Source organism: Yersinia thracica, assembly GCF_902170565.1.
In the GTDB taxonomy this organism is placed as follows: Bacteria; Pseudomonadota; Gammaproteobacteria; order Enterobacterales; family Enterobacteriaceae; genus Yersinia; species Yersinia thracica.
The window spans coordinates 1-115,343 of the sequence record NZ_CABHXX010000074.1 but is presented as its reverse complement, the minus strand read 5'-3'; the positions used below and the strand labels follow the sequence as shown (position 1 = coordinate 115,343).

Genomic DNA, 115,343 nt, shown 5'->3' with positions numbered 1-115,343 from the left:
CTGATTTCTTCGGTAAAGAACCACGTAAAGACGTTAACCCAGATGAAGCTGTAGCTATTGGTGCGGCAGTGCAGGGGGGGGTTCTGTCTGGTGAAGTGAAAGACGTTCTGTTGTTGGACGTGACTCCACTGTCACTGGGTATTGAAACCATGGGTGGTGTGATGACTCCGCTTATCACCAAAAACACCACTATCCCAACTAAGCACAGCCAGGTGTTCTCTACTGCGGAAGATAATCAGTCTGCGGTAACCATCCATGTGCTTCAGGGTGAGCGTAAACGTGCTCAGGATAACAAATCTCTGGGTCAGTTCAATCTGGATGGTATCCAGGCGGCACCTCGCGGCATGGCACAAATCGAAGTGACCTTCGATATCGACGCCGACGGTATTTTGCATGTGTCTGCTAAAGACAAAAATACCGGTCGTGAGCAGAAGATTACCATCAAGGCATCTTCTGGTTTGAACGAGGAAGAAATCCAGAAAATGGTTCGCGATGCTGAGGCTAACGCTGAAGCAGACCGTAAGTTTGAAGAGCTGGTACAGACGCGTAACCAAGCCGACCACCTGATTCACGGTACTCGTAAACAGTTGGAAGAAGCCGGTGACAAACTGCCAGCAGAAGACAAAACCGCCATCGAAGATGCAGTGAAAGCGCTGGAAGCAGCGTTGAAAAGCGAAGATAAAGCTGAGATCGAAGCCAAAACTCAGGCTCTGGTGCAAGTTTCTGGTAAATTACTGGAAATGGCTCAGCAGCAGCAAGCAGCCGCAGGCGGTGATGCTGGTGATACCAGTGCTAAGAAAGAAGACGACGTCGTAGACGCCGAATTCGAAGAAGTAAAAGACAAAAAATAATAGCCCTTAAGCGGGCACTGCAACAGTAGGCCTTACTGTTGCTGGGAACCAGCACGGGCGTCGAGGAAACTCTACGCCCGTGCACGCATGTTAAGGGTAGGAAAAAAAAGAATGGCGAAGAGAGATTATTACGAGGTTTTAGGCGTCACAAAGGGCGCTGATGAACGTGAAATCAAAAAGGCCTATAAACGCCTGGCAGTAAAGTATCATCCGGACCGTAATCAGGATGAAAACGATACCGGCGAGAATTTCAAAGAAGTTAAAGAAGCCTATGAAATTTTGACCGACCCACAAAAGCGCGCAGCATATGATCAGTATGGTCATGCAGCCTTTGAACAAGGTGGCATGGGCGGCGGTGGTTTTGGTGGTGGTGGCGGTGCTGATTTTAGTGATATTTTTGGTGATGTTTTCGGTGATATCTTCGGCGGCGGCCGTCGTCAGCGGGCTTCCCGTGGTTCAGATTTGCGCTACAACATGGATCTGACACTGGAAGAAGCGGTGCGCGGTGTAACCAAAGAAATCCGCATCCCAACACTAAATGAATGTGATGTCTGCCATGGTAGCGGTGCTAAACCGGGCAGCTCACCGGTGACTTGCTCGACTTGCCGTGGTGCCGGTCAGGTGCATATGCGCCAAGGTTTCTTCACCGTGCAGCAGGCGTGTCCGACTTGTCATGGCAGCGGCCAAATCATTAAAGATCCGTGCAACAAATGTCATGGACATGGTCGCGTTGAGAAATCAAAAACACTGTCGGTTAAAATTCCGGCGGGCGTTGATACCGGTGACCGCATTCGCTTAAGTGGTGAAGGCGAAGCCGGCGAACACGGCGCACCAGCGGGCGATTTATACGTTCAGGTGCAGGTTAAAGCGCATCCAATCTTCGAACGTGAAGGCAATAATCTATATTGTGAAGTGCCGATTAACTTCGCAATGGCGGCCTTAGGCGGCGAGATTGAAGTCCCGACGTTGGATGGCCGCGTTAAGCTGAAAGTACCTGCGGAAACGCAAACCGGCAAACTGTTCCGTATGCGCGGGAAAGGGGTAAAATCTGTTCGTGGTGGTAGCCAAGGCGACTTGCTCTGCCGCGTTGTGGTTGAGACTCCAGTCCACCTCAGTGAAAAACAGAAACAATTACTGCGCGAACTGGAAGAAAGTTTTGTTGGCGCTGCGGGTGAGAAAAACAGCCCTCGCTCTAAAAGCTTCTTAGACGGTGTTAAGAAATTCTTTGATGACTTAACCCGCTAATCATGTCTTAGCAGTTAACCTGCTAATAAAAATGAAAATTAAAAATCCTCGATAAATATCGGGGATTTTTTTTCATCATTTGGTGTAGAAATATGTGATGCATATGTTTAATTGATCGGTTTTTACGAGTATTACCTGCCATAAAAACGACTTTTTTCGAGTTAAGGGTTATCCTAAAATTCATGAATTGATTTGTCGAGCAGCAGCTCATTGTCTGATGTAAGGAGCTATTCATTGTGACAAACATTATTCGTCAATTTTTACGCCAAGAGGCCGCAGGCGGTCTGATTTTAATTTTTGCCGCTATCGTCGCTTTATTTATGGCTAACGGCCCACTCCAAGGGGCTTATCAATCATTTTTAGATGTCCCGGTATCGGTAAAAATTGCGTCACTGGATATCAGCAAACCGCTGCTGTTGTGGATTAATGATGGCTTAATGGCCATATTCTTCTTGGTTGTCGGCTTGGAAGTTAAACGGGAGCTGATGGAAGGCTCACTGGCGGGGCGCGATAAAGCTGTTTTTCCGGCGATTGCTGCTTTGGGCGGTATGCTCGCCCCGGCCTTGATTTACCTACTGTTTAATGGGGCTGATGAAGTCACTCGCCAAGGTTGGGCCATTCCAGCAGCAACCGATATTGCTTTTGCATTAGGTGTGATGGCATTACTGGGGAATCGGGTTCCAACCAGCCTAAAAGTCTTTTTACTGGCATTGGCCATTATTGATGACCTGGGCGTCATCATTATTATTGCATTGTTCTATACCCATGAGGTTTCGCTGCAAGCTTTAGGGATTGCCGCCGCCGCTATTGCTTTGCTGGGCTATATGAACTGGCGTGGGGTGGGGAAAACATCCGCCTATCTGTTGGTCGGATTGGTTCTGTGGGTCTGCATTCTTAAATCTGGAGTACACGCGACCTTAGCCGGTGTGATTGTCGGCTTTATGATCCCGCTGCACACCAAAGATAAGCGCTCGCCTTCGGAATCACTGGAACATGGTTTGCACCCGTGGGTTGCCTATTTGATTCTGCCGTTATTTGCTTTTGCCAATGCAGGAGTTTCGTTGCAAGGCGTTTCACTCGCTGGATTGACGTCACTATTGCCTTTGGGGATTGCGAGCGGTCTGTTTATTGGTAAACCGCTGGGGATTTTTCTCTTTAGTTGGCTCGCGGTTAAGTTAGGGATTGCTAAACTGCCGGATGCCATTAACTTTAAGCAAATTTTTGCGGTGTCAGTGTTATGCGGTATCGGTTTTACTATGTCGATATTTATTGCATCGCTGGCATTCGATGGTGCCGATGTCGCTTTGCTTACCTATTCTAAGTTGGGCATATTACTAGGCTCCACCACCGCAGCCATTGTGGGTTATAGCTTGTTGCGCCTGGCATTGCCAGCAAAGAAAAAATAACTCATTGATTAATATTTGAATGGCCAGTACTGCTCGTCAAGGTACTGGCGTTCTACCTGATGGATTTCCAGGTTTACCCTTTGTGAAGTCTCAGTACAGGGAATGTTTAGTCGTGCATGGGGCTGTCTACATAGATTTATAGCTCGCCGATATGTTAAGGAGATAACAACATGCGAATGTCGCACATCAATTTCAATCATCTTTATTATTTTTGGCAGGTCTGCAAGGAAGGCTCCGTCGTGGGCGCGGCTGAGGCTTTGTTTTTGACGCCACAAACGATTACCGGGCAAATTAAAGCATTGGAAGAACGTCTGGGTGGTAAATTGTTTAAGCGCCAGGGACGGGGGTTGGTGCCATCAGAATTGGGGCAACTAGTCTTTCGCTATGCCGATAAGATGTTCATGCTCAGCCATGAAATGCTTGATATCGTTAACTATCGTAAAGAATCTAACTTGTTATTTGATGTTGGCGTTGCTGATGCCTTATCTAAGCGCTTAGTTAGCCAAGTGCTGGAAACTGCCGTGGTGGACCATGAAAAAATTCATTTACGCTGTTTTGAATCGACCCATGAAATGCTGCTGGAGCAGTTAAGTCAGCATAAGTTGGACATGATTCTGTCTGATTGCCCGGTGGATTCCAGTCAGCAAGAAGGGCTATTTTCGGTAAAGCTTGGCGAATGTAGCGTGAGTTTTTATTGTCGCCAGCCCATTCCAGATTTACCTTTCCCGGCTTGTTTGCAGCAAAAACGTTTGTTGGTACCCGGTCGCCGTTCAATGTTGGGGCGTAAATTATTAAACTGGATTAACAGCAAAGGCCTACAGGTGGAAATCCTGGGGGAATTTGATGACGCGGCGTTGATGAAAGCTTTTGCTATCTATAACAATGCTATTTTTGTTGCGCCAACTCTGTACGCTGCGGATACCTATGCCAAAGATGACGAAATTGTAGAAATTGGCCGTTTAGATAATGTACAGGAAGAGTATTACGTTATTTTTGCCGAGCGGATGATCCAACATCCAGCGGTACAGCGGGTATGTAACAAAGATTTTTCCGCACTTTTTAGCGGTTAAACAGATTGATTCGAATAGTAAATGGCATAGCTATCAGCTATTCATGACCGGCATTAGCTTTGCGATTTGATGAGTTAGCCAAATTTTAGATATAAAAAAACCGGCCTAGGCCGGTCTTTTTACGAAGCAGCCAACATAATGCAATTACTGCATTGCGTTGATTTGCGCTACTAAGTTTGACTTATGGCGCGCTGCTTTGTTTTTGTGGATCAGACCTTTACAGGACTGACGATCCACGATTGGTTGCATCTCATTAAATGCTTTTTGCGCTGCGTCTTTATCGCCAGCTGCGATTGCCGCATACACCTTCTTAATGAAGGTACGCACCATTGAGCGACGGCTAGCGTTATGCTTGCGGCGTTTCTCAGACTGTACGGCGCGTTTCTTAGCTGATTTGATATTAGCCAAGGTCCAACTCCCAAATATATTCTATTGAGGACAATTCAAAGGCCGAGGAATATGCCCTTTTAGCCTTCGTTTGTCAATGGATTTGTGCAAATAAGCGCCGTTTGTACGGGCGGCACTTGCTACGTTGTGATGGAGCGGGATTTTACCAGCTTCGCGCTGTGGAATACAGTCTTTCGAAAGAAAATTCCACAGTTCACTGCCTCGAAGGGATTCGACGGTGGTTCTTGTAAAAATCTCAGCCTGCTTCTGTATTCAACGGCGTGCGTATTCTACAGGATAAAGTGAGTAAAAGGGATTTTACCTGCGTATTTTTAGCAAAATGGTATGACTTTCGGTTAAAGGTACCAATCGCGGGTTAACCTTAACCGCGGTACAAGGTATAATCCGGCGATTTCCACTGTTTTGAGCCAGCTATGGAGCTAATTCGCGGTATACATAATATCCGGGCACGCCACCATGGTTGCGTGCTAACTATCGGTAACTTTGATGGTGTCCATCGCGGACATCAGGCCTTATTGGAGCAGTTAAAGCGCGAAGGTCAGCGCTTGGGGCTGCCCGTTATGGTGATGATATTTGAACCGCAACCACTGGAATTGTTTGCAGCGGATAAAGCACCGGCTCGACTGACGCGTTTACGCGATAAAGCCAGATATCTGGCCGAAACCGGTGTTGACTATTTATTGTGCGTTAAATTTGATCCGCGTTTTGCAGCTATTACTGCGCAAGCTTTCGTTGCTAAGTTGCTGGTAGCGAAGTTGGGTGTTAAGTTTTTAACTGTTGGCGATGATTTCCGCTTTGGCGCAGAGCGTCAGGGGGATTTTCAGCTATTACAACAAGCGGGGGCTGAGTTTGGGTTTGATGTCATCAGCACAGACAGCTTTTGTGATGGTGGTCTGCGCATTAGCAGCACCGCGATTCGTCAGGCACTTCATGACGACGATTTGGTGTTGGCTGAGACACTGCTGGGTCACCCATACAGTATTTCCGGCCGAGTAGTTCACGGGGACGAACTGGGACGGACGATAGGTTTCCCCACGGCGAATTTGCCGTTAAAACGTTTAGTTGCTCCCGTAAAAGGAGTGTATGCGGTTGATGTATATGGCTTAGGTCCAAAGCCATTGCCCGGTGTTGCCAATATTGGCACTCGGCCTACCGTTGCTGGTGTCCGCCAGCAGCTAGAGGTTCATCTGCTTGATATAACTATGGATCTTTATGGGCGTCATATTGATGTGGTGCTCCGCGCGAAACTGCGCAACGAACAGCGTTTTGCTTCGCTCGATGTTCTGAAGCAGCAAATCGCCCATGATGTGGTGACGGCCCGAACATTTTTCGGGCTAAAGACACCGGTTTAATATTTCTAGCCGAAACGGAACCGAGAATCTAATGAGTGACTACAAGAATACCCTGAATTTGCCTGAAACAGGGTTCCCGATGCGCGGCGATCTGGCTAAGCGTGAACCTGACATGCTGAAACGTTGGTATGAGCAGGATTTGTACGGGATTATTCGTACGGCCAAGAAGGGTAAAAAGACCTTTATTTTGCACGACGGCCCTCCTTATGCGAACGGCAACATTCACATTGGTCACTCTGTTAACAAAATTCTCAAAGATATTATTGTTAAATCGAAAGGAATGTCCGGCTACGACTCACCTTATATTCCGGGTTGGGACTGCCACGGTCTGCCGATCGAGTTAAAAGTTGAGCAATTAATTGGTAAGCCGGGTGAAAAAGTCAGCGCCGCGGAGTTCCGTGCTGCGTGCCGTAAATACGCCGCTGAACAGGTCGAAGGCCAGAAGAAAGACTTCATCCGCTTGGGTGTGTTGGGCGATTGGGACCATCCTTACCTGACGATGGATTTCAAAACTGAAGCTAATATCATTCGCGCATTAAGCAAAATCATTGATAACGGCCACCTGCACAAAGGCGCGAAGCCAGTGCATTGGTGTACAGACTGCGGCTCGTCACTGGCTGAAGCTGAAGTCGAATATTATGACAAAACCTCACCTTCTATTGATGTGCGCTTTAACGCAGTTGATACGGCGGCTGTTGCAGCCAAATTTAATGTGTCGGCGATTAATGGCCCGATTTCACTGGTTATCTGGACCACCACTCCGTGGACTTTGCCCGCTAACCGCGCTATTTCACTGAATGCTGAATATAACTATCAGTTGGTGCAGGTTGCAGGCGAATGCCTGATTCTGGCAGAAGATCTGGTTGAGAGCGTCATGAAGCGCGCTGGCATTGTGGAATGGACGGTATTGGGCAGTTGCAAAGGTTCCGATTTAGAACTGCTGCGCTTCAATCATCCGTTTATGGGCTTTGATGTTCCAGCAATCTTGGGCGATCACGTCACACTGGATGCCGGTACCGGCGCAGTTCATACCGCACCTGGCCACGGCCCGGATGACTTTGTTATTGGTCAGAAATACGGTTTGGAAGTGGCTAATCCGGTCGGCCCGAACGGCTGCTATTTGGCAGGGACTTACCCAACGCTGGACGGCATGTTCGTGTTTAAAGCCAACGATGTGATTGTTGAGCTGCTGCGCGAAAAAGGCGCATTGCTGAAAGTTGAAAAACTGGTCCACAGCTACCCATGCTGCTGGCGTCACAAAACGCCAATTATCTTCCGTGCTACACCGCAATGGTTTATCAGCATGGATCAAAAAGGTCTGCGCAAGCAGTCGCTGGAAGAGATAAAAGGCGTGCAGTGGATCCCCGAGTGGGGCCAGGCGCGTATTGAAACCATGGTAGCAAACCGCCCCGATTGGTGTATTTCACGCCAGCGTACCTGGGGTGTGCCGATGTCTCTGTTTGTCCATAAAGAGACCGAAGCGCTTCACCCGCGCAGCACTGAGCTGATGGAAGAAGTTGCCAAACGTGTTGAGCAAGATGGCATTCAAGCATGGTGGGATCTAGACCCGGCTGAGATCTTAGGTGCCGATGCTGCGGATTATGTCAAAGTGCCAGACACATTGGATGTATGGTTTGACTCCGGCTCAACCCACTCTTCTGTGGTTGACGTCCGCCCAGAGTTTGGTGGTCATAGCCCGGATATGTATCTGGAAGGTTCTGACCAACACCGCGGCTGGTTTATGTCTTCATTGATGATTGCGACCGCGATGAAAGGCAAAGCGCCTTATCGTCAGGTATTGACTCATGGATTCACCGTTGATGGTCAGGGGCGTAAAATGTCCAAGTCCATCGGCAATACCATCAGCCCGCAAGATGTCATGAACAAATTGGGTGGCGACATCCTGCGTTTGTGGGTGGCCTCCACCGATTACACTGGCGAAATCGCGGTTTCTGATGAGATCCTGAAGCGCTCTGCGGACTCTTATCGCCGCATCCGTAACACCGCACGCTTCTTGCTGGCTAACCTTAATGGCTTCGATCCAGCCTTGCATCAGGTGGCCCCAGAAGAGATGGTGGTGGTAGACCGCTGGGCCGTGGGCCGCGCGCAGGCTGCACAAGCCGAGATCATGGAAGCGTACGAAAATTACGATTTCCACTTAGTGGTGCAGCGCTTGATGCAGTTCTGTTCGGTCGAGATGGGTTCTTTCTACCTCGATATCATTAAAGACCGCCAATACACCGCCAAAGGCGACAGTGTTGCCCGTCGTAGCTGTCAGACCGCGCTGTTCCATATTGCAGAAGCATTGGTTCGCTGGATGGCACCAATTATGTCATTCACCGCAGATGAAATCTGGAACCAACTACCCGGTGAGCGCCCGCAGTATGTCTTCACTGAAGAGTGGTATGAGGGCCTGTTCGGGTTGGCGGGTGATGAGAGTATGAACGATACTTTCTGGGCCGAGCTGTTAAAAGTCCGTGGCGAAGTGAATAAGGTGCTGGAGCAAGCCCGTAGCGATAAACGTATTGGTGGTTCGCTGGAAGCAGCCGTGACTTTGTTTGCCACACCTGAATTGGCAGCGCGCCTGAACAGCTTGCAAGATGAGCTGCGTTTTGTGTTGCTGACGTCTGCTGCGAAAGTCGCAGATTATACCGATGCTGATGATGATGCGCAGCAAAGTGAGCTGATTCCTGGGCTGAAAATTACCTTTAATAAAGCTGACGGTGAGAAGTGCCCGCGTTGCTGGCATTACACTCAAGATGTCGGTTTGGTGGCGGAACATGCTGAACTGTGCGGCCGCTGTGTCACTAACGTTGCCGGAGACGGTGAAGAGCGTAAGTACGCCTGATGAGTAAACCTATTTTTTCGACCGGATTGCGCTGGTTATGGCTGGCTGTACTGGTGGTGATTGTCGATCTCGGCAGCAAACAATGGGTTATGACCCACTTTGCACTGTATGAGTCCGTGCCACTGATTCCTTTTTTCAACCTGACCTACGCGCAGAATTTTGGCGCGGCATTTAGCTTCCTTGCGGATAAAAGCGGCTGGCAGCGTTGGTTCTTTGCAGGGATAGCTATCGGTATTTCAGTCCTATTGATGGTGATGATGTACCGGTCTACTGCCAAGCAACGCCTGCTCAATTGTGCTTATGCCCTAATTATTGGTGGGGCATTAGGTAACTTATTTGATCGCATGGTACATGGCGCGGTGATCGATTTTATCGATTTCCACGTCAATAATTGGCATTTCCCGACATTTAACTTTGCTGATACCGCCATCTGTATCGGTGCTGCGCTGGTTATCTTTGAAGGCTTCTTAAGCCCGGCTGAAAAAACCGCGATAAATAAAGGGGAGTGATATGTCTGAACAGGTAGAAAGTCATCAAGTACAAGACAAGAGCGCGGTATTAGTGCATTTCACTCTGAAATTGGAAGATGGCTCAACGGCAGAATCTACCCATATTCACGGGAAGCCCGCGCTATTCCGTTTAGGCGATAACAGCCTAAGCGACGCGCTGGAGCAACAGTTGATTGGTTTGAAAGTAGGAGATAAACACACTTTTACTTTACAACCTGAAGATGCATTTGGTTTGGAAAGTCCTGATTTGATTCAGTACTTTACACAGCGTGACTTTGCGCAAACTGGCGTACCGGATGCGGGTACTATTATGCTGTTTACCTCCCGTGATGGCAGTGAAATGCCGGGCGTAGTGCGGGAAGTAGCAGAAGAGTCCATTACTGTTGATTTTAATCACCCGTTGGCCGGGCATGTCGTCAGCTTTGATATTGAAGTACTGGAGATTGACCCCCAACAGGAGGCTATGCATGCAGATATTGTTGGCTAATCCACGCGGCTTTTGTGCCGGAGTTGATCGGGCTATCAGTATTGTTGAACGCGCGATCGAAATGTATGGCGCGCCAATCTATGTGCGCCATGAAGTGGTGCACAACCGCTATGTGGTTGATAGCCTGCGCGAGCGCGGGGCTATTTTTATCGAGGATATCTCTGAGGTACCTGATGGTTCCATTTTGATTTTCTCGGCCCATGGGGTGTCACAGGCTGTTCGTGCCGAGGCGCGCGCGCGCGAATTGACGATGCTGTTTGATGCAACCTGTCCATTGGTCACTAAAGTTCATATGGAAGTTGCTCGCGCCAGTCGCAAAGGGAAAGAAGCTATCCTGATAGGCCATGCTGGCCATCCGGAAGTGGAAGGGACTATGGGCCAATATAACAACCCGAAAGGGGGAATGTATTTGGTCGAGTCACCTGATGATGTTTGGAAACTGAACATTAAAGACGAGAATAACCTCTGCTTTATGACCCAGACCACCTTGTCAGTTGATGATACTTCCGCAGTGATTGATGCCTTGCGCCAGCGTTTCCCGAAGATTATCGGCCCACGTAAAGATGATATCTGCTATGCCACAACCAACCGACAAGAAGCGGTACGGAATTTGGCGAATGATGCCGATGTCGTTTTGGTGGTAGGGTCGAAAAATTCGTCCAACTCGAACCGCTTGGCTGAGCTGGCGCAGCGCATGGGAAAATCGGCCTATCTGATTGATTCTGCGGCAGATATCCAAGAGTCCTGGCTACAGAATGCGGCGTGTATTGGTGTGACGGCTGGTGCTTCGGCACCGGATATTCTGGTACAGCAAGTCATTGCTCGCTTGAAAGAGCTCGGTGCGGATGGGTCTGTTGAACTGCGTGGCCGTGAAGAAAGTATCATTTTTGAAGTACCAAAAGAATTGCGTGTTGAGGTTAAACAGGTCGACTAATCTCCAGCACGTATTCATCACTCTATCAAGCAGCCCTAAGTGGCTGCTTTTTTACGGGTATACCTCGCCATCACTGCATGAATATGCGAAATAATCGCACTATGCCAGATGAAGTGTTACCGAATCTTTAGGGTAGGTAAGGAATTAAGTGGTTTCACTGATAAAAATGGGCGTATATCATTTTTTTCTAATACAGATTAAATAGGCTGGCAGGGTGCGTGGCGGGCGGCTAATCTGAACCCTTGTCAGGGTAGATGACACAATATTGGGAGAACTCATGACTGATTCAACAATTCGTATCGCCATTGTTGGCGCGGGTGGCCGTATGGGCCGGCAGCTTATCCAGGCTATTACACAGACGAAAGGTGTGGTATTGGGGGCTGCTGTAGAGCGCGCGGGGTCCACTCTGGTGGGAAGTGATGTCGGTGAACTGGCCGGAGTAGGATTGCTAAATATCACAGTAAGTGATGATTTATCCAAGGTGATTGATAATTTTGATGTATTGATCGACTTTACGCGGCCAGAGGGCACTCTGGAACATTTAGCTATTTGCCATACACATCGTAAGGCCATGGTGATTGGAACAACCGGTTTTGATGATGCCGGTAAGGCCGCCATCAGTGCTGCGGCATCTGATATTGGCATTGTGTTCGCCGCTAACTTCAGTGTTGGAGTCAATGTGGTGCTTAAGCTGCTTGAGAAAGCGGCCAAAGTCATGGGCGATTACACTGATATCGAAATTATTGAAGCGCATCATCGCCATAAAGTTGATGCGCCGTCAGGTACCGCGTTGGCAATGGGGGAGGCGATAGCTGAATCCTTAGGGCGCTCACTGAAAGATTGCGCGGTTTATACCCGCGAAGGCCACACCGGGGAGCGCAAACCCGGTACTATCGGCTTCGCCACCGTGCGCGCAGGTGACATTGTCGGCGAGCATACGGCGATGTTTGCTGATATCGGCGAGCGAGTGGAAATTACTCACAAAGCCACTAGCCGTATGACTTTTGCCAATGGGGCGGTTAAATCTGCCATTTGGCTCTCTGAGTGTGATAATGGTTTGTTTGATATGCGCGATGTGCTGAATTTGAACGAACTTTAAAGGTATAAAACACAACCAGTGATGTGGTTGTTTTTATCATAATTATATGATAACAGGGCAATATTTTATTGTCCTTTTTTTGTATTTGTTATAAATAAGGCATTTGTTTTAATTTATCATCATTAACCTATTTTTTATTGTGTTTTTGCACTGTTTTTTGTCTTTTCCTCTCTCTATTAAGTGATAATGTTTGCTTTCACTACACCAGAACGATTTTTTCCAGTCACTTACCCTCGCAACCGTTTACTATGTTAAGTTAGCCTGTGTTTTTGCCGCTATAATCCACTAATTTTAATGAAAACGGTAAAAAACAGAGAAAAAAAGGCACTTTGGCTAGACAAAAGCGTCACTCATCATTAAAATGCGCCCAATTTGCCAAAAATTGGCTCTGAGGGCGGTTTTTGCATTGATTTAGATCGCTAGATGTGAATTAATATGCAAATAATGTGACTGTTTATTCCCTGGAGGATGTTTTGATTAAGTCAGCGCTATTGGTTCTCGAAGACGGAACCCAATTTCACGGTCGGGCCATCGGGGCAGAAGGTACGGCAGTGGGGGAAGTGGTCTTCAATACGTCGATGACCGGTTATCAAGAAATCCTTACTGATCCTTCCTACTCCCGCCAGATCGTCACTCTTACTTATCCTCATATCGGCAATGTCGGCACTAATGCCTCCGATGAAGAATCCTCCGCAGTACACGCCCAAGGTCTGGTTATTCGCGACCTGCCATTGATTGCCAGCAACTACCGTAATGAAGAAGGCTTAGCTGAGTATCTCAAGCGTCACAACATTGTTGCGATTGCAGATATCGATACGCGTAAGCTGACACGGTTGCTGCGCGAGAAGGGCGCTCAAAACGGCTGCATTATTGTGGGTGACTTATCTGATGCGGTACTGGCGCTGGAAAAAGCCAAAGCATTCCCCGGTCTGAAAGGGATGGATCTGGCTAAGGAAGTTACCACCAAGGAAGCTTATCACTGGCTGCAAGGTAGCTGGACTCTGGAAGGTGACTTACCTGCGGCGAAGTCAGCGGAAGATCTACCATTCCATGTGGTGGCTTATGACTACGGTGTAAAACGCAATATTCTGCGCATGTTGGTTGACCGCGGTTGCCGCCTGACGGTGGTTCCGGCCCAGACCCCAGCGGAAGAAGTTCTAAAGCTCAATCCAGATGGCATTTTCTTGTCCAATGGCCCAGGGGATCCAGAGCCATGCGATTATGCCATCGCGGCGATTAAACGCTTCCTGGAAACCGATATTCCGGTGTTTGGCATCTGTTTAGGTCATCAACTGCTGGCACTGGCGAGCGGCGCAAAAACCATCAAAATGAAATTTGGTCACCACGGTGGCAACCATCCGGTGAAAGATTTGGATGCTGATTGTGTGATGATCACCGCGCAGAACCACGGTTTTGCCGTCGATGAAACCACATTGCCATCCAACTTGCGCACTACGCACGTTTCTTTGTTCGATGGTTCCCTACAAGGGATTCACCGCACTGATAAAGCAGCGTTCAGTTTCCAGGGACACCCGGAAGCCAGCCCGGGGCCGCACGATGCCGCCCCGCTGTTTGATCACTTTATCGAGCTGATTGAAGCTTACCGTGCGACCGCTAGCCACACTCACAAATAATCAGGAGCGTCAAACCATGCCAAAACGTACAGATATAAAAAGCATCCTGATTCTGGGCGCAGGCCCGATTGTTATCGGTCAGGCCTGTGAGTTTGACTATTCCGGTGCTCAGGCTTGTAAAGCACTGCGTGAAGAGGGTTACCGCGTTATTCTGGTGAACTCTAACCCCGCCACTATCATGACAGACCCAGAGATGGCCGATGCCACTTATATCGAGCCGATTCACTGGGAAGTTGTGCGCAAAATCATTGAAAAAGAGCGCCCGGACGCAGTATTGCCGACTATGGGCGGCCAAACCGCACTGAACTGCGCATTAGAATTGGAGCGTCAGGGAGTTCTGGCTGAATTCGGTGTCACCATGATTGGTGCTACCGCTGATGCTATCGATAAAGCTGAAGACCGCCGTCGCTTTGATATCGCGATGAAGAAAATTGGTCTGGATACCGCCCGTTCAGGTATCGCGCACAATATGGAAGAAGCATTGGCTGTTGCGGCTGACGTCGGCTTCCCTTGCATTATTCGCCCATCCTTTACCATGGGGGGCACCGGTGGCGGCATCGCGTATAACCGCGAAGAGTTTGAAGAAATTTGCGAGCGTGGTCTGGATTTATCGCCAACCAAAGAGTTGCTGATTGATGAGTCACTGATTGGTTGGAAAGAGTATGAGATGGAAGTTGTTCGCGATAAAAACGACAACTGCATCATCGTCTGCTCCATCGAAAACTTCGATGCCATGGGCATTCATACCGGTGACTCCATCACTGTTGCACCGGCGCAAACCCTGACTGACAAAGAATATCAAATCATGCGTAACGCCTCGATGGCGGTATTGCGTGAAATTGGCGTAGAGACCGGCGGCTCTAATGTGCAATTCTCGGTGAACCCGAAGAATGGCCGTTTGATCGTGATTGAAATGAACCCGCGCGTATCCCGCTCCTCCGCTCTGGCCTCTAAAGCCACTGGTTTCCCTATCGCCAAAATTGCCGCCAAGCTGGCGGTGGGCTATACGCTGGATGAGTTGATGAATGACATCACTGGTGGCCGTACGCCGGCTTCCTTCGAGCCATCCATCGACTATGTTGTCACTAAAATCCCGCGCTTTAACTTCGAAAAATTTGCTGGCGCTAATGACCGCCTGACCACGCAGATGAAATCTGTGGGTGAAGTGATGGCCATTGGCCGCACGCTACAGGAATCACTGCAAAAAGCATTACGCGGTCTGGAAGTCGGCGTGACCGGTTTTGATCCTAAAGTCAGTCTTGATGATCCAGAGGCCCTGACGAAGATCCGCCGTGAATTGAAAGAAGCGGGTTGTGACCGAATCTGGTATATCGCCGATGCATTCCGCGCCGGTATGTCTGTTGATGGTGTCTTTAACCTGACTAACGTCGACCGCTGGTTCCTGGTGCAAATTGAAGAACTGGTGCGTTTGGAAGAAAACGTGGCGGAGTGCGGTATCAATGGCCTGAATGCTGAGTATATGCGTCACTTGAAACGCAAAGGTTTTGCCGACGCCCGTTTGGCGAAATTGGTCGGTGCGGCTGAAAGCGAAGTACGCAAATTACGTTATAAACAAGGTTTGCACCCGGTTTATAAGCGTGTAGATACCTGTGCGGCAGAATTCTCTACTGACACAGCTTACATGTACTCGACCTACGAGGAAGAGTGCGAATCTAACCCTACCAGCGATCGCCCGAAAGTGATGGTGCTGGGTGGTGGCCCGAACCGTATCGGCCAAGGGATTGAATTCGACTATTGCTGTGTACACGCATCACTGGCACTGCGTGAAGACGGTTATGAAACCATCATGGTGAACTGCAACCCAGAAACAGTTTCCACCGATTACGACACTTCTGACCGCCTCTATTTTGAGTCAGTGACACTGGAAGATGTGTTGGAAATCGTCCGCATCGAGAAGCCGCAGGGCGTTATCGTGCAATATGGTGGTCAAACACCACTGAAATTAGCGCGTGAGTTGGAAGCGGCCGGTGTACCGATTATCGGCACCAGCCCAGATGCTATCGACCGTGCCGAAGACCGCGAACGTTTCCAACAGGCGGTTAATCGTCTGGGTTTGAAACAGCCGGCTAACGCCACAGTGGCGACGATTGAACAGGCCGTTGAAAAAGCCGCAGGGCTGGGTTATCCGCTGGTGGTTCGCCCATCTTATGTACTGGGTGGCCGCGCCATGGAAATCGTGTATGACGAAGTTGACCTGCGCCGTTACTTCCAAAATGCGGTTAGTGTGTCAAATGATGCGCCAGTGTTGCTCGACCGCTTCCTTGATGACGCGGTAGAAGTGGATGTGGATGCCATTTGTGACGGTGAGCGCGTGTTAATCGGCGGCATTATGGAACACATCGAGCAAGCAGGGGTTCACTCCGGTGACTCAGCATGTTCATTGCCAGCTTACACCCTGAGCAAGGAAATTCAGGATGTTATGCGCCAGCAAGTGGAAAAACTGGCTTTTGAGCTGTGTGTTCGCGGCTTGATGAATGTGCAGTTTGCGGTGAAGAATAACGAAGTTTATCTGATTGAAGTTAACCCACGGGCTGCCCGTACTGTGCCATTTGTCTCTAAAGCAACTGGCATGCCACTGGCAAAAATTGCTGCCCGTGTGATGGTGGGGCAGACCTTGGCACAGCAAGGGGTTCTGGAAGAAATTATCCCGCCTTACTATTCGGTCAAAGAAGTGGTGCTGCCATTCAACAAATTCCCTGGTGTTGACCCGATTTTAGGGCCAGAAATGCGCTCTACCGGTGAAGTCATGGGGGTTGGCCGTACTTTCGCCGAAGCTTTCTCTAAAGCCATGCTGGGGAGTCAGTCTGGTATGAAAAAGAGTGGCCGCGCACTGTTATCCGTACGCGAGGGGGATAAGCATCGGGTGGTTGATTTAGCCGCGAAGCTGCTGAAACAGGGCTTTGAATTGGATGCGACTCACGGTACCGCGGTGGTGCTGGGCGAGGCAGGGATAAATCCACGCTTGGTCAACAAGGTGCATGAAGGTCGTCCGCACATTCAGGATCGCATCAAGAATGGCGAATACACTTATATCGTGAATACCACGGCCGGACGTCAGGCGATTGAAGACTCTAAGCTGATCCGCCGCAGTGCGTTGCAATACAAAGTGCATTATGACACGACCTTGAATGGTGGTTTTGCCACGGCAATGGCGCTGAATGCCGACCCAACCGAGCAAGTAATTTCAGTACAAGAAATGCACGCCAAGATTAAGAATATGAAAGGTTAATTTAGGTTGTCAGAAAGTGGGCGATGGAAACATCGCCCTGAGTTTATTGACAAAGTGCTCGCAGCGGTGAAAACAGGCAGATCGTAAAGACGCCGTCAATACATCCATGTAGGCTCGAGCCGCGCCATCCCTAGCGCGGACGCTTTACTCTTCTGCCCGTCCTCACCACCCGAGATCGAGTCGTCGAGGTTTGTCAGCAGTCTGCGGGCGATGGAAACATCGCCCTTTTTTATGCTTATTATTTATAAAATCGCGCTTTTTACTCGCCGATACAGTGTTTCTTATACGCAGAAGTATTATTCATAAACGATAGTATTGTTTATAAACAACATTGGTGAAGATCAATGTTCATGCGGGTTGTGGGGAGTAGCTTATAGTCCGGCGGCTCACAACCGTTTTAGCTAGCTTAAAGCGACTTTGATACCCAAACCGATTAACAGCCCACCGAGTAACTTATCGACAACTTTTTGCGCTTTCGCCAAACCACGGCGCACCGGTGCACTTTGAATCAGAATAACCAGCAAAGGCCACCAAATGACGGCCAGTACCCAGATGATTGAGGCGTACCACAGTTTTTCACCCACGCCGGAGTTAATCTGTAATATTTGGGTGAAAACGGCGAGGAAAAAGAGAGTCGCTTTGGGATTCAATAAATTGCAAAGGTATCCCTGCAAGAATGCGGCTTTCAGTGTGATGGGGGAGAGTGTGGTGCTATCGATGCTGAGTTTACTTTCTCCGCGCGATAACAATGCCTGGATACCAATCCAGATCAAATAGCAGGCTCCGGCATATTTCAGGAAGTTGAACAGCCAGGGTGTGGTGGTGATAACCACGGCCAGACCAGCTACGCAATAAGACATATGTGTAGCGACGCCCAAAATGACGCCGAGTGCTGTCATCATTGCTGCGGGGCGGCGATAGCGGGCGGCGTTTTTAATCACCAGAAAAAAATCAGGGCCGGGGGAGATCATCCCCAATGTAGCAATAGTTGCGACGAATAAAGAAGTTTCAAGCATAAGGGTACCGAGTGAGAGTGGTGCGTTCTGATGATAATAGCGCTACCGGGATTTCCCTGCATTTATCTTTTACTCTTTTGATGGATAGTGATGCACGAATATGAGTCTGGACAATGTGATAAGCAGTGACGTACCAAATCAGAAACAGCGGGAAATCACACGCTTGTGTATTAAGTGTGCATTGCTGCTGCTACAACACGGTGCAGAAAGTATGCTGGTTGAGCAACTAGCCGCTCGCCTTGGTATCGCTTTGGGGATGGACAGTGTCGAAAGCTCCATTTCAGCCAATGCCGTGGTGTTAACCACCATCAGCCGGGGCAATTGCCTGACATCCACCCGCAAAAATATTGACCGCGGTATCAACATGCACGTCGTGACGGAGGTGCAGCATATTGTGATTATGGCGGAGCATCATTTGTTAGATGTAAAAGATGTGGAAAAACGCCTTGAGCATATTAAGCCGCTGCGGTATCCGCGCTGGCTAGTGGTGGTGATGGTCGCCTTATCATGTGGCTGTTTTAGCAAGTTAAATGGCGGCGGTTGGGATGCATTTTTCATCACTTTCTTAGCCAGTGGGCTGGCGATGTTTGTGCGCCAAAGCTTAACGGCCCGCCATATGAACCCGCTGATTAACTTCTGTATCACCGCGTTTGTTGCGACATCCGTTTCTGGGCTATTAATGCGCTTACCGTTTTTCCACGAGGCCTCCAGTGTAGCAATGGCTGCGAGTGTGCTGTTGTTAGTTCCCGGATTCCCACTGATCAATGCGGTCGCCGATATGTTTAAAGGGCACGTGAATACGGGTCTTGCTCGTTGGGCAATGGCCAGTTTATTGACGTTATCAACCTGTATTGGGGTGATATTCGCGATGGCGACGTGGGGATTACGAGGATGGTGATGAATTTACTCTGGGCATTATTGCAAGATATGGTGTTGGCGGCTATTCCGGCGCTGGGTTTTGCGATGGTATTTAATGTGCCGGTGCGGGCATTACGCTACTGCGCATTGCTGGGTGCCGTTGGGCACGGCTCGCGCATGTTGATGATTCATTTTGGCATGAATATCGAACCAGCTTCATTATTGGCTTCAATTATGATTGGCGTCATCGGAATTAATTGGTCGCGCTGGTTGCTGGCGCACCCGAAAGTGTTCACTGTTGCCGCCGTCATTCCTATGTTCCCTGGGATTTCTGCTTACACCGCGATGATATCGGTCGTAGAGATTTCTCATCTGGGTTACACCGAGGCATTAATGTCCACGATGGTGACTAATTTCTTGAAGGCATCATTTATTGTCGGTGCGTTGTCGATTGGTTTATCCTTGCCTGGATTATGGTTATATCGCAAACGTCCTGGTGTATAAGGCTTTTTTTTCCCCTATTCTTTGTCTTGGGGTAGGAGCAGTCTTATATGTGTGATTAGTCTGCTTATCGCTATCGACGCTGGATTAGGCTTTCCGTATAGTGTGAGCAATTTTTCGGGACTGGCTCTCGCAGCCTACAGGGTTTAATAATGATTATCAGCCTGATCGCTGCATTGGCAGCGGATCGCGTTATTGGTATGGAAAACGCCATGCCATGGCACTTACCGGCTGACTTAGCGTGGTTCAAACGTAACACGCTAAATAAACCGGTAATTATGGGTCGCAAGACATTCGAATCTATCGGTCGCCCTCTACCTGGGCGGTTGAATATTGTTATCAGTAGCCAACCGGGCATTGATGACCGCGTGACATGGGCTACTTCTATTGATGATGCGCTTGCCTTGGCGGGTGATGTGGAAGAAGTGATGGTGATGGGCGGTGGACGTGTCTATAAGCAATTCTTAGACCGCGCTAACCGCATGTATCTCACTCACATTGATGCTGAAGTTGGTGGTGATACTCACTTCCCAGACTATGAGCCTGATGAATGGGAAAGCACCTTTAGTGAGTTCCATGATGCAGACGAGGCTAATTCACATAGTTATTGCTTCGAGATCCTCGAGCGTCGCTAATTGCAACTGCCATCCCAAATAAAAAAGCCTGCTTATTAACAGGCTTTTTTATGCTTATTTTCTAATTAATTATATTTTACAGGTAATTAGAAGAATCTTTTGCTGCTGCGGCTATTTCGTCAGTTTGGGTTATTTCAGCTTCAACTTTGAAAGCAGGTTGGGTGAAATAACGCTTATCTTCCCAACGGAGCAGGGTTAAATTACCTCCCCAGCAACAACCGGTATCCAGCCCATAAATCCCTTCAGGGACACCTTTTCCTTCCAGCGATGCCCAGTGACCAAAGATAATTGAATACTCAGGGCTGACCAGTCGCGGTAACTCAAACCAAGGTTTAAGTGGGGCAGGGGCATTTTCTGGCGTGTCTTTACAGATCATATCCAGTTGCCCATTTGGGAAGCAAAAACGCATACGAGTCAATGCATTAGTGCTAAAGCGCAAACGTGCTAACCCCGTCAATTCTGGTGACCAGTTGTTGGGCATATCACCGTACATTGCATCAAGGAATAGCGGGTAGCTGTCGCTGCTTAAGACTGCCTCTACTTCACGGGCACACATCTGGGCTGTTTCTATATCCCACTGAGGGGTAATACCGGCGTGGGCCATAATCAATTTTAATTCGTCATCAACCTGCAAAACCGGTTGGCGGCGTAACCAATTAATCAGCTCGTCAGCATCTGGGGCTTCAAGCAGTGGAGTGATGCGGTCTTTGGGTTTATTGCGGCTGATGCCAGCATAAACCGCCAGCAAATGCAGATCATGATTACCCAGAACCATCCGTACGGCTGGCCCTAGTGAGCGGACATAACGTAATACATCCAGTGAAGCCGGGCCTCGGGAAACTAAATCACCGGTCAGCCACAAAGTATCTTGCTGCGAGTCAAAGTTCACTTGCGCTAATAGCGCGAGTAACTCATCAAGGCAGCCATGAACATCGCCAATAAGATAAGTAGACATAGTTGAGGTCAGGGTTAATGGATAAGCGCGGGGATCGCTAAACGGAACACCGGAATCACAGTACGGAAAGCCTGACCGAGGTGGTCAACCATCTCATAATGCCCTTCCATGGTACCCAGCGGCGTTTCTAGCACAGCTCCGCTGGTGTATTGGAACTCGTTACCTGGCAGGATCAACGGCTGTTCGCCGATGACTCCTTCGCCCTGAACTTCTGTCTGTCGGCCATTGCTATTGGTAATTAACCAATAGCGGCCAATAAGTTGCACATTTGAACGGCCTAAATTACGAATCGTCACGGTATAGGCGAAGACAAAACGCTCTTCGTCAGGTATCGACTGAGTTTCCACATAGATACTTTGTACCTGTACACAAACGCGGGGCTGTTCAATCATAATGTGCTCCTGCTTATTCTTGTGGTGCCGATTGAGCTGAAAGCCAGTTCGCCAGCTTACAGTATTGTGCTACCGAAATATTCTCTGCCCGCATTATCGGGTCAATACCTAATTCGATTAATTGCTCTGAAGTGAATAGGTCACCCAAGCTATTACGCACGGTTTTTCTGCGCTGGTTGAATGCTTGCGTAGTAATGCGGGTCAGCATCCGCACATCGCCCACTGGGTTTGGCATATTCACATGAGGAATAAGACGCACCACGGCCGAATCCACTTTCGGGGCCGGGGTAAATGCAGTTGGCGGCACTTCCAGCACGGGAATGACGTTGCAATAGTATTGCGCCATTACTGTCAGACGGCCATAAGCTTTACTGTTAGGCCCTGCAACCAGGCGGTTAACCACCTCTTTTTGCAACATGAAATGCATGTCGCGGATTGCATTAGTATAGCTGAAAAGATGAAACATCAGCGGGGTAGAGATGTTGTAGGGCAAGTTACCAAAGACCCGTAATGACTGCCCTGCTTGCTCGGCTAGCTCAGAAAAATTGATTTTCATCGCATCTTCTTGATGAATAGTGAGCTTGTCTTTCAGTTGAGGATGGCTGGCCAGACGAGCAGCCAAATCGCGGTCTAGCTCGATGACTGTCATATGATCCATACGAGCGGCTACGGGTTCAGTCAATGCGCCTAAACCGGGGCCAATCTCCACCACTGCTTCACCGGGAACCGGGTGGATAGCGGAGACAATGCTGTCGATGACAAACTGATCGTTTAAAAAGTTTTGTCCAAAGCGTTTGCGGGCAAAGTGCCCTTGGTGGACTCTATTATTCATTGCTGTTATTTATCATTTTAATGGCTAAGTTTAATGCCGTAATGAAACTGCCGACATCGGCAGAACCGGTTGCGGCGAGTTCTAAAGCGGTACCGTGATCCACAGATGTGCGGATAAAAGGTAGCCCGAGTGTGATATTGACAGCTCGGCCAAACCCTTGATATTTCAATACTGGCAGCCCTTGATCATGGTACATGGCAAGAACGGCATCTGCATGTTGCAGATATTTGGGTTGAAATAGTGTGTCTGCGGGGAGCGGGCCGATAAGGTTTATTCCTTGCTGACGCAATGTATCTAACGCGGGAATAATGGTATCGATCTCTTCATGGCCCATATGACCACCTTCGCCCGCATGCGGATTAAGCCCACACACATAAATCTGTGGTTGGCTAATACCAAATTTGGTTTTCAAGTCATTATCAAGAATGGTGATAACTTCATGCAGACTCGCCTGAGTGATAGCCCCCGGCACTGCCAGTAAAGGCAAGTGAGTGGTTGCTAGCGCGACCCGCAACTCTTCTGTTGCCAACATCATCACCACCCGAGAGCAGAGGCTACGGTCAGCAAAGAACTCAGTGTGCCCGATAAAGGGGATACCCGCATCATTGATAATACTTTTTTGTACCGGGCCGGTGACCAATGCAGCGAATTCGCCACTGATTGCGCCATCACAGGCTTTAGCCAGTGTCTCCACCACATAGTGGCTGTTTCTGACATCAAGCTGACCGGGGGTCACCTCAGCGACAGTTTTCACTGGCAAGATAGTCAGAGTACCCGCGCGTTGTGCCAATGCGGGTTGATCTTGCTGATATTCACGTAGCTGCAATGGCAGGTTAAGTTGACTGGCACGAGCAAGTAGCAAGGCCGGATCAGCGCACACCACCAACTCAACAGGCCAATCCTGCTGCGCTAAGGCGATGACTAAATCCGGCCCAACCCCGGCAGGCTCGCCGGGGGTGATAACAATCCGATTATTGTGTTTTCGCATCACTACCATCAAGAATTTTCACATAAGCTGCGGCGCGTTGCTCTTGCATCCAGGTTTGAGCTTCTTCTGCAAACTTACGGCTAAAGAGCATACGGTACGCCCGATCTTTCTGTGCTGCATCAGTTTTGTCTACCTGACGGGTATCAACAACCTGAATTAAATGCCAGCCGAAAGAAGAATGAACCGGCGCACTGATTTCGCCTTTTTTCAGTTTCATCAGCGCATCACGAAATGCGGGATCATAAATATCTGGCGAAGCCCAACCCAAGTCACCGCCTTGCATAGCAGAACCCGGATCCTGAGAAATTTCTTTGGCGATAGTGGCGAAGTTGGCTTTCCCGCTCTTAATATCTGCAGCCGCAGCCGCTAACTTGGCACGGGCCTGATCGTCAGTCATGACGGGTGACGGTTTCAGCAAGATGTGGCGGGCGTGAACCTCGGTGACGGAAACCGAGTTATCAGCTCCACGGATATCATTCACTTTCAGAATATGGAAGCCGACACCGGAACGGATTGGACCAACAACATCACCTTTGCTAGCCGATTGCAGTCTTTCCGCAAACAAAGAAGGCAATTCCTGCAATTTACCCCAACCCATCTGGCCGCCTTTCAGCGCCTGAGAGTCAGCTGAGTTGGCGATAGCCAATTTACCAAAATCAGCGCCGCCTTTAATGTCAGATACTAATTTGTTAGCGACATCTTCAGCCTGATCAACCTGTTGTTGCGACGGATTTTCAGGTAATGGAATCAGGATGTGGCTGAGGTTCAATTCCGCATCACCGCTAGTTTGGTTGCCCACTTGCTTGGCCAGCGATTCAACTTCTTGCGGCAGAATAGTAATGCGACGACGCACTTCATTGTTACGCACTTCTGACGTCAGCATTTCTTTGCGGATCTGCTCACGGTAAGTGTCGTAATTCAGACCGTCAGCCGCTAAACGGCTACGCATCTGGTCAGGAGTCATCCGGTTTTGCGCGGCAATATCAGCAATAGCTTTATCCAGCGCTTCGTCACTGATGGTAATGCCCATCTTTTTCGCCATCTGCAATTGGATATTATCCATGATCAGGCGCTCAAGAATTTGATGACGCAATGTCGCATCATCTGGAACTTGTTGCCCAGCTTGCTGTGCATTCAGTTTCACGGATTGTAACAGACCGTCGACATCGCTTTGCAGGACGACGCCGTTATCAACCACTGCGGCAACTTTATCAACTTCTTGTGGTGCTGCGAACGCGGTATTGGCACAGACAACCAATCCGAGAATAAGCGTTCTCCAGTTCTTCATACCTTTTCCATTTATGTAATCCGCTTTTGCGGGTTAAAATTCACTGTATTCAGTGTGTTACACAGTATCAGAATGCACTTTGATAAGGCAGAATACCTGAGCCTAGCATCTGCGTAGTCCCCAGGCTATGGTCGCTGCTCAGACCACGTAATTCGATGTTAAAGCTAACTCTGTTGTCATATTTGCTGGTTTCATTTTGTGAATTCCAACCCGTGATTTTCCGTTCATAACCCAAGTTAATTGCCCAGCAGCAAGTATTGTATTGTACGCCAACCAATTGACTTGCGGGCTGATTGGCTTTGGTATCGTAATAATAAGCTCCAACCAATGCCCAGCGATCAGCAATTGGCCAACTGGCGGTAGTACCAATTTGAGAAATACCCTGTTGATAACCCGGGCTTTTCACGTTCGATACTGCTGCTTGAATATATTCCGGGCTGGCATAGCGATAATTCAATTGAATCATACGCTCAGAGTCTTTCCTATACTCCATTACCGCATTACCCAGGGTCAAACTCCCCAAGCGGGTATCATATTGCGCGCCGCCTTTCAGGCCCAGTTGATCACTAATGCGCCAGAAGCTATCACCCGCCCAAACCAAGCTACCGGTATCATCACTGTTATCGATGGTTTCACTATTACCCGTCCGCGAACGGCTAAAGTAATAGATTTGACCTACTGAAACGTTAAAACGTTCAACCAGTTCATCATCATAAATGCGAGAAGTTAAACCGGTAGACACCTGATTGGCTGAAGCTATGCGATCCAGACCACTATAAGTACGGTCACGGAACAGGCCGGAGTAGTCCGACTGCATCAGCGTGGTGTCGTAAATATAGATATCATCCTGATTCCGGTAAGGAACGTAGAGATATTGTGCGCGTGGTTCTAATGTTTGGGTGAAACCTGTCGCCCAGTCCATTGGCCGATCAAAGACCACTTTACCGTCGACTTTAAACTGTGGCATCACGCGGTCAACCGAGTCTTTCAAGTTGGGCGGGGTTGCACCACCATTCTGTCTTCTATAGTAGTTGGCAAAGCCGTCTGGCACATCTTGCTGATAATGGGTTGCCAGTAATTTAGCTTCGGTATTTAAGCTACCCCAACCGTTAGACAACGGCAGATTAACTGAGGGTTCGATGTGGAAACGGCTGGCTTCCGGATTATACGGATTGACACTGGTGAATTTGACCGCCTGGCTATAGACGTGTAAATCAAACGGACCAAGATCATTTTTGTAGTAGTTCATGTCCAGCTGAGGCTGGGCGCGGTAAGCATTACTGTTACCACCGGTAGTAAATACCTGGAACTGTTTGGACGCCAGGGTGGCATCCCAGTTCTGGTTAGCATAACCCACACTGAAAATTTGTGTGGCATAGCCGTCAGTGGTCGAACCGTATTGTGAGGTTAAATCGGTAAAGTAATCTGGGTCACTGACACGGGTATAGTTGACGTTGAAGCGCCAAACTTTATCCATCACACCCGAATGGCTCCAGTAGTATAACCAGCGGGTAGGATCTTGCTCTTTGCCATCAACGCCATGGTATAAGCGGTCACTCGGTAACCAATCCAACGCCATGGTGCCAGAACCAGGAGCCAGCAAATAGCGGAACTCATTTTGCCACTGCAAACCACGCCGCTCCATATAATGAGGGGTGATGGTGGCATCAAAGTTTGGCGCAATGTTCCAATAATACGGCAGCATAAATTCAAAGCCGTTATTACTGGTGTACTTAGCATTTGGGATCAGGAAACCAGATCGGCGTTTGTCGCCCACCGGTAATTGCATGTACGGGCTATAGAACACCGGCACTTTGCCAATTTTAAAACGCGCATTCCAGATTTCTGCGACTTGCTCTTCGCGGTCATGGATCACTTCGGAGCCGACTACGCTCCAGCTATTATCGCCGGGTAAGCAAGAAGTGAATGTCCCATTCTCTAAAATGGTATAGCGGTTTTGACCGCGTAATTTCATCTGGTCAGCATCACCACGCCCCTGACGACCGACCATCTGATATTTGCCTTTATCCATATCAGTGTCTTTGGTATTCAGGTTTGACCAGCCTTTCGGCCCTTTCAGCTTAATTTGCGGATCGTCGTAATTAACGTCACCGGTCGCTGTGACGGTACGCACCGGGATAGCTTCGCTCGGTTTCTGTACTTGAGTGAGTTCGACCTGATTAGCCGTCAGGGTGCTATTGCCTTGTTGGACAATAACATTGCCGGTAAAAAGGGCATTATCCGGGTAATTGGCTTCGGTTTTATCCGCATTAATACGGACCGGCAGCTGGTTCGGATCGCCAGTGACCAAAGGTTGGTCATAGGTCGGTACTCCAAGCATACATTGCTCGGAAAGGTCAGCCAGAGTGTGCTGGCTATATAGTGCCGTCCATATCAATGTGGCCAGCAGTGTTGGGAATCTTTTTTTCATACGCGGTTTTGGTGTTCCGTCATCGGGGGGCATCATGCCGGCAAACGGTCTGAGACTATATTACTCATCACAGTTGCGCTAGTGTTAAATCCGGCCGTTTACACGTCTCGTTGTTAGGCGCTGAGCTGAATGCCGAGTATGATAATGCAAATTTTGACTGACGGCATGATGAATTGAGGAGTATATGCGGTATTGGGGAAAACTGCTCGGTCTGATATTGGGCTTTATGTCCGGTGGCGTCTGGGGTGCAATCTTGGGGTTGCTTGTTGGCCATATGGTCGACAAGGCGCGTAGCACTAAGCGCCGCGGCTATTTTGCCGATCAACAAACACGACAATTAATTTTTTTCCGCACCACTTTTCAGGTTATGGGGCATTTAACCAAGGCCAAGGGGCGGGTGACGGAGGTCGATATTCAACTTGCCAGTCAATTGATGGACAGAATGCAATTGCATGGCGAGGCGCGAACAGCAGCACAGCAAGCGTTTCGCGAGGGGAAAGAGAGTGGGTTCCCGTTGCGTGAAAGATTGCAGGAACTCCGTGGTGTTTGCTTTGGTCGTTTTGATTTAATTCGGATGTTTCTGGAAATTCAGCTACAAGCCGCATTTGCTGACGGCTCTTTGCATCCTAATGAACGGCAGGTTTTGTATGTCATTGCTGAAGAATTGGGGATCTCCCGTGGTCAGTTTGATCAGTTCCTGAGCATGATTGAGGGCGGGCGTCAGTTTGGCGGTGGCGGTTGGCAAGGCCAACAGAGTGGTTATTCTCAAGGCGGCTACCAGCAAGCGCCACAAGGCCCGACATTAGAGGACGCCTGCAAAGTGCTGGGAGTGAGCAGCACGGATGATAGTGTGACCATCAAACGGGCTTACCGTAAGCTTATGGGAGAGCATCATCCAGATAAGCTGGTGGCGAAAGGTTTGCCGCCGGAAATGATGGAGATGGCTAAGCAAAAAGCCCAAGAAATTCAAGCCGCGTATGATTTGATTAAGCGCGAGAAAGGATTTAAGTAAGGGTTGTGGTGTCAGCAAAACCAAAACTAGATCGGATCTTCTGTTCCGATCTAGTTTGATTCTGGCGCGATCTTCTAGTGAAAAGTTAAAATAGTAAAAGTTAAAACTCGGGATCGCATTTAAAATGCATTGCTGTGCCAAATTCCGGGTGAGTGATACATAACTCTTGAGCATGTAACTGCAACCGGGGGGCCATCGCTTTTGCTGCGGGATGGGCATAGAAGCCATCACCGAGGATCGGGTGACCCATCGCCAGCATATGAACCCGTAATTGGTGTGAGCGGCCTGTAATGGGGGATAACTTCACTCGCGTACTGCCATCAGCATCCCGAGACAGCACTTGATACTGAGTTTGCGAGGATTTACCGGTTTCGTAACACACTTTTTGTTTGGGCCGGTTCGGCCAGTCGCAAATTAAAGGCAGGTCAATCAGCCCTTCATCTTGCGCCAAATGGCCCCACACCCGCGCAATATAAGACTTTTTCGGCTCGCGCTCGCGAAATTGCCGCTTCAGCTCGCGCTCAGCCGCTTTGGTTAATGCCACCACAATCACGCCACTGGTCGCCATATCCAGCCGGTGAACAGATTCAGCCGTCGGAAAATCGGCCTGAATACGTGTCATGATGCTGTCTTTGTTCTCCGGCGCACGACCCGGTACAGAAAGTAATCCGCTCGGTTTATTCACCACCATGATGTGCTCATCCTGAAACAGGATGAGCAGCCAAGGGTCGAGTGGGGGGGTATAGGGTTCCATTACTGGTGCGTCACCACGACTAAACGAATAGCATCCAAACGCCAGCCCGCCTGATTCAGGTTTTCCAGCACCATTTTACGGTTATGTTCCAGAGTCTCTATTTCGTCATCACGAATATTGGGGTTAACCGCTTTTAGGGCTTCCAGACGTGAAAGTTCAGTGCTCAGTTTGTCATCCGCTTCATGTTTAGCCGCTTCAATCAGTAAACGTGCCTGTTCTTCAATCAGGGCTTCTGCTTGCTGCAACATTGCATGAACTTCTTGCTGAACCGCATTGACCAATTTGCTGGAGGTATGGCGATTGACGGCATTTAGTTGGCGATTAAAGCTTTCAAATTCAACCTGCGCGGCCAAATTGGTGCCATTTTTGTCCATCAGCATCCGCACCGGCGTCGGCGGTAAGAAGCGAGTCAGTTGTAAGTGTTTTGGTGCTTGCGCTTCGACCACATAGACCAACTCCGCGAGCAGAGTACCGACCGGCAATGCTTTGTTTTTCAACAAAGAAACTGCACAACTGCCGGTGTCGCCGGATAAGATCAGATCCAAGCCGTTACGGATGATCGGGTGCTCCCAACTGACAAACTGAGCATCTTCGCGCGATAACGCCTGTTCGCGATCGAATGTCACTGTGCAGCCATCTTGCGGCAGCCCAGGGAAGTCCGGCACCAGCATGTGGTCAGAGGGGGTCAGCACAATTAAATTGTCGCTGCGATCTTCTTGATTGATACCCACAATATCGAACAGATTCAGGGCGAAACTGACCAAATTGACGTCATTGTCTTGGTCGGCAATGATTTGCGCCAGTTCTTGCCCATGTTCGCCGCCGTTGGAGTGCATTTCTAGCAGGCGGTCACGGCCCTGTTCCAATTGGAGTTTCAGCCCTTCGTGCTGCTGGCGGCAGGCGTGGATAAATTCATCCAAACCTTCCTGTTCATTCGGCGTCGCCAGATAGGTAATCAATTCCTGATAGCCACTGTCATAAATGGTACGGCCAGTCGGGCAGGTGTGCTCGAAAGCATCCAAACCTTCGTGATACCAGCGCACCAGCACGGCTTGCGCAGTATTCTCCAGATAAGGCACCATGATTTGAATTTCACGGTTTTGACCAATCCTGTCCAGGCGGCCAATACGTTGTTCGAGCAAGTCTGGGTTAAAAGGCAAATCGAACATCACCAATTGGCAAGCAAACTGGAAGTTGCGCCCTTCGGAGCCGATTTCTGAACACAGTAATACCTGCGCGCCATCTTCTTCAGAAGCAAAATAGGCCGCCGCACGGTCGCGTTCAATCAGTGATAAACCTTCATGGAATACGGCCGCGCGGATAGCTTCGCGCTCGCGCAATACTTGCTCAAGCTGTAAGGCGGTGGCGGCTTGGGCGCAGATAACCAGCACTTTCTCACTGCGATTTGCAGTCAGATAGTTAAGCAGCCATTCAACCCGCGGGTCAAAGTTCCACCAAGTGGCATTTTCGCCCTCAAATTCTTGGTAGATTTGTTCTGGGTAAAGCATGTCTTTGGCGCGTGCTTCCAGGGTTTTTTTCGCACCCATAATGCCAGAGACTTTAATGGCTGTTTGGTATTGAGTCGGCAGTGGCAGCTTAATCTGATGCAAAACACGATGTGGGAAGCCTTTCACCCCATTGCGGGTGTTGCGGAACAAGATACGGCTGGTGCCGTGTCTGTCCATCAGCATGGTCACCAGCTCTTGGCGGGCGGCTTCGCTGTCTTCAGTTTGACTGTTTGCCGCTTTCAGCAGCGGTTCAATATCTTGCTCATTAATCAGCTCGCCGAGCAGATTCAGCTTGTCATCAGTTAAGCGCTCACCGCCCAGCAGCAATGTCACAGCATCGGCGATGGGGCGGTATTTTTGCTGCTCATTAACGAATTCTTCGTAATCGTGGAAGCGGTCGGGATCAAGCAAGCGCAAACGGGCAAAGTGACTTTGCTGGCCTAATTGCTCTGGGGTGGCGGTCAACAGCAACACGCCGGGGATATGCTCGGCCAGCTGTTCAATAACTTGATATTCGCGGCTCGGGGCTTCTTCACTCCAGGCCAGATGGTGCGCTTCATCCACCACCAGCAGATCCCAGGAAGCATCCGCCAACTGTTCCAGGCGCTGTTTATTACGGCGTACAAAATCCAGTGAGCAAATGACCATTTGTTCAGTTTCAAACGGATTGGTGCTGTCGAGTAGGGACTCGGAATAGCGGCTGTCATCAAACAGCGAGAAGCGCAGATTAAAGCGGCGCAGCATTTCGACCAACCACTGATGCTGCAAGCTTTCCGGCACCACAATCAGGATGCGCTCAGCACGGCCTGACAGTAGTTGCTGGTGGATAATCATCCCGGCTTCGATGGTTTTACCCAAGCCGACTTCATCGGCCAGCAATACACGCGGTGCATGGCGCTGGCCCACTTCATAAGCAATATGTAATTGGTGCGGGATCAGGCTGGCGCGGATGCCGCGCAGGCCACTCCACGGCAAGCGGAACTGCTCACTTTGATATTTACGGGCGCGGAAACGCAGCGCGAATCGATCCATACGATCGATTTGGCCTGCAAATAATCTATCCTGCGGTTTGCTAAAAGTCAGTTTGCTATCGAGCAACACTTCACGCATAGAAACGCCGGTTTCTTCGGTATCCAGGCGGGTGCCGATATAGGTAATCAGCCCATTCTCCTCAGACACCTCTTCCACTTTCAGCTGCCAGCCTTCGTGGTGAGTGATGGTATCACCCGGATTGAACATGACACGGGTAATTGGCGAGTCATTTCTGGCGTAAAGGCGGTTTTCACCGGTGGCGGGAAACAGTAAGGTGATCATGCGTACGTCAATGGCAACGACGGTACCCAATCCAAGTTCGCTTTCTGTATCGCTGATCCAGCGTTGACCAAGTGTAAAAGGCATAAATTATCGGCTCGATTTTTTTGTTGGACAGTTATTAGTAAAAAGGTTTTTGTAAATTTAAGTACGTATAGAGAACAAAAATAAAATGACTGGCAATAGTCTACCGCCCACGCAGCTTACGTGGCTGACGAGTCTGTCTGAAAATGACAGGATTCGATTACACGGTTAATTATAACCAGTCGGTTATGTCAATGTGATTGATGCGAATTTTGGCAAGGGCGCTATGGTAATGGAAGCAGGGCCTTTCGTCACCTGTAAAATACCCGTCATATTTCAAGCTGCATGTGTGTTGGCTGCTTTCGCTCATCGGGATTAATGAGCCTCATCCTTGAGGCTCACCCTGCGGGCTAGCATAAATGCTGTTCAAATCGGTTCCCGACCGATTTGTCATTCGCTTGCCGCCTTCCTGCAACTCGAATTATTTAGGATATTAAGGTATCAGAATAGCCCCATCTGACCGGTTATCAGTGTCGTGAAGTCATCGTGTATAAAAGGCAGTATAGCATCGGCCACGGGTTGGAGCTGTCGAGTCAGGTAGTGATCGTAATCAATCGGGGACTGCCGGGTTTCGAGGGGTTCGGGGCCAGCGGTGGTCATGACATAACTTATCCAGCCACCATTTTGATATTGCAATGGCCGCCCAAGCTTACGGTTGAATTCATCCGCCAGGCGCGCGGCTCTGGCATGTGGCGGGACATTGCGCTGGTAGTCGTCGAGTCGACGGCGCAAGCGCTTGCGGTAAATCAGTTGCTCATCCAGCTCGCCATTGAGGGTTCGGGCGACATAATCGCGCACATAGTCCTGATAGGGTTGCTGCTGGAAAATCCGCAGGTACAGCTCGCGCTGGAATTGCTGGGCCAATGGTGTCCAGTCAGTGCGCACCGTTTCCAGCCCCTTATAGATCATTTGATCGCCCGTCGGGGTGGAAATTAGCCCGGCATAGCGCTTTTTACTGCCTTGCTCCGCGCCTCGGATGGTGGGCATCAAGAAGCGCCGATAGTGAGTTTCAAATTCTAATTCCAGCGCGCAGGGCAAATCATAGGTTTCGCGGATATGGGTTTGCCACCATTGATTGACATACCGCACCAGCTCTTGGCCAATGCGCGAAGCTTGTTCTTCACTGTGGGCATTTTTCAGCCAAACAAAGGTTGAATCGGTATCGCCATAAATAACCTGATAGCCCCGTGCTTCAATCAATTCACGGGTTTGGCGCATGATGTCGTGGCCGCGCAGGGTAATTGAAGATGCCAGCCGGGGATCAAAAAATCGGCATCCGCTGGAACCCAATACACCATAAAAGGCATTCATGATTATCTTCAGTGCTTGGGATAATGGCTTGTTTTGCTGGCATTTTGCGGCTTCGCGCCCCTGCCAGATCTGGTTAACAATCGCCGGCAGACAGTGTTTTTCGCGTGAGAACCAGGCACCACGAAAACCCGGCACCGAATGTTGTTCATCGGGTTGAGACATTCCTTCAACCAATCCAACTGGATCAATCAAAAAAGTGCGGATAATCGAGGGATACAGGCTTTTGTAGTCGAGCACCAGCACCGAGTCATACAAGCCCGGCTGAGAATCCATCACAAAACCGCCGGGGCTATGTTCTTCCGGCAACTCGCCTAAATTGGGCGCGACATAGCCGATACGGTGCATTCGGGGCATATAAAGGTGGGTAAATGCTGCCACTGAGCCGCCACTGCGGTCCGCCGCCAGCCCGGTGACGGTCGAGCGCTCAAGTAAGAAACTCAGCAGCTCGGTTTTGGCAAAAATCCGCGTCACTAACTCGCAGTCTTTCAGGTTGTAGTGGGCCAGTGCCGGTTTATCATGGGCAAAACGGTGGTTGATTTCATCCATTCGCTGATAGGGGCTATCACTGGCTTTCCCCTCACCCAGCAAGGTCTGGGAGACAGATTCCAGACTAAATGACGGGAAATTCCAGGTGGCAGATTTCAATGCTTCAATCCCATCGATAATCAACCGCCCGGCAGCGGAAGCAAAGAAATGCCCCTGCTTAAAACCGTGTTCTCGCCATTCCAGCAGGTTGCCACCCCGGCCAAAGCGCAATGGGATTTGATAGCGGTCGGCGTGTTTTTGTAGCACGCGCAAATCAAATTGCACCAGATTCCAGCCGATGATGGCATCGGGATCATGCCGTTCCAGCCATTGATTTAGTTTTTCCAGTAACAGCGGGCGGCTGGCGACATATTCCAGCTTGAAATCCAGTGCGGCTTCATCGGCTTGATCGCCATTGGGTGGCCCCAGCATGTAAACCTGCCGCTGGCCGCAGCCCTCTAAACCAATGCAATAAAGCTCGCCGTGTTCGCTGGTTTCGATATCCAGTGACAGCAGTTTTAGGGTTGGGCGGTAGTCCTCAGCCGGTTTCATTTGGGTATTGAGCAGCGGGCCGTGGCCATTATCTTCGCCGCTAAACCAGACCGGCGCGGTAATAAAACGCTCCATTAAAAAGCGTTCTGGCGGGCGAATGTCACCTTCATAGACATTCACGCCACTTTCTCTGAGCAGTTTTTCCAGGCGGATTAGCTGGCGATGTTGGCTGCAATACAGCCCCAAAACCGGGCGTTGATGGAAATCGGTCAGTTCCAGCGGGCGCAGTTGCCAGCGGCGTTCATTGCGCAGCACGGTTTCAGCCCGTTGCCGTTGTTCGGCCGGGATAAATGCCACCGAGGGTTGAGGCGGCAGTCTAACTTGCTGTGGGCCGTCATCGGTGGCTAACCAGAATTCAACTTCGGTGCCAGCCTGCGTGTCGCGCCAGTGGCGGGTGAGCAGGAAGCCCTGACGGGTTTTCCCCACGGTGCTAACCTTTAATAAAGAAATGAATGGATAACGCTTGGAAAATCATGTCACCTTAGTATGGTTATTTATACAGTATTTGTCTATTTTAATGATGACTTACCATTAATTCATACAATTCCTTGATTGACTCATTTCTCGCTGCGCTGGACAATCCCCCGCGCCTGAACCTTGGGTATTAACCAACGGACAAATCTATGGAAGCCTATTTATTACATTTATTGACACAATCTCTGGCTTTCACGCTATTTGTCGTCATGTTAGTCACTTTTATCGAATCTTTAGCTCTGGTGGGGATGTTGTTGCCCGGCACGGTGATGATGACCACGGTGGGCGCGTTGATTGGCAGCGGGGAAGTGGGTTTTTATTCTGCCTGGGCCGCCGCGACTGTGGGCTGTCTGGTGGGGGATTGGGCTTCGTATTTTATTGGCCGCCGCTTCAAAGAGCCGCTGCATCGCTGGTCTTTCCTGAAAAAGCATAAATCGCTGTTGGCGAAAACTGAGCATGCTTTGCATAACCACAGCATGGCAACGGTACTGCTGGGGCGCTTTATCGGCCCAACGCGGCCTATCGTCCCGATGGTGGCGGGGATGCTAAACCTGCCGCCAGTAAAATTCGCGTTGCCGAATGTGATTGGTTGCCTCACTTGGCCGCCGCTCTATTTCTTCCCCGGCATACTGGCTGGCGTGGCCATTGATATCCCGCCGAATGCCAACAGTTATATGTTTAAGTGGCTATTATTTGTCGTGGTGGTACTGATTTGGCTGGCGTGTTGGTTGTCATGGCGCTGGTGGCGCTTTGGAAAACGCAGCCCGGACCGCCTAAGCAAATGGCTGCCTTTGGCCCGCTTGCGCTGGGTGACGGTGCTGTCCATTATGGTGGCGATTGCCAGTTTTGTCTGGCTCCATATGCAGCCCATCATGCCGCTTTATCGTCATCTGTTATGGAAGGTTCTCACGGGGCAGTAATCCCCAGCACCCTGGCCTCGGGGGCTGTGCCCTTGACCAGTGCCTGAGTGGGGCCGTCGTAGTAAATGCGGCCATCCACTACCAATAAAGTGCGCTCGGCAATGCGGGCGGCGTCATCCAGATTGTGCGACACCATCAGCAAAGTTAATTGGCGATTTTCGCAGACGTTTTCGACCAATTGCAGCATTTCATTGCGCAGTGCCGGGTCTAATGCGGAAAACGGCTCATCCAGCAGCAGGATGGGTTGACTGCGCACCAGACAGCGCGCCAGTGCTGCCCGTTGGCGTTGGCCGCCGGAAAGCTGCGCTGGTAGCCGGTCAAGACACTGTTCCAATCCAACTTGTTGCGCTATCTGGCCGAGCAGTAATTTTTGCTCATGATTGAGTTTTAGCCCTGGATGCAAACCCAGCCCAATGTTCTGTTCGATATTCAAATGCGCGAACAGATTATTTTCCTGAAATAACATGGATACCGGCCTTTTGGCGGGCGGTGTCAGGATATGGTCTTGATTATTCAGCAGCATTTGGCCACTGGCCGGAGCCAAAAAGCCCGCAATTAAGCTCAATAGCGTGCTTTTACCCGCCCCACTGGGGCCAAGGATAGCCACCCGCTCACCGGCTTGGATGCGCAAATCAAAACGCATCGGTAAGTGGTCGTATAAATAGGTGATTTTCTCAAGCTTTAGCATGGCGGCTCGGCAGTTTTTCAATAAGAGTAAACAGCAGGAAACACAGTAACAGCAGCAGCAGGGCGGTCACCGCGCCATCATTGCTGCGATAAGAACCTATCTGTTGATAGAGATAAAATGGCAGGGTGCGGAAATGTTCGTTACCAAACAGCGCGACCACGCCAAAATCCCCGATAGAAAGCACACTGGCGAAGGCCAGAGCTTGAGCCAGCGGGCGTTTCAGCGCCCGTAACTCAATGTGGCGCACACGGTGCCAGCCGCGAATATCCAGTGATAAACACAGCGGCGTATAGCGCTCAGCCAAGTCTCGCATCGGGTTATCCAACACTTTTAATGCATAGGGCACCGCCATCAGCGCATTGGTCAGCATCACCAGTGCATAAGGCGATTGCGGCAAGCCCAGTGTGTCATTGAGCAATAAGAAAAAGCCGGTTGCCAGCACGATCCCTGGCATCGCCAGAATCACCATGCCGCTGATGTCCAATACTTGCCCGTAAGCCGCGTGGTGGCGCAGTTTCAGCTCACGGCTGCTCCATAACAGCATCATGGTCAGAGTGACACACAATAATCCGGCCCCAATAGCGATAGTCAGTGAGGTAAAGAAAGCTTGCCACAGCGCCGGTTGCTGTAGCACGGTCAAGATTGTTTTATTGCTGCCATCAATTACAACAGCCAGCAATGGCGGCACCATCAATAATAACGCCGCCCCGATTAACAGTGTATCGCTGATGCGCGACCAGCGACTGTCTTGCTGACTGCGCCACTCCTGAGCATGGGTATTCCCCACCGCCAGAACAGAGCTTAGCCGTTGGCTCAGCACCACCAATCCCAGACAACAACCCAGTTGAATCAGTGCCAATAATGCGGCGCGCCCTAAATCATAGTCATAGCTAAGCGCCTGATAAATCGCTAGTTCGATGGTGGTGGCTTGCGGCCCGCCGCCCAGAGAAAGCACGGTGGCAAAGCTGGCAAAACACAGCATGAAAATCAGCGCGGCAGTCGGCAGAATTTGGCGGCGCAGATAGGGCCACTCGACCCAGCGAAAATGCTGCCAGCCGTTCATGCCCAATTGGGCGGCTAACTGGCGCTGTTCAACAGCAATGCTTTCCAATGACTGCAATAACAAGCGGGTTGCCAGCGGCATATTAAAGAAAATATGCGCCAGCAAAATCCCTTGTAAACCATAGGGCGAGAAGCGGTAATCCACCTCCAGCCAGCCCAATAATGCCGCCAGCCAACCTTGGCGGCCATAAACCGTCAGGATGCCGAAAATGGCGACCAGCACCGGCAGCACCAGTGTCATGGCGCATAAGCGCAGCATCAATTGGCGGCCGGGGAAGCGGCGGCGATATAAGGCGCGCGCCAAAAAAATCGCCGGAATAACAGACAGCAGCGCAGAGAGAAACGCCTGCCAGAAAGTGAAGCGAATGACATGCCACAGATAACTGTCATGCCAGATGCTTTGCCAGTCTGCCGCAGGCGCATGACGCCAGATAGCGGTGAACGCCAGTAAGGCGACACCGGTTATCAGCAAGGCGACCAGTAGCCCCGGCCATAGCCACGTGGGGATCAGTGGCTGACGGCGGATTGCCATGCTTGAATCCATTTACCGCGATTATCAGCCACGTCTTTTGCATCAAACTGCAAAGCTTTTTGCGGCACGGTGAGTGTTTCAAATCCAGCCGGTAAATCCATTTTGATGACTGGATACATCCAGTTACCGGTCGGGATATGATTCTGGAATGCAGGAGTGACCATAAATTGCATAAAGCGCTGCGCCAGTTCCGGTTGTTTGCTGGATGCGACCACACCGGCCACTTCCACTTGCAGATAGTGGCCTTCACTGAAATCAGCCGCCGCATAGTTGTCTTTCTTCTCTGCAATCAGATGATAAGCCGGAGAAGTGGTGTAGCTCAGCACTAAATCACCTTCACCTTTCAGGAACAAGCCGTAAGCTTCACTCCAGCCTTTGGTCACGGTGACGGTTTTTTTCGCCAATTTCTGCCAGGCTTGCGGGGCTTGGTCGCCATAGACTTTTTGCATCCACAACATTAAACCGAGGCCCGGTGTGCTGGTGCGCGGGTCTTGATAAATCACTTTCCACGGCGCTTTGCTGTCGACTAATTCTTGCAGGCTTTTCGGCGGGTTTTTCAATTTGTTTTTATCATACACAAAAGCAAAATAGCCGTAATCGTAGGGGACGAAAGTTTTATTTTGCCATTTTTCCGGCAAAGTCAGATGGCTGGTATCTACCTGACTTGGCACGAATAATCCGGTTTGCTCTGCCGCTTGCAGCAGATTGTTATCCAAGCCCAACACCACATCGGCCTGGCTATTTTTACCCTCCATCCGCAAGCGGTTTAGCAGGGAAACGCCATCTTCCAGCGCCACAAATTTAAGCTGGCAATCACACTCAGCTTCAAAGGCTTTTTTAATCGACGGCCCCGGGCCCCAATCAGCCGCGAAAGAATCATAGGTATAAACTGTCAAGGTGGGTTTATCAGCAGAGACGGCAGCGGCAGACAGAAAAAACAAGCAGGAAATCATGCGTTTAAACACTTTGCACTCCTTAAGGATAAAGGTGGCAAAGGTATCTGAGGCGGTAAATAACAGAATGATACGGTGTTATTTTTCTCAAATCCCTCCGCCGGTGTTAACCGGATCAGGTTCGACGGGTTTGCTCTCAGCTAACTTGCGGTTTTTCTGCAAGTTAGCACCCCGTTGAGACGGCGCTATTGTAGAGTTTAATTGGCGTGGGTGAAAGTGAGTTTATGAGGAGATACGATATTTATCGGCAAGATAGAGTCGCGAGTTGGGGTGCTCCGTTCTATGGATAGAACAAACGATTTGCAATAATGTCGCATATAAGTGACAATTCTATAAAAATATAAGGATGGGAACAGGGATGTACCAAACTGAATATTATCAAGACAAAAATGAGAAAAAACCGTTCAAAATTTGGCTTGATAAACTGAGAAAGAAGGAGCCGCGTGCCGCCGCCAAAATTGATGTTGCATTAGACCGTGCCGAAGCTGGAAACTTTGGGTTTCAGCAGTTTGCACGCGATGGCGTGTGGGAAATAAAGATAGAGTACGCGACTGGATATCGGATTTATTACTCAATAGAAAACGGGAAAATAATCTTACTTCTTATTGGGGGAACAAAAAAATCCCAGGATAGTGATATAAACAAAGCCGTTAAGTATTTGGCTGATTATAAAAAGAGGTCAAAACCATGATTGAAAATGATACTGCGGCGAAAGCTGTTTTACCGTCGACCAGCCGCGATGTAGAGATGATCGAGGCGCTTAGAGCGGATCCTGCGTATGCCGAGATCTATCTTCAAACTGCATTGGAAGAAATCTACGAGATTGGCGGCATTGCTGCTTTCCTCACCGCTTTACGTCGCGTGATTGAAGCTCGTGGTGGTGTTAGTGAGATTTCGAAGAAATCCGGCATTGCTCGCCAGCATATTTACAAAGCATTATCAGCGAATGGGAACCCGACAATCAGCACGCTTACGGAGCTAACCCGCGCGGCAGGTGTCAGACTGACGCCATCTCAACACGTGTAATCGGAGTACTTTTTGAACATCAGAAACCGCCCATATTTTGCGTCACTCATAAATTCTGCTGAATATTATTTACAGCAGGGCGGGCGAAAGTGAGTTTAGCCCTCTGGCGGTGTAAACCAGGCCGATTTGAAGTCAAACCAGCCGAGTGTGTTCATCCGCACCCCGCGCATACTGTGCTGCCCATATAATTCTAGCCAGTGATGGAACAGTGGGTGAAATTGATTCTGGCTGACCAAACGCTGGCTCCATTCCGCCATCGGCAAAGCATTATTTCGCCATAATTCAACATCTTGGTGCAGCTTCTCATCCAGACAATATTGCAGCAATGGCAGCTCATACAAGGTGGCAAACAGGGAAAATTCCAGCGGCAGATAAAAATTGGCGCTGCCGAGCCAGATGTCGCTCTGTGCATCCCCTTGATACCAGCTGACATAATCCACCACATTTATGGTCAATTTGACCCCATGTGCAGCTAATAATGTGGTCAATGTTTGGCTGATAGCATCAAACTCTGAATGGTGACTGTAAAAAGTCAGTGTCAGTTCGGTCAAACCTTCTGGTTTCGCTTCCAGTACCCTGAGCCGGTTATGATGCCAGCGCGGCAACATGCCGTAAGCCGGTGACCAGTAGCGCTGATAAAAGGGATCGGCATGGCTGAGTAGGGCGACGGGGGTGATGAGTTCACAGAGCCAACGGCGGATATCAGGATTGCAGGTTTGGGGAGATCGCTGGTCGAATAGCAGAAAATAACAGCCTTCTTCCAGCCGACTTTCCAGCTCATTTTTACTGGTATCATCAGCTTGCAATTGTACTCCGGAATAAACCAATTCTTCAGACAGCTCCGGCAACACCCAAATATTGACCTCATCAATCAGTGCACGGAAACCAAAATAATTATCAAATGCCTGAATTTTCAATTGGCTATGATGATTTCGAATCACGGAATAAGGGCCAGTCCCAATAGGATGTCGGCGGAAGTCCGGCTGATTTTCCCACTCTTGCGGCAAGATCATGGCGTGTACACTGCCCAACAACCACGGCAGCCAGCAGTCCGGGGTACTGAGATGCACATCAATCACATACGGCGTCGGTGAGCGCACCTCCGTGATATGTGAAAACAGCGGTTGGGGGATTAACCGGGTCAGGCTGGTAATCACATCATTCATTTCCAGTTCACGGCCATGGTGAAAATGAATAGCCGGGCGCAAATAAAAGCGCCAATGCAATGGGCTGATAGCTTGCCAGTGATGAGACAAATCCGGCTCCAGTTCCCCATTTTCCTCATTTATCCGCGTCAGGCTGTTAAAAATCTGCCGCACCATATGGGTTTCTGAGCGGCGCAGCGCGGTGCCGGGTAATAGATTTTGTAAGGGGCGGTAATAGAGTACCCGCAGAATATGTTTACCTTGCCGGAAGCTGCGCCCTAACTGAGATAGCAGCATTTGGCGCACCGCTTTTTTATCCCCGACCAACTGCACCAACTGATCAATACTTTCTTGTTCCAGTAACTCTTCGGCCCGCTGCTGTTGTAAGGCCAAACCGGAGCAGAGGAAGGTCAGTTGTGAGCGCTTACCTCGGCCAGCTTCCGCCTGCCAACTTAGCCAACCCTCTTGCTGCATACTGCCCAATAAGGAGCGCACATGGCGGCGCGAGCAACAGAGCACATCAGCCAGCTCCTGCAAGGTGGTTTCTGTGGGCAAACCGCTAAAACGTTGCCAAAGGCGAATGAACTGCTGTTGCAAGCGTGAGGTAGACATAAAAGAGGAACTCCGCGGCAAATTTCATCAATTTTTCTTTCCCTATATTACGCGGATACTACCTGCCAATGAAAGCGGGTTAGTCAGCGAATGGGAGGAATAGATGATTTTTAATTTACAACGTTATTCCACTCATGACGGCCCTGGCATTCGTAGTGTGGTGTTCCTCAAAGGTTGTTCGCTGAGTTGCCGCTGGTGCCAAAACCCCGAAAGCCGCTCACGTGAGCCGGAGCTGTTATTTGACCCGCGCTTGTGTTTACCCGGTTGCGATTTATGTCATCAGACTTGCCCGCAAGCAATCCAACATATTGATAATAAAATTGTTATTCAGCGTCAGCTATTGGCTGGGGACGACCTTCAAGCACTGAAAACGCGCTGCCCCAGTGGTGCGTTGACGGTGTGCGGTGACCCCATTGATATTGACGGCACCATGGCGATATTGCTGCGCGATTTGCCATTTTATCGGCGCAGTGGCGGCGGGGTGACATTATCTGGCGGCGAACCTTTTATGCAGCCGCAAGTGGCCGCTGAATTATTGCAGCGCTGCCATCAGTTGGGCATTCATACCGCGGTTGAATCTTGTCTGCATACCCCGTGGCGCTATATCGCCCCCTCTTTGCCGTGGCTGGATTTGATGTTGGCGGACTTGAAACACACCAATGAGCGCCGTTTTCAACAGTGGACCGGCGGCTCGGCCAAACGGGTGATGGATAACTTCCGCAAATTAGCGGCAGCGGGCACCGATATCAGGGTGCGGGTGCCTTTAATCCCGGATTTCAATGCTGACCGCCGCTCGGTGCAAGGAATTGTCGATTTTGCTGCGGATGAGATTGGCGTGAAAGAAATTCATTTTTTGCCTTATCACACTCTGGGCATCAATAAATATTCGCTGTTGGGTGAAAAGTATCTGGCGGCAAGTACACCTTTGGACTCTCCTTCCCTGCTGGCTTTCGCGGAAAGTTATGCCCGTGACAAGGGCCTGACGGCAATCTTAAGAGGATGACGCAATGACCACGCTCGATTTGGTAACCTTAAGCGAACGGACAAAACAGCATAAAAACGCGCTGATCCATATTGTAAAACCGCCGGTTTGTACTGAGCGGGCGTTGCATTATACCGAAGCTTATCAACAACATCAGGATAAACCGCTGCCAGTTCGGCGGGCGCTGGCGCTGGCTCATCACTTACAGCAACGCACTGTTTGGATTAAAAATGATGAGCTAATTATTGGTAATCAGGCCAGCCAATTACGCGCCGCGCCGATTTTTCCTGAATACACCGTGAGCTGGATTGAGAGTGAAATTGACGAGTTAGCCGATCGCCCCGGTGCCGGTTTCTCAGTCAGTGAAGCCGACAAAACTGTATTACACCAGCTGTGCCCGTGGTGGCGCGGCCAAACTGTGCAAGACCGCTGCTACGGCATGTTTACTGATGAGCAAAAAGCGCTGCTGGCGACCGGCATCATAAAAGCCGAGGGCAATATGACCTCCGGCGATGCGCATTTGGCGGTTAACTTCCCGTTATTGCTAGAAAAAGGGCTGGATGGCCTGCGCAGTAAAGTGGCCAGCCGGCGTTCTCGGCTGCAACTGACAGACTGGAGTGACCTGCACAAAGAACAATTCCTGAAAGCGATTGATATCTCGCTGGCTGCTCTGAGCGCACATATTGAGCGCTATGCCGCAGTAGCACGGCAAATGGCGGAAGAAGAAACCCGTGAGTGGCGGCGCATTGAGCTACAAAAAATCGCCGAAAACTGTGAGCTAATTGCTCATCAGCCGCCGCAAACTTTCTGGCAAGCCCTGCAATTGTGCTATTTCATCCAACTGATTTTGCAAATTGAATCCAACGGTCATTCCGTCTCGTTTGGCCGTTTGGACCAGTATTTGTACCCATGGTATCGCCGCGATGTCGAGCTGGAAAACACCCTCAGCCGCGAACAAGCCATTGAGATGCTGCATAGCTGCTGGCTGAAATTGCTGGAAGTGAACAAAATCCGCTCCGGTTCGCACTCCAAGGCCTCGGCGGGTAGCCCGCTTTATCAAAACGTCACTATCGGCGGGCAAAAATTGGTGCAGGGCAAAGCCATTGATGCGGTGAATCCACTTTCTTATGCGGTGCTGGAATCCTGTGGGCGTTTGCGTTCAACCCAGCCAAATCTCAGTGTCCGCTATCATGCCGGCATCAGTGATGATTTCCTGGATGCTTGTGTGCAAGTCATTCGCTGCGGTTTTGGTATGCCCGCCTTCAATAATGACGAAATTGTTATTCCCGAATTTATCAAACTGGGTGTCGAGCCGCAGGATGCCTATGATTACGCGGCGATTGGCTGCATTGAAACCGCCGTCGGCGGCAAGTGGGGCTACCGCTGCACCGGCATGAGTTTCATTAACTTCGCCCGAGTGATGTTGGCGGCGCTGGAGCAAGGCCGCGATGCCACTTCCGGCCAGGTGTTCTTGCCGCAAGAGCAAGGATTGTCAAAAGGCAACTTTAGCGATTTCTCTCAAGTCATGGCGCAATGGGATGCGCAGATTCGCTATTACACCCGCAAATCCATTGAAATAGAGTGTGTGGTGGACACGATATTGGAAGAGAACGCCCACGATATTGTCTGTTCAGCGCTGGTGGATGATTGTATTGAGCGCGGCAAAAGTATCAAACAGGGCGGGGCGCGCTACGACTGGGTTTCCGGCCTGCAAGTCGGGATTGCCAATTTGGGTAACAGTCTGGCGGCCGTGCGCAAATTGGTGTTTGAACAACAACTTATCGGTCAACAGCCCTTTATTAGCCAAAAACCCTTTATTAGCCAAAAACAGTTGGCCACGGCATTAGCCAATGATTTTGCTGGCCTGAATGGCGAGCAGCTACGCCAGCATTTGATTAATTCAGCGCCGAAATACGGCAATGATGTTGATGATGTCGACCAACTGTTAGTGCGGGCTTATCAGACTTATATTGATGAGCTGAAGCAATATCACAATACGCGTTTTGGTCGCGGCCCGATTGGCGGCACTTATTATGCGGGAACCTCGTCTATCTCTGCCAACGTGCCATTTGGCGCGGCGACCATGGCAACACCCGATGGCCGTAAAGCGCACAGCCCATTGGCGGAGGGGGCAAGCCCCGCTTCTGGCACTGACCATCTGGGGCCTACGGCGGTGTTTAACTCATTGTCAAAATTGCCGACGGCCTCGATTCTGGGCGGCGTGTTGCTCAATCAAAAGTTGAACCCGTCCACATTGGATAACCCGCGTGACCGCGAAAAGTTGATGATGATGCTGCGCACTTTCTTTGAGGAGTATCTGGGCTGGCATGTGCAATACAACATTGTATCGCGTGAGACATTGCTGGAAGCCAAGCAGCACCCGGATCGCTACCGTGATTTAGTGGTGAGAGTCGCCGGTTACTCGGCATTCTTCACCGCGCTGTCGCCGGATGCACAGGACGATATTATCGCCCGTACTGAACATACTTTGTAATCGAGTCTTGCTTTCCCGAGTAATAAAAGTTTCTGAGTAATGGTGTCTTTCACCAGCCAGTGGGCTAAATAACCTACTGGCTTTTTTTATTCTTGGTATGAATTTACATGACAATATTTTGGGATGGGAGTCTAAAAAATGAGCTTGACGCGTAGCTACGCTGTGGCTACGATAAGGATAAATTAATGGAGGTTACTATGACTGATACTGTGGTTCGCGCTAGAGTCTCACCTGCATCTAAAGCTGCTGCGATGGCGAATGCAAAAGCGCTTGGCCTTGATTTATCTACCGTGATCCGCATGGTAGTTAATCGCCTTGCTGTTAATGCAGAGCTCCCCATAGATTTACTCCAACCTAATCAGGAAACGCTACAAGCTATCCGTGATCTAGAGAATGGGGTAGAAGTTCATCGTGTTGATACGGTTGATGCACTCAAACGCGATCTTGGTTGGTAAACATGCTTGAGATTGTTTATCAGAGCCGCTTTAAAAAAGATGCAAAACGGTATACAAACAATAAAAAAGCACAGAAAGTTATTTTAGAAACTATTTCGCTATTACAAACGGGCGAAAAACTCCCGCAAAAATACAAAGAACACCCCTTGATTGGTAACTATATTGGTTATCTGGAATGCCATCGCATGCCAGATTTGCTGTTAATTTATCAACGTAGTGACGGCTATCTTAAGTTATACCGCGTGGGAAGCCATTCTGATTTATTTTAGCGTGGGCAAGCACCATACAGGTTGAATAACAGTAATATGCTCTGTCAAAGATCTCGTAGTATTTCCTGTCATTATAATACCCACAATAGCTGTTTCTGGCGCTGGAGCCTGGAATGAAATCTGCATTAACCTTTTCCCGCCGTATCAATCCGGTTTTTCTCGCTTTCTTTGTGGTGGCTTTTCTTTCCGGTATCGCGGGTGCCTTGCAAGCCCCGACCTTAAGTCTGTTTTTAAGCACCGAAGTTAAAGTGCGGCCACTATGGGTTGGGCTGTTTTACACCGTGAATGCTATTGCCGGGATTACCGTCAGCTTTGTGCTGGCCAAGCGCTCGGATTCACGTGGTGATCGCCGTAAGCTGATTATGGTTTGCTATTTAATGGCGGTGGGGAACTGCCTGTTATTTGCCTTTAATCGTGATTATCTGACCTTGATCACCGCCGGTGTGGTGTTGGCCGCCGTGGCTAACACCGCCATGCCGCAAATTTTCGCTCTAGCGCGTGAATATGCTGATAGCTCGGCCCGCGAAGTGGTGATGTTCAGCTCCATTATGCGTGCGCAGCTCTCATTGGCTTGGGTTATCGGGCCGCCGCTGTCATTTATGCTGGCGCTGAATTACGGTTTTACCCTGATGTTCAGCATTGCCGCCGGTATTTTTGTGCTGAGTGCGCTGGTGGTGTGGTTTATTCTGCCGTCGGTGCAGCGGGCAGAGCCGGTAGCGGACGCCTCGGTAGTGGCGCAAGTGAGCTTGTTTGCTGATAAAAACGTGTTGTTATTGTTTATTGCTTCAATGCTGATGTGGACGTGTAATACCATGTATATCATTGATATGCCTTTATATATTACCGCCAGCTTGGGGTTACCTGAGCGGTTAGCGGGTTTATTGATGGGGACGGCGGCCGGGCTGGAAATTCCTATCATGTTATTGGCGGGTTATTCAGTCAGACGTTTTGGTAAGCGCAAAATCATGCTGTTTGCGGTGCTGGCTGGCGTGCTGTTTTATACCGGATTGGTGCTGTTTAAATTCAAAACCGCCCTGATGTTATTGCAGATTTTTAATGCCATTTTCATCGGCATTGTCGCCGGGATCGGTATGCTTTATTTTCAGGATTTAATGCCCGGCAGGGCGGGTGCCGCTACCACGTTGTTTACCAACAGCATTTCAACCGGGGTGATTCTGGCGGGGGTGCTGCAAGGGGTGTTAACGGAAACTTGGGGACATGATTCGGTGTATGTCATGGCGATGATTCTCGCCATTCTCTCACTTATCATTTGTGCGCGAGTCAGAGAAGCCTAGCGCCCGAAGACGCTAGGTATCCAGATAAATTAGCGCAGGAATTCTGGCTGTTGTTTTTCGTAGGCTGAAATATTACTTTCATGCTGTAGTGTCAGGCCAATGCTGTCTAAACCGTTAATCATGCAGTGACGGCGGAAACTATCAATTTCGAAAGAATAACTTTTCCCACCGGCATTTACTGTCTGGTGCTCTAAATCGACAATAAATTCGATGCCTTCATTCTCTTTAACCAACTGGAATAAAGTATCAATATCCGCTTCATTTAATGTGACCGGCAATAACTGGTTATTAAATGAATTGCCATAAAAAATATCAGCAAAGCTTGGGGCGATAACCACTTTGAAACCGAAATCTGTCAGTGCCCAAGGCGCATGTTCACGTGATGAACCGCAGCCAAAGTTTTCGCGGGCTAACAAAATGGTCGCACCCAGATAGCGAGGTTGGTTCAGCACAAATTCAGAGTTGGGCACTTTGCCGGCATCATCGAGAAAACGCCAGTCGTTAAACAGGTGTTGACCAAAACCGGTGCGCGTCACTTTTTGCAAAAACTGTTTCGGGATAATCGCGTCAGTGTCGACGTTCGCCGCATCCAATGGAACGACCAGACCCTTATGTTGAGCAAAACCCGCGTGTTGAGTAACTTTTGTCATGGTGGTGTCTCCGATTAGTGGGTGGCGGCGGATAAGTCGCGGACATCAGCAAAGTGACCACTGACCGCCGCTGCGGCAGCCATTGCCGGGCTAACCAAATGAGTGCGGCCCCCACGGCCCTGACGCCCTTCAAAGTTCCGGTTGCTGGTGGAAGCACAGCGCTCGCCGGGCTCCAGGCGGTCATTATTCATCGCCAAACACATAGAACAACCGGGTAAACGCCACTCAAAACCGGCTTCGATAAAGATTTTATCCAAACCTTCTGCTTCGGCCTGCGCTTTCACTGGGCCGGAGCCGGGTACCACAATCGCCTGTACGCCGGTCGCCACTTTGCGCCCTTGCGCCACGGCGGCGGCGGCACGTAAATCTTCAATGCGCGAGTTGGTGCAAGAGCCGATAAAGACTTTATCAATCGCCACTTCGGTCAACTTGATACCAGGGCGCAAGTCCATATAAGCCAAAGCTTTTTCTGCCGAAGCGCGCTCAACTGGATCACTGAAAGATTCCGGTGCCGGGATGATTTCATTCACCGCGATGACTTGGCCCGGATTGGTGCCCCAAGTCACTTGCGGCGCTATCTCGGCGGCATCTAAGGTGACGACAGTATCGAATTTGGCGTCAGCATCAGATTTCAAGCTGCGCCAGTAGGCCACACCTTGCTCCCATTGCTCGCCAGTCGGCGCAAATTGCCGTCCTTTCAGATAGTTAAAAGTGGTGTCGTCCGGTGCGACTAAACCGGCTTTAGCGCCCATTTCGATCGCCATATTGCACAAAGTCATCCGGCCTTCCATGCTCAGCGCTTCAATCGCGCTGCCGCAGAATTCCACCACATGGCCAGTACCACCGGCGCTGCCGGTTTTGCCGATAATGGCCAGCACGATATCTTTAGCGGTAATACCGGGGCCAACATCGCCATTAACTTCAATTTTCATGGTCTTGGCGCGGCCCTGTTTCAGGGTTTGGGTGGCCAACACATGCTCAACTTCTGAGGTGCCGATACCAAATGCCAATGAGCCAAATGCGCCGTGGGTGGCGGTGTGGGAGTCTCCGCACACAATCGTCATCCCCGGCAGAGTCATCCCTTGCTCTGGGCCGATGACGTGCACGATGCCCTGGAATGGGTGATTCAAATCATATAAAGAAACGCCAAATTCAGCACAGTTTTTGATCAACTCTTGCATCTGAATGCGCGCCATTTCGCCGCTGGCATTGATATCTTTGGTTTGCGTAGAAACGTTGTGATCCATGGTGGCAAAGGTTTTACCTGGCTGGCGTACCGGGCGGCCCATGGCCCGCAAGCCGTCAAAGGCCTGCGGCGAGGTCACTTCATGCACTAAGTGGCGGTCGATATACAACAGCGGGGTTTCATTTGGCGCTTCGTGAACAATATGCGCATCATACAACTTTTGGTATAAAGTCTTGTTTTGATATAAAGTCTTGCCCATATTAAACCCCCTCCGCCACAAATTTAGCGATGATATCGCCCATTTCATTTGTGCCGATTGCTTTGCCATCACCGGCCAAATCAGCAGTGCGATAGCCTTGTTCCAATGCTTGATTGATGGCGTTTTCAATCGCGCCAGCCGCGTCGTCTTTACCCAAACTAAAGCGCAACAACAGGGCCAAAGACAGAATTTGCGCGATAGGGTTGGCGATGTTTTTGCCCGCGATATCCGGTGCGGAGCCGCCCGCAGGTTCATACAAACCAAAACCTTGCTCATTCAAACTGGCGGAGGGCAGCATACCCATCGAGCCGGTTATCATCGCGCACTCATCAGACAAAATATCGCCAAACAAGTTGGAGCACAACAACACGTCAAACTGGGATGGATCTTTAATTAACTGCATGGTGGCGTTATCAATATACATATGGGATAACGCAACATCTGGGTAATCGGCTGCAATGGTGGTGACCACTTCACGCCACAGAATAGAACTTTGCAACACATTGGCTTTATCAATAGAGGTAACTTTGCCACGGCGTTTGCGGGCTGATTCAAAGGCAATGCGGGCAATGCGTTCAATTTCAAAACGGTGATAAACTTCAGTATCAAACGCACGTTCGTGCATACCCTGGCCTTCACGACCTTTTGGCTGACCGAAATAGATACCGCCGGTTAATTCACGCACGCACAGAATATCGAAACCTCGGGCGGCAATATCACTGCGCAATGGGCAAAAATCTTCTAAACCTTGATACAGACGCGCAGGGCGTAAGTTGCTGAATAATTTAAAATATTTTCGCAAAGGTAACAATGCACCGCGCTCAGGTTGTTCCGCCGGTGGCAAATGTTCCCATTTGGGGCCGCCTACGGAGCCAAATAAAATGGCGTCAGCTTGCTCGCACCCGCTCACTGTAGCAGGTGGCAATGGGCTACCATGGCGGTCAATGGCCGCGCCACCGACATCATACGCGCTGGTTGAAATCTTGATACCAAAGCGCTGGCGCACCGCATCCAATACTTTATTCGCCTGAGCCATTACTTCAGGGCCAATACCGTCTCCGGGCAAAACGGCAATATGATAAGTTTGAGTCATGTTCACACCATTTCCTGATTATTTTGTTGCAAGCGCTGCTTCTCGATTTCGACCTGATGAGCGCGCCAGATGTTATTTAATACGTGAACCAATGCTTTTGCGGATGACTCGACAATATCTGTTGCCAGGCCCACACCATGGAAACGGCGGCCTTTGTGGTCAACCACGATATCAACCTGACCCAATGCGTCTTTACCTTGACCATTGGCAGACAGTTGATATTTCACCAGTTCAATCGGGTAGTCAGTAATGCGGTTGATGGCCTGATACACCGCATCGACCGGGCCATTACCGGTGGCCGCTTCTGATTTAACGTCTTCACCACAGACCAATTTCACTGATGCTGTCGCCATCACGCTGGAGCCAGACTGCACACTGAAATAGTCTAAACGGTAATGTTCTGGCTCTTCCTGCTGCTTATTAATGAAAGCCAATGCTTCCAAATCGTAATCAAAAACCTGGCCTTTCTTATCCGCTAATTTCAAAAATGCGTCATATAAGGAATCCAAATTATAGTCTTTATCCTGATAACCCATTTCTTCCATACGGTGTTTGACGGCGGCGCGACCCGAGCGGGAAGTCAGATTCAACTGCACTTCTTTCAAGCCGATGGACTGAGGGGTCATGATTTCGTAGTTTTCGCGATTCTTCAGCACGCCATCCTGATGAATACCGGAGGAGTGGGCAAAAGCATTGCTGCCGACAATGGCTTTGTTAGCCGGTATTGGCATGTTGCATAACTTACTGACCAATTGGCTGGTGCGATAAATTTCTTGATGATTAATATTGGTATGCACGCCTAACATGTTTTCGCGCACTTTAATCGCCATGATCACTTCTTCCAGCGAACAGTTACCGGCGCGCTCGCCCAAACCATTAATGGTCCCTTCGACCTGACGCGCCCCGGCTTGCACCGCGGTAATGGAGTTGGCTACTGACATGCCCAAGTCGTCATGGCAATGGACAGAGATAATGGCTTTATCAATATTCGGCACCCGATTATACAAATCAGTGATGATTCCACCGAACTGATAAGGCGTGGTGTAGCCGACGGTATCAGGGATATTGATGGTTGTGGCACCGGCATTGATCGCGGCCTCTACGATGCGGCACAAGTTATCAATTGGGGTACGCCCCGCATCTTCGCAAGAGAATTCCACGTCATTAGTATAGTTGCGGGCGCGTTTTACCGAGTGAACGGCCATCGCCAACACATCATCAAACGAGCGCTTTAATTTGGATTCAATATGTAAGGTGGAGGTCGCCAAAAACACATGAATTCGGAATGCTTCAGCAATACGCAAAGCTTCAGCGGCAACATCTATATCTTTGTCGACACAGCGCGCCAAGGCGCAAACCCGGCTATTTTTTACTTGCTGGGCAATGGTGCGAACTGACTCAAAATCGCCAGGGGAGGAAACCGGGAAACCGACTTCCATGATATCGACACCCATTCTTTCCAATGCTAACGCAATTTGCAGCTTTTCTTTCACACTTAAGCTGGCTTGCAATGCTTGTTCACCATCGCGCAAGGTTGTATCGAAAATAATGACTTGTTGGCTCATGGGTTGTTCCTTGTCGTGTTTACATTTGCGCTTAGCGGGTAAAAAAAAACCCGCGCATTTGCGCGGGCTTGTTAATCTTGATGACTGAATCAGTTCTGATTTCCGTCCACCAACATACCGCGCAAGTGAGATGCGTTGAGTAGTAGGCCTAGTAGACGGGTTGAGTAGAACATAATTTTTCAGTTTCTCATTGGTTAAAATATTGCGTTGCCTAAATTGATACGTGAATTCTATGGTTGTGTCAACATTTGTTTAAAATGGCGTGTTCAACTGGTTACGAGGATACTGAATTCAGTATAGCGACATAAAAAACTTAAAAATTAATTTATAAAGATTTTTAATCTGACTATCTAAACCGTGGATTTTGCATTGTTTGGCATAATACTCAAAATGTGGGGGATTATGCTTTTTGTCTATGTGATGAACTGATGGCCTGTTTACTTTCTCTCCGTGGCTCTGGTTAGTGGGTTTTTATACTCTGTTGAGGGATAATTAAATTAACAGGTTAATAATTAACCGCAGGCAGTCTTATTTTTTATACAGATAGTGAATTTACACAGCAGTTATTTTATCTTAATGAATATATTTGTTCTAGGATTATATAATTCATGACTATTTATATTAATTATAATTAGATTTAGTGAGGTATTTTATGTTTTTTGTGTTTTTTTTAATATAATTAAGGGTTAATAAGTTATAAGTGAAGAATTTATTATTCATTAATGCCATAGTTGTTAATCCTCTCATTTTGTGATGTGAACATGTCAAAAGTTCTATTATTAACATTGATGAGGCATGGCCTTAATATTGACAATGTAGATTGATTTTATTTACCATGCAAAATATTTTGCATATTCTTCTTGTTTATATATTTGCCTATGGGTTTTACTGATCACCAAATGCATTAGGTGTGATTTATATTTTCACACTTATACAAGGATGAGACTCGATTTTACCTCTTAAGGTATTAAAGAGAACATTGGTATTATTAATGATAAGTGTTCAAAGATATTTTGAAACAATAATAAATATCTATGAGGTTATTTATTAATCATGCCATCTGCATAAAGCTTAGTGGAGTTAAGCATGTTTGAACATAACTTAGGAATCGACAGTCAAGTCACTAAAAAGGAAGGGAGCGACGTTCATTTACGCAGTGTCGACCTCAATCTATTAACTGTTTTCGATGCTGTGATGCAAATGCATAATGTGACACGTGCGGCACAGTCACTGGGGATGTCCCAGCCTGCAGTGAGTAACGCCGTAGCTCGTCTCAAAGTGATGTTTAATGACGAGCTGTTTGTTCGTTATGGCCGAGGTATTCAGCCAACAGCCAGAGCGCGCCAGCTTTTTGGGCCGGTACGACAGGCATTACAATTAGTGCAAAATGAGTTGCCAGGTGCGGGGTTTGAAGCCAAAAATAGTGGGCGAGTATTTAATTTATCTATTTGTAGCCCTCTGGATATTAGGCTAACCGCACAAATCATACAGCAGGTTAATCAATTAGCACCCAGTGTTCAGCTCATTATTAGATCTTATCTTAATGAGAATATTGAACATCAGTTACGTTATCAAGAAACCGAGTTTGTTATCGGTTATACCAAGTTCGAGCGTTCCGATTTCCATGATATATCACTGTCCCAAGATGAGTCCGTTTTGGCAGTGTCTAAAGATCATCCGCGTATTGATAATTCAATTACTCAAGAACAACTTCTTTCTGAATTACATGCGGTGGTGTCCTTAGATAAAGTGGGTTCTTTCAGTGAACTTTATTATGAGTCGGCCATCAGTAGTCAAACTATTGCTTATGAAAGTACTGATATGAACAGTGTGCTGAATATTGTCTCTCAAACTAGCCTTGTTGCAATTGCTCCTCGTTGGTTAGTTCAAACATACAGTGAGGCCCTTAATCTGAAACTTATCCCGTTACCGTGGGAGGACACGTGCCGCTCATGTTACCTCACTTGGCATGAATCAACGGATAGAGATAAGGGACATCAGTGGATGAAAGAATTACTCGGCCAGCTTAGTATTCCTTCTTAATTATTATCATTAAGTCCTGCTGCTGAAATGGTTTTATTCTCAGTGGCAGGCAAGGGCAGTAGCCTAATTTAAAATGAATCTTTTTGTCTCCCATCCAGCATAATATTCTTACCCGTCTGAGTTCCCTTTTTGTCGTCCTGAATGCTGTATTTTTCGTCAAAATCTATTTCAGCTCACACTTCTGCGCTGAATTTTGTTTGCCATAAGCGATAGAGTGGGTAGACTGCGCGAAAAAAAGTGAACGACTGTAAGCTGAAAGGCCATAAGCAAAAGCAGTGGTACACTTTAACAAATGATTTCTCAGCGAGCTGCGATGTTATGACTCAACTATTAGATAAATATCACCTTGTGCGCCGTTTGCGCCAACAAATAAGCCAGAGAGCTGACAAGGTCGCGTTCCGTGAATGGTCGCCAGAAGGCGAAAATCGACTGACCTGGCGGCAGATTGATACTCATGTGACGCGGATTTCAGCGGCTTTGTTGTCCTTGGGGGTTGCAATCCAGGAGCGTGTTGGGATTTTTGCTAATAACAGCATGGCTTGGTCATTAGCCGATTTAGCTATTTTACAAATACGCGGTGTGAGTGTGCCCTTGTATGCCACCAATACAACAGCTCAAGCTGTTTATGTCATGAATGATGCTGATGTGCGCATTTTATTTGTCGGTGGACAAGCACAGTTTGATGTCGCAATCACCCTCAAGCCGCTATGCCCACAACTGAGCCAAATTGTGGTATTAGACCCCCATGTAGATTTGCGTGGCTGCGAATATGCCCAGTATTTAGCGGATTTTGAACAGCAGCCTGATGCGGTCCAGCAGCATTTATTAACCGCACGTATAGAGGGTTGTGATTTAAGTGATTTATTCACATTGATTTATACCTCGGGCACGACCGGCGAGCCGAAAGGCGTGATGCTGGAGTACCGGAATATGGCCGCTCAGCTCTATTTGCATGACCAGCGCTTGACTCTGACATCTGAAGATACCTCCCTTAGTTTCCTACCGCTGTCCCATGTGTTTGAGCGGGCCTGGAGTTTCTATGTCATGCATACCGGCGCGCAAAATGTGTATATCAGTGACACCAATTGGGTGCGTGCCGCGATGCAGGCAGTAAAACCGACGGTGATGTGTGCGGTTCCACGTTTCTACGAGAAAGTGTTCAGCGCTATAAATGACAAAGTTGCCTCGGCAAAATGGCATCGCCGGATGTTATTTAATTGGGCGGTTCGGTGTGGCGAGCGCAAATTCCAAGCCTTGCAACGTGGGCAAACTTCCTCGTGGCTCTCAGAGCAAATGTTTAAGTTGGCGGATCGTCTGGTATTGAGTAAGTTGCGCGCCCTGCTGGGGGGAAAAGTACGTTTCTTACCGGCCGCGGGTGCACGGCTGGATGACAATATTCTTCTGTTTTTCCAGGCCATTGGCGTCAATATCAAGTACGGCTATGGCATGACAGAGACCTGCGCCACCGTTTCTTGTTGGGAGGATAAAGACTTCCGGTTTGGTTCTATCGGTAAGCCATTACCGGGGATTGAGGTGCGTTTGGGCGCTGAAAATGAAATTCAAGTGCGCGGCCCAGTCGTCATGCGCGGCTATTTCAATAAACCCCAAGAGACCGCAGAATCTTTCACTGAGGATGGTTGGCTCAAAACCGGTGATGCTGGTGCGCTAGATGCTCAGGGGAATTTATTCATCACCGAGCGGCTGAAAGATTTGATGAAAACATCGGGCGGAAAATACATTGCGCCGCAGATGATTGAAGGCACTCTAAACCAGGATCGCTTTATCGAGCAAGTTGCGATTATTGCCGATACCCGCAAATTTGTTTCGGCGCTGATTGTCCCGTGTTTCGAATCGCTGGAAGAATATGCGCATTCGATAAACCTGAAATATCATGACCGGCTCGAACTGTTACGTCATAGTCATATTGTCAGTTTGTTCGAGCAACGGCTGAAAGATATGCAAAAAGAGCTGGCAAAGTTCGAGCAAGTTAAGCGCTTTACTCTGTTGCCACAGGCCTTCACGATGGAAATGGGTGAATTGACACCTACCATGAAATTACGGCGTAAAATCATTCTCCAGAACTACCAGAATGAAATTGACTCCATGTACCGCGATTAACCCATCAATGTTTTCACTGCATTGGCCGGTATCTGTCTGATGATATCGGCCATTGCTGACTTTCTGCCCAGCAGTTTCTCTTCCCCCCTCTCTTTGCAGCGCAGCGGTTATTTTACTGTCTCCAATGAGTAAAAATTCTCAGCCTGATTTAGTTCTATAATTGGGTGTTAATGCGACGTTAAAAACAAGAATTCCCATCCTCAGGCAGTGTTTTATTTTCAGAATAAAGCCAAATGCAGGGTGTGGCCGACAGAATTGCCTTTAGTTGAGAGAATTGTTGTTTGCTTGCCAGAAATTCTGACGTTATGTTAATAAGTTAGTTACGTTAATAAATATCCAAATAATAACAAGCAAAGAATAGGAATACAGGGCGTTGTGCCTTTCCTACCGGGTTTCGTGGAAATGATTTCCCGTTATCCAATGAGCAAACTAAGCCTGGAGGCAAAACCCATGGAGATGTTGTCAGGAGCCGAGATGGTTGTCCGATCGTTAATCGATCAGGGCGTTAAGCATGTATTCGGTTATCCCGGCGGGGCCGTACTTGATATCTACGATGCCCTGCACCGGGTCGGAGGCATCGATCACGTGCTGGTGCGCCACGAACAAGGTGCGGTTCACATGGCCGATGGTTATGCACGAGCTACGGGCGAGGTTGGTGTGGTGCTGGTGACGTCCGGCCCCGGTGCAACCAATGCGATTACCGGTATTGCGACGGCGTATATGGATTCAGTGCCGATGGTGGTGCTTTCTGGCCAGGTACCGAGCTCACTGATTGGCTACGATGCTTTTCAGGAATGTGACATGGTGGGGATCTCCCGCCCAGTGGTTAAACACAGCTTCCTGGTTAAGCGCACCGAAGATATTCCAACTGTATTGAAAAAAGCATTTTATCTGGCGTCGACAGGCCGTCCTGGGCCGGTGGTTATTGATCTGCCAAAGGATATTGTTGGCCCAGCGGTCAAAATGCCTTATGCCTATCCAGAGCAGGTCAGCTTGCGCTCTTATAATCCGACGGTGCAAGGTCATCGCGGGCAGATTAAACGCGCGCTGCAAACTATTTTGGCGGCTAAAAAGCCGATTATGTATGTCGGGGGCGGGGCGATTAACTCAGCTTGCCACCCAGAGTTACTAATATTTGCCGAGAAGCTGAATTTACCGGTCACCAGCTCTCTGATGGGGTTGGGCAGCTTCCCGGGGACTCATCGTCAAAGTGTCGGCATGTTGGGAATGCACGGGACGTTTGAGGCCAATATGGCCATGCATAATACTGATTTGATTTTTGCCGTGGGCGTGCGCTTTGATGACCGCACCACCAATAATCTGGCGAAATATTGCCCGAATGCAACTGTGGTGCATATTGATATCGACCCAACATCTATATCAAAAACTGTGGAAGCGGATATCCCGATTGTCGGCGATGCCAAACAAGTCTTGACGCAAATGCTGGACTTATTGCCGCAAATTGATTGCGCACAAGATTTCGATAGTTTGCGTGATTGGTGGCAATCCATTGAACAGTGGCGTGCCCGTGATTGCCTGAGTTACAACAAAGACAGTGGCAAAATCAAACCGCAGGCGGTGATTGAAGCACTGCATCGCCTGACCAAAGGTGAGGCTTATGTCACCTCTGATGTAGGTCAACATCAAATGTTCGCTGCACTTTACTATCCCTTTGATAAACCACGTCATTGGATCAACTCCGGCGGTTTGGGCACCATGGGCTTTGGTCTGCCTGCGGCCCTTGGAGTGAAACTGGCTTTACCTAAAGAAACCGTGGTGTGTGTCACCGGTGATGGCAGTATCCAAATGAATATTCAGGAATTATCTACCGCGCTGCAATACAACTTGCCCGTGTTGGTTTTGAACCTGAATAACCGCTATCTCGGTATGGTGAAGCAATGGCAGGATATGATCTATTCTGGCCGACATTCACAGTCTTACATGGATTCTCTGCCTGATTTCGTCAAATTGGCAGAAGCTTATGGCCATATTGGTGTTTCCATTCGGACACCGGATGAGTTGGAAAGCAAACTGGCCGATGCTTTGACACAATTATCCAAGACTGAACGTCTGGTATTTGTGGATGTGACTGTCGATGAAACAGAGCATGTTTACCCGATGCAGATTCGCGGTGGTGGCATGGACGAAATGTGGCTTAGTAAAACGGAGAGGACATAATTATGCGCCGCCGGATTTTATCAGTTCTGCTGGAAAACGAATCAGGTGCCCTATCAAGAGTGGTCGGCCTGTTTTCTCAGCGCGGTTATAACATTGAAAGTTTGACGGTTGCGCCGACCGATGACCCAACACTGTCCAGAATGACCATCCAAACTGTGGGTGATGCTAAAGTTCTGGAACAGATTGAAAAACAGCTACATAAGCTGGTGGATGTCTTGCGGGTTAGCGAGTTGGTTTCGGGGTCACATGTTGAGCGCGAAATCATGCTGGTGAAATTGCAGGCCAGCGGTTATGGGCGTGAAGAAGTAAAACGTTGCGCTGAAATTTTCCGTGGGCAGATTGTGGATGTTACCGCCACGCTTTATACCGTGCAGCTTGCTGGCACCAGCGACAAACTGGATGCATTTTTGAATGCGGTGCGGGAAGTGGCCGAAATTGTTGAAGTTGCTCGCTCCGGTATTGTCGGTGTCTCCCGTGGCGACAAGATAATGCGTTAATCATGGTGATTAATACTGACTAATCTCCAATTATCAGGCTCAGCAGGTATGTTGAGCTTTTTTTTTCTTATTTTTTAACCTGGATAGCGTTATATAGCAGTGAAAGCGGTTGCTCAATAGTGAGTTCTGCGGTTAGATCATATCCATGGTTAAACTATGTCTATATACCCGTCATACTTCAAGCTGCATATGTGTTGGCTGCACTCAATCACCCGAATCACTTACTTGTGTAAGCTCATCGGGATTTTCTCGCTTGCCGCTTTCCTGCAACTCGAATTATTTAGGGTATAGGCGTCTTGGTCTAACCTACAACATCACTTTACAGGGTTTATAAGGGGTCAATGTGAAACTGGATGAAATCGCGCGCCTTGCGGGTGTTTCGCGCACTACGGCCAGTTATGTCATTAATGGCAAAGCGAAACAGTATCGGGTCAGCGATAAAACAGTAGACAAAGTTATGGCGGTTGTCAGGGAACATAACTATCACCCAAATGCTGTCGCGGCAGGGTTGCGCGCGGGCAGAACCCGTTCGATAGGCTTGGTTATCCCGGATCTGGAGAATACCAGCTACACCCGTATCGCAAATTATTTGGAGCGACAGGCTCGCCAGCGGGGTTATCAACTGCTGATCGCCTGTTCTGAAGATCAACCAGATAATGAAATGCGCTGTATTGAGCACTTGTTGCAGCGCCAGGTTGACGCCATCATTGTTTCCACCGCCTTGCCGCCGGAGCACCCGTTTTATCAGCGCTGGGCAAATGATCCATTGCCGATAATTGCACTTGATCGCGCACTTGATCGGGAGCATTTCATCAGTGTCGTCGGTGCGGATCAAGAAGATGCACAGATGTTGGCGCAAGAGCTGCGTTCTTTCCCGGCAGAGTCCGTCTTGTATCTGGGCGCACTGCCAGAACTATCAGTCAGCTTCCTGCGGGAGATGGGGTTCCGTGAGGCGTGGAAAGATGATCCGCGCAAGGTCGATTTCCTGTATGCCAATAGCTACGAGCGCGACGCAGCGGGTGTGCTGTTCGCTGAATGGTTGAAGACCCATCCAATGCCACAGGCATTGTTTACCACCTCATTCCAGCTGTTACAGGGCGTTATGGATGTCACTTTAAAACAAAGTGGCCGTCTGCCTGCTAATCTGGCGATTGCTACTTTTGGTGATAATGAACTGTTGGATTTCCTCGAATGCCCAGTATTGGCGGTGGCACAGCGCCACCGTGATGTTGCCGAGCGCGTGCTGGAGTTGGTATTAGCTAGCTTAGATGAACCTCATAAACCGAAACCGGGGTTAACCCGCATTCGCCGCAATCTGTTCCGCCGCGGCAGTTTAAGCCGCAAATAATCTACGTTTTAGCCAATCAGGGCCATCCGAGGCCCTGATTGTTGTTTGCTTGTGTAATTCATCCCACTTATACCCAATAGATTTCAAGATGCAGGAAAGCGGCAAGCAAGATCATCTTGATGAGTCTATTTATTTTAAGTTCAACAACCAGTAAGTGATTCAGGGGCGCGAGCGCGGCCAATACACCTGTAACTTGAAAGATGACGGGGTTATTAGACATAGCCCGCGACACGGAATAACCTGCGGCAATACTCCAAAAAGTAGCCATAAGCCACGCCCATTGCCATTGAAACCAAGGCATTACTCGCAACCGCTGTGGTGATTTGCTCTAAATCAGCCCCGACTGACCATAAAATTATGGCATAAACCGGTGACTGGAAGCTGACATAGGCCAGTAAGTCGGCCAGACTTTTCGCCCAAAAATGCTCTCCAGCATGACAACGCGCAAAACGGATGAAAGCATCCCGATATACGCCGTAGGGCCAGGCAATAAGAATGTTGACGGGAATTGAGACCAGCCGGGAAGAGAGTGACTGCTGGAAAGTCATTCCCGAGATCACTATTTCAATTATCATGCCGATGACAAAACAATACACCACGAGTGCAAAAGTATCGGCTGCTGCACTACGCAGACGGGACCCAGTTGAAAACATTGTCATTAACTCCCTAATTGGGGGAAAAATCTGCCAGAATGGCAAATATTGAAATTAATAGCAGATTTTATGTATTGCTCATCATGTAAATTGTAGGTGATTATATTGTGATATTGCTTTTTGTGTAGTTTACAGTGCTATTGTTGGTAATATAACCAGCTTAAAATTTTTATTTTTAACATTTGACTGGTTTTTATACTTTGTACTGTGAGAAATTGGGCTTTTCGTGGTCTTTTAAATGGCGGGATGCGCGTTTTTTATTGAAAAACAGAGGGTTAACTATTTCATTGGCTGGATGGGAAACGGCATGTGGCAAGAGGCAAATTTAAAATAATCGGAAGAAAGAAAATTTATTTACAGTCTTTTCTTAATTTAAGATTTATCTGTCTGAAGGTATTCATATTTCATCAATATCTAAAAATAGGCGCTAATAATTTATTTCAAAATAGATTAATCCCCATCGGTTAATTGAAGTAAAATGTCTGCCAGTTAACACTTGTTGTTATCAAGGATATTATTGTATTGCCGTCGGTTTTGCTGCTAACTTCCCTGCTTTTTCTCAGGAAACACCAGTAGCCGTGGGTTTTGTGCTCAAACTGTATAATTTCAAACCGCACAATTTTTATACTAAAAATGAGACATTCCTTGCAGAAGGAAATAATGCGTCAATTAATTGACAATTTATTATTTATTTAAGTTGCTGGAATTACTGGTGGAAAAATAGCCCGTTTATCATGACGTTAATTTCTATTTCAACCCCGAAAATAGCCCCTTATACGAGATATATCTCAAAAATGACCCATAAATATTGTCAAAGCGCATCCGCTCTGGCTTGACAAGGTTTTCATACCATCCGTAAACTCTTTAATGTGGGGATTTGTGGGGTAAAGTGGCGAATTGGGTCGTGAGGGGGTAACTCAGTCATGTTTCGTGGGGCAACGATGGTTAACCTCGACAGCAAAGGGCGGCTTGCCGTACCTACCCGTTACCGGGATTTGCTGAATGAGGAATCGCAAGGCCAGATGGTCTGTACCATAGACCTTCACCAACCATGCCTGTTGCTTTATACACTCCCCGCATGGGAAGTCATTGAACAAAAATTATCTCGTCTGTCGAGCATGAACCCAGCTGAACGTCGAGTTCAGCGTTTGCTGTTAGGGCATGCCAGTGAATGTCAGATGGATGGCGCTGGGCGCTTACTGATTGCAGGAACATTGCGTCAGCACGCCGGGCTGAATAAAGAAGTGATGCTGGTTGGGCAGTTCAATAAGTTTGAACTGTGGGATGAACAGACCTGGTATCAACAAGTCAAGGATGACATCGACGCAGAACAGTCGACTCAGGAACCCCTTTCTGAGCGGCTACAGGACTTATCGCTATAAGCATGGTAGATAACAACAAAACTGTAGATAACAACTACAAGCATACAAGCGTATTACTGGATGAGGCGGTGAATGGCCTGAACATCCGTGATAACGGCATCTATATTGACGGAACTTTTGGCCGTGGTGGCCACTCGCGCCTGATTTTGTCTCAACTTGGGCCAGAAGGGCGCTTGATAGCAATTGATCGTGACCCACAAGCTATTGAAGCGGCGAAATCGATTACCGACCCCCGTTTTTCTATTGTGCACGGCCCGTTTTCTGATTTGGCCCATTATGTGCGGGAATTGGATTTAGTCGGCCGTATCGATGGCGTATTGCTGGACTTGGGTGTTTCCTCTCCCCAATTGGATGATCCAGAGCGCGGTTTCTCTTTCATGCGTGATGGGCCGTTAGACATGCGGATGGACCCAACTCGTGGGTTATCAGCAGCTGACTGGCTGATGAAAGCCGGTGCTGACGATATTGCCTGGGTATTGAAAACCTTTGGTGAAGAGCGTTTTGCCAAGCGCTTAGCCAAGGCTATTGTTGAGCGCAACCTCACGCAGCCAATGACTCGCACCAAAGAACTGGCCGATTTGATCGCTAACGCCAGCCCATTCCGCGAAAAGCATAAGCATCCGGCAACCCGCAGCTTCCAGGCTATCCGTATCTATATCAACAGTGAATTGGAAGAGATAGAGCGCGCATTGGATGGGGCGCTTGAAGTGCTGGCACCTGAAGGCCGCTTGTCCGTCATTAGCTTCCATTCTCTGGAAGACCGTATTGTGAAAAACTTTATCCGCCATCACAGCCGTGGGCCGCAAGTGCCGGCGGGGCTGCCATTGACGGAAGCACAGCTGCGCAGCATGGGTGGGCGCACCTTGAAATCCGCTGGCAAAATGATGCCTCCGGATGCCGAGGTGGCTGAAAACCCACGGGCGCGTAGCTCGGTATTACGTTTTGCCGAGAGGATTAAAGAGTGATAGGCAACGAACGCCACGGTTTAGTTGGAGTCATCGGCGGTGATTTAATCCGCAATGCGAAGATTCCATTAATTTTACTGATCGCGGTGTTAGTGTCTGCTGTTTTGGTGGTGACCACCGCCCACCGTACGCGCTTGCTCACTGCTGAGCGCGAGCAACTGGTACTGGAGCGGGATGCGCTGGATATTGAGTGGCGCAACCTAATTCTGGAAGAGAACGCATTAGGTGATCACAGCCGGGTTGAAAGTATCGCGATTGACAAATTGAAAATGCAACACGTTGATCCATCACAAGAAAATATTGTGGTTCAGTAATGGTTTTTTCCAATAAATAAAGGAATTTGTCGCCACCATGACTCAGAGTAGCCAAGGTAACGCATGAAAGCAGCGCGCCCCGGGAAGTTAAAGCGCCAGGAAGAACAAGCCAGCTTTATAAGCTGGCGTTTTGCGTTGTTGTGCGGCTGTATTTTGCTGGCATTAGTCGGCTTGATGTTGCGTACCGCCTATCTGCAAGTCATTAATCCCGATAAGTTGGTGCGCGAGGGCGACATGCGCTCATTGCGGGTACAGGAAGTTCCTACCGCCCGAGGCATGATAAGTGACCGCTCTGGCCGCCCATTGGCCGTCAGTGTTCCGGTTAATGCGGTTTGGGCGGATCCGAAAGAGTTAACCGAGCGCGGCGGCATTACGCTAGATACGCGCTGGAAAGCGTTGTCTGATGCGCTGGAAATCCCATTAGACCAACTGGCGACCCGCATTAATGCCAACCCGAAAGGTCGCTTTGTTTATCTGGCTCGTCAGGTTAATCCGGCGATTGGCGACTACATCCATAAGCTGAAATTACCCGGCATCTATTTGCGTCAGGAATCGCGCCGTTACTATCCAGCAGGCCAGGTGATGGCGCATATCATCGGTGTGACTAACATTGATAGCCAAGGTATTGAAGGCGTAGAGAAAAGTTTTGACCGTTGGCTCACCGGGCAGCCTGGCGAGCGTACCGTCCGTAAAGACCGCTATGGCCGGGTCATTGAGGATATTTCCTCGGTGGATAGCCAGGCGGCGCACAATCTGGTGTTGAGTGTTGATGAGCGCTTGCAGGCGCTGGTCTATCGCGAACTGAACAATGCGGTGGCATTCAACAAAGCAGAGTCTGGTACAGCAGTGCTGGTGGATGTAAACACCGGCGAAGTGTTGGCGATGGCGAACAGCCCATCCTACAACCCGAATAACCTGACCGGTACGCCGAAAGATGCCATGCGTAACCGGGCAATAACCGATATTTTTGAACCCGGCTCGACAGTTAAGCCAATGGTAGTTATGACGGCATTGCAGCACGGCGTAGTGAAAGAAAATAGCGTGCTGAACACCTTGCCGTACTTTGTTAACGGTCACCAGATTAAAGACGTGGCCCGTTACGCAGAGCTATCCGTGACCGGGATCTTGCAGAAGTCGAGTAACGTCGGTGTTTCTAAACTGGCGTTAGCGATGCCATCCTCAGCTTTGGTAGAAACTTACTCAAAGTTTGGGTTTGGGAAAGCGACCAATTTGGGGTTGGTCGGAGAAAGCAGTGGCTTATATCCTAAAAAACAACGGTGGTCTGACATAGAGAGGGCCACCTTCTCTTTCGGCTACGGGCTAATGGTAACGCCGTTACAACTAGCGCGAGTCTATGCAACCATCGGCAGCATGGGGATTTATCGCCCACTGTCGATTACCAAAGTTGACCCGCCAGTGGCTGGTGAGCGCGTTTTCCCTGAGCCACTGGTGCGTACCGTGGTTCATATGATGGAAAGCGTGGCACTGCCGGGCGGCGGCGGCACTAAAGCCGCAATTAAAGGCTACCGTATCGCGATTAAAACCGGTACCGCCAAGAAAGTCGGCCCAGATGGTAAGTATATGGACCGATATCTCGCTTACACCGCAGGCGTTGCGCCCGCGAGTAACCCTAGATTTGCTCTGGTTGTGGTCATCAATGACCCGCAGGCAGGGAAATATTACGGTGGTGCGGTTTCTGCACCGGTGTTCGGTGCCATCATGGGCGGTGTCTTGCGCACCATGAACATTGAGCCAGATGCATTACCCACTGGTGATAAAAGCGAATTAGTGACTAATACAAAAGAGGGTTCAGGTGGCAGATCGTAACTTGCGCGACTTACTCGCTCCTTGGGGGCTAGACCTCCCGGAGCGTGCGCTACGGGAAATGACATTAGACAGCCGAGTTGCCGCTGCCGGGGATTTGTTTGTCGCCGTTGTCGGCCATCAGACGGACGGGCGTCGCTATATTCCGCAAGCTATTGCCCAAGGTGTGGCGGCGGTGGTCGCGGAAGCCGATGGTGTGGCACCAGATGCCAGTATGGTCGAGATGCATGGCGTTCCTGTTATTTATCTGCGTGATTTGAATCAGCACTTATCTAAGCTGGCGGGGCAATTTTACCATCAGCCGGGTGCTGCATTACGGTTGGTCGGTGTGACCGGAACCAACGGCAAAACCACTACCACCCAATTGTTGGCGCAATGGGCTCAGATGTTGGGCGAAACCAGTGCGGTGATGGGGACAGTTGGTAATGGCCTGTTAGGGCAAGTTATCCCAACGGAAAACACCACTGGCTCAGCAGTTGATATCCAGCATTTGCTGCGCAATCTGGTTGACCAAGGGGCGACGTTCGCCGCGATGGAAGTTTCTTCCCACGGTTTGATTCAAAACCGCGTAGCCGCATTGCCGTTTGCTGCCGCAGTGTTCACTAACTTAAGCCGCGACCATCTGGATTATCACGGCAATATGGCGAGTTACGAAGCGGCAAAATGGCTGCTGTTTTCCACCCATCAATCCGAACACAAAATTATTAATGCTGATGACGAAGTCGGTCGCCGCTGGTTAGAGCAGTTGCCGCAAGCTGTCGCCGTCAGCATGGAAAGCAATGTTCCTGCGGGCTGGAATGGCCCATGGCTGTCTGCCACTCAGGTTCAGTATCACGATAACGGCGCCAGCATCGCTTTTGATTCAAGCTGGGGCGTAGGTCAGTTAGAAAGCCGCCTGATGGGGGCATTTAACGTCAGTAACCTGCTGGTGGCGCTGTCAACGCTGCTCTCACTGGGTTATCCGTTAGCAGAATTATTAGCCGCAGCACCTAATTTGCAACCGGTGTGCGGGCGGATGGAAGTATTTAACGCGCCGGGCAAACCGACGGTGGTGGTGGATTATGCCCACACGCCGGATGCATTGGAAAAAGCACTGGCGGCGGCCCGTTTGCATTGTAAAGGCCAACTGTGGTGTGTGTTTGGCTGTGGTGGCGATCGTGACAAAGGTAAGCGCCCACTTATGGGCGGTATTGCGGAGCAGCTTGCGGATAGGGTGGTCGTCACTGATGATAACCCGCGCAGTGAAGAGCCGCAGGCGATTGTCGCTGATATCCTCAGCGGTTTGCTGGATGCCGGACATGCGCAAGCCATCCATGGCCGTGCTGAAGCGGTCACCAGCGCTATTATGCAAGCTAAAGCCGATGATGTAGTGCTGATCGCCGGCAAAGGACATGAAGATTATCAATTAGTTGGCAATCGCCGGCTGGACTACTCCGACCGTGTTACTGTCGCGCGTTTGTTGGGGGTGGTGGCATGATTAAGGTCTCGCTGCATTTCTTGTCCGAGCTGCTTAACGCCGAGCTTATTACCAGTGATAAAGGCGGCAATAACCTCGAGATAACCGAAGTGACCATTGATACCCGTAAGGTCACACCGGGGTGTCTGTTTGTGGCGCTGAAAGGCGAACGTTTTGATGGACATGATTTTGCAGAAGATGCTGTTGCCGCTGGTGCCGGAGCTTTGCTGGTAAGTAAACACTTACTGGTGGGCGCGCCGCAATTAGTGGTTAAAGATACTCACCTGGCATTGGGGCAGCTTGCTGCCTGGGTTCGTGAACAGGTTCCTGCCCGGGTGGTGGCGTTAACGGGTTCATCGGGTAAAACCTCGGTAAAAGAGATGGTTGCAGCCATTTTGCGCCAATGCGGCAAGGTGCTGTATACCGCCGGTAACTTCAATAATGATATCGGCGTGCCGTTGACCTTGCTGCGTCTGACCCCCGAATATGATTTTGCTGTCATTGAACTTGGCGCTAATCACATCGGTGAAATTGCTTACACCACCGATTTAAGCCGCCCAGAAAGTGCTTTGGTGAATAATTTAGCCGCCGCCCATTTGGAAGGTTTCGGATCTCTGGCCGGTGTGGCGCAAGCTAAAGGCGAGATTTTTGCTGGGTTGCCTGCGAATGGTACTGCAATTATCAATGCTGATAGCAATGATTGGCCGCACTGGCAGGAAACTCTGCATAACAAGCGGGTCTGGCGTTTTTCGCCTCATGGCGCAGAAGATATCGATTTTTTTGCCAGTGACGTGCGTATTACACCAAAAACGACGAATTTCACTTTGCATTCTCCCTTCGGCACTGTGGCTATCGAGTTGCCGCTACCGGGGCGACATAATATTGCCAATGCGTTAGCCGCTGCGGCATTAGCCATGTCGGTTGGCGCGAGCTTAGCCGCCGTTCACGAAGGGCTGACACAGCTACAGGCCGTGCCGGGCCGCTTATTCCCCATAGAGCTTGCCGCAGGTAAGTTGCTACTGGATGACAGCTATAACGCCAATGTTGGCTCCATGACCGCCGCCGCGCAAGTGCTGGCTGAAATGCCGGGCTACCGGGTGATGGTGGTCGGTGATATGGGCGAGTTGGGTGAAACCGCCGTCGATTGCCACCGTCAGGTTGGCGAAGCCGCGAAACAGGCGGGTGTCGACAAAGTGCTGAGTGTCGGCGTATTAAGCCAGACGCTGAGTGACGCGAGTGAGTGTGGCGAACATTTTCAGGATAAGAACACATTGACAGCCCGAGTCAGTGAATTGCTGCTCGAACATCCAGTTATCACTGTTTTAATTAAAGGTTCACGTAGCGCCGCCATGGAAAATGTCGTGCGTGCGTTACAGGAGAAAGCATCATGTTAGTTTGGCTGGCTGAATACTTAGTAAAATTTTACTCGGGCTTTAACGTCTTTTCCTATTTGACGTTCCGCGCCATTGTCAGTCTGTTGACGGCATTATTTATCTCATTGTGGATGGGCCCGCACCTGATTGCCTATCTACAGAAATTGCAAATTGGTCAGGTCGTGCGTAATGACGGGCCGGAGTCACATTTCAGCAAGCGCGGCACTCCCACCATGGGCGGGCTGATGATCCTGTTCTCCATCACTATTTCGGTGCTGATGTGGGCCTACCCATCTAACCCGTATGTCTGGTGTGTGCTGTTCATTCTTATTGGTTATGGGATTGTCGGTTTTATTGATGATTACCGCAAAGTGGTACGCAAAGACACCAAGGGCTTGATTGCCCGCTGGAAATACTTCTGGCAGTCAATCATTGCGCTGGCGGCGGCTTTCGCCATGTACAGCATCGGCAAAGATACTTCGGCCACCGAGTTGGTGGTGCCATTCTTTAAAGACGTCATGCCGCAGCTTGGTTTGCTGTACATCCTACTAGCTTATTTCGTGATTGTCGGCACCAGCAACGCGGTCAACTTGACCGATGGGTTGGATGGCTTGGCGATTATGCCAACCGTGTTTGTTGCCGCGGGTTTTGCATTGGTTGCCTGGGCGACCGGTAACGTAAACTTCGCTGCATACCTGCATATTCCTTACCTGCGCCATGCCGGTGAGCTGGTGATTGTCTGCACCGCGATTGTCGGAGCCGGGCTGGGCTTCTTGTGGTTTAACACTTATCCGGCGCAAGTGTTTATGGGCGATGTCGGCTCCCTGGCATTGGGCGGCGCGCTGGGCACCATCGCGGTATTGCTGCGCCAAGAGTTCTTATTAGTGATTATGGGCGGGGTGTTCGTGGTTGAAACGCTGTCGGTCATCTTGCAAGTCGGTTCCTTTAAGTTACGTGGGCAGCGGATTTTCCGCATGGCCCCGATTCATCATCATTACGAACTTAAAGGCTGGCCGGAACCACGGGTGATCGTACGCTTCTGGATTATTTCGCTGATGCTGGTGCTGATTGGCCTGGCGACGCTGAAGGTGCGGTAATTATGGCTGATTATCAGGGTAAAAAAGTGGTCATTATCGGGCTGGGGCTAACCGGCCTTTCCTGCGTTGATTTCTTTATGGCGCGTGGCGTTACGCCGCGCGTTATGGATACCCGTATCAATCCGCCGGGTTTGGATAAATTACCAGAAAGTGTCGAACACCATGTGGGTGACTTGAACCCGCAGTGGCTATTGGATGCTGATTTGATTGTCGCCAGCCCCGGTATTGCGCTGGCACATCCTGCATTGAGTGAAGCGGCGGATGCGGGAGTCGAGATTGTCGGTGATATCGAACTGTTCTGTCGTGAAAATCAAGCGCCAGTGGTGGCGATTACCGGCTCTAACGGTAAAAGCACCGTGACCACCTTGGTCGGCGAGATGGCGAAAACCGCCGGTTGGCAGGTGGGTGTCGGCGGTAATATTGGTGTCCCAGCGCTGACATTATTGCAACAGCTGGCTTCGCAAAAACAAGAAAACCAGTTGGTGGTGTTGGAGTTATCCAGCTTTCAGTTAGAAACCACCTCCAGCCTGCGAGCGAGCGCTGCCACCCTATTGAATGTCACGGAAGATCATACTGACCGTTATCCATTCGGTTTGCAGCAATATCGCGCAGCTAAACTGCGAGTGTATGAAAACGCTAAAGTTTGTGTTGTGAATGCCGATGACGCGCTCACCATGCCAGTGCGTGGTGCGGATAGCCGCTGTATCAGTTTTGGGGTGGATGTCGGTGACTACCATCTGAATAAGCAGCAGGGTGAAATCTGGCTGCGGGTTCGCGGTGAGAAAGTGCTCAATACCCGAGAAATGAAATTGAGTGGGCGACATAACTACACCAATGCGCTGGCTGCACTGGCGTTGGCGGATGCCGTCGGTATTCCGCGCTCATCAAGTTTGACCGCGTTGACGACTTTTACCGGTCTGCCACACCGTTTCCAATTGGTGCTTGAGCGCAATGGCGTACGTTGGATTAATGATTCCAAAGCCACCAATGTGGGCAGCACCGAAGCGGCACTGGATGGCCTACAGGTTGATGGCACTTTGCATCTGTTATTGGGCGGCGACGGGAAATCAGCTGATTTCTCTGGTTTAACCCGCTTCCTGCAAGGCGACCATATCAAGATTTATTGCTTTGGCCGCGATGGTAAACAACTGGCTGAGCTGCGCCCGGAAGTTTCTCAACTGACGGAGACCATGGAGCAGGCTATGGCACTGCTGGCGAAATCATTAGCACCGCGGGACATGGTGTTGTTGTCGCCCGCTTGCGCCAGTTTGGACCAATTCCGCAGTTTCGAGCAACGTGGTGATGAATTTGCTCGTCTGGCAGAGGAGTTGGGCTGATGCGTATGCCGGGGCTGGGGCTGTTCAATACCGTAAAACATTTTGTGATGGGGTCGCGCGAAAGCGATACCACCAGCATGGTGCTTTACGACAGAACCTTGCTGTGGCTGACATTTGGCTTGGCGATTATCGGTTTTGTGATGGTGACGTCGGCTTCAATGCCGATTGGTCAGCGTTTGGCCAGTGACCCTTTCCTGTTTGCCAAGCGCGATGCACTGTATCTGGCGCTGGCTTTTGGTATGTCGCTGGTGACCCTGCGTATCCCGATGGCCGTCTGGCAGCGCTACAGTAATATTATGTTGCTGATTTCTATCGTGATGCTGCTGGTGGTGTTGGTGGTGGGTAGCTCAGTCAACGGGGCATCACGCTGGATCTCATTGGGGCCGCTACGCATTCAGCCCGCTGAGTTATCCAAGCTGTCGCTGTTTTGTTATCTGGCCAGTTATCTGGTGCGCAAAGTGGAAGAAGTTCGCAGTAACTTCTGGGGCTTCTGCAAACCGATGGGCGTGATGGTTATTCTGGCGGTATTACTGCTGGCGCAACCCGATTTAGGCACTGTGGTGGTGCTGTTTGTCACGACGTTGGCCATGTTGTTTCTGGCTGGCGCAAAAATGTGGCAGTTCCTGGCGATTATCGGCTCGGGTATTTTTGCTGTTTGCCTGTTGATTGTGGCGGAACCTTACCGTATGCGCCGGGTAACTTCGTTCTGGAATCCATGGGAAGACCCCTTCGGCAGCGGTTACCAGCTGACCCAATCACTGATGGCTTTTGGTCGCGGTGAGTTTTGGGGGCAGGGGCTAGGGAATTCAGTGCAAAAACTGGAGTATTTACCGGAAGCACATACTGACTTTATTTTCGCGATTTTAGGCGAGGAGCTCGGGTATTTCGGTGTGGTTCTTGCATTGTTAATGGTATTCTTCGTCGCTTTTCGTGCTATGTCCATTGGGCGTCGTGCTTTAGAGATAGATCAGCGATTTTCCGGCTTTTTAGCCTGCTCGATTGGCGTTTGGTTTAGCTTCCAGGCGCTGGTTAATGTTGGGGCTGCCGCGGGGATGTTGCCTACCAAAGGTTTGACCTTACCGCTGATAAGTTATGGTGGTTCGAGTCTGATTATTATGTCAACGGCCATCGTGTTGTTGTTACGCATTGATTTTGAAACACGTTTGGCTAAAGCCCAGGCGTTTGTAAGGAGTGCCCGATGAGTGGGAAAACCAAGCGTTTAATGGTGATGGCCGGTGGCACCGGGGGGCATGTCTTCCCCGGTTTGGCCGTGGCACATCATCTAATGGCGCAAGGCTGGCAGGTGCGTTGGCTCGGCACCGCAGACCGAATGGAAGCGTCATTGGTACCCAAAAACGGCATTGAAATTGATTTTATTCAGATTTCTGGTTTGCGTGGCAAGGGCTTGATGGCCCAACTGACCGCCCCGGTGCATATTTACCGCGCGGTGCGTCAGGCGAAGAAAATCATGCGTGATTACCAGCCGGATGTGGTGCTGGGAATGGGCGGTTATGTTTCCGGCCCCGGTGGTTTAGCGGCATGGTTGTGCGGTATTCCGGTGGTATTGCATGAGCAAAACGGCATTGCGGGTTTGACTAACCGTTGGTTGGCCAGAATCGCGAAAAAAGTTTTACAGGCATTTCCGGGGGCGTTCCCTCATGCCGATGTCGTGGGTAATCCGGTTCGCACCGATGTATTGGCGCTGCCATTACCGGCTGAGCGTTTGAACGGCCGTGAAGGGCCGATTCGGGTGCTAGTCATCGGGGGCAGCCAAGGTGCGCGGGTACTGAATCAAACCCTGCCGCAGGTTGCCGCGATACTGGGTGAGCAAATAACGGTTTGGCACCAAGTGGGTAAAGGCGCTTTGCCCGATGTCCTGCAAGCTTACCAGCAAGCAGGGCAGGGTGATAAACACCAAATTGTTGAGTTTATTGATGATATGGCCGCCGCCTATGCTTGGGCTGATGTGGTGGTTTGCCGTTCGGGCGCGTTGACGGTCAGCGAAGTGGCTGCCGCAGGGTTACCGGCGATTTTCGTGCCTTTCCAGCATAAAGATCGGCAGCAATATTGGAATGCATTGCCGCTGGAGAAAGCGGGGGCGGCGAAAATTATCGAGCAACCGCAATTTACAGCGCAAGCGGTCAGCAGCCTGTTGGCTGAGTGGGACCGCGCAAGCTTATTGACGATGGCTGAGCGGGCAAGAGCCGTGGCTATCCCAGATGCAACTGAGCGAGTGGCCGCCGAAGTGGTCGCTGCCAGTAAGTGATACTGAAAAGATAGTTATCGCTCGCATTTATGCGGGCTGCGAATATGTAACAGACAAAAAAGTGAAGAAAACGTGAATACACAACAATTAGCGAAACTACGAACTATCGTGCCCGAAATGCGTCGCGTCCGGCACATTCACTTTGTTGGCATCGGTGGTGCCGGCATGGGTGGTATCGCTGAAGTGTTGGCAAACGAAGGTTATCAGATTAGCGGTTCAGATTTGGCTCCCAACCCGGTCACTCAGCATTTGGCTTCATTGGGCGCACAGATTTATTTCCATCACCGTCCAGAAAATGTGCTGGATGCCAGTGTGGTGGTGGTTTCAACGGCGATTTCTGCGGATAACCCCGAGATTGTCGCGGCTCGCGAGGCGCGTATTCCGGTGATCCGCCGCGCAGAAATGTTGGCTGAATTGATGCGTTATCGCCATGGGATTGCTGTCGCTGGCACCCACGGTAAAACCACCACGACGGCGATGGTTTCCAGTATTTATGCCGAAGCGGGTCTGGATCCAACATTTGTCAACGGCGGTTTGGTTAAAGCGGCGGGCACTCATGCGCGTTTGGGCTCCAGCCGTTACCTGATTGCAGAAGCCGATGAGAGTGATGCGTCATTCCTGCATTTGCAGCCGATGGTCGCCATTGTTACCAATATCGAACCTGACCATATGGATACCTATCAGGGTGATTTTGAGAACTTAAAACAGACATTTATTAACTTTTTGCACAACTTGCCATTCTATGGCCGTGCCGTGATGTGTATCGACGACCCTGTGGTGCGTGAGTTATTGCCGCGTGTTGGTCGCCATATCACCACTTATGGTTTCAGTGATGACGCCGATGTGCAGATTGCCAGCTATCGGCAAGAAGGCCCACAAGGGCACTTCACACTGAAACGCCTGGATAAGCCGTTGATGACGGTGACCCTGAATGCACCGGGCCGTCATAACGCGCTGAACGCCGCGGCAGCGGTTGCAGTAGCGACCGAAGAAGGCATTGAAGACACGGACATCCTGCGTGCGTTGGTCGGGTTCCAGGGGACAGGTCGCCGTTTTGATTTCCTCGGTAACTTCCCGCTGGCACCCGTCAACGGCAAAGAAGGTAGCGTCATGCTGGTGGATGACTATGGCCATCACCCAACAGAAGTGGATGCCACAGTTAAAGCGGCGCGTGCCGGTTGGCCGGATAAACGTATTGTGATGGTTTTCCAGCCGCACCGTTATACCCGAACGCGTGATTTGTATGACGACTTTGCCAATGTGCTGTCGCAAGTGGATGTTTTACTGATGTTGGATGTGTATGCCGCCGGTGAAGCGCCAATTCCAGGGGCTGACAGTCGCTCGTTATGCCGTACCATCCGCAATCGTGGCAAATTGGACCCGATTTTGGTGTCAGACAGTGAAACTGTCCCTGAAGTATTAGCGCAAGTGCTGAATGGCGATGACCTGATTCTGGTTCAGGGCGCTGGGAACATTGGTAAAATTGCTCGTAAGTTGGCTGAGCTTAAATTGCAGCCACAGACAAAAGATGAGGAACATCATGGCTGATAAAATTGCGGTACTGCTGGGTGGAACCTCCGCTGAACGTGAAGTTTCATTGCTATCGGGCCAGGCGGTTTTAGCCGGTTTGAGAGAAGCCGGTATCGACGCCCATGGGGTGGATACCAGAGACTTCCCTGTCACTCAATTGAAAGAACAGGGTTTTGATAAGGTCTTTATTGCCCTGCATGGCCGTGGTGGCGAAGACGGCACGCTACAAGGCGTATTGGAGTTCCTACAACTGCCCTATACCGGCAGCGGCGTGATGGCTTCGGCCCTGACCATGGACAAATTGCGCACCAAATTGGTGTGGCAAGCCTCAGGTTTGCCAATATCGCCTTATGTGGCGCTGAACCGTCAACAGTTTGAAACACTTTCCTCAGAGGAATTAGCGGCATGTGTCGCTAAGCTTGGCCTGCCATTAATCGTTAAGCCAAGCCATGAAGGCTCTAGCGTGGGGATGAGTAAGGTTGACCGGGCTGGCGAATTGCATGCTGCTCTGGTTGAAGCTTTCCGTCATGACACTGATGTGCTGATTGAAAAATGGTTGAGCGGGCCGGAATTCACGGTCGCTATTCTTGGTGAGGATGTTTTACCGTCCATCCGGATCCAGGCACCCGGCGTGTTTTATGATTATGAAGCCAAGTATCTGTCTGATGAAACACAGTATTTTTGCCCAAGTGGTTTGAGTGCTGAGTTAGAGCAACAATTAGCAGAGTTAGCATTGCAGGCATATCAGGCACTAGGTTGCAGCGGTTGGGGCCGGGTTGATGTCATGCAGGACGGCGACGGCGGTTTCTATCTGCTGGAAGTAAATACTTCACCGGGGATGACCAGCCACAGTTTAGTGCCGATGGCTGCCCGCCAATATGGGTTGAGTTTTTCCCAGTTGGTGGCCCGAATTCTGACGTTGGCTGACTGATATGTCGCAAGCTGCTCTGAATGCGCGTGAACGCGCGGCTGAAAACAGCGCAGCCCGGCGCAGTAACGGAGGCCAATTAGCGGGGCTGATTTTCTTGCTGATGGTCTTGGGAACAATACTGTGGGGGAGTTGGGTCGTGGTGGGGTGGATGAAAGATGCCAGCCGATTACCCCTGTCGAAGCTGGTAGTAACGGGCGAGCGCCATTACACCACCAATGATGATATTCGCCAGGCGATTTTGTCATTGGGCGCACCGGGTACCTTTATGACGCAGGATGTGAACATCATCCAGCAGCAGATTGAACGGTTACCCTGGATTCAGCAGGCCAGCGTGCGCAAACAATGGCCGGATGAGCTGAAAATCCATCTGGTGGAGTATGTGCCTTTTGCCCGTTGGAATGATTTGCATATGGTTGATGAGCAGGGGCGGTCATTCAGTGTGCCGTCCGAGCGAATCGGCAAACAGACATTGCCATTACTGTATGGCCCGGAAGGCAGTGAACAGGATGTTCTGGAAGGCTACCGGGCAATAAATAAAGTATTAGCGGCCAATAAGTATCAGCTAAAAATGGTGGCGATGAGCGCCAGACATTCTTGGCAGTTGGCCTTAGATAATGATGTTCGGCTGGAGCTGGGACGGGATAACCGGATGGGGCGTTTACAGCGTTTTATTGAGTTATATCCGATGTTGCAACAGCAGCCAGATAAACGGGTCAGTTATGTTGATTTGCGATATGAAACAGGGGCTGCAATAGGTTGGGCTCCGGTATTTATCGGCAGTCAGGGTGGTGAGCCACCCGTAAATGGCCAGCAGAACAGTAATCCGCAACAGAATCAGGCACAGGCAAAACAACAATGATCAAGTCGACGGACAGAAAACTGGTAGTAGGTCTTGAGATCGGCACGGCAAAGGTCTCCGCATTGGTAGGGGAAGTTCTGCCCGATGGCATGGTCAATATTATTGGGGTAGGCAGTTGCCCATCCCGTGGCATGGATAAGGGTGGGGTTAACGACCTTGAGTCGGTAGTGAAATGCGTACAGCGCGCTATCGATCAAGCTGAGTTAATGGCGGATTGCCAGATTTCATCTGTTTATTTGGCATTATCGGGTAAACATATCAGTTGTCAGAATGAAATAGGGATGGTTCCTATTTCAGAAGAGGAAGTCACACAGGAAGATGTAGAGAACGTAGTGCATACCGCGAAGTCGGTACGTGTACGTGATGAGCATCGTATTCTGCACGTTATTCCGCAGGAATATGCCATCGATTATCAGGAGGGCATCAAAAATCCTGTGGGTCTTTCTGGCGTGCGGATGCAAGCCAAAGTACACCTGATTACCTGCCATAACGATATGGCAAAAAATATTGTCAAAGCGGTGGAACGTTGTGGTCTGAAAGTGGACCAACTGATTTTCGCCGGTTTAGCCGCAAGTTATGCAGTATTGACCGAAGATGAACGCGAGCTGGGTGTCTGTGTGGTCGACATCGGCGGTGGCACCATGGATATGGCGGTTTATACCGGTGGGGCGCTGCGCCACACCAAAGTTATCCCTTACGCCGGGAATGTGGTCACCAGTGATATCGCGTACGCCTTTGGGACACCGCCAACAGATGCGGAAGCGATTAAAGTTCGGCACGGCTGTGCGCTCGGGTCGATAGTCAGCAAGGACGAAAGTGTAGAAGTGCCAAGTGTTGGCGGACGCCCTCCTCGTAGCCTGCAAAGACAGACGCTCGCAGAGGTTATAGAACCACGCTACACCGAGTTGCTGAATTTAGTGAATGACGAGATTTTACAATTGCAGGAGCAACTGCGTCAGCAAGGCGTGAAGCATCATCTGGCAGCCGGTATCGTGCTGACAGGCGGAGCGGCACAAATTGATGGGCTGGCTGAATGCGCTCAGCGGGTATTTCATGCCCAGGTTCGCATCGGTCAACCGCTCAATATTACCGGGCTGACGGATTATGCACAGGAACCCTATTACTCCACTGCTGTTGGGTTATTGCATTACGGTAAAGAATCTCATCTCAGTGGTGAGTCAGAAGTAGAAAAACGTGCCTCAGTGGGCAATTGGTTTAAACGTATCAATAGCTGGCTGAGAAAAGAGTTTTAATGTTTCAACAAAGAGATCATGCTGAACATATTTTTGTGATCTCGAAGCGACAGGCACAAAACGGAGAGAAACTATGTTTGAACCTATGGAACTAACCAATGACGCGGTGATTAAAGTCATCGGCGTCGGTGGTGGCGGTGGTAATGCCGTCGAACACATGGTGCGCGAGCGCATCGAAGGTGTTGAATTCTTCGCCGTTAATACAGACGCTCAGGCGCTACGTAAGACGGCTGTTGGCCAAACCATCCAGATTGGTAGCGGTATTACCAAAGGTTTGGGTGCTGGCGCGAACCCAGAAGTGGGCCGCAATTCAGCTGAAGAAGACCGTGAAGCTCTGCGCGCAGCCCTTGAAGGCGCGGACATGGTCTTTATCGCAGCAGGCATGGGCGGTGGTACCGGTACTGGTGCTGCTCCTGTTGTTGCTGAAGTAGCAAAAGAACTGGGTATTCTGACAGTTGCCGTGGTTACCAAGCCTTTTAATTTCGAAGGCAAGAAGCGCATGGCATTCGCTGAGCAGGGTATTGCTGAACTGTCCAAGCATGTGGACTCACTGATCACTATTCCGAACGACAAGTTGTTAAAAGTTCTGGGTCGAGGCATCTCTTTACTGGATGCATTCGGCGCTGCTAACGACGTATTAAAAGGCGCTGTTCAGGGGATCGCCGAGCTGATTACCCGTCCGGGCCTGATGAACGTCGACTTTGCTGACGTGCGCACTGTGATGTCTGAAATGGGTTATGCCATGATGGGCTCCGGTGTGGCTTGCGGTGAAGATCGTGCAGAAGAAGCCGCAGAAATGGCGATTTCCAGCCCGTTGCTGGAAGATATCGACCTGTCTGGTGCTCGTGGTGTGTTGGTCAACATCACGGCTGGTTTCGATTTGCGTTTAGATGAATTCGAAACTGTGGGGAATACCATCCGTGCATTTGCGTCCGACAATGCGACCGTGGTTATCGGTACTTCGTTAGACCCAGAAATGAACGACGAACTGCGCGTAACTGTGGTTGCAACCGGTATCGGCATGGATAAACGCCCTGAAATTACGTTGGTTACCAACAAGCAGACTCAGCCTGTTATGGACCACCGTTACCAGCAGCATGGCATGTCACCTTTACCTCAGGAAGTTAAGCCTGCGGCTAAAGTGGTCAATGACCCAACTGCTCAAACCAATAAAGAGCCCGATTATTTGGATATTCCGGCATTTTTGCGTAAACAAGCCGACTAATTTCCGAAAAAATTGGAATCTCCGCTCTTTGTGCTAAACTGTCCCGCCGATCTTGTTATAAGCTTGGTCGGTAGGATGGATAACATTGCGAGATAAAACGATGATCAAACAAAGGACTTTAAAACGTATTGTTCAGGCGACAGGCGTCGGTTTGCACACCGGTAAGAAAGTCACACTGACAATGCGACCCGCGCCGGCTAATACCGGGGTCATCTATCGTCGCACTGACTTGAATCCACCGGTTGATTTTCCGGCAGATGCAAAATCCGTGCGTGATACCATGCTCTGTACTTGCCTGGTCAATGAGCATGACGTGCGTATTTCTACTGTTGAGCATCTCAACGCTGCTCTGGCAGGGTTAGGGATTGATAACATTATTATTGAAGTTAACGCTCCCGAAGTACCGATTATGGACGGTAGTGCCAGTCCATTCGTGTACTTGCTGCTGGATGCGGGCATCGAAGAGTTAAACTCTGCGAAGAAATTCCTGCGTCTGAAAGAGACTGTGCGGGTTGAAGACGGTGATAAATGGGCTGAATTGTCTCCATTCAATGGATTCCGTTTAGATTTTACCATTGATTTTAATCACCCGGCGATTGACTCCAGTACGCAGCGTTACCGCTTAGATTTCTCGGCCGATTCATTCGTCCGTCAAATCAGCCGTGCGCGTACTTTTGGTTTCATGCGCGATATCGAATATTTACAGTCCCGTGGTTTGTGCCTGGGCGGTAGTTTCGATTGTGCCATCGTGGTAGATGATTACCGCGTGCTAAATGAAGATGGCTTGCGCTTCGAAGATGAATTTGTTCGTCACAAAATGCTGGACGCTATCGGCGACCTGTTTATGTGCGGCCATAATATTATTGGCGCATTTACTGCGTACAAATCTGGTCATGCATTAAATAACAAGCTGTTGCAGGCTGTGTTAGCTAAGCAAGAAGCATGGGAATTTGTGACGTTCCAAGACGAAGCCGAAATGCCATTGGCGTTCAAAGCTCCGTCTACGGTATTAGCTTACTAAAGCTACTTATCATTATCACTTTTGGTTGCGTTGGCACTCTCTCCGGCCAACGCAGCCAATCGTTCCAATATTGTCCTCAATTTCTCAGGGCTACGGCTCGCTAATCCTCTTAATTCCTTAGCGCTTTCCAAACTTAAATGACGCAATGGCGGCGATTTCTCAGGATTTTGCGATGATTTTGCGGCATCTTGCATAATGTTATGGCCCTTAGCCATTAACGACGGATTAATCCTGATGTCGATTGAAGACAATGATGGTAGAATTTGCGCTCGTAGTGCAGAGAGTAAAGCGGGTTGTTCATAACGCAAGCGCATTAACCAGCTGGCGTTGGCGGTCTCTAGCACTAAAACACTCTGTCGATAGTTGGCAACACGGCACCACGGCTGCAATTGTGAAGGGAGCAATCCTTTTACCGCACGGTTAAGTTTTACCAGTGCAGTAGCGCGTTGTTGTACGTTATGCAGCGGTCCGTTTTCAGCTGCAATGGCATCATCGAACAGGATATCTAATAATTGTGGGCGGCTTTCACGCATTGACAAGGCTCCGGCGGATTTTAAACTCGTGATCGGTATTCTAAATCGTTGGCGACAATTTGGCAGACGTTATTTCTGGCCGCATCTCCTGTTGGGGATGGTCGCGGCGAGTCTTGGCGTGCCATCAAACCTGTCTGGCGTTCCAGATCAAGCAGCAATACCGAACACATTATCAAGCCAAAGCCGTCAGAATTACGGTGCGACAAACTTTAACAGTTTGGCATTGCTGCATGATATGCATCGTCGCCCTTCATTCAGCGTAGACTATTGGCAACAGCATGCACTGCGCACGGTTATTCGTCACCTTTCATTTGCATTGGCTCCTCAAGCAGCTTATGCACGGGTGCAAGAAGTAGCTGAAGCTGAACAAATAGAACCCTCACAGATTCAGCAACTTGCATTGTTGAATACGCTGAATGCACTACTGACCCACGAATTCAAACCTCCCACTATTATTCGCTATACTGAGCAGGTTAAACGGCCTGTTCTTTCGTTACATAAACCTGGGCTTTGGCTTGCGCAAGTGCAAGGTATTCGTGCCGGGCCTGCCAATCTAATTTAGTTATTTTATTGATTTATATAAATTTTATACAACCTTTGGCCGCCGGCTTGGTGGTCTTGTAAGAGATATTAAGAATCATGCTAATCAAATTATTAACCAAAGTTTTTGGCAGCCGTAACGATCGCACACTGCGCCGTATGCGCAAAGTGGTTGAGCTTATCAACCGTATGGAGCCTGAAGTTGAAAAACTGACAGACGCTGAATTACGCGCTAAAACTGATGAGTTCCGCGAGCGCCTGGCAAAAGGTGCCGTGCTGGAAACCTTAATTCCCGAAGCTTTTGCGGTGGTGCGTGAGGCCAGTAAACGTGTGTTTGGCATGCGTCACTTCGACGTCCAGTTGCTCGGCGGTATGGTTCTGAACGAACGATGCATCGCGGAAATGCGTACTGGTGAAGGTAAAACGCTGACTGCAACTCTGCCAGCTTACCTGAATGCATTGAGTGGCCGAGGCGTTCACGTGGTTACCGTCAACGACTATTTGGCTCAGCGTGATGCCGAAAATAACCGTCCATTGTTCGAATTCCTGGGGCTGAGTGTAGGTATCAACTTGCCGAATATGGCAGCGCCAGCTAAGCGTGCTGCTTATGCTGCGGATATCACCTATGGCACAAACAACGAATTTGGTTTTGACTACCTGCGCGATAACATGGCGTTCAGTCCTGAAGAACGCGTGCAGCGCAAACTGCACTATGCGCTGGTGGATGAGGTTGACTCCATCTTGATCGATGAAGCCCGTACCCCACTGATTATCTCTGGCCCAGCTGAAGATAGCTCGGAGATGTATATTCGGGTTAACAAACTGATTCCAAAACTGATTCGTCAGGAGAAAGAGGACTCAGATAGCTTCCAGGGTGAAGGCCATTTCTCTGTGGATGAAAAATCACGTCAGGTACATTTGACTGAACGCGGTTTGATCAAAATTGAAGAAATGCTAGTAGAGGCGGGCATTATGGATGAGGGAGAGTCTCTGTATTCTCCTGCCAACATTATGTTGATGCACCACGTCACTGCGGCTTTGCGCGCTCACGTGCTGTTTACTCGTGATGTTGATTACATCGTGAAAGACGGTGAAGTTATCATTGTTGATGAACACACTGGCCGTACTATGCAAGGCCGTCGCTGGTCAGATGGTTTGCATCAGGCTGTTGAAGCAAAAGAAGGCGTGGAAATTCAGAACGAAAACCAGACGCTGGCTTCCATTACTTTCCAAAACTACTTCCGTCTCTATGAGAAACTGGCCGGTATGACCGGTACAGCGGATACCGAAGCATTCGAATTCAGTTCCATTTATAAACTAGACACCATTGTTGTACCGACTAACCGCCCAATGATCCGTAAGGATCTGGCTGATTTGGTCTATATGACCGAACAGGAAAAGATCGGCGCAATTATCGAAGATATCCGTGAGCGTACTGCTAACGGCCAGCCAGTGTTGGTGGGGACTATCTCGATTGAAAAATCTGAAGTGGTCTCTGCTGAGTTAACTAAAGCGGGCATTGAGCATAAAGTTCTGAATGCCAAGTTCCACGCCATGGAAGCGGAAATTGTTTCTCAGGCTGGTCAAGCGAGTGCGGTAACCATCGCAACCAACATGGCGGGTCGTGGTACCGATATCGTGTTGGGTGGTAGCTGGCAGAGTGAAATCGCCTTGCTGGAAAACCCAACTGAAGATCAAATTGCAGCGATTAAAGCGGCATGGCAAGTTCGCCATGATGCAGTGTTGGCCTCCGGTGGCCTGCATATCATTGGTACCGAGCGCCATGAGTCACGCCGTATCGATAATCAGCTACGTGGTCGTGCGGGTCGTCAAGGTGATGCCGGTTCTTCACGCTTCTACCTGTCAATGGAAGATGCTCTGATGCGTATTTTTGCCTCTGACCGTGTATCTGGCATGATGCGTAAATTAGGGATGAAGCCGGGCGAAGCTATTGAGCACCCATGGGTGACTAAAGCTATCGCCAATGCACAACGTAAAGTTGAAAGCCGCAACTTCGATATTCGTAAGCAATTACTTGAATATGATGATGTCGCCAGCGACCAACGTCGGGCTATCTACAGCCAGCGTAATGAGCTGTTGGACGTGGCTGATGTGAGTGAAACCATCAACAGCATCCGTGAAGATGTATTCAAAACGGTTATCGATAGCTACATTCCAACCCAGTCACTGGAAGAAATGTGGGATGTCGAAGGCTTGGAACAGCGTCTGAAAAATGATTTCGACTTGGACATGCCAATTGCTCAATGGTTAGAAGATGAGCCACAACTGCACGAAGAAACATTACGTGAGCGTATTCTTCAAAGAGCCATTGAGGATTATCACCGTAAAGAAGAAGTTGTTGGTTTTGATATGATGCGCAGCTTCGAAAAGGGCGTAATGTTGCAAACGCTTGATTCCTTGTGGAAAGAACACTTAGCGGCGATGGATTACCTGCGCCAGGGTATCCATTTGCGTGGCTACGCGCAGAAAGATCCTAAACAGGAATATAAGCGTGAATCTTTCGCAATGTTCGCGGCAATGTTGGAATCACTGAAATATGAAGTGATCAGCGTGCTGAGCAAAGTACAAGTGCGGATGCCGGAAGAAGTTGAAGCACTGGAAGTACAACGTCGTGAAGAGGCTGAGCGTTTGGCTAAACAGCAACAACTCAGCCATGAATCTGATAACAGCGCATTAATGTCGCAAGAAGAAGCCAGTGTTGCAGCTAGCCTTGAGCGCAAAGTTGGGCGTAATGATCCGTGCCCATGTGGTTCAGGTAAGAAATACAAACAGTGCCACGGCCGCCTGCAATAATATTTTAAGCAACGGTTAACACTGATGACGAGGGCGGCTTAAAAACCGCCCTTTATTTTGACCTTTTTTGTCCATCTATTTTAGAACAGATAATTTTAGAACAGATAAAAGAGGCGGCTCCAGCCAGCATTTACACACTGTTCAGGAGATAAGAAATTGAAACACTTACACATTGCGGTAGGGATTATTCGCAACGCCCAGCAGGAGATTTTTGTTACTCAGCGTGCTGCTGATTCCCATATGGCAGGTTTTTGGGAATTCCCTGGCGGCAAGATTGAGCAGAGTGAAACACCGGAACTCGCCTTAAAACGTGAACTGTTGGAAGAAACTGGAATTGTGGTGAAAGAGGCTGTTTTGCTTAAAGTGTTGGAACACACTTTTACTGACCGTATCGTAACATTACATTTCTATATGGTCGAAATGTGGGATGGTGAACCCTTTGGTCGTGAGGGGCAGCCAATGCGCTGGGTGAAGCAATCTGAATTGTTGGTTGAAGATTTTCCGCCCGCGAATGTGGCTATTATTGAATTACTTACAGCATAGATCTATGGGCTGTTAATATGAGTGAAGTGGAGCAAAACGCCGTTTGCTCCATTTGGTCAGGCCGTGACTGTCAGTGCTGAAGAGGGTCTTCCTCACTCCATTCATCACTGTCAGATAATTCACCACTGCTGGAAATTCGTTTTTCTTCGTCTGCCCACTCACCTAAGTCAATAAGTTGACAGCGTTTGCAGCAGAATGGGCGATAAGGGCTTTGTTCACCCCAGATAACCAACTTCCCACAGGTGGGGCAGTTAACTTCAATGACTTCAGTTTCCATATTTTCTCCTTATACCCTTCATCTTTCAAGTCGCAGGTGTGTTGGCTACACTCACTCACCCGAATCACTTACCGCTGTAAGCTCATCGGGATTTTCTCGTTTGCCGCCTTCCTGCATCTTGAAATCTATTGGGTATAACAATTTTTATATCAGCAACAGGCTAATTCAAACGATAAACGTGCCGGCACGGTACCATTTTCACTGTCGAGTGGTAAGAAGCGAATGGCATATCTGGTCTTATGACCGGAAATCTGGGGATATAGCTGTGGGTCTAGCGGCAGACGTACTCTAAGTAAGTCCGCGCCTTCCGCATTGTCTTGGAAGAATCCATTCAAACTGATTTGTGCGCGCAGTGGGCCAGATTGGCGAATTAACTCCAAAATGATGGTCAGCGACTGATTAAGAGGCGTTAAGCTTTCCAGCAATTTACTCATATGCTGGTTACGTTGTTGCTCTGGTTGGTGTAGCCAGGTATGTAAAGTCGGTAAATCAAAGCTACAACAGCCGCCGGGAATACTCAGGCGTTGGCGAACAACGCTGATTAAACGGTCTTCTTTTAATGATTGCCCAATACGTGGCGCAGACATTAATACTGAAGCTCGGTTTTTTAACTGGCTGCGTAGGGAGTCCACCAGTGACATATCAACACCGGGCATATTAGTCCATTGCTGTAACTTTTGTTGCTGGCGTTCAAGCTCTTTAAGTAAATCAGTGCGTACTTCACCGCGCTCAAGGACATCAATTAAATCAGATGCAGTACGGAAAAATGTCAATGCACTGGCAATATTATCTAACGAACGTTGGCTTTCTAATTGTTGTAGTAAAAACTCCATTCTCAGCCAGGTACGCATTTTTTCATTAAGCGGATGTTCGAACAGTATTGTTGAGGTGAGGTCGCTCATTGGTGTAGATCCTGTTGGGCCGCAGCTGCCAATTTTAAATACTGCTGGTGTAATGAAGCAACTTGCGGGGCGATAATTGAGGGATCGCCGCTATTGTCAATAATATCATCAGCACAAGCCAGCCGTTGCTGCCGCGAAGCCTGTGAAGCTAAAATATGTTCTGCCTGTTGGCGGGTAATACCATCTCTCGCCATCGTCCGCGCGAGTTGTATTTCAGGTGCTACATCTACTACTAACACACGATTGGCTCTGTGATGTAAACCATTTTCAACTAATAAGGGAACAACCCAAAGAGCGTACGACTCATCAATACTGGCGAGTTGGCGTTGAGTTTCCCGTTGAATCAGTGGATGCAACAATGAATTTAACCATGCTTTTTCCTGTGGTTCACTGAAAATCTTCTCGCGCAATACAGCCCGGTTTAATGCGCCATCGGCCTGTAAAATTATTTCACCATAACGGGAAACAATGGCGGCTAATGCAGGCATGCCTGGTTCAACCACCTGACGGGCAATAATATCAGCATCAACAAGAGGCACACCGAGATTAGCAAATGCATTTGCCACAGTGCTTTTGCCGCTGCCAATCCCGCCGGTGAGAGCCACAATATAGGTCATTGCCTAGCCTTGCATACTGTTAGTGAGTGGCAGAATTGTATCTGAAAGCAGGAGGGAAGGCATAGTAAGCTATGCATTCTGTTTGAGCTATATAGAAAAATAAGTGAAGTGAATACAGTGATAAAAAGAGTCATCGCTATTCTTCAGGTAATTTGTGGGATTGTAGCGTAAATAAAGGTGGATTCGCAGTCTTGCCGTAGAATTATTCATGCGTATGATAGCTTCACTGGGATGGCGTGATTTACGCCCGATCACATTTTGCGATCTATCGCCAATAACCAGGAAATAATAAGCCATGCGTATTGAAGAAGGTTTGAAGTTAGGCTTTAAAGATGTGTTAATCCGCCCTAAACGTTCAACACTGAAAAGCCGCTCGGAAGTGGAGCTGGAGCGCCAGTTTACTTTCAAACATTCAGGTTGGAATTGGTCCGGTGTACCTATTATTGCCGCTAATATGGATACTGTTGGCACCTTCCGCATGGCAGAAGTTCTGGCATCATTCGATGTTCTAACCGCAGTTCATAAACATTACACTGTTGAACAGTGGGGCGAGTTTGTGAAGCGTGTTCCTGAATCCGTGTTACGGCATGTCATGGTCTCTACCGGGACTTCCTCCGCCGACTTCGACAAAATGAAACAAATTTTAGCGTTATCACCCGCGTTGAAATTTATCTGCATTGATGTTGCTAACGGCTATTCAGAGCATTTTGTCTCTTTCTTGCAAAAAGCTCGAGAAGCTTGCCCTGATAAAGTGATTTGCGCCGGTAATGTTGTGACCGGTGAGATGGTAGAAGAGCTTATCCTCTCGGGCGCTGACATTGTTAAAGTTGGGATTGGGCCAGGTTCGGTTTGCACCACTCGCGTAAAAACAGGCGTCGGCTATCCACAGTTGTCAGCGGTTATCGAGTGCGCTGATGCAGCACATGGCTTGGGTGGACAGATTGTCAGTGATGGCGGTTGCTCGGTACCCGGTGATGTCGCGAAAGCGTTTGGCGGCGGTGCTGATTTTGTTATGTTGGGCGGTATGCTAGCTGGGCATGACGAGTGTGAAGGCCGAGTTGTTGAAGAGAATGGCAAGAAATTTATGCTGTTCTACGGTATGAGCTCTGAATCTGCTATGAAGCGTCATGTCGGCGGTGTTGCTGAGTACCGAGCTGCAGAAGGAAAAACGGTTAAATTGCCATTACGTGGCTCCGTTGATAACACCGTTCGTGACATTATGGGGGGGTTGCGTTCTGCTTGTACTTATGTAGGGGCTTCGCATTTAAAAGAACTGACCAAGCGCACCACTTTTATTCGTGTAGCTGAACAAGAAAACCGTGTGTTTGGTAGTAACTAATTCTGGGTCATTGATATGAAAAGGGGCGTAAACTAACGCCTCTTTTTAATAAAATGGCACCAGATAATCTTCCCTAATAGCATCATTTACCCGATGACATCCCCTAACTGGAATATTGGTAAATACATCGCTATCACTAAAATCCCCACAATACTGCCAATAATTAGCATCAAAAGTGGTTCCAACATTTGAGTAAGATTGTCAGCTAAGTCCTGTGTTTGCTGTTGGTGCCAATTGGCAAGTTTATCTAACAGCACATCAAGTGCGCCAGATTCTTCCCCCACACGAACCATTTGTTGGCATAAGGGGGGGAATAGAGAGTGCTGATAGAGGGTCAGATACAATGGAACTCCTTGGTTGATTTGTTTTTGAATCCCCCTCAATGCTTGCTTATAAGTGTCGTTATTGATGGCACGAAGTGCGGCATCTAATCCGGCCGTCAGTGGTAACCCTGCGTGTTGAGTAATAGCCAGTGTTTGAAAAATTTGACTAAGACAACTGCCGCGTATCAATGCGGATATTAGCGGAAGGCGTAATAAAAGCTTTTGCTCCCATAGTTGGCAGTAAGTTCGATTTTTCCGTACATATAAATAGCTAATAAAAAGTGATGTTAATAATGTGGCGAGATATGGCCCATAAGCAGTAAGAAATGCTGATATTAACAGTAAGGCGGCAGTCAGCGCCGGTAATGGTGTATCGAATGATTGATAGATTTGTGCAAACTCAGGGAGCACTAAAACTAGCATGATGATACTGACAGCTAACGCAATAACACAGACAAATGCCGGATATTTAAGCGCTTTAATCACTTTTTTTTGTAATTTTTGTTGCTGTTCCTGATGCTGAACCAACTGAGTACAGCATTGCTCAAGATTACCCGTCAACTCCCCCATCGCAATGATGGGGGGATATAATTGAGGGAATGTGTGAGGATAATGCGCCATTGCTTCAGATAATGATTGCCCCTGTGAAACTTGCTGACTTATCTCCTGTAATAAACACTGCCAAGGTAAGGCATCCATTTCTTTCGCCAACAATTGCAAACAACTCACTAATGGTAAGCCCGCTTGCAACAACGTCGCTAATTGGCGAGTTACAGTGATCAGGCGCTCTCCTCGCCAATAGTTCATCGATAACCGTTTCCCGCTTTTAATACCCAGTGGCTGTAACCCATGGCGAAACATATGTTCATAAACAATATTTCTTTCTGTTGCCAGTAATACACCTGTTTGTAACTGCCCCGAATTGTTAATTGCTTTCCAGCTAAATAAACGTTGATAGTTCACGACGTTGCCTCTGCTTCTGTCAAAAAACCGACAACACGATTAATTTCACTGAGTGTGGTCATACCGCTTTCGACTAATGCCAAACCAGCCGAAAGTAATGTTATTTGTTTTTGTTCCCGTGCAATTTGGGCTAGCTCTGACGGGCTTGCGTTATTGAGTAAAGCTTGTTGGATTGGCGGCGTTACATTTAACATTTCATAAATACCCGTTCGGCCATAATAACCGGCACAACAATGTTCGCAACCCACGGCAATATAGTGTTGCAGTGGGCTCTCCCACACATTTTTGGGAGCTTGGAAAGGGGTGGGTGATGTTTGGCGGCAATGTAAGCATAATTTGCGTACCAATCGCTGGGCGATGACTAATGTTAGGCTGGAGGCAATTAAATGACGCGCTACTCCCATTTGTGTCAGGCGTATCAGTGTTTCAGTCGTGGAATTGGTATGCAGTGTTGAAAGTACCAGATGCCCTGTTAGAGCCGCTTTAACTGCTATTTCTGCAGTTTCGTTATCTCGAATCTCACCGAGCATAATCACGTCGGGGTCCTGTCGTAGCATTGCACGCAAGACACTGGAAAAATCTAGTCCAATCTTACTGTTAGTTTGCGTTTGATTGATGCCATTAACTTGGATCTCAATAGGATCTTCAACACTACAGATATTTATCTGCGGCTGATTGAGTTGTTCCAGGCTGCAATAGAGGGTGACGGTTTTCCCACTGCCAGTTGGCCCAGTGACCAAAATCAAACCCTGTGGAGCCGACAGCACTTGGGTTAACTGTTGGTGGGCAAGGGGGGTTAGCCCCAACTTTTCCAGTGTAGGTTGTTGTTGCATATTGAGGATACGCAGCACGACTTTTTCACCGTATTGCACGGGGAGAGTCGCTATTCTCATCGAGTAGCGGATACCGTCTAGCATTAGAGCCAACTGACCATCTTGTGCTAACCGTTTTTCAGCAATGTTCAGCTTGGACATAACCTTTAGACAACTGCTGATACGGCTGGATAATTCAGTCTCTGGCGGCGGAGATTCATGTAATACGCCATCAATTCTTAGGCGAATACGATAGTGATATTGGTAAGGTTCGAAATGGATATCTGATGCACGTTTCTGAATCGCCAACCTAAGTGTTTGAGTTATAAATTGAATAACAGGTATATCACTTTCATTATCAAGCAATGTGTCATCCGAACTTTGTGGCTCAGGATTTGACGATATTGATTTTTGCCGTTCTCTGCTTTGTCGGGATATGTCGTGATGAGCTTCTGTGGATTTTATTCTTTTACTTAAGTGGCCTTTTACTGATGGAGCCAAGTTTAATGATTGTTCAATCTTGGCTTCTGGCCAGTTTTCCACCTTGATTTTACGGCCACAAGCAAAACGCAACGCAGCTAATAACTCCTCGTTTACGGGGCTAGATGATGCAATGGTTAGACTTTTACCATCGAGCTTTAAAGCTATTGACCTATGACGGCGGCAGAGTTTGTGTAACTCATTGCTAATTGTCTCGTGTGGATATTCCATAAATCGGCTCATTTGATTAGGCCTTATCTTTAAAAGGGAACACGGTCTTACAGTTATCAGTCATGCTGCTGTTTTTTGCTTTGCATGTTTTTGTCCAGATGATATTTCCACTGTTATTTATTGTTGGCGACATAGCCAGAGTCAGATTGGCGAGTGTTTGCTGACCTGTAAGTGTAATGACGCCTTTATTAATGGTCGTAGCGCTGACGTAGCGGGACTCTTCCCCAGTAGGGATACCATGGCTCCCACCATTACAGTTATCAAGACTGGCATGTTCCAGAGCACAAAGTTCTACTGCCATCTTGTAAGGAACCATGGCTTGTAACATATCGGTGAGCGCTGCTTTTTGGATATAACGCTGATAGGAAGGAATACCCACTCCACTGAGAACCGCAATGATGGCAATCGCAACCATCAATTCAATTAATGTAAAACCTCGTTGATTAGTCATTTGACACTCTCCATGTGTTTGAGAAAACGTGAGCAGAGTGCACTTTTTAAATGAGTGGTAATAGTGAGTTCAGCGCGGTTTGCGAAGCGTACTGTCGGATATTTAGGTTCTTGCAGTGGAATCACAGATAATTTCGGCGGTGCTCGCAGAACAGAATGATAGCCTGCAATTGATAGCCATCCGCCGAGAATAGTTTGATAGGATTATTTAAAACGCATGGACAGGTCCAGGGCAGTAATATGCTTGGTGAGCGCACCTACTGAAATAAAGTCAATACCTGTTTCAGCATAGCTACGCAAAGTTTCCAATGTAACGTTACCTGAAACCTCCAATTGCGCACTGCTCTGGGTTTGGGCCAGTTCATCGCGCATTTTTACAGCATCACGCATCATTGGAATAGTGAAGTTATCGAGCATTATGATGTCGGCACCGGCTTCCAGTGCTTGCTGTAACTCATCAAGGGATTCAACTTCTACTTCTACAGGGACATCGGCATGGATCCAAAATGCTTTGGCAACAGCTTCTTTAATCGAACCGGCAGCAATAATATGATTTTCCTTAATAAGGAAAGCATCAGATAAACCCAGCCGATGATTATTGCCACCACCACAGAGGACGGCATATTTTAAGGCGGTGCGTAGCCCAGGGACTGTTTTTCGGGTATCAAGTAATTGAGTATGCAATCCAGAGAGTTCGGCCACATAGTGGCTCACTTCGGTAGCGACACCCGATAAAGTTTGCAGGAAATTAAGTGCAGTACGTTCACCCGTCAACAGAATACGTGCGGGGCCAGTCAAATGACAAAGAACCTGATCCGCTACCAGTTTGTCTCCATCTTTAACTTCCGATGTGATAGATACCTGGGCACCAAGTTGAATAAACACTTCATTCAACCAGCGCTGACCACAAAAAATACCGTCTTCTCGGGTAATGATGGTGGCCTCTGCCTGCTTGTCCGCTGGTAGTAATTGTGCTGTAAGGTCGCGGTCTGCATTGACCTCACCACCAAGATCTTCACTCAAAGCCTGAGCAACAGTAGATGGGATATCGCGTTGAATTCGTTCCAATAGCTCGGCACGGCGGCTGTCGGCATTATAGCTGCGGGTCGGCATAGAAAACTCCGAAATGGCGGGTGGATAGTTGTCCAAACATGCTACTCTGTTGCTGGCAGAAGTGCCATAAAAGAGCGGGTTGAAGTGTCACCATCAGGGGGCTTAGGTAAACTATGCAGTTAGAAGATACCGGGCAGTTGGAAAATAACTGGCAGTTAGAGAATGGCTGGATTTCAGGCGTAAAACGGGTTGTTTCCCCACATTTTGATCAGCGGCCAGAAGGCGAAATTCCTTCTTTGTTGGTGATTCATAACATCAGTTTGCCTCCCGGAGAGTTTGGCGGCCCGTATATCGATCAGTTATTCACTGGCACACTCAAAGCTGATGAACACCCTTATTTTGCCGATATTGTTCATCTGAGAGTATCAGCCCATTGTCTGATTCGTAGAGAGGGTGAAATTATTCAATATGTTCCATTTGATAAACGTGCCTGGCATGCGGGAGTTTCAACTTTTGCCGGGCGTGAGCGGTGTAACGATTTTTCTATTGGGATCGAGTTAGAAGGGACGGATGTGTTACCGTTTACGCCCGCACAATATCGCAGTTTGGCTGAAATTAGCGCGTTGCTATTTGCCGCTTATCCGATAACTGCAGAACTGGTTACGGGTCACAGTGATATTGCGCCAGGGCGTAAAACCGACCCAGGGCCCGCTTTTAACTGGGAGTTATATCAACAGAGTTTGGTGAGGTTATCTTTGCCATTGTAATACGAAAGTGATGCAGTATTAACCTGAGGTTTATGGTTGAGCGCGTATTAGCTTGTCACTTTGTCTGATATTGTCGTTTATGCATGCCGGGAGGCATATGCCCTGTTTCTGGGTGGGTTAAGTGCAAAGGGAGAGTAAGAGCTAATGACACTGTTTACGCTGTTGCTGGTGCTGGCATGGGAGCGCTTGTTTAAACTGGGCGAACATTGGCAGTTAGATCATCGCCTTGAAGTGGTATTTACGCGTTTACGTCACTTTTCGTTGGTACAAACAATTTTACTCACTGCGGTGTGGATGCTGTTGGTATGGCTGATTTTGCAGTCAGTACAAAATATCTTGTTTGGCCTCCCTCTTTTGCTGGTCTGGATACTTATTTGCCTGCTGTGCATTGGCGCGGGGGGAATACGCAAACATTATCGGGCTTACCTGAAAGCAGCACGTCAGGGGGATGCCCATGCCACCGATAAAATGGCCGAGGAATTAGCGCTTATCCATGGTTTACCGATGGATAGTGGTGAAAAAATCAGGCTGGAGTCGCTGCAAAATGCATTGTTATGGATAAACTTCCGTTACTATTTAGCGCCTATCTTCTGGTTTGTTGTATGTGTTAATTACGGCCCGGTGGCATTGGCGGGGTACGCGATGTTACGCGGATACCAGACGTGGCTAGCGCGACATCACACTCCGTTACAACGATCTCAATCTGGTATTGACCGTATCTTGCATTGGTTGGACTGGATACCGGTGCGGTTAGTCGGTGTTGCTTACGCATTATTAGGGCACGGTGAAAGAGCTTTACCAGCTTGGTTTGCTTCATTGGGTGACTTCCGTTCTTCGCAATACCAAGTGTTGACTCAACTCGCACAATATTCACTGGCGCGAGAACCTCATTTAGATCCAGTACAGACACCAAGAACCGCCGTATCTTTAGCGCGAAAAGTGACGCTGACGGTGATTGTAGTGGTTGCTTTACTGACTATTTATGGTGCACTGGTATAGCGACTTGATTTATAGCTCAGGTAGAGAAGCCCATCTCCGGCCAGAGCTACCTCAATAACTCAGTCTCAATTCAATAAAATAAACGGGCCAGCACTGATGGCTGGCCCGTTAGCGACAATATCGTCAGATTATCTAAAGATAACAAGATACTTTCTGCTATCAGGATTTTGCTCTTTGGTTGCGGTTTTTCAGGATATAACCGACAGCCAGGAGCACTAACCAGGCAGGAATCAACAGCACTGAAATCTGGATGCCCGGTGTCAGATACATAATGACCAGAATGCCGGTCAAGAATAGCAAACACAGGTAGTTGCTGAACGGATACCAGAAAGCTTTGAATTGTGGAGTGACGCCCTGACGGTTTTTAGCGGCACGGAATTTAAGGTGTGCCAAGCTGATCATCGCCCAGTTGATCACCAGCGCTGATACCACTAATGCCATTAACAATTCAAAAGCACGGCCGGGTATCAGATAGTTAATCAACACACAGAAAGCGGTCGCGAATGCGGAAACGGCGATTGCAAGAACCGGCACCCCGCGGCCATCGACTTTCAGCAGTATTTTCGGACCATTACCTTGCTTGGCTAAGCCGAACAACATACGGCTGTTACAGTAAACGCAGCTGTTGTAGACCGATAATGCCGCGGTTAGCACCACAATGTTTAATACGGTGGCGACGACATTACTATTCAAGGCATGGAAGATCAGGACGAAGGGGCTACCGCCTTCAACCACTTTGCCCCACGGGTAAAGTGACAGCAAAATTGCCAAAGAACCGATATAGAACAGCAAGATACGATAGATAACCTGATTGGTTGCTTTCGGGATGCTTTGGGCTGGGTTTTCTGCTTCCGCCGCGGTGATACCGACTAATTCAAGCCCACCGAAGGAGAACATAATTACCGCCATTGCCATCACTAACCCCATGATACCATTGGGGAAGAATCCGCCCTGCGCCCATAAGTTAGTGACTGTGGCCTCTGGGCCACCTTGTCCGCTTAGTAATAACCATCCACCGAATAGAATCATGGCGATGATAGCGACTACTTTAATGATGGCAAACCAGAACTCCATCTCGCCATACACTTTCACGTTTGCCAGATTGATGGCGTTGATGGCGAGGAAGAAGACGGCGGCTGATACCCATGTTGGGATCTCCGGCCACCAATACTGCACATAGATACCCACGGCGGTAAGTTCCGCCATAGCGACTAACACGTATAGAACCCAGTAATTCCAGCCGGAAGCAAAACCGGCAAAATTACCCCAGTATTTATAGGCAAAGTGACTGAAAGAACCGGCTACTGGCTCCTCGACCACCATTTCCCCTAACTGGCGCATAATCAGAAATGCGATAAAACCGCCGATGGCATACCCCAGTAACACTGAAGGCCCCGCCATTTGAATAGTCTGCGCGATACCCAGAAACAGTCCGGTACCAATAGCGCCACCTAAGGCAATAAGCTGGATATGGCGGTTTTTAAGCCCCCGCTTTAGCTCTGCACCTTCCTGTTGAACACTCATTATTGCATCCTCTGTCGTTGTCACTTCTAGCGGGCAAACCTGTTGTCTTTCAATAAATCTATTGGGTATAAACGGGTGCCACATGCTATGCGTAAGATTTTGATTACATTATTTGTATTATTTTGTTTACGGTTGCTTTCTATGGAATTTGCCCCATTGGCTACCGTTTAAAAGAGAATAGTGCTAGGCGATAATTATTGCATCTGCTTTTTATTTTATCCGCTGAATTTTTAGGCAATATGCCAATAAAAATGTTGATGCGTGATCAAGCTGTTGTTTTCAGAAAAAGCAGTAATAGATGTTTGTTGCACAAAAAAGTCACCAGCTGGCTGTTTTTATTGTGGTCAAACCAGTCGTTGGGTGAGGGAAGAGAGATAAACAGACTTTTCTTACTTTTTATTGAATTTAAATTCACAAAAATAGGATTTAAATTCACGAATAAAATAACTATAACGCTTCAGCTTGCCTAAATACGCGTTTCATAAAAGTTAAAACTCACTGGCGTCAAGTAATGGTATTACCACCACTACGTTATCACTTTGCATTGCTATATCAGTGAAGTTGTTAAAATGTGCTGGGTTTCATGATTTTGGTCAAGGTCCGTATGGACAGGTAGTGAATACTTTGTTACTTTATCGTCACGTTTTTAAAATTGGTATTACCAATTGACTCCGCGCTACTCGCAGAGACGATTCACTCAATACGGCACAGCGCAACTTACAACAAATTATGGCCTACAACAAAATACGTCAGCCCAAATTGTCAGATGTTATCGAGCAGCAGCTCGAGTACCTGATATTGGAAGGGACGCTGCGTCCGGGGGAGAAGTTATTGCCTGAGCGCGAGTTGGCGAAGCAATTTGATGTTTCCCGACCTTCTCTGCGAGAAGCAATCCAGCGGTTAGAGGCTAAGGGGCTGCTGTTGCGCCGTCAGGGCGGTGGTACTTTCGTGCAAACCAATCTGTGGCAAAGCTTTAGCGATCCGCTGGCTGAACTGCTGGCCGACCATCCAGAATCACAATTCGATCTGTTAGAGACCCGTCATGCCCTCGAAGGTGTCGCAGCCTATTATGCTGCACTGCGCGGTACTGATGAAGACCTACAACGCATTCGTGAATGCCATACTGTTATTCAGCAAGCACAAGACAGCGGCGATTTGGATGCCGAGGCCGATGCTGTCATGCAGTATCAAGTTGCTGTCACAGAGGCTGCGCATAATGTGGTTTTACTGCATTTACTGCGCTGCATGGGGCCAATGCTGGAACAAAACGTTAAACAAAACTTTGAATTGCTTTACTCGCGCCGCGAAATGCTGGCAACGGTGAGCAGTCACCGCGCCGGGATTTTTGAGGCGATTGTGGCTCGTGAGCCAGAGAAAGCTCGCGAAGCCTCACACCGTCACTTGGCGTTTATCGAGGAAATTCTGTTGGACCTCAGTCGGGAGCACAGTCGCCGTGAGCGATCTTTGCGTCGGCTCCAGCAGCGCAAGGACTAAGAGCTTATCCTGCATTTGGGTCGGTTCTATATGCTTATTTTGAGCACGAAACGCGGCAACTAAACCCAAAGATGGGCCTATCTTCCGGTGTTTTCACCAGGGCACGTGCTTTAGCCTGGGGTTAAAGCACAGGAAGATAGGCTCCAAATAAACCATTAGAAATAAATAAGGAATACCACCATGTCAGAACGTTTAAATAATGACGTGGATCCGATCGAAACCCGCGACTGGCTACAGGCGATCGAATCGGTCATCCGTGAAGAGGGTGTTGAGCGTGCTCAGTATCTGATTGATCAGGTCTTGGGCGAAGCCCGTAAAGGTGGTGTGAGTGTTGCAGCTGGTTCAGCCAGCCGTGATTACATCAACACTATCTCGGTAGAAGACGAACCCGCTTACCCTGGCAACCTGGAGCTGGAGCGTCGTATTCGTTCTGCCATCCGTTGGAATGCCGTGATGACCGTGTTGCGTGCGTCGAAGAAAGATCTGGATTTGGGCGGCCATATGGCATCCTTCCAATCTTCCGCTACTTTCTACGAGGTTTGCTTCAACCACTTCTTCCGTGCTCGTAACCAAAAAGACGGCGGCGATCTGGTTTACTTCCAGGGCCACATCTCTCCGGGCGTTTATGCGCGTGCTTTCCTTGAAGGCCGCCTGACGCAAGAACAGATGGATAACTTCCGTCAGGAAGTTGACGGTAAAGGTTTGTCTTCTTACCCGCACCCGAAACTGATGCCTGAGTTCTGGCAGTTCCCGACAGTCTCTATGGGCCTTGGCCCAATCAGTGCAATCTATCAGGCTAAATTCCTGAAATACCTGTCTCACCGTGGTCTGAAAGACACTTCAGCACAGACCGTGTACGCCTTCTTGGGCGACGGCGAGATGGATGAGCCAGAATCTAAAGGTGCGATCACCATCGCGACCCGTGAAAAACTGGATAACTTGGTCTTCGTTATCAACTGTAACTTGCAGCGCCTTGATGGCCCGGTTACAGGTAACGGCAAAATCATTAATGAACTGGAAGGCATCTTCAGTGGTGCTGGCTGGCAGGTTCTGAAAGTTATTTGGGGGAGTCGTTGGGATGAGCTGCTGCGTAAAGATACCAGCGGTAAACTGATCCAACTGATGAACGAGACTCTGGATGGCGACTACCAGACTTTCAAATCCAAAGACGGCGCTTATGTACGCGAACACTTCTTTGGCCGTTTCCCAGAAACTGCTGCATTAGTGAAAGACATGAGCGACGACGAGATCTGGTCTCTGAATCGTGGCGGTCATGATCCGAAGAAAGTCTTTGCTGCACTGAAAAAAGCACAAGAAACTACCGGTAAACCAACTGTTATCCTGGCCCACACCATTAAAGGTTACGGCATGGGCGAAACAGCTGAAGGTAAAAACATCGCCCACCAGGTGAAGAAAATGAACATGGAAGGGGTTCACCACTTCCGCGATCGTTTCAATGTGCCGGTGGCTGATGCAGATATCGAAAAACTGCCATACATCACTTTCGAGAAAGATTCTGAAGAGTCTAAGTATCTGCACGAACGCCGTCAGGCGCTGGAAGGCTATCTGCCAACCCGCTTGCCTAAGTTCACTGAAAAGCTGGAAATCCCAGCGTTGTCAGATTTCAGCTCCTTGCTGGAAGAGCAGAACAAAGAAATCTCTACCACTATCGCTTTCGTGCGTGTGCTGAACGTGATGCTGAAGAACAAGTCTATCAAAGACAGAATTGTTCCAATCATCGCCGACGAAGCCCGTACTTTCGGTATGGAAGGTTTGTTCCGTCAGATTGGTATTTACAGCCCGAATGGTCAGCAGTACACCCCGCAAGACCGTGAACAGGTTGCTTACTACAAAGAAGACGAAAAAGGCCAGATCCTGCAAGAAGGGATCAATGAGCTGGGTGCCGCTTCTTCTTGGCTGGCTGCTGCGACTTCCTACAGCACCAACGATCTGCCAATGATCCCGTTCTACATCTACTACTCCATGTTCGGTTTCCAACGTATCGGCGATCTGTGCTGGGCTGCGGGTGACCAACAGGCACGAGGCTTCTTGATCGGCGGTACTTCAGGGCGCACCACACTGAACGGCGAAGGTCTGCAACATGAAGATGGTCATAGCCATATTCAATCACTGACTATCCCGAACTGTATCTCTTACGATCCCGCTTATGCATACGAAGTGGCTGTCATCATGCATGATGGTCTGCAACGTATGTATGGCGATGCGCAGGAAAACGTTTATTACTACCTGACCACGCTGAACGAAAACTATCACATGCCAGCAATGCCGCAGGGCGCAGAAGAAGGTATCCGTAAAGGTATCTACAAACTGGAAACTGTTGCAGGTAGCAAAGGCAAAGTGCAGTTGATGAGCTCAGGGGCAATTCTGCGTCACGTTCGCGAAGCCGCTCAGATTTTGGCTAACGACTACGGCGTAGGCTCTGATGTGTACAGTGTAACTTCATTCACTGAACTGGCGCGCGATGGCCAGGATTGTGAGCGTTGGAACATGCTGCACCCAACAGAAACTCCACGTGTACCTTATGTTGCTCAGGTTATGAATGACGCGCCTGCGGTGGCTTCTACTGACTACATGAAGTTGTTTGCTGAACAGATTCGTAACTTCATTCCTGCCAGCGAGTTCCGCGTTCTGGGTACAGATGGTTTCGGCCGCTCTGACAGCCGTGAGAACCTGCGTCACCACTTCGAAGTTGATGCTTCTTACGTGGTGGTTGCAGCTCTGGGTGAATTGGCTAAACGCGGTGATATCGACACCAGCGTAGTTGCAGAAGCAATTACTAAGTTTGGTATCGACGCCGATAAAGTTAACCCGCGTCTGGCATAAGAGGTAAAGAACAAATGTCTATCGAAATCAATGTACCTGACATCGGTGCGGATGAAGTTGAAGTCACCGAAATTATGGTGAAAGTGGGCGATACTGTTGAAGTTGAACAGTCGCTGATCACCGTTGAAGGTGATAAAGCTTCTATGGAAGTCCCTTCACCGCAGGCGGGTGTCGTTAAAGAAATTAAAATTGCGGTCGGCGATACTGTCGCGACTGGCAAGCTGATGATGATCTTCGAAGCTACGGGTGCCGCTGCGGCCCCTGCTCAAACTGAAGAGAAACCAGCGGCCCCAGCTCCGGCAGCGGCTCCTGCGGCATCAGCGGCGAAAAATGTTGAAGTGCCAGACATCGGTGATGATGAAGTTGAAGTCACCGAAGTGATGGTTAAAGTGGGCGACACTGTTGCCGCGGAACAATCTCTTATCACTGTAGAGGGCGATAAAGCCTCTATGGAAGTGCCTGCACCCTTCGCCGGTATCGTGAAAGAGATCAAAATCAGCACTGGCGACAAAGTGAAAACCGGCTCTCTAATCATGGTATTTGAAGTTGCAGGTGCAGCACCGGCGGCAGCTTCGGCTCCAGCACCACAAACTGAAGCTCCAGCCCAGCAAGCGGCTCCTGCTGCTGCGCCAGCTAAAGTGGCTACGGCTCCAGCTGCAAGCAAAAGTGAGTTTGCTGAGAATGATGCCTATGTGCATGCCACGCCGGTGATCCGCCGTCTGGCCCGTGAATTTGGCGTTAATCTGGCGAAAGTGAAAGGAACTGGCCGTAAGGGCCGTATCCTGCGCGAAGACGTTCAGGTTTACGTGAAAGATGCGGTCAAACGTGCTGAAACTGCCCCTGCTGCTGGCGGTGGTCTGCCAGGCATGCTGCCGTGGCCGAAAGTTGATTTCAGCAAGTTCGGTGAAATCGAAGAAGTGGAATTGGGCCGTATCCAGAAAATCTCTGGTGCTAACCTGAGCCGCAACTGGGTCATGATCCCGCATGTGACACACTTCGACAAAACCGATATCACCGATCTGGAAGCGTTCCGTAAGCTGCAGAATGACGAAGCTGCCAAGCGTAAGCTGGACGTGAAGTTCACCCCAGTGGTGTTCATCATGAAAGCTGTTGCTGCTGCTCTCGAGCAGATGCCACGTTTCAACAGCTCACTGTCAGAAGATGGTCAGAAGCTGACGCTGAAAAAGTACATCAACATCGGTGTCGCGGTAGATACGCCAAATGGTCTGGTCGTTCCGGTATTCAAGGATGTGAACAAGAAAAGCATCACTGAACTGTCCCGTGAACTGATGGCTATCTCCAAGAAAGCTCGTGATGGCAAGCTGACCGCTGGCGAAATGCAGGGCGGTTGCTTCACCATCTCCAGCTTGGGTGGTATCGGGACAACTCACTTCGCGCCGATTGTTAATGCGCCGGAAGTGGCTATCTTGGGTGTCTCCAAGTCTGCGATAGAGCCAGTCTGGAACGGTAAAGAGTTCCAGCCGCGTCTGATGATGCCGATGTCACTCTCCTTCGACCACCGTGTGATTGACGGTGCTGATGGTGCGCGCTTTATCACCATCATCAATAACATGCTGGCCGACATTCGCCGTTTGGTGATGTAATCGCTAAGGCCGGCTTCGCGCCGGCCTTGTTTTTACATAAGTCGACAAGGTTGTTGAGACCCTCGTCACGCGATGCGGCTTTTCAGGTTATTAACAATTCTGTAAACTGCACGCGGTGCAAGCGTCACGGTGGATGCGGGCGTTATGCAATTAATTAGCCTAAAAAATGGTGTCTGATCCGCCGGACAAACAATTAAGAGGTCATGATGAGTACTGAAATTAAAACTCAGGTCGTGGTACTTGGGGCAGGCCCAGCAGGGTACTCTGCTGCTTTTCGTTGCGCGGATTTAGGTTTAGAAACTATTCTGGTTGAGCGTTATGCCACTCTGGGTGGTGTTTGCTTGAATGTCGGTTGTATCCCGTCCAAGGCGTTGTTACACGTTGCTAAAGTTATCGAAGAAGCCAAAGCATTGGCTGAACACGGTATCGTGTTTGGCGAGCCTAAAACTGACATTGATAAAGTACGTGTTTGGAAAGAAAAAGTTATCAATCAGTTAACCGGTGGTTTGGCAGGTATGGCTAAAGGCCGTAAAGTCAAAGTGGTTAACGGTCTGGGTAAATTTACAGGCGCGAATACTCTGGTTGTTGAGGGTGAAAACGGCCCAACCACGATTACTTTCGATAACGCGATTATCGCCGCAGGTTCTCGTCCAATCCAACTGCCATTTATTCCTCATGAAGACCCACGTGTTTGGGACTCAACTGATGCGCTGGCACTGAAAACTGTCCCAGAACGTCTGTTGGTGATGGGCGGCGGCATTATCGGTCTGGAAATGGGTACTGTTTACCATGCGCTGGGCTCGAAGATTGATGTAGTCGAAATGGCTGACCAAGTTATTCCGGCGGCCGACAAAGACGTGGTGAAAGTATTCACCAAGCGTATCAGCAAGCAATTCAACCTGATGTTGGAAACCAAAGTGACCGCGGTAGAAGCCAAAGAAGATGGCATCTACGTCACGATGGAAGGCAAAAAAGCTCCAGCAGAACCACAGCGTTATGACGCAGTTCTGGTTGCTATCGGTCGCGTACCTAACGGTAAGTTGCTGGATGCAGGTCAGGCTGGCGTTGAAGTTGACGAGCGTGGCTTTATCCACGTAGATAAACAACTGCGTACCAACGTACCGCACATTTTTGCTATCGGTGACATCGTGGGTCAGCCAATGCTGGCACACAAAGGTGTTCACGAAGGCCATGTTGCTGCCGAAGTTATCTCCGGCATGAAACATTACTTCGATCCAAAAGTCATTCCATCTATTGCATACACTGAACCCGAAGTTGCATGGGTGGGTCTGACTGAGAAAGAAGCCAAAGAAAAAGGCATCAGCTACGAAACCTCCACTTTCCCGTGGGCGGCATCGGGCCGTGCTATTGCTTCTGATTGCGCAGACGGTATGACCAAACTGATTTTCGACAAAGAAACTCACCGCATCATTGGTGGCGCGATTGTCGGGACTAACGGTGGCGAACTGTTAGGTGAAATCGGTCTGGCCATTGAGATGGGTTGTGATGCTGAAGATATCGCCCTGACGATTCATGCTCACCCAACCTTGCATGAATCTGTTGGTCTGGCGGCAGAAATCTACGAAGGTAGCATTACTGACTTGCCGAACCCGAAAGCGAAAAAGAAATAATTTTTTGCTGATACAGTATTTGCAGATGTAAGTGTTGAAGCGGCCCTTTATCAGGGCCGTTTTTTATGAAAACAATCATTTTAATTAATAGGTACTGGTGGGAGGATAAATTCCGATTGTAGTCCTCTGAGAACTCGCATTTCTACTGCAATTGTTCCATCACCGATGACTTCTATCTTAGTCACCAAAAAACGACTATCAGGCAGAAATATTCTGGTTTCTTCACTATTATCCAATAGGGCTGAAACATCGGTGCTGTAGGTCAAGCCTTTGGGGTAATGAATAGTGTATCTGACATTAACTTCGCCATCATTGAGATCTTCAGTATTAAAGTTTGTAATATATTCTTCATCTGAGGTGGTGCTAAAAAAACTATCATTATTGTAGATTTCTTCTTCTATTATCTGTGTTTCAAACTCAGCCTGGTTTCTGACTTCACCGCGATAAACCGTATCTGTAATTTCTGTGGTTAAATTTCTAAATGATCTATTCTTAAGTGAAATGTTAATATCTGAATGACGCATGAGTGCATTTGTTAACTGATCTATTTCTATTTTAATGTCTGGCATAATATTTTTGCTTCGTATGGAATTGTTAATTCTTGCATATCCGTCTTCAGTATAATCTCTTAAGGCAAAGTAATCTTGAAAGCTAATTTCTTTATTAGTGCGTAATTTATTATATCCTGAAATTTCATCCTTTATATCGAGCTGAGTGTCATGCCAAAACTCCTCACTGTAAATACTTTTTATTTCCTCAATGGCGATTTCTATTTCACTTTCCTGAATAGGGCTTCTCCGATGTATTATTGTGAATTTGCTTTTTTCGGGTTGCTGAATGTTATCATCCTCTGCGTCAGATTCTTTTATGCTGGATGTATCCGATATATCCGAACTGGATGAGTCTAAGTCTGAGCTGTCTACCCTTGCTCGTTTTATTGGTGGCTCCTCACCCAATTTAGGCGCATTGGGATCGCCTAAGAGATAGCCCACTTTTCCATTGACCCGTCTTACTACGCCTTTGGCTTTCGGTTTGGCCATCGCAGGTAATAATGGTGTCCGCTCTGTAGTGGTGCTGAGTTTGGGCGTTGTTGGCACTTTTGCTGTCGGCTTAACAGGTAACTTTCCTACCGAAAATTTAAATCCTTTCGGCTGTGGGGTCGGGCCGCCGGTTAATATTCCCAGACCTACATCCAGTGCAATTTCTTCACTGGTCAGTGGCGGTGTTTTCCCCTGATCTTCGGGGACTTCTTTGCATGCCATGCGGTTTTCCCATTTGCAATGTCTGGCTTGATATTGACTAAAACTCTCTTTATTTGATTGATATTTAGGTTCTACTGGGCGGGAGTGTACTATTTTAATGGATATAACAATGTAAATAAGTATTAATAAAGCGTGGTTTATTTTCATGAAAACTCCATATTAACATTTGTTATTGTAATAAATTACATTTCTTGAAAGTTGGAATGCAGATAAATATTTAGCCAAAGTGAATGCTAAATCAAGATGAAAAATCTTATTGGCAAATTTATTTATATTTATGTTGTGACGATTAATAAAGACCACTATTCTTTATATTAGTCGGAGTGAAATCTCATTGGCTGGAATAGTTAAAAAAACTGTCCAGTGCGTAATTGACTGGGGGAAATATTAAATATCCGCCGCAATGCGGTAGCGAAATTTGCCGGGCTAGTATAACCCGCAATAGTGGCGGCTTGATCAATACTGATCCCTTCTTTCTGAATAGCCAACATCGCGCGTTTTAAACGGCAATGGCGCAGATATTCAAACACCGTAATGTTGTAGCTTTCACGAAAACGCCGCTGCAAAGTACTTTGGCTCATATTCACCAGACGGGATAATTCACTCATTGAAAGATGGTCAGCTTCACCACTTTCCAACCAGTCACGGACCTGTTGCACCCGGTTCATACCGCGTAATGATATTTTATTTTGCTGTAGCGCCTGCTGTTCCAGTGAACTGAATGCTTCAATAATCAGACCAATACATTGCGTTTCGCAGTGCAGGCGCTCCAATGGTGTTGAAAAGGGCGGAGAACTGGCTATTTTCTGAGCAATCGCCTGGGCATGAATTGATGGACGCCATAAATGAACCGCCAAATGCTGCTGAGTGAAGTTGTATAGAGTATCCCAAGCGCCAGCCTGCGGTAGTAGATCGCCATATAACCATTCCCGATCAAATGTAAGGGTCAGAGTGCGCTCATGGCTATTATTTTTGCCGTGGCGAGTAAAAAGCGTGTTTTCAGTGAGTGAAATCAGCGACGCATCGCCTTTTTCCTGCAAATGCAGTTGCTTACCACCAAATGAAATATGTGCGCTGCCGCTGACAACAATCGCTAGCTTCAACGCTGGGTTGAGCTGATTCTGCGTTTTGATATCGGAAAGGTTGGTCACATTCGCGGTGTGCAGGATCAGATGTGGATTCAGCCGCAATACTTGAAAATCGCCATACAACACAGGATCAGTGGGCGCTAACTTAGCGCCGCTCAGCTGATAGTCACTGGCCACCAGATTTGACTGCTGCACAATTTGGTCGCGATAAATTGGTTTAGACGAGGGGGAGACATTGCGCAACTTGTTTTTCTTCACCACCGACATAATGAACTCTCCACTGATATTGACTTTATAACAAAGAGTTTTGCTGTTTACACAAACCTTTTTTCTGATTGCAAATGTAACAATTAGCGGGATGAATTGATAATGAAAATAATTATCAATCTTGTTCGTTTTTGTTGCCCCGTGAATAGATTGGCAGAGATTTTCCTCTGCTGACATTTGCTGTGGGCTTTTGCATCGGGGAAAGTGTAATGAAAGTAAAATGGCAGCGGCGCTCTCTGACGACCTTAGCGAGCTTGATTGGTCTCTGTATTTCGACTCCGCTTTGGGCGCAGACACAAGATACCACTCAGGCAGGGTCTGATTCAGACACGTCACAACAACAAAAAACAACCGCCGCAGAAAGCACAGCGGCAACGGGCGATACCTTGGTGGTCACGGCTCAGCAGCAAGTCCGCCAAGCGCTGGGCGCATCGACTATCACTGCAGAATATATCCGCAAACGCCCTCCGGCGAATGATTTGTCCGAAATTATCCGAACCATGCCCGGTGTTAACCTTTCAGGTAACTCTGCCAGCGGTCAGCGCGGGAATAACCGCCAGATTGATATTCGCGGCATGGGGCCTGAGAACACCCTGATTATGATTGACGGCATTCCGGTTTCGAGCCGCAATGCGGTGCGTTATGGTTGGCGCGGTGAGCGCGATACCCGTGGTGATACCAACTGGGTACCGGCGAATATGGTTGAGAAAATCGAAGTATTACGCGGCCCTGCCGCCGCGCGCTATGGTAATGGTGCCGCAGGTGGTGTGGTGAATATCATTACCAAACAGCCAGATAAAGAGCTGCATGGTAGCTGGAATGCTTACATGAATATGCCGCAGCATAGCGAAGAAGGCGCGACTCGTCGCACTGATTTCAGCCTGTTGGGGCCATTAAGTGATACTGTCAATTTCCGCTTATACGGTGGATACAATAAAACTGATGCTGATGATTGGAATATTAACCAAGGCCATGAATCAGCGCGAACCGGTAATCAGGTGGGCACATTGCCAGCCGGTCGTGAAGGGGTTCGTAATAAAGATATCAACGGGTTACTGAGCTGGGAGTTTGCTCAGGGCCAATCCCTGGCATTCGAGGCGGGTTATAGCCGCCAAGGGAATATTTATGCCGGTGATACACAAAACACCAACAGCAATGCCATTGTTCGCAGTTTATATGGTGCGGAAACCAACGTAATGTATCGTGGTAATTTCTCACTGACACATCGCGGTTTTTGGGATAACGGCGTCAGCACCACCTCTTATGTCCAATATGAAAATACCCGGAACTCACGCATTAATGAGGGGCTGGCGGGCGGCACCGAGGGTATCTTCTCCAATAACAAATTCAGCACGATCAAATTGGATAACTATCTGGCCCATTCCGAGGTTAACCTGCCGTTTGAGTTAGGGGTCAATCAAGTGCTGACTGTCGGCGCGGAATGGAATGACCAGAAAATGAACGACCCAACCTCCAATACTCAAACCACGACTGAAGGCGGCAATGTGGGCGGTTTAACGGGCGTCGGGCGAGATACGCGCACTTCAGCACAGATAGTCTCGGTATTTGTGGAAGATAATATCGAGTTGACGGAGACCACCATGCTCACCCCCGCGCTGCGTTTTGATCATCACAGCACCGCGGGAAGCAACTGGAGTCCGGGGCTAAACCTGTCACAAGAACTGGGCGACTATTTCACTATGAAAATGGGGATTGCCCGCGCCTATAAAGCGCCAAATCTCTATCAAACCAATCCTAACTATCTGTTATATAGCCGTGGTCAGGGGTGCTATGGTGCTGGGGGCAGTTGCTACCTGATGGGCAATGACGCTCTGTCAGCGGAAACCAGCATCAACAAAGAGATAGGATTCGAGTTCCATAACGACGGTATTATTGCCGGTATCACTTACTTCCGTAATGATTACCGCGATAAGATTGAGCCGGGTATAGTCTCCCTCGGAACGGCCAATGGCGGCACTGGAGATTACACTAATTCTGATATCTTCAAGTGGGAAAACGTACCGAAAGCGCTGGTTGAAGGGCTGGAAGGTAACTTGACCGTGCCATTCACCGACGCGGTGCAATGGAGCAGTAATCTGACCTACATGCTGGAATCGAAGAATAAAACCACCGGCGATTATTTATCAATCACGCCGAAATATACCTTGAACAGCTCACTGAGTTGGCAGGCAACGGATGATTTGTCCTTACTGTCGACAGTGACATGGTATGGGCGTCAGAAGCCGAAGAAATATGACTATCAAGGTCTGCCGGTCACTGGCACCGCGCGCAATGAAGTCAGCCCGTATGCTATCTTCGGCCTGAGCGGCAGTTATACAGTGACCAAAAATGTCAGTGTCACCACCGGGATTGAAAACCTGTTCGATAAACGCCAGTTCCGCGCCGGCAATGCCCAGAGCGTAGCGGGGATCGCCGGGGCAGGGGCCGCCACTTACAATGAGTCAGGCCGGACATATTTTGTTAGCTTGAATACCCAATTCTAAATGTCCTTCATTTTGGGCATTGGTTTTTTGTTAAAGCAGAAACAGTCATTATCGGCTGTTTCTGTTTCATTTATCGTCACAATATCTTCCATTCGCTATTCCGCGCCCTAAAAATCCTACCGACAGCACGAGATTCTCATTGTAAGATGGTGTCCACTCATTTAATAAGGTTATTATGCCAAGGTATTTTACGGATATTACCCTACTGTAAAGGGCTAACTGAGAGCCGCTATCAATACGTCAGATGATTACACTGCGCTCAACGATTCAGCAAAAATTTAATGTTGCTTTTATGTGAACGAATTAACACTGAGTTCAAATACTGGTATGCTGGCTGAGCGAAACTGGGCATCTTACCTTACACCTGGTGCATCAATGATGATGGCTGGTGGCTACTGATAGCCTGGCAAAATATATGATAATTAAAGCGAGGAGAGAGTCGTGCTAGAAGAATACCGTAAGCACGTAGCCGAGCGTGCTGCTGAGGGTATCGTCCCCAAGCCATTAGATGCGTCACAAATGGCCGCGCTGGTTGAATCATTAAAAAATCCGCCTGCGGGCGAAGAAGAATTCTTGTTAGATCTGCTGATTAACCGCGTACCACCCGGTGTTGATGAAGCAGCCTATGTTAAAGCTGGTTTTCTGGCGGCCATTGCCAAGGGCGAAGCCCACTCTCCCCTGATTAATGCCGAAAAAGCGATTGAACTGCTTGGTACCATGCAGGGCGGCTATAACATTCATCCGCTGATTGATGCGTTAGATAATGAAAAGCTGGCACCGATTGCGGGCAAAGCGTTATCTCATACCTTGCTGATGTTTGATAACTTCTACGATGTGGAAGAAAAAGCTAAAGCCAGCAATCCCCACGCCAAGAAAGTCATGCAATCCTGGGCGGATGCCGAATGGTATCTTTCCCGCCCGGCGTTGGCAGAAAAAATCACTGTAACTGTGTTTAAAGTGACCGGTGAAACCAACACCGATGACTTGTCTCCAGCTCAAGATGCCTGGTCTCGCCCTGATATCCCATTGCATGCTTTGGCGATGCTGAAAAATGCCCGCGAAGGTATTCATCCGGATCAACCGGGCAGTGTTGGCCCGATCAAACAGATTGAAGAACTGAACAAAAAAGGCTTCCCACTGGCCTATGTTGGCGATGTAGTCGGTACCGGTTCCTCCCGTAAATCTGCCACTAACTCCGTGCTGTGGTTTATGGGCGACGACATCCCTTACGTGCCAAATAAGCGCGGCGGCGGTGTGGTGCTGGGCAGCAAAATTGCGCCAATCTTCTTTAACACCATGGAAGATGCCGGTGCCTTGCCTATCGAAGTGGATGTCAGTAACCTGAATATGGGCGATGTCATTGATATCTATCCATATCTGGGCGAAGTTCGCCTTCATGATACTGGTGAAATACTTGCTACCTTCGAGCTGAAAACTGAAGTGTTGTTGGACGAAGTCCGTGCTGGTGGGCGTATTCCGTTGATCGTCGGCCGTGGTTTGACCACCAAAGCCCGCGAATCTCTGGGCTTGCCGGTCAGTGAAGTCTTCCGTATCGCGAAGCCGGTTGCCAAAAGCAACAAAGGTTTCTCGCTGGCGCAGAAAATGGTGGGTCGCGCTTGCGGTGTTGCCGGTGTACGTCCGGGGGAATACTGCGAACCTAAAATGACCTCGGTCGGTTCACAAGATACCACCGGCCCGATGACCCGTGATGAGCTGAAAGATTTAGCCTGTCTGGGTTTCTCAGCTGACTTAGTGATGCAGTCATTCTGTCATACGGCGGCGTATCCGAAGCCAGTTGACGTGACCACTCACCACACACTGCCTGACTTTATTATGAATCGTGGCGGTGTGTCGCTGCGCCCAGGTGATGGCATCATTCACTCATGGCTTAACCGTATGCTGCTGCCAGATACTGTCGGCACTGGCGGTGACTCTCACACCCGCTTCCCTATCGGGATTTCTTTCCCGGCGGGTTCTGGTCTGGTGGCCTTTGCGGCAGCAACAGGCGTGATGCCATTGGACATGCCTGAGTCGGTGCTGGTGCGCTTTAAAGGTAAAATGCAGCCGGGTATCACTCTGCGTGATCTGGTGCATGCAATTCCTTACTACGCGATTCAAGAAGGCCTGCTGACGGTTGAGAAACAAGGCAAGAAGAATATCTTCTCTGGCCGAATTCTGGAAATTGAAGGCCTGCCAGAGCTGAAAGTTGAACAGGCATTCGAGCTGGCGGATGCTTCCGCTGAGCGCTCTGCTGCTGGTTGCACCATCAAGCTGGATAAAGCGCCGATCATTGAATATCTGCAATCCAACATTGTGTTGTTGAAGTGGATGATAGCTGAAGGTTACGGCGACCGCCGTACGCTGGAGCGCCGTGTCAATGGCATGGAAAGCTGGTTGGCGAACCCTAATCTGCTGGAAGGTGATGCGGATGCAGAATACGCCGCAGTGATCGAAATCGATTTGGCGGAAATCACTCAGCCGATTCTGTGCGCGCCAAACGATCCTGATGATGCCCGCTTGCTGTCCGATGTGGCTAACAGCAAAATCGATGAAGTCTTTATCGGTTCCTGTATGACCAACATTGGCCACTTCCGTGCTGCCGGTAAGTTGCTGGATCAACATAAAGGCCAGTTGCCAACCCGCCTGTGGGTTGCTCCACCGACCAAAATGGATGCCGCGCAGCTGACTGAAGAGGGCTATTACAGCGTCTTTGGTAAGAGTGGTGCTCGCATTGAGATCCCTGGTTGCTCTCTGTGCATGGGTAACCAGGCGCGCGTGGCAGATGGAGCCACAGTGGTTTCGACTTCCACCCGTAACTTCCCGAACCGCTTGGGGAATGGGGCGAATGTTTATCTGGCGTCGGCTGAACTGGCGGCGATTGCATCCCTGCTGGGGCGTCTGCCAACTCCGGATGAATATCAAACTTATATGGCTCAGGTTGATAAGACCGCAGAAGATACTTACCGTTACCTGAATTTTGATCAGTTAAGCCAATATACTGATAAAGCTGATGGTGTTATCTTCCAAACCGCCGTGTAAGCCGCTATATTTCGCCCCTGCTATACTCTAAATAATTCGAGTTGCAGGAAGGCGGCAAGTGGGAGAGTCCCGATGAGCTTACTGTGTTGTAAGTGATTCGGGTGATTGAACGTAGCCAACGCATATGCAGCTTGAAGTATGACGAGTATAAACGGGAGGCCAATGGCCTCCCGTTTATATTTTAAAAATCGTATTGAAGGGAAATTTTGCTGTTATTTGTCGGCTTTGCGATTCCGCGCCAAGTGAGATAATCAAATACGGTTACAATAATTAAAAGAGCATCAGGAGGGCATGCTATGGACTATGAATTCTTGCGTGATTTAACCGGACAAGTGCTGGTCAGATTCTCCATGGGGCATGAAGTGATCGGCCACTGGCTCAATGAAGAGATTAAAGGTGATTTAGCAAAGCTGGATCAAATAGAAGCTGCGGCGGCTGAAGTCAAAGGCAGTGAGCGCCAGTGGCAACTGACGGGCCATGAATATACCTTATGGCTAGATGGCGAAGAAGTGATGGTGCGCGCCAATCAATTAGATATTGAAGGCGACGAAATGGAAGAGGGCATGAATTACTATGATGAAGAAAGCCTCTGCTTGTGCGGCCTGGAAGACTTTCTTTTAGTCTTGAAAGGCTATCGTAACTTCATCATTTCTCAATAGCGGAGCGGCTGGCAGACCAGCAGAGTAATGAACCGGCAACCACCATCGCAACACCGGGCCAGAAAGCGGCTGGCGGCAAGGTATTGAGCCACAAACTGGCAATCAATATCGATAACAACGGTGTGAAGTAAGAGAGGGCGGCGACCAATGTGGCGTTGCCTTTTTTCATGGCGATATCCCAGCACAGATAGGCCAGTGCAGTATTGGCTCCCATCAGTAACAGCTCAAAAGTGGCGCGCTGAGTGAAATGCAACTTGCCGGGGGTCAGCATAAAAAACATCACCCACAGACACAAGGCGCAGGCGAGCAAAAAAAGTGGCAATGCCCCTGGCCCGTGGCTGTATATCCGCACCAGATTGGAATAACCCGCCCAAGTAAAGGCCGCAATGAGCGCCAGACTGTAAGCTAGCGGGTTACTGCTGATATTAGTTTTCAGGGTACTGACATCCAACCCATCTCCGCCACTCACTACCCAAATAACGCCAAACAGCGCCAAAGCGCCCCCCGGCCACAGCCACCAACGCGCCCGGAGTTTGAGTAAGGGCACCGCTAACAGCAGAGTTAGACTAGGCCACAGATAATTAATCAAGCCGATTTCGAGAGTTTGCTGGCGGTCATTTGCCATCCCGATGGCTAAGGCAAAAGCCACCATATACACCACAAACAGCGCACCACAGCCATACAAATAGGCCGGATGCTGCCCGCGCAAAGTGGGTTTCCCGGCGACCAGCCACACCAAAATTCCACTGACAGTATAAATTGCCGCTCCGGCACCAAATGGCCCCAAGGTCTCAGACAGCCCGCGCGTCAAGGCGACACTCATGCTCCAAAGCAGGATCGCAATAATGCCATACAGGGTAGGGAGGCGGTTCATGGGGCATCATCCTTATGCGACTTCAGACAGAAAAATAGGATCCTCTTATACATCGTCAGTCAGGATGATGGGAATAGTTACAGCCAATTATTTGCTCAATGAGTAAGGGGGTAAAATAGCAAATCAGCCAAACTACCATAATATTTGCCCCGCAAATTACGTAGGCTAGTCAGTGAGTTGTTCTCTCTGGCTGGCTTGCCGATTTCCTATTATATGACAAATCAGCCGCGCATCCCTCACAACACCAGGAAGGTGATTTATGGCCGGATTTGCTTATCAACGCGTGCGTATTCTGAGCTGGATACTGATTTATTTGACGGCGGTGCACCCTTTGCACCCAGCCATTGCGGCCGGTATCCAAGCTGCGGATCGCCGAACCACAGTGACACTTCACGACGAGATCCCCGTGGTCAATATTGCCACACCCAACGCCGCCGGGGTATCTCATAACCGCTATCGTGACTTTAATATTTCCCCCAAGGGGGCGGTATTAAATAATGCTCAAGTGAATGTCAATTCCGAATTACCCGATCGGTTGGCCACTAATCCACATTTAACGGGCAATAGCGCTCAGTTAATTATTAACGAAGTGACGAGCCGTCAGCCTTCATCTCTGGAAGGAATACTGGTCGTTTTTGGCCCAAAGGCCAGTGTGATTATCGCCAATCCTAATGGTCTGCATTGTAATGGCTGCATGTTTCACAATATGGATGCGGTTACCTTAACCACCGGAACACCGGTCATGGGTTGGATGGGTCAACTCAAGCGATTGGATGTATCTGGTGGAGCAATCACGATAGGTGATAAAGGGCTAAATACTCTTAATCAGGGTGATACAGCTATCCTCAGCCGCACGCTAAATCTTGACGGTAAAATCTATGCAAATCATCTTGATATGATTCTGGGTGTTAATCAGGTTGAATATCAGAATGGGCATATTCAATCTTTACCCGCGGCAGGTGCCGCTCCTGCGCTGGCGATAGATACCCGCGCTCTAGGCGGAATGTATGCTGATCGTATCCGCCTGGTATCAACGGAAAAAGGCGTGGCTGCTAATCTTAAAAATACTTTCACTACCAAAGGAGATATCAATATTGATGTCGCGGGCAATGTGACATTAGGTGATATTCGAGCGAACAAAGATCTGAATATTGTCGGGAAGGAAATTACTGTCACTGCGGGCAGTGAATTACTCAGTATGCGCGATACGACATTGGTCAGCCAACAATTTAATAATTCCGGGGGATTATTTTCTAACCGTGATGCGCGTATATTTAGTGATCAAGTGCGTAATACCGGTCAGCAAGCAAAACTTCTTGCGGGGAATAATCTCTGGATACAAAAAGATGCCGAGGGGAATAAAAACACTCTGGTTGAAAATAAATCCGGCACCATTAAAACCAATAGTGGTGATTTAATTATCCGTACCGAAAAACTGGATAATAGTCGCCCGATAGTGACTGCCGGGTGGCAGAAATTAATTCCGGATTCGCGCCAACTTAATGATTACGATGACGATAGCGATTCACCGGGCAAAGTTATCATCACATTAGCATACGACTGGCCCACCCGAGAACTGCCCGAAAAATGGTTTGGTGCCATCGAAACCGGTGAATGGCAAAGTGGTGTCTGGCGGATCAACACTGAAAAAAGTGTTTGGCAACTAAATGCGTCATCACCGGCTGCTACCCTGTATTCAGGGAATAATTTGTATATTAATGCCAGCCAGTTAGAGAATAAAAACAGCCATATCAGTGCCAAGAAAGATATTTTCCTGACCGGTAATAATTTTTTAAACAGCAGCGCCAGTGACTGGGTAAAAGATGAGTTTCGTTATTATAAAGTGGATTATCATGGGCCGGATTATTATGTTTTTCATGACAATCGATTGTTTTACCAGTTAACTGAGGCTGAAAAATACAGTGCGACAATCACGGCGGGTGGAAATATCGTGCTGGACTTTAACAACAATATTCAGTTACAGCGCCCGGTGCCGGAGTTAGATAAAACTGCTCCCTTATCATTATCCGAGTTCACACCGCCGGTATTAAAAGGTCATAATATTTTACTGCATGGTAAGACTATTTCCAGCAGAGATTTAATACAGGCCAGTGGCGACATTACCTTTGTTGCAGAAGACAGCATTGCATTAGCCAATAGCAGTTTGCGTGGTCAGGATATTTCACTGACGGCACTGAATGATATTTATTCATCATCAAGTGAATTTTTGGGGAGCAACATTTTATTTCTGAGCCGTGAGGGGAATATTAAAACAAATTCACCTGACATGTCTTCGCGTCAGCCAGATGATGCGCGGGTATTTAATCGCATTAAAGCCAGCCATGATTTTACTGCCATGGCAGGTAAAGATATTCAATTAACCGACGCCCTTATCCATCCGGCAGCTAATATTAGCTTGTCGGCCGGACATGATATTAATGTTTCACATATACTCAAGCCCGAAGAAATTCTAATTACCGATGGTTTTTTGGATCCAGACAAATATTTGGAAAATATTAACCAACTATTATCGCTATCAAATCGATTAACCAGTAATGGCGACATTACACTGAATGCCGGTAATAACCTGATATTACAGGGGATCAAGCTAAACGCCGGACAGGATATTAACTTGCACGCTGCTCGTGATATTGAACTGGAACCCTATAATATAACTGTCTGGTCAGATCTTATGGAGCGTTATAATAACAACCATTCAGGCTCTGTATATTATAATATATTCCCTCGCTCCCAAACCCCTGATTATACAGTTCAGATAAATGCCAAAGGCAATACCTTAATTAATGCCGGTCGCGATATTCTGACCCAGGGCAGCAATATTAATGCGGACAATAATCTCACCTTATTAGCCGGGCAACATATTCAACTGGCGGTGCTGCCATACACTGGTATTGATTGGACTGATGACTCACGCTACACCCGCCACGCCGCTACTCGCCTGAAAGCCGGCAACACTCTGAATGTGGTGGCCAATCATCAGCTTATCACCCAGGGTGCAGAACTCGCCGCTGGCGGTGATATGACACTGACTTCCGGCGGCGATATGCGCTTTGAATCGGTGTTGAACGAGGATCATTATGGCGGTGGCGATAATTCCAGCTACAGAAAACTCCAGCAATCCACTCAGCTCAATAGCGGCGGCACACTGACGCTGATATCAAATGGCAGCATCTTGTTTCAGGCCACTCAGTTGGTAGCCAAAAAAGTGATGGATATTGCGGCTGAGGGCGGCTATCTATTCGCCCAGGCAATGGAAGAAACCAGCCATGCCGAAGAACGCTGGAGTACTCGTAAGTGGTGGGGGCGGAAAAAATCGCACCATAATGTCCATCATGTGGCGACCAATAAAGTGACGGAATTCACGGCTGACGGTGATATTAGCCTGTTAAGCCGCGATGACAGTACCTATCAGGCGAGCAAAATTGCTGCTGGCCAGAATGCCAAACTGACCAGCACCCACGGCAAAGTGATTTTCGAAGCGGTCAAAAACACTACATTTGAGCAAAAAACCAG

The 115,343-nt window shown here is 48.9% G+C and carries 91 protein-coding genes and 1 riboswitch (1 of these 92 running past the window's edge); of the genes, 59 read left to right on the top strand and 32 right to left on the bottom strand.

The features are described 5' to 3' along the window. The 4 genes from dnaK to nhaR all read left to right on the top strand — a co-directional run. Positions 1-851 carry the 3' portion of a molecular chaperone DnaK gene (gene dnaK, locus FTA91_RS10155; RefSeq protein WP_050113658.1) on the top strand. The gene continues 1,060 nt to the left of window position 1, outside the view, so 851 of the gene's 1,911 nt are visible here — the last part of the coding sequence; the start codon falls outside the window, past its left edge; it ends in the stop codon at positions 849-851. Positions 852-962: 111 nt separating this feature from the next. Continuing rightward, positions 963-2,096 carry a molecular chaperone DnaJ gene (gene dnaJ / locus FTA91_RS10150; RefSeq protein WP_050113659.1) on the top strand — a complete coding sequence of 378 codons (1,134 nt, stop codon included), beginning with the start codon at positions 963-965 and terminating at the stop codon, positions 2,094-2,096. Between the two features lie 236 nt (positions 2,097-2,332). Continuing rightward, complete coding sequence (gene nhaA, locus FTA91_RS10145; protein ID WP_050113660.1) at positions 2,333-3,502, top strand: Na+/H+ antiporter NhaA; 1,170 nt, start codon at positions 2,333-2,335, stop codon at positions 3,500-3,502. A gap of 170 nt (positions 3,503-3,672) precedes the next feature. Continuing rightward, positions 3,673-4,572, top strand: a complete 900-nt coding sequence (gene nhaR / locus FTA91_RS10140) for a transcriptional activator NhaR (RefSeq protein ID WP_038636420.1) — start codon at positions 3,673-3,675, stop codon at positions 4,570-4,572. 144 nt (positions 4,573-4,716) lie between these two features. Here nhaR and rpsT read toward each other — a convergent pair whose 3' ends face one another. Next, on the bottom strand, positions 4,717-4,980 hold the full coding sequence (rpsT, locus tag FTA91_RS10135) for a 30S ribosomal protein S20 (protein ID WP_002220715.1): 264 nt from the start codon (positions 4,978-4,980) through the stop codon (positions 4,717-4,719). Positions 4,981-5,393: 413 nt separating this feature from the next. On the opposite strand from rpsT, the gene ribF reads away from it, so the two are divergent. The 8 genes from ribF (at position 5,394) to carB (ending at position 17,093) form a co-directional block, all read left to right on the top strand. Continuing rightward, complete coding sequence (gene ribF / locus FTA91_RS10120) at positions 5,394-6,332, top strand: bifunctional riboflavin kinase/FAD synthetase (RefSeq protein WP_050113661.1); 939 nt, start codon at positions 5,394-5,396, stop codon at positions 6,330-6,332. A 31-nt stretch (positions 6,333-6,363) separates the two neighbouring features. After that, positions 6,364-9,180: an isoleucine--tRNA ligase gene (gene ileS, locus FTA91_RS10115; protein ID WP_145534285.1), complete on the top strand. Its 2,817-nt coding sequence runs from the start codon at positions 6,364-6,366 to the stop codon at positions 9,178-9,180. Beyond that, positions 9,180-9,689, top strand: a complete 510-nt coding sequence (gene lspA, locus FTA91_RS10110; protein ID WP_050113663.1) for a signal peptidase II — start codon at positions 9,180-9,182, stop codon at positions 9,687-9,689. Before ileS ends, lspA begins: the two co-directional genes overlap by 1 nt. Position 9,690: 1 nt before the next feature. Continuing rightward, positions 9,691-10,176, top strand: coding sequence for an FKBP-type peptidyl-prolyl cis-trans isomerase (gene fkpB / locus FTA91_RS10105; RefSeq protein WP_050113664.1), 486 nt, complete (start codon positions 9,691-9,693; stop codon positions 10,174-10,176). After that, positions 10,157-11,110 carry a 4-hydroxy-3-methylbut-2-enyl diphosphate reductase gene (gene ispH / locus FTA91_RS10100; RefSeq protein ID WP_050113665.1) on the top strand — a complete coding sequence of 318 codons (954 nt, stop codon included), beginning with the start codon at positions 10,157-10,159 and terminating at the stop codon, positions 11,108-11,110. Before fkpB ends, ispH begins: the two co-directional genes overlap by 20 nt. Before the next feature lie 277 nt (positions 11,111-11,387). Next, positions 11,388-12,209 (top strand): 4-hydroxy-tetrahydrodipicolinate reductase, encoded by an 822-nt coding sequence (dapB, locus tag FTA91_RS10095; protein ID WP_145534287.1) that lies wholly within the window; start codon positions 11,388-11,390, stop codon positions 12,207-12,209. 473 nt (positions 12,210-12,682) lie between these two features. Next, on the top strand, positions 12,683-13,843 hold the full coding sequence (gene carA, locus FTA91_RS10090; RefSeq protein ID WP_145583265.1) for a glutamine-hydrolyzing carbamoyl-phosphate synthase small subunit: 1,161 nt from the start codon (positions 12,683-12,685) through the stop codon (positions 13,841-13,843). A gap of 16 nt (positions 13,844-13,859) precedes the next feature. Continuing rightward, positions 13,860-17,093, top strand: a complete 3,234-nt coding sequence (gene carB, locus FTA91_RS10085) for a carbamoyl-phosphate synthase large subunit (protein WP_050113668.1) — start codon at positions 13,860-13,862, stop codon at positions 17,091-17,093. Between the two features lie 401 nt (positions 17,094-17,494). Here carB and FTA91_RS10080 read toward each other — a convergent pair whose 3' ends face one another. Continuing rightward, positions 17,495-18,109 carry a LysE family transporter gene (locus FTA91_RS10080; protein WP_050113669.1) on the bottom strand — a complete coding sequence of 205 codons (615 nt, stop codon included), beginning with the start codon at positions 18,107-18,109 and terminating at the stop codon, positions 17,495-17,497. A gap of 100 nt (positions 18,110-18,209) precedes the next feature. Between FTA91_RS10080 and FTA91_RS10075 the strand changes: the two genes are divergently transcribed. The 3 genes from FTA91_RS10075 to folA all read left to right on the top strand — a co-directional run bounded on the left by FTA91_RS10075 (position 18,210) and on the right by folA (position 20,103). Beyond that, entirely contained in the window at positions 18,210-19,007 is a 798-nt protein-coding gene (locus tag FTA91_RS10075) for a threonine/serine exporter family protein (protein ID WP_050113670.1), read from the top strand. Continuing rightward, positions 19,007-19,471 carry a threonine/serine exporter gene (locus tag FTA91_RS10070; protein WP_172460423.1) on the top strand — a complete coding sequence of 155 codons (465 nt, stop codon included), beginning with the start codon at positions 19,007-19,009 and terminating at the stop codon, positions 19,469-19,471. Before FTA91_RS10075 ends, FTA91_RS10070 begins: the two co-directional genes overlap by 1 nt. A gap of 149 nt (positions 19,472-19,620) precedes the next feature. Then, on the top strand, positions 19,621-20,103 hold the full coding sequence (folA, locus tag FTA91_RS10065) for a type 3 dihydrofolate reductase (protein WP_050113671.1): 483 nt from the start codon (positions 19,621-19,623) through the stop codon (positions 20,101-20,103). A 76-nt stretch (positions 20,104-20,179) separates the two neighbouring features. Here the strand turns inward: folA and apaH are convergent, their stop codons facing one another. The 6 genes from apaH to lptD all read right to left on the bottom strand — a co-directional run bounded on the left by apaH (position 20,180) and on the right by lptD (position 26,989). Next, positions 20,180-21,058, bottom strand: coding sequence for a bis(5'-nucleosyl)-tetraphosphatase (symmetrical) ApaH (apaH, locus tag FTA91_RS10060; protein ID WP_145583262.1), 879 nt, complete (start codon positions 21,056-21,058; stop codon positions 20,180-20,182). A 14-nt stretch (positions 21,059-21,072) separates the two neighbouring features. Continuing rightward, the gene (gene apaG, locus FTA91_RS10055; protein ID WP_032820792.1) at positions 21,073-21,450 is read right to left on the bottom strand and encodes a Co2+/Mg2+ efflux protein ApaG; all 378 of its coding nucleotides are present in this window, start codon (positions 21,448-21,450) and stop codon (positions 21,073-21,075) included. Between the two features lie 13 nt (positions 21,451-21,463). Beyond that, complete coding sequence (rsmA, locus tag FTA91_RS10050; RefSeq protein WP_032820794.1) at positions 21,464-22,282, bottom strand: 16S rRNA (adenine(1518)-N(6)/adenine(1519)-N(6))-dimethyltransferase RsmA; 819 nt, start codon at positions 22,280-22,282, stop codon at positions 21,464-21,466. Continuing rightward, the gene (gene pdxA / locus FTA91_RS10045; RefSeq protein WP_050113750.1) at positions 22,275-23,270 is read right to left on the bottom strand and encodes a 4-hydroxythreonine-4-phosphate dehydrogenase PdxA; all 996 of its coding nucleotides are present in this window, start codon (positions 23,268-23,270) and stop codon (positions 22,275-22,277) included. The genes rsmA and pdxA overlap by 8 nt, the downstream gene beginning before the upstream one ends. Beyond that, positions 23,254-24,558 (bottom strand): peptidylprolyl isomerase SurA, encoded by a 1,305-nt coding sequence (gene surA / locus FTA91_RS10040; protein ID WP_050113673.1) that lies wholly within the window; start codon positions 24,556-24,558, stop codon positions 23,254-23,256. Before surA ends, pdxA begins: the two co-directional genes overlap by 17 nt. Positions 24,559-24,625: 67 nt before the next feature. Beyond that, on the bottom strand, positions 24,626-26,989 hold the full coding sequence (gene lptD, locus FTA91_RS10035) for an LPS assembly protein LptD (protein ID WP_050113674.1): 2,364 nt from the start codon (positions 26,987-26,989) through the stop codon (positions 24,626-24,628). Positions 26,990-27,173: 184 nt separating this feature from the next. Here lptD and djlA point away from each other — a divergent pair, with 184 nt between their 5' ends. Then, complete coding sequence (gene djlA / locus FTA91_RS10030; protein WP_038636370.1) at positions 27,174-28,001, top strand: co-chaperone DjlA; 828 nt, start codon at positions 27,174-27,176, stop codon at positions 27,999-28,001. Between the two features lie 100 nt (positions 28,002-28,101). Here djlA and rluA read toward each other — a convergent pair whose 3' ends face one another. From rluA to FTA91_RS10015, 3 genes are all read right to left on the bottom strand, one after another. Further along, entirely contained in the window at positions 28,102-28,755 is a 654-nt protein-coding gene (rluA, locus tag FTA91_RS10025; protein ID WP_145534293.1) for a bifunctional tRNA pseudouridine(32) synthase/23S rRNA pseudouridine(746) synthase RluA, read from the bottom strand. Further along, positions 28,755-31,661 carry an RNA polymerase-associated protein RapA gene (rapA, locus tag FTA91_RS10020; protein WP_050113676.1) on the bottom strand — a complete coding sequence of 969 codons (2,907 nt, stop codon included), beginning with the start codon at positions 31,659-31,661 and terminating at the stop codon, positions 28,755-28,757. Before rapA ends, rluA begins: the two co-directional genes overlap by 1 nt. Positions 31,662-32,099: 438 nt before the next feature. After that, positions 32,100-34,472, bottom strand: a complete 2,373-nt coding sequence (locus FTA91_RS10015) for a DNA polymerase II (RefSeq protein ID WP_050113677.1) — start codon at positions 34,470-34,472, stop codon at positions 32,100-32,102. Positions 34,473-34,669: 197 nt separating this feature from the next. Between FTA91_RS10015 and FTA91_RS10010 the strand changes: the two genes are divergently transcribed. Then, entirely contained in the window at positions 34,670-35,440 is a 771-nt protein-coding gene (locus FTA91_RS10010) for a DedA family protein (protein ID WP_145583261.1), read from the top strand. On the opposite strand, the gene thiQ is transcribed toward FTA91_RS10010, so the two are convergent. Genes thiQ through thiB form a run of 3 tightly spaced genes read right to left on the bottom strand, consistent with a single transcriptional unit; the run spans position 35,427 to position 38,687 of the window. After that, positions 35,427-36,128 carry a thiamine ABC transporter ATP-binding protein ThiQ gene (gene thiQ, locus FTA91_RS10005; protein ID WP_050113679.1) on the bottom strand — a complete coding sequence of 234 codons (702 nt, stop codon included), beginning with the start codon at positions 36,126-36,128 and terminating at the stop codon, positions 35,427-35,429. The genes FTA91_RS10010 and thiQ overlap by 14 nt on opposite strands. Continuing rightward, positions 36,115-37,722, bottom strand: coding sequence for a thiamine/thiamine pyrophosphate ABC transporter permease ThiP (gene thiP, locus FTA91_RS10000; protein WP_145583259.1), 1,608 nt, complete (start codon positions 37,720-37,722; stop codon positions 36,115-36,117). Before thiP ends, thiQ begins: the two co-directional genes overlap by 14 nt. After that, entirely contained in the window at positions 37,698-38,687 is a 990-nt protein-coding gene (gene thiB, locus FTA91_RS09995; protein ID WP_050113681.1) for a thiamine ABC transporter substrate binding subunit, read from the bottom strand. Before thiB ends, thiP begins: the two co-directional genes overlap by 25 nt. A gap of 62 nt (positions 38,688-38,749) precedes the next feature. Beyond that, positions 38,750-38,859: riboswitch (TPP riboswitch) on the bottom strand. A gap of 174 nt (positions 38,860-39,033) precedes the next feature. Between thiB and FTA91_RS09990 the strand changes: the two genes are divergently transcribed. Then, a complete protein-coding gene (locus FTA91_RS09990; protein WP_145534302.1) occupies positions 39,034-39,366 on the top strand; it encodes a type II toxin-antitoxin system RelE/ParE family toxin in 333 nt (110 codons plus the stop codon). Then, positions 39,363-39,701, top strand: a complete 339-nt coding sequence (locus FTA91_RS09985; protein WP_145534303.1) for a helix-turn-helix domain-containing transcriptional regulator — start codon at positions 39,363-39,365, stop codon at positions 39,699-39,701. The genes FTA91_RS09990 and FTA91_RS09985 overlap by 4 nt, the downstream gene beginning before the upstream one ends. 95 nt (positions 39,702-39,796) lie before the next feature. Here FTA91_RS09985 and sgrR read toward each other — a convergent pair whose 3' ends face one another. Beyond that, a complete protein-coding gene (sgrR, locus tag FTA91_RS09980) occupies positions 39,797-41,458 on the bottom strand; it encodes an HTH-type transcriptional regulator SgrR (RefSeq protein WP_050113682.1) in 1,662 nt (553 codons plus the stop codon). Between the two features lie 103 nt (positions 41,459-41,561). On the opposite strand from sgrR, the gene FTA91_RS09975 reads away from it, so the two are divergent. The 5 genes from FTA91_RS09975 (at position 41,562) to FTA91_RS09955 (ending at position 46,953) form a co-directional block, all read left to right on the top strand. Next, positions 41,562-42,461, top strand: a complete 900-nt coding sequence (locus FTA91_RS09975) for a glycyl-radical enzyme activating protein (protein ID WP_145583257.1) — start codon at positions 41,562-41,564, stop codon at positions 42,459-42,461. 4 nt (positions 42,462-42,465) lie between these two features. Next, complete coding sequence (locus FTA91_RS09970) at positions 42,466-44,934, top strand: formate C-acetyltransferase/glycerol dehydratase family glycyl radical enzyme (RefSeq protein WP_145583255.1); 2,469 nt, start codon at positions 42,466-42,468, stop codon at positions 44,932-44,934. Positions 44,935-45,131: 197 nt separating this feature from the next. Continuing rightward, positions 45,132-45,389, top strand: a complete 258-nt coding sequence (locus FTA91_RS09965) for a type II toxin-antitoxin system RelB/DinJ family antitoxin (protein WP_050113752.1) — start codon at positions 45,132-45,134, stop codon at positions 45,387-45,389. Between the two features lie 2 nt (positions 45,390-45,391). After that, the gene (locus FTA91_RS09960) at positions 45,392-45,658 is read left to right on the top strand and encodes a type II toxin-antitoxin system RelE/ParE family toxin (RefSeq protein WP_050113685.1); all 267 of its coding nucleotides are present in this window, start codon (positions 45,392-45,394) and stop codon (positions 45,656-45,658) included. Between the two features lie 113 nt (positions 45,659-45,771). Next, the gene (locus FTA91_RS09955) at positions 45,772-46,953 is read left to right on the top strand and encodes a sugar efflux transporter (RefSeq protein WP_145583252.1); all 1,182 of its coding nucleotides are present in this window, start codon (positions 45,772-45,774) and stop codon (positions 46,951-46,953) included. A gap of 29 nt (positions 46,954-46,982) precedes the next feature. Here the strand turns inward: FTA91_RS09955 and leuD are convergent, their stop codons facing one another. From leuD to leuA, 4 genes are read right to left on the bottom strand one after another with little or no spacing between them, the layout of a single operon-like run. Beyond that, positions 46,983-47,603, bottom strand: a complete 621-nt coding sequence (leuD, locus tag FTA91_RS09950) for a 3-isopropylmalate dehydratase small subunit (RefSeq protein ID WP_050113687.1) — start codon at positions 47,601-47,603, stop codon at positions 46,983-46,985. Positions 47,604-47,617: 14 nt separating this feature from the next. Beyond that, the gene (gene leuC, locus FTA91_RS09945) at positions 47,618-49,048 is read right to left on the bottom strand and encodes a 3-isopropylmalate dehydratase large subunit (RefSeq protein ID WP_050113688.1); all 1,431 of its coding nucleotides are present in this window, start codon (positions 49,046-49,048) and stop codon (positions 47,618-47,620) included. Between the two features lies 1 nt (position 49,049). Further along, positions 49,050-50,141 carry a 3-isopropylmalate dehydrogenase gene (gene leuB / locus FTA91_RS09940; RefSeq protein WP_145534316.1) on the bottom strand — a complete coding sequence of 364 codons (1,092 nt, stop codon included), beginning with the start codon at positions 50,139-50,141 and terminating at the stop codon, positions 49,050-49,052. A 2-nt stretch (positions 50,142-50,143) separates the two neighbouring features. Beyond that, the gene (leuA, locus tag FTA91_RS09935) at positions 50,144-51,706 is read right to left on the bottom strand and encodes a 2-isopropylmalate synthase (protein WP_145534318.1); all 1,563 of its coding nucleotides are present in this window, start codon (positions 51,704-51,706) and stop codon (positions 50,144-50,146) included. Positions 51,707-52,792: 1,086 nt separating this feature from the next. Between leuA and leuO the strand changes: the two genes are divergently transcribed. The 5 genes from leuO to cra all read left to right on the top strand — a co-directional run bounded on the left by leuO (position 52,793) and on the right by cra (position 59,890). After that, positions 52,793-53,749: a transcriptional regulator LeuO gene (leuO, locus tag FTA91_RS09925; RefSeq protein WP_050113691.1), complete on the top strand. Its 957-nt coding sequence runs from the start codon at positions 52,793-52,795 to the stop codon at positions 53,747-53,749. Positions 53,750-54,067: 318 nt separating this feature from the next. Then, a complete protein-coding gene (locus FTA91_RS09920; protein ID WP_050113692.1) occupies positions 54,068-55,867 on the top strand; it encodes an AMP-dependent synthetase/ligase in 1,800 nt (599 codons plus the stop codon). Between the two features lie 450 nt (positions 55,868-56,317). Next, the gene (ilvI, locus tag FTA91_RS09915; protein WP_050113693.1) at positions 56,318-58,045 is read left to right on the top strand and encodes an acetolactate synthase 3 large subunit; all 1,728 of its coding nucleotides are present in this window, start codon (positions 56,318-56,320) and stop codon (positions 58,043-58,045) included. Positions 58,046-58,047: 2 nt separating this feature from the next. Continuing rightward, positions 58,048-58,542 (top strand): acetolactate synthase small subunit, encoded by a 495-nt coding sequence (gene ilvN, locus FTA91_RS09910; RefSeq protein WP_004388986.1) that lies wholly within the window; start codon positions 58,048-58,050, stop codon positions 58,540-58,542. A 343-nt stretch (positions 58,543-58,885) separates the two neighbouring features. Further along, on the top strand, positions 58,886-59,890 hold the full coding sequence (gene cra / locus FTA91_RS09905; protein WP_004388987.1) for a catabolite repressor/activator: 1,005 nt from the start codon (positions 58,886-58,888) through the stop codon (positions 59,888-59,890). Positions 59,891-60,102: 212 nt separating this feature from the next. Here the strand turns inward: cra and FTA91_RS09900 are convergent, their stop codons facing one another. Next, complete coding sequence (locus FTA91_RS09900; protein WP_050113695.1) at positions 60,103-60,543, bottom strand: L-alanine exporter AlaE; 441 nt, start codon at positions 60,541-60,543, stop codon at positions 60,103-60,105. Between the two features lie 923 nt (positions 60,544-61,466). Here FTA91_RS09900 and mraZ point away from each other — a divergent pair. The 16 genes from mraZ to lpxC all read left to right on the top strand — a co-directional run bounded on the left by mraZ (position 61,467) and on the right by lpxC (position 79,376). Beyond that, positions 61,467-61,925, top strand: a complete 459-nt coding sequence (mraZ, locus tag FTA91_RS09895) for a division/cell wall cluster transcriptional repressor MraZ (protein WP_005167064.1) — start codon at positions 61,467-61,469, stop codon at positions 61,923-61,925. Positions 61,926-61,927: 2 nt separating this feature from the next. Next, on the top strand, positions 61,928-62,890 hold the full coding sequence (gene rsmH, locus FTA91_RS09890) for a 16S rRNA (cytosine(1402)-N(4))-methyltransferase RsmH (RefSeq protein ID WP_038636306.1): 963 nt from the start codon (positions 61,928-61,930) through the stop codon (positions 62,888-62,890). After that, positions 62,887-63,204, top strand: coding sequence for a cell division protein FtsL (gene ftsL, locus FTA91_RS09885; protein ID WP_032819138.1), 318 nt, complete (start codon positions 62,887-62,889; stop codon positions 63,202-63,204). The genes rsmH and ftsL overlap by 4 nt, the downstream gene beginning before the upstream one ends. 63 nt (positions 63,205-63,267) lie before the next feature. Beyond that, positions 63,268-65,031, top strand: coding sequence for a peptidoglycan glycosyltransferase FtsI (locus tag FTA91_RS09880; protein ID WP_005156878.1), 1,764 nt, complete (start codon positions 63,268-63,270; stop codon positions 65,029-65,031). Beyond that, entirely contained in the window at positions 65,018-66,505 is a 1,488-nt protein-coding gene (murE, locus tag FTA91_RS09875; RefSeq protein ID WP_050113698.1) for a UDP-N-acetylmuramoyl-L-alanyl-D-glutamate--2,6-diaminopimelate ligase, read from the top strand. The genes FTA91_RS09880 and murE overlap by 14 nt, the downstream gene beginning before the upstream one ends. Beyond that, the gene (gene murF / locus FTA91_RS09870; protein WP_050113699.1) at positions 66,502-67,878 is read left to right on the top strand and encodes a UDP-N-acetylmuramoyl-tripeptide--D-alanyl-D-alanine ligase; all 1,377 of its coding nucleotides are present in this window, start codon (positions 66,502-66,504) and stop codon (positions 67,876-67,878) included. The genes murE and murF overlap by 4 nt, the downstream gene beginning before the upstream one ends. After that, positions 67,872-68,954, top strand: a complete 1,083-nt coding sequence (gene mraY / locus FTA91_RS09865; RefSeq protein ID WP_050113700.1) for a phospho-N-acetylmuramoyl-pentapeptide-transferase — start codon at positions 67,872-67,874, stop codon at positions 68,952-68,954. The genes murF and mraY overlap by 7 nt, the downstream gene beginning before the upstream one ends. Positions 68,955-68,956: 2 nt before the next feature. Then, a complete protein-coding gene (gene murD, locus FTA91_RS09860; protein WP_050113701.1) occupies positions 68,957-70,291 on the top strand; it encodes a UDP-N-acetylmuramoyl-L-alanine--D-glutamate ligase in 1,335 nt (444 codons plus the stop codon). Continuing rightward, positions 70,291-71,493 (top strand): cell division protein FtsW, encoded by a 1,203-nt coding sequence (gene ftsW, locus FTA91_RS09855; protein ID WP_050113702.1) that lies wholly within the window; start codon positions 70,291-70,293, stop codon positions 71,491-71,493. The genes murD and ftsW overlap by 1 nt, the downstream gene beginning before the upstream one ends. After that, a complete protein-coding gene (gene murG, locus FTA91_RS09850; protein WP_050113703.1) occupies positions 71,490-72,557 on the top strand; it encodes an undecaprenyldiphospho-muramoylpentapeptide beta-N-acetylglucosaminyltransferase in 1,068 nt (355 codons plus the stop codon). The genes ftsW and murG overlap by 4 nt, the downstream gene beginning before the upstream one ends. Positions 72,558-72,629: 72 nt before the next feature. Beyond that, complete coding sequence (murC, locus tag FTA91_RS09845; protein ID WP_145534321.1) at positions 72,630-74,105, top strand: UDP-N-acetylmuramate--L-alanine ligase; 1,476 nt, start codon at positions 72,630-72,632, stop codon at positions 74,103-74,105. Further along, positions 74,098-75,018, top strand: a complete 921-nt coding sequence (locus FTA91_RS09840) for a D-alanine--D-alanine ligase (protein ID WP_145534324.1) — start codon at positions 74,098-74,100, stop codon at positions 75,016-75,018. The genes murC and FTA91_RS09840 overlap by 8 nt, the downstream gene beginning before the upstream one ends. Position 75,019: 1 nt before the next feature. Continuing rightward, the gene (gene ftsQ / locus FTA91_RS09835; RefSeq protein ID WP_050113706.1) at positions 75,020-75,877 is read left to right on the top strand and encodes a cell division protein FtsQ; all 858 of its coding nucleotides are present in this window, start codon (positions 75,020-75,022) and stop codon (positions 75,875-75,877) included. Further along, the gene (gene ftsA / locus FTA91_RS09830; RefSeq protein WP_002210431.1) at positions 75,874-77,130 is read left to right on the top strand and encodes a cell division protein FtsA; all 1,257 of its coding nucleotides are present in this window, start codon (positions 75,874-75,876) and stop codon (positions 77,128-77,130) included. Before ftsQ ends, ftsA begins: the two co-directional genes overlap by 4 nt. Before the next feature lie 73 nt (positions 77,131-77,203). Further along, a complete protein-coding gene (ftsZ, locus tag FTA91_RS09825) occupies positions 77,204-78,355 on the top strand; it encodes a cell division protein FtsZ (RefSeq protein WP_004389003.1) in 1,152 nt (383 codons plus the stop codon). A 100-nt stretch (positions 78,356-78,455) separates the two neighbouring features. Next, positions 78,456-79,376, top strand: coding sequence for a UDP-3-O-acyl-N-acetylglucosamine deacetylase (lpxC, locus tag FTA91_RS09820; RefSeq protein WP_004389005.1), 921 nt, complete (start codon positions 78,456-78,458; stop codon positions 79,374-79,376). 2 nt (positions 79,377-79,378) lie between these two features. Here the strand turns inward: lpxC and FTA91_RS09815 are convergent, their stop codons facing one another. Next, complete coding sequence (locus FTA91_RS09815) at positions 79,379-79,909, bottom strand: DUF721 domain-containing protein (RefSeq protein ID WP_050113707.1); 531 nt, start codon at positions 79,907-79,909, stop codon at positions 79,379-79,381. Between the two features lie 28 nt (positions 79,910-79,937). Between FTA91_RS09815 and secM the strand changes: the two genes are divergently transcribed. The 3 genes from secM to mutT all read left to right on the top strand — a co-directional run bounded on the left by secM (position 79,938) and on the right by mutT (position 83,806). Beyond that, positions 79,938-80,471 carry a secA translation cis-regulator SecM gene (secM, locus tag FTA91_RS09810; RefSeq protein WP_050113708.1) on the top strand — a complete coding sequence of 178 codons (534 nt, stop codon included), beginning with the start codon at positions 79,938-79,940 and terminating at the stop codon, positions 80,469-80,471. Between the two features lie 77 nt (positions 80,472-80,548). Further along, positions 80,549-83,263: a preprotein translocase subunit SecA gene (gene secA / locus FTA91_RS09805; RefSeq protein WP_050113709.1), complete on the top strand. Its 2,715-nt coding sequence runs from the start codon at positions 80,549-80,551 to the stop codon at positions 83,261-83,263. A gap of 156 nt (positions 83,264-83,419) precedes the next feature. Continuing rightward, entirely contained in the window at positions 83,420-83,806 is a 387-nt protein-coding gene (gene mutT / locus FTA91_RS09800; protein ID WP_050113710.1) for an 8-oxo-dGTP diphosphatase MutT, read from the top strand. A 70-nt stretch (positions 83,807-83,876) separates the two neighbouring features. Here the strand turns inward: mutT and yacG are convergent, their stop codons facing one another. The 3 genes from yacG to coaE form a co-directional block, all read right to left on the bottom strand. Next, entirely contained in the window at positions 83,877-84,083 is a 207-nt protein-coding gene (gene yacG, locus FTA91_RS09795) for a DNA gyrase inhibitor YacG (protein WP_038636268.1), read from the bottom strand. Positions 84,084-84,232: 149 nt separating this feature from the next. After that, positions 84,233-84,985, bottom strand: a complete 753-nt coding sequence (gene zapD, locus FTA91_RS09790) for a cell division protein ZapD (RefSeq protein WP_050113711.1) — start codon at positions 84,983-84,985, stop codon at positions 84,233-84,235. Beyond that, positions 84,982-85,602 (bottom strand): dephospho-CoA kinase, encoded by a 621-nt coding sequence (gene coaE / locus FTA91_RS09785; RefSeq protein WP_050113712.1) that lies wholly within the window; start codon positions 85,600-85,602, stop codon positions 84,982-84,984. Before coaE ends, zapD begins: the two co-directional genes overlap by 4 nt. A gap of 295 nt (positions 85,603-85,897) precedes the next feature. On the opposite strand from coaE, the gene FTA91_RS09775 reads away from it, so the two are divergent. Beyond that, on the top strand, positions 85,898-86,941 hold the full coding sequence (locus FTA91_RS09775) for a GMP reductase (protein ID WP_050113713.1): 1,044 nt from the start codon (positions 85,898-85,900) through the stop codon (positions 86,939-86,941). A gap of 86 nt (positions 86,942-87,027) precedes the next feature. Here FTA91_RS09775 and hofC read toward each other — a convergent pair whose 3' ends face one another. The 4 genes from hofC to nadC all read right to left on the bottom strand — a co-directional run bounded on the left by hofC (position 87,028) and on the right by nadC (position 91,313). Beyond that, positions 87,028-88,227, bottom strand: coding sequence for a protein transport protein HofC (gene hofC, locus FTA91_RS09770; protein ID WP_050113714.1), 1,200 nt, complete (start codon positions 88,225-88,227; stop codon positions 87,028-87,030). Further along, positions 88,224-89,750, bottom strand: coding sequence for a type II secretion system protein GspE (gene gspE / locus FTA91_RS09765; RefSeq protein WP_072082553.1), 1,527 nt, complete (start codon positions 89,748-89,750; stop codon positions 88,224-88,226). The genes hofC and gspE overlap by 4 nt, the downstream gene beginning before the upstream one ends. A gap of 16 nt (positions 89,751-89,766) precedes the next feature. Beyond that, positions 89,767-90,201 (bottom strand): prepilin peptidase-dependent pilin, encoded by a 435-nt coding sequence (gene ppdD, locus FTA91_RS09760; RefSeq protein WP_050113716.1) that lies wholly within the window; start codon positions 90,199-90,201, stop codon positions 89,767-89,769. A 203-nt stretch (positions 90,202-90,404) separates the two neighbouring features. Further along, positions 90,405-91,313, bottom strand: coding sequence for a carboxylating nicotinate-nucleotide diphosphorylase (nadC, locus tag FTA91_RS09755; RefSeq protein ID WP_145534330.1), 909 nt, complete (start codon positions 91,311-91,313; stop codon positions 90,405-90,407). A gap of 113 nt (positions 91,314-91,426) precedes the next feature. On the opposite strand from nadC, the gene ampD reads away from it, so the two are divergent. Together ampD and ampE are read left to right on the top strand one after the other, a co-directional pair. Next, entirely contained in the window at positions 91,427-92,020 is a 594-nt protein-coding gene (gene ampD, locus FTA91_RS09750) for a 1,6-anhydro-N-acetylmuramyl-L-alanine amidase AmpD (protein WP_050113718.1), read from the top strand. A 144-nt stretch (positions 92,021-92,164) separates the two neighbouring features. After that, on the top strand, positions 92,165-93,019 hold the full coding sequence (ampE, locus tag FTA91_RS09745) for a beta-lactamase regulator AmpE (protein ID WP_050113719.1): 855 nt from the start codon (positions 92,165-92,167) through the stop codon (positions 93,017-93,019). A gap of 159 nt (positions 93,020-93,178) precedes the next feature. Here ampE and FTA91_RS09740 read toward each other — a convergent pair whose 3' ends face one another. Further along, complete coding sequence (locus tag FTA91_RS09740; protein WP_145534332.1) at positions 93,179-94,543, bottom strand: amino acid permease; 1,365 nt, start codon at positions 94,541-94,543, stop codon at positions 93,179-93,181. Positions 94,544-95,272: 729 nt separating this feature from the next. On the opposite strand from FTA91_RS09740, the gene pdhR reads away from it, so the two are divergent. The 4 genes from pdhR to lpdA all read left to right on the top strand — a co-directional run bounded on the left by pdhR (position 95,273) and on the right by lpdA (position 102,116). Then, positions 95,273-96,037, top strand: a complete 765-nt coding sequence (pdhR, locus tag FTA91_RS09735) for a pyruvate dehydrogenase complex transcriptional repressor PdhR (protein WP_004389026.1) — start codon at positions 95,273-95,275, stop codon at positions 96,035-96,037. A gap of 180 nt (positions 96,038-96,217) precedes the next feature. Then, entirely contained in the window at positions 96,218-98,881 is a 2,664-nt protein-coding gene (aceE, locus tag FTA91_RS09730; protein ID WP_050113722.1) for a pyruvate dehydrogenase (acetyl-transferring), homodimeric type, read from the top strand. Positions 98,882-98,895: 14 nt separating this feature from the next. Then, the gene (gene aceF / locus FTA91_RS09725) at positions 98,896-100,485 is read left to right on the top strand and encodes a pyruvate dehydrogenase complex dihydrolipoyllysine-residue acetyltransferase (protein WP_145534335.1); all 1,590 of its coding nucleotides are present in this window, start codon (positions 98,896-98,898) and stop codon (positions 100,483-100,485) included. A gap of 206 nt (positions 100,486-100,691) precedes the next feature. Next, positions 100,692-102,116: a dihydrolipoyl dehydrogenase gene (lpdA, locus tag FTA91_RS09720; protein ID WP_005156808.1), complete on the top strand. Its 1,425-nt coding sequence runs from the start codon at positions 100,692-100,694 to the stop codon at positions 102,114-102,116. An 80-nt stretch (positions 102,117-102,196) separates the two neighbouring features. On the opposite strand, the gene FTA91_RS09715 is transcribed toward lpdA, so the two are convergent. After that, positions 102,197-103,525, bottom strand: a complete 1,329-nt coding sequence (locus FTA91_RS09715; protein ID WP_145583250.1) for an ADP-ribosyltransferase — start codon at positions 103,523-103,525, stop codon at positions 102,197-102,199. Positions 103,526-103,725: 200 nt separating this feature from the next. Then, on the bottom strand, positions 103,726-104,733 hold the full coding sequence (locus FTA91_RS09710; RefSeq protein WP_050113725.1) for a helix-turn-helix domain-containing protein: 1,008 nt from the start codon (positions 104,731-104,733) through the stop codon (positions 103,726-103,728). Positions 104,734-104,942: 209 nt separating this feature from the next. On the opposite strand from FTA91_RS09710, the gene FTA91_RS09705 reads away from it, so the two are divergent. The 3 genes from FTA91_RS09705 to yacL all read left to right on the top strand — a co-directional run bounded on the left by FTA91_RS09705 (position 104,943) and on the right by yacL (position 110,935). Beyond that, entirely contained in the window at positions 104,943-107,237 is a 2,295-nt protein-coding gene (locus FTA91_RS09705) for a TonB-dependent siderophore receptor (RefSeq protein ID WP_050113726.1), read from the top strand. A 441-nt stretch (positions 107,238-107,678) separates the two neighbouring features. Next, positions 107,679-110,276 (top strand): bifunctional aconitate hydratase 2/2-methylisocitrate dehydratase, encoded by a 2,598-nt coding sequence (gene acnB, locus FTA91_RS09700; RefSeq protein WP_050113727.1) that lies wholly within the window; start codon positions 107,679-107,681, stop codon positions 110,274-110,276. 296 nt (positions 110,277-110,572) lie between these two features. After that, positions 110,573-110,935 (top strand): protein YacL, encoded by a 363-nt coding sequence (gene yacL, locus FTA91_RS09695; protein WP_038636236.1) that lies wholly within the window; start codon positions 110,573-110,575, stop codon positions 110,933-110,935. Here the strand turns inward: yacL and yddG are convergent. Beyond that, complete coding sequence (yddG, locus tag FTA91_RS09690; RefSeq protein ID WP_145535092.1) at positions 110,922-111,809, bottom strand: aromatic amino acid DMT transporter YddG; 888 nt, start codon at positions 111,807-111,809, stop codon at positions 110,922-110,924. The genes yacL and yddG overlap by 14 nt on opposite strands. 259 nt (positions 111,810-112,068) lie before the next feature. On the opposite strand from yddG, the gene FTA91_RS09685 reads away from it, so the two are divergent. Continuing rightward, positions 112,069-115,343: two-partner secretion domain-containing protein (locus tag FTA91_RS09685; RefSeq protein WP_145583248.1), on the top strand; the 3,275-nt coding region annotated here is incomplete at its 3' end.

Bases quoted from the DNA above. Each gene is read 5' to 3' on its own strand.
- thiP (WP_145583259.1), bottom strand. From the start codon at position 37,722: ATGGCAATCCGCCGTCAGCCACTGATCCCCACGTGGCTATGGCCGGGG.
- lspA (WP_050113663.1), top strand. From the start codon at position 9,180: ATGAGTAAACCTATTTTTTCGACCGGATTGCGCTGGTTATGGCTGGCT.
- ftsA (WP_002210431.1), top strand. From the start codon at position 75,874: ATGATCAAGTCGACGGACAGAAAACTGGTAGTAGGTCTTGAGATCGGC.
- thiQ (WP_050113679.1), bottom strand. From the start codon at position 36,128: ATGCTAAAGCTTGAGAAAATCACCTATTTATACGACCACTTACCGATG.
- FTA91_RS09955 (WP_145583252.1), top strand. From the start codon at position 45,772: ATGAAATCTGCATTAACCTTTTCCCGCCGTATCAATCCGGTTTTTCTC.
- yacL (WP_038636236.1), top strand. From the start codon at position 110,573: ATGGACTATGAATTCTTGCGTGATTTAACCGGACAAGTGCTGGTCAGA.
- ribF (WP_050113661.1), top strand. From the start codon at position 5,394: ATGGAGCTAATTCGCGGTATACATAATATCCGGGCACGCCACCATGGT.
- FTA91_RS10010 (WP_145583261.1), top strand. From the start codon at position 34,670: ATGGAAGCCTATTTATTACATTTATTGACACAATCTCTGGCTTTCACG.
- leuD (WP_050113687.1), bottom strand. From the start codon at position 47,603: ATGACAAAAGTTACTCAACACGCGGGTTTTGCTCAACATAAGGGTCTG.
- carB (WP_050113668.1), top strand. From the start codon at position 13,860: ATGCCAAAACGTACAGATATAAAAAGCATCCTGATTCTGGGCGCAGGC.
- rluA (WP_145534293.1), bottom strand. From the start codon at position 28,755: ATGGAACCCTATACCCCCCCACTCGACCCTTGGCTGCTCATCCTGTTT.
- ampE (WP_050113719.1), top strand. From the start codon at position 92,165: ATGACACTGTTTACGCTGTTGCTGGTGCTGGCATGGGAGCGCTTGTTT.
- FTA91_RS09970 (WP_145583255.1), top strand. From the start codon at position 42,466: ATGACCACGCTCGATTTGGTAACCTTAAGCGAACGGACAAAACAGCAT.
- fkpB (WP_050113664.1), top strand. From the start codon at position 9,691: ATGTCTGAACAGGTAGAAAGTCATCAAGTACAAGACAAGAGCGCGGTA.
- FTA91_RS10080 (WP_050113669.1), bottom strand. From the start codon at position 18,109: ATGCTTGAAACTTCTTTATTCGTCGCAACTATTGCTACATTGGGGATG.
- ampD (WP_050113718.1), top strand. From the start codon at position 91,427: ATGCAGTTAGAAGATACCGGGCAGTTGGAAAATAACTGGCAGTTAGAG.
- apaG (WP_032820792.1), bottom strand. From the start codon at position 21,450: ATGATTGAACAGCCCCGCGTTTGTGTACAGGTACAAAGTATCTATGTG.
- rapA (WP_050113676.1), bottom strand. From the start codon at position 31,661: ATGCCTTTTACACTTGGTCAACGCTGGATCAGCGATACAGAAAGCGAA.
- rsmH (WP_038636306.1), top strand. From the start codon at position 61,928: ATGGTAGATAACAACAAAACTGTAGATAACAACTACAAGCATACAAGC.
- FTA91_RS09840 (WP_145534324.1), top strand. From the start codon at position 74,098: ATGGCTGATAAAATTGCGGTACTGCTGGGTGGAACCTCCGCTGAACGT.
- coaE (WP_050113712.1), bottom strand. From the start codon at position 85,602: ATGACCTATATTGTGGCTCTCACCGGCGGGATTGGCAGCGGCAAAAGC.
- folA (WP_050113671.1), top strand. From the start codon at position 19,621: ATGATTATCAGCCTGATCGCTGCATTGGCAGCGGATCGCGTTATTGGT.
- gspE (WP_072082553.1), bottom strand. From the start codon at position 89,750: ATGGAATATCCACACGAGACAATTAGCAATGAGTTACACAAACTCTGC.
- leuB (WP_145534316.1), bottom strand. From the start codon at position 50,141: ATGACTCAAACTTATCATATTGCCGTTTTGCCCGGAGACGGTATTGGC.
- dapB (WP_145534287.1), top strand. From the start codon at position 11,388: ATGACTGATTCAACAATTCGTATCGCCATTGTTGGCGCGGGTGGCCGT.
- FTA91_RS09960 (WP_050113685.1), top strand. From the start codon at position 45,392: ATGCTTGAGATTGTTTATCAGAGCCGCTTTAAAAAAGATGCAAAACGG.
- ppdD (WP_050113716.1), bottom strand. From the start codon at position 90,201: ATGACTAATCAACGAGGTTTTACATTAATTGAATTGATGGTTGCGATT.
- rsmA (WP_032820794.1), bottom strand. From the start codon at position 22,282: ATGAATAATAGAGTCCACCAAGGGCACTTTGCCCGCAAACGCTTTGGA.
- mraY (WP_050113700.1), top strand. From the start codon at position 67,872: ATGTTAGTTTGGCTGGCTGAATACTTAGTAAAATTTTACTCGGGCTTT.
- FTA91_RS09715 (WP_145583250.1), bottom strand. From the start codon at position 103,525: ATGAAAATAAACCACGCTTTATTAATACTTATTTACATTGTTATATCC.
- pdxA (WP_050113750.1), bottom strand. From the start codon at position 23,270: ATGCGAAAACACAATAATCGGATTGTTATCACCCCCGGCGAGCCTGCC.
- murG (WP_050113703.1), top strand. From the start codon at position 71,490: ATGAGTGGGAAAACCAAGCGTTTAATGGTGATGGCCGGTGGCACCGGG.
- ilvI (WP_050113693.1), top strand. From the start codon at position 56,318: ATGGAGATGTTGTCAGGAGCCGAGATGGTTGTCCGATCGTTAATCGAT.
- ilvN (WP_004388986.1), top strand. From the start codon at position 58,048: ATGCGCCGCCGGATTTTATCAGTTCTGCTGGAAAACGAATCAGGTGCC.
- murF (WP_050113699.1), top strand. From the start codon at position 66,502: ATGATTAAGGTCTCGCTGCATTTCTTGTCCGAGCTGCTTAACGCCGAG.
- FTA91_RS09920 (WP_050113692.1), top strand. From the start codon at position 54,068: ATGACTCAACTATTAGATAAATATCACCTTGTGCGCCGTTTGCGCCAA.
- FTA91_RS10075 (WP_050113670.1), top strand. From the start codon at position 18,210: ATGAGTCTGGACAATGTGATAAGCAGTGACGTACCAAATCAGAAACAG.
- mraZ (WP_005167064.1), top strand. From the start codon at position 61,467: ATGTTTCGTGGGGCAACGATGGTTAACCTCGACAGCAAAGGGCGGCTT.
- FTA91_RS09705 (WP_050113726.1), top strand. From the start codon at position 104,943: ATGAAAGTAAAATGGCAGCGGCGCTCTCTGACGACCTTAGCGAGCTTG.
- FTA91_RS10070 (WP_172460423.1), top strand. From the start codon at position 19,007: ATGAATTTACTCTGGGCATTATTGCAAGATATGGTGTTGGCGGCTATT.
- lpdA (WP_005156808.1), top strand. From the start codon at position 100,692: ATGAGTACTGAAATTAAAACTCAGGTCGTGGTACTTGGGGCAGGCCCA.
- FTA91_RS09990 (WP_145534302.1), top strand. From the start codon at position 39,034: ATGTACCAAACTGAATATTATCAAGACAAAAATGAGAAAAAACCGTTC.
- FTA91_RS09775 (WP_050113713.1), top strand. From the start codon at position 85,898: ATGCGTATTGAAGAAGGTTTGAAGTTAGGCTTTAAAGATGTGTTAATC.
- lpxC (WP_004389005.1), top strand. From the start codon at position 78,456: ATGATCAAACAAAGGACTTTAAAACGTATTGTTCAGGCGACAGGCGTC.
- leuA (WP_145534318.1), bottom strand. From the start codon at position 51,706: ATGAGCCAACAAGTCATTATTTTCGATACAACCTTGCGCGATGGTGAA.
- FTA91_RS09710 (WP_050113725.1), bottom strand. From the start codon at position 104,733: ATGTCGGTGGTGAAGAAAAACAAGTTGCGCAATGTCTCCCCCTCGTCT.
- FTA91_RS09740 (WP_145534332.1), bottom strand. From the start codon at position 94,543: ATGAGTGTTCAACAGGAAGGTGCAGAGCTAAAGCGGGGGCTTAAAAAC.
- dnaJ (WP_050113659.1), top strand. From the start codon at position 963: ATGGCGAAGAGAGATTATTACGAGGTTTTAGGCGTCACAAAGGGCGCT.
- zapD (WP_050113711.1), bottom strand. From the start codon at position 84,985: ATGAGCGACCTCACCTCAACAATACTGTTCGAACATCCGCTTAATGAA.
- yddG (WP_145535092.1), bottom strand. From the start codon at position 111,809: ATGAACCGCCTCCCTACCCTGTATGGCATTATTGCGATCCTGCTTTGG.
- ftsW (WP_050113702.1), top strand. From the start codon at position 70,291: ATGCGTATGCCGGGGCTGGGGCTGTTCAATACCGTAAAACATTTTGTG.
- yacG (WP_038636268.1), bottom strand. From the start codon at position 84,083: ATGGAAACTGAAGTCATTGAAGTTAACTGCCCCACCTGTGGGAAGTTG.
- ftsQ (WP_050113706.1), top strand. From the start codon at position 75,020: ATGTCGCAAGCTGCTCTGAATGCGCGTGAACGCGCGGCTGAAAACAGC.
- ileS (WP_145534285.1), top strand. From the start codon at position 6,364: ATGAGTGACTACAAGAATACCCTGAATTTGCCTGAAACAGGGTTCCCG.
- djlA (WP_038636370.1), top strand. From the start codon at position 27,174: ATGCGGTATTGGGGAAAACTGCTCGGTCTGATATTGGGCTTTATGTCC.
- lptD (WP_050113674.1), bottom strand. From the start codon at position 26,989: ATGAAAAAAAGATTCCCAACACTGCTGGCCACATTGATATGGACGGCA.
- leuC (WP_050113688.1), bottom strand. From the start codon at position 49,048: ATGGGCAAGACTTTATATCAAAACAAGACTTTATACCAAAAGTTGTAT.
- secA (WP_050113709.1), top strand. From the start codon at position 80,549: ATGCTAATCAAATTATTAACCAAAGTTTTTGGCAGCCGTAACGATCGC.
- sgrR (WP_050113682.1), bottom strand. From the start codon at position 41,458: ATGTCTACCTCACGCTTGCAACAGCAGTTCATTCGCCTTTGGCAACGT.
- FTA91_RS09975 (WP_145583257.1), top strand. From the start codon at position 41,562: ATGATTTTTAATTTACAACGTTATTCCACTCATGACGGCCCTGGCATT.
- FTA91_RS09880 (WP_005156878.1), top strand. From the start codon at position 63,268: ATGAAAGCAGCGCGCCCCGGGAAGTTAAAGCGCCAGGAAGAACAAGCC.
- murD (WP_050113701.1), top strand. From the start codon at position 68,957: ATGGCTGATTATCAGGGTAAAAAAGTGGTCATTATCGGGCTGGGGCTA.
- nadC (WP_145534330.1), bottom strand. From the start codon at position 91,313: ATGCCGACCCGCAGCTATAATGCCGACAGCCGCCGTGCCGAGCTATTG.
- FTA91_RS09815 (WP_050113707.1), bottom strand. From the start codon at position 79,909: ATGCGTGAAAGCCGCCCACAATTATTAGATATCCTGTTCGATGATGCC.
- FTA91_RS09965 (WP_050113752.1), top strand. From the start codon at position 45,132: ATGACTGATACTGTGGTTCGCGCTAGAGTCTCACCTGCATCTAAAGCT.
- aceF (WP_145534335.1), top strand. From the start codon at position 98,896: ATGTCTATCGAAATCAATGTACCTGACATCGGTGCGGATGAAGTTGAA.
- surA (WP_050113673.1), bottom strand. From the start codon at position 24,558: ATGAAGAACTGGAGAACGCTTATTCTCGGATTGGTTGTCTGTGCCAAT.
- leuO (WP_050113691.1), top strand. From the start codon at position 52,793: ATGTTTGAACATAACTTAGGAATCGACAGTCAAGTCACTAAAAAGGAA.
- pdhR (WP_004389026.1), top strand. From the start codon at position 95,273: ATGGCCTACAACAAAATACGTCAGCCCAAATTGTCAGATGTTATCGAG.
- FTA91_RS09900 (WP_050113695.1), bottom strand. From the start codon at position 60,543: ATGTTTTCAACTGGGTCCCGTCTGCGTAGTGCAGCAGCCGATACTTTT.
- FTA91_RS09985 (WP_145534303.1), top strand. From the start codon at position 39,363: ATGATTGAAAATGATACTGCGGCGAAAGCTGTTTTACCGTCGACCAGC.
- ftsZ (WP_004389003.1), top strand. From the start codon at position 77,204: ATGTTTGAACCTATGGAACTAACCAATGACGCGGTGATTAAAGTCATC.
- nhaR (WP_038636420.1), top strand. From the start codon at position 3,673: ATGCGAATGTCGCACATCAATTTCAATCATCTTTATTATTTTTGGCAG.
- apaH (WP_145583262.1), bottom strand. From the start codon at position 21,058: ATGTCTACTTATCTTATTGGCGATGTTCATGGCTGCCTTGATGAGTTA.
- ispH (WP_050113665.1), top strand. From the start codon at position 10,157: ATGCAGATATTGTTGGCTAATCCACGCGGCTTTTGTGCCGGAGTTGAT.
- aceE (WP_050113722.1), top strand. From the start codon at position 96,218: ATGTCAGAACGTTTAAATAATGACGTGGATCCGATCGAAACCCGCGAC.